This is a genomic window from Burkholderia sp. MSMB1826 (assembly GCF_001526325.1).
Lineage (GTDB): Bacteria > Pseudomonadota > Gammaproteobacteria > Burkholderiales > Burkholderiaceae > Burkholderia.
On sequence record NZ_LOYN01000058.1, the window covers coordinates 168,604 to 253,928 of the forward strand.

General features: G+C 66.1%; 78 protein-coding genes, 2 pseudogenes and 2 riboswitches (1 of these 82 running past the window's edge). Of the genes and pseudogenes, 27 read left to right on the top strand and 53 right to left on the bottom strand.

The features are described from left to right. From WS95_RS34490 to WS95_RS31695, 3 genes and pseudogenes are all read left to right on the top strand, one after another. Positions 1 to 120: pseudogene (locus tag WS95_RS34490) on the top strand (helix-turn-helix domain-containing protein) (its annotated part extends 384 nt beyond the left edge of the window); the annotation flags it as partial. Between the two features lie 273 nt (positions 121 to 393). Further along, positions 394 to 1,362, top strand: coding sequence for a DUF6708 domain-containing protein (locus tag WS95_RS31690; protein ID WP_059828120.1), 969 nt, complete (start codon positions 394 to 396; stop codon positions 1,360 to 1,362). Further along, on the top strand, positions 1,359 to 1,643 hold the full coding sequence (locus WS95_RS31695; RefSeq protein WP_059828122.1) for a PAAR domain-containing protein: 285 nt from the start codon (positions 1,359 to 1,361) through the stop codon (positions 1,641 to 1,643). Before WS95_RS31690 ends, WS95_RS31695 begins: the two co-directional genes overlap by 4 nt. Positions 1,644 to 1,951: 308 nt before the next feature. On the opposite strand, the gene WS95_RS35235 is transcribed toward WS95_RS31695, so the two are convergent. The 4 genes from WS95_RS35235 to WS95_RS31715 form a co-directional block, all read right to left on the bottom strand. After that, a complete protein-coding gene (locus WS95_RS35235; protein ID WP_156444623.1) occupies positions 1,952 to 2,281 on the bottom strand; it encodes a hypothetical protein in 330 nt (109 codons plus the stop codon). A 42-nt stretch (positions 2,282 to 2,323) separates the two neighbouring features. Further along, positions 2,324 to 2,427, bottom strand: a riboswitch (SAM-I-IV-variant riboswitch). Between the two features lie 174 nt (positions 2,428 to 2,601). Then, a complete protein-coding gene (locus WS95_RS31705; RefSeq protein WP_059784763.1) occupies positions 2,602 to 3,954 on the bottom strand; it encodes an ATP-binding protein in 1,353 nt (450 codons plus the stop codon). Positions 3,955 to 4,005: 51 nt separating this feature from the next. Continuing rightward, on the bottom strand, positions 4,006 to 4,680 hold the full coding sequence (locus tag WS95_RS31710) for a response regulator transcription factor (RefSeq protein ID WP_059828126.1): 675 nt from the start codon (positions 4,678 to 4,680) through the stop codon (positions 4,006 to 4,008). Between the two features lie 8 nt (positions 4,681 to 4,688). Continuing rightward, positions 4,689 to 5,504, bottom strand: a complete 816-nt coding sequence (locus tag WS95_RS31715; protein WP_059828127.1) for a MipA/OmpV family protein — start codon at positions 5,502 to 5,504, stop codon at positions 4,689 to 4,691. Between the two features lie 329 nt (positions 5,505 to 5,833). On the opposite strand from WS95_RS31715, the gene WS95_RS31720 reads away from it, so the two are divergent. After that, a complete protein-coding gene (locus WS95_RS31720; protein ID WP_059828129.1) occupies positions 5,834 to 7,312 on the top strand; it encodes an aminotransferase class V-fold PLP-dependent enzyme in 1,479 nt (492 codons plus the stop codon). Between the two features lie 92 nt (positions 7,313 to 7,404). Here the strand turns inward: WS95_RS31720 and WS95_RS31725 are convergent, their stop codons facing one another. Then, on the bottom strand, positions 7,405 to 8,196 hold the full coding sequence (locus WS95_RS31725; RefSeq protein WP_059828131.1) for a helix-turn-helix transcriptional regulator: 792 nt from the start codon (positions 8,194 to 8,196) through the stop codon (positions 7,405 to 7,407). 109 nt (positions 8,197 to 8,305) lie between these two features. Between WS95_RS31725 and WS95_RS31730 the strand changes: the two genes are divergently transcribed. After that, the gene (locus tag WS95_RS31730) at positions 8,306 to 9,385 is read left to right on the top strand and encodes a quinone oxidoreductase family protein (RefSeq protein ID WP_059828133.1); all 1,080 of its coding nucleotides are present in this window, start codon (positions 8,306 to 8,308) and stop codon (positions 9,383 to 9,385) included. Positions 9,386 to 9,456: 71 nt separating this feature from the next. Here the strand turns inward: WS95_RS31730 and WS95_RS31735 are convergent, their stop codons facing one another. From WS95_RS31735 to WS95_RS31780, 10 genes are all read right to left on the bottom strand, one after another. Continuing rightward, the gene (locus tag WS95_RS31735) at positions 9,457 to 9,849 is read right to left on the bottom strand and encodes a 2-oxoglutarate dehydrogenase (RefSeq protein ID WP_230624832.1); all 393 of its coding nucleotides are present in this window, start codon (positions 9,847 to 9,849) and stop codon (positions 9,457 to 9,459) included. Between the two features lie 81 nt (positions 9,850 to 9,930). Then, positions 9,931 to 11,778, bottom strand: a complete 1,848-nt coding sequence (locus WS95_RS31740) for a S10 family serine carboxypeptidase-like protein (RefSeq protein ID WP_034205573.1) — start codon at positions 11,776 to 11,778, stop codon at positions 9,931 to 9,933. Between the two features lie 698 nt (positions 11,779 to 12,476). After that, on the bottom strand, positions 12,477 to 14,291 hold the full coding sequence (locus WS95_RS31745; protein WP_059828134.1) for an ExeM/NucH family extracellular endonuclease: 1,815 nt from the start codon (positions 14,289 to 14,291) through the stop codon (positions 12,477 to 12,479). A gap of 168 nt (positions 14,292 to 14,459) precedes the next feature. Further along, positions 14,460 to 15,401, bottom strand: coding sequence for a CopD family protein (locus WS95_RS31750; protein WP_059828136.1), 942 nt, complete (start codon positions 15,399 to 15,401; stop codon positions 14,460 to 14,462). Further along, positions 15,398 to 15,778 (bottom strand): copper homeostasis periplasmic binding protein CopC, encoded by a 381-nt coding sequence (gene copC, locus WS95_RS31755; RefSeq protein ID WP_059828255.1) that lies wholly within the window; start codon positions 15,776 to 15,778, stop codon positions 15,398 to 15,400. The genes WS95_RS31750 and copC overlap by 4 nt, the downstream gene beginning before the upstream one ends. Before the next feature lie 14 nt (positions 15,779 to 15,792). Continuing rightward, positions 15,793 to 16,140 carry a copper-binding protein gene (locus WS95_RS31760; protein ID WP_059828138.1) on the bottom strand — a complete coding sequence of 116 codons (348 nt, stop codon included), beginning with the start codon at positions 16,138 to 16,140 and terminating at the stop codon, positions 15,793 to 15,795. 66 nt (positions 16,141 to 16,206) lie between these two features. After that, positions 16,207 to 17,502, bottom strand: coding sequence for a copper oxidase (locus tag WS95_RS31765; protein ID WP_059828140.1), 1,296 nt, complete (start codon positions 17,500 to 17,502; stop codon positions 16,207 to 16,209). Position 17,503: 1 nt separating this feature from the next. Then, on the bottom strand, positions 17,504 to 18,994 hold the full coding sequence (locus WS95_RS31770; protein WP_059828142.1) for a TolC family protein: 1,491 nt from the start codon (positions 18,992 to 18,994) through the stop codon (positions 17,504 to 17,506). After that, complete coding sequence (locus tag WS95_RS31775; RefSeq protein WP_059828258.1) at positions 18,991 to 19,272, bottom strand: hypothetical protein; 282 nt, start codon at positions 19,270 to 19,272, stop codon at positions 18,991 to 18,993. The genes WS95_RS31770 and WS95_RS31775 overlap by 4 nt, the downstream gene beginning before the upstream one ends. An 88-nt stretch (positions 19,273 to 19,360) precedes the next feature. Continuing rightward, complete coding sequence (locus WS95_RS31780) at positions 19,361 to 19,717, bottom strand: hypothetical protein (protein WP_059828144.1); 357 nt, start codon at positions 19,715 to 19,717, stop codon at positions 19,361 to 19,363. A gap of 233 nt (positions 19,718 to 19,950) precedes the next feature. Here WS95_RS31780 and WS95_RS31785 point away from each other — a divergent pair, with 233 nt between their 5' ends. Both WS95_RS31785 and WS95_RS31790 read left to right on the top strand, forming a co-directional pair. After that, a complete protein-coding gene (locus tag WS95_RS31785; protein WP_034205580.1) occupies positions 19,951 to 20,622 on the top strand; it encodes a heavy metal response regulator transcription factor in 672 nt (223 codons plus the stop codon). Next, a complete protein-coding gene (locus WS95_RS31790; RefSeq protein WP_059828146.1) occupies positions 20,619 to 22,028 on the top strand; it encodes a heavy metal sensor histidine kinase in 1,410 nt (469 codons plus the stop codon). Before WS95_RS31785 ends, WS95_RS31790 begins: the two co-directional genes overlap by 4 nt. 24 nt (positions 22,029 to 22,052) lie before the next feature. Here the strand turns inward: WS95_RS31790 and WS95_RS31795 are convergent, their stop codons facing one another. The 4 genes from WS95_RS31795 to WS95_RS31810 all read right to left on the bottom strand — a co-directional run bounded on the left by WS95_RS31795 (position 22,053) and on the right by WS95_RS31810 (position 24,849). Beyond that, the gene (locus WS95_RS31795; protein WP_059828148.1) at positions 22,053 to 23,261 is read right to left on the bottom strand and encodes an MFS transporter; all 1,209 of its coding nucleotides are present in this window, start codon (positions 23,259 to 23,261) and stop codon (positions 22,053 to 22,055) included. A gap of 98 nt (positions 23,262 to 23,359) precedes the next feature. Continuing rightward, the gene (locus WS95_RS31800) at positions 23,360 to 23,545 is read right to left on the bottom strand and encodes a DUF1289 domain-containing protein (RefSeq protein ID WP_034205583.1); all 186 of its coding nucleotides are present in this window, start codon (positions 23,543 to 23,545) and stop codon (positions 23,360 to 23,362) included. Positions 23,546 to 23,547: 2 nt separating this feature from the next. Next, positions 23,548 to 24,561: a CDF family Co(II)/Ni(II) efflux transporter DmeF gene (dmeF, locus tag WS95_RS31805; protein ID WP_059828150.1), complete on the bottom strand. Its 1,014-nt coding sequence runs from the start codon at positions 24,559 to 24,561 to the stop codon at positions 23,548 to 23,550. Between the two features lie 12 nt (positions 24,562 to 24,573). Beyond that, positions 24,574 to 24,849: a metal/formaldehyde-sensitive transcriptional repressor gene (locus tag WS95_RS31810; protein ID WP_012338822.1), complete on the bottom strand. Its 276-nt coding sequence runs from the start codon at positions 24,847 to 24,849 to the stop codon at positions 24,574 to 24,576. A gap of 116 nt (positions 24,850 to 24,965) precedes the next feature. Then, positions 24,966 to 25,142, top strand: a riboswitch (yybP-ykoY riboswitch). Positions 25,143 to 25,201: 59 nt separating this feature from the next. Between WS95_RS31810 and WS95_RS31815 the strand changes: the two genes are divergently transcribed. Further along, complete coding sequence (locus WS95_RS31815) at positions 25,202 to 26,212, top strand: sodium:calcium antiporter (protein WP_059828152.1); 1,011 nt, start codon at positions 25,202 to 25,204, stop codon at positions 26,210 to 26,212. Between the two features lie 92 nt (positions 26,213 to 26,304). Here WS95_RS31815 and WS95_RS31820 read toward each other — a convergent pair whose 3' ends face one another. From WS95_RS31820 to WS95_RS31845, 6 genes are all read right to left on the bottom strand, one after another. Continuing rightward, the gene (locus WS95_RS31820; RefSeq protein ID WP_059828154.1) at positions 26,305 to 26,673 is read right to left on the bottom strand and encodes a copper-binding protein; all 369 of its coding nucleotides are present in this window, start codon (positions 26,671 to 26,673) and stop codon (positions 26,305 to 26,307) included. Further along, on the bottom strand, positions 26,670 to 29,876 hold the full coding sequence (locus tag WS95_RS31825; protein WP_059828156.1) for an efflux RND transporter permease subunit: 3,207 nt from the start codon (positions 29,874 to 29,876) through the stop codon (positions 26,670 to 26,672). The genes WS95_RS31820 and WS95_RS31825 overlap by 4 nt, the downstream gene beginning before the upstream one ends. Continuing rightward, positions 29,873 to 31,396 carry an efflux RND transporter periplasmic adaptor subunit gene (locus WS95_RS31830; RefSeq protein ID WP_059828260.1) on the bottom strand — a complete coding sequence of 508 codons (1,524 nt, stop codon included), beginning with the start codon at positions 31,394 to 31,396 and terminating at the stop codon, positions 29,873 to 29,875. Before WS95_RS31830 ends, WS95_RS31825 begins: the two co-directional genes overlap by 4 nt. Positions 31,397 to 31,407: 11 nt before the next feature. Further along, positions 31,408 to 32,700, bottom strand: coding sequence for a TolC family protein (locus tag WS95_RS31835; protein WP_059828158.1), 1,293 nt, complete (start codon positions 32,698 to 32,700; stop codon positions 31,408 to 31,410). 91 nt (positions 32,701 to 32,791) lie between these two features. Next, the gene (locus tag WS95_RS31840) at positions 32,792 to 33,181 is read right to left on the bottom strand and encodes a hypothetical protein (protein ID WP_059828160.1); all 390 of its coding nucleotides are present in this window, start codon (positions 33,179 to 33,181) and stop codon (positions 32,792 to 32,794) included. A gap of 87 nt (positions 33,182 to 33,268) precedes the next feature. Continuing rightward, positions 33,269 to 33,901: a glutathione S-transferase C-terminal domain-containing protein gene (locus WS95_RS31845; RefSeq protein ID WP_059828167.1), complete on the bottom strand. Its 633-nt coding sequence runs from the start codon at positions 33,899 to 33,901 to the stop codon at positions 33,269 to 33,271. Between the two features lie 136 nt (positions 33,902 to 34,037). On the opposite strand from WS95_RS31845, the gene WS95_RS31850 reads away from it, so the two are divergent. The 4 genes from WS95_RS31850 to WS95_RS31865 all read left to right on the top strand — a co-directional run bounded on the left by WS95_RS31850 (position 34,038) and on the right by WS95_RS31865 (position 37,871). Then, complete coding sequence (locus WS95_RS31850; protein ID WP_059828169.1) at positions 34,038 to 34,424, top strand: winged helix-turn-helix transcriptional regulator; 387 nt, start codon at positions 34,038 to 34,040, stop codon at positions 34,422 to 34,424. Between the two features lie 22 nt (positions 34,425 to 34,446). Beyond that, positions 34,447 to 34,815, top strand: a complete 369-nt coding sequence (locus WS95_RS31855; RefSeq protein WP_034205592.1) for a hypothetical protein — start codon at positions 34,447 to 34,449, stop codon at positions 34,813 to 34,815. A 214-nt stretch (positions 34,816 to 35,029) separates the two neighbouring features. Continuing rightward, complete coding sequence (locus WS95_RS31860; protein ID WP_059828171.1) at positions 35,030 to 36,421, top strand: MFS transporter; 1,392 nt, start codon at positions 35,030 to 35,032, stop codon at positions 36,419 to 36,421. 544 nt (positions 36,422 to 36,965) lie between these two features. Then, on the top strand, positions 36,966 to 37,871 hold the full coding sequence (locus WS95_RS31865; RefSeq protein ID WP_059828173.1) for a helix-turn-helix transcriptional regulator: 906 nt from the start codon (positions 36,966 to 36,968) through the stop codon (positions 37,869 to 37,871). On the opposite strand, the gene WS95_RS31870 is transcribed toward WS95_RS31865, so the two are convergent. From WS95_RS31870 to WS95_RS31880, 3 genes are all read right to left on the bottom strand, one after another. Beyond that, the gene (locus tag WS95_RS31870) at positions 37,858 to 38,292 is read right to left on the bottom strand and encodes a GNAT family N-acetyltransferase (RefSeq protein ID WP_059828180.1); all 435 of its coding nucleotides are present in this window, start codon (positions 38,290 to 38,292) and stop codon (positions 37,858 to 37,860) included. The genes WS95_RS31865 and WS95_RS31870 overlap by 14 nt on opposite strands. Positions 38,293 to 38,526: 234 nt before the next feature. Then, positions 38,527 to 38,727 (bottom strand): hypothetical protein, encoded by a 201-nt coding sequence (locus WS95_RS31875; protein ID WP_059828182.1) that lies wholly within the window; start codon positions 38,725 to 38,727, stop codon positions 38,527 to 38,529. A 34-nt stretch (positions 38,728 to 38,761) separates the two neighbouring features. Further along, positions 38,762 to 40,081, bottom strand: coding sequence for a DUF3422 family protein (locus WS95_RS31880; protein ID WP_059828183.1), 1,320 nt, complete (start codon positions 40,079 to 40,081; stop codon positions 38,762 to 38,764). Positions 40,082 to 40,241: 160 nt separating this feature from the next. Here WS95_RS31880 and WS95_RS31885 point away from each other — a divergent pair, with 160 nt between their 5' ends. Beyond that, positions 40,242 to 41,117: a LysR family transcriptional regulator gene (locus tag WS95_RS31885; RefSeq protein ID WP_034205597.1), complete on the top strand. Its 876-nt coding sequence runs from the start codon at positions 40,242 to 40,244 to the stop codon at positions 41,115 to 41,117. A gap of 27 nt (positions 41,118 to 41,144) precedes the next feature. Here WS95_RS31885 and WS95_RS31890 read toward each other — a convergent pair whose 3' ends face one another. Further along, a complete protein-coding gene (locus WS95_RS31890) occupies positions 41,145 to 41,711 on the bottom strand; it encodes a hypothetical protein (RefSeq protein WP_059828185.1) in 567 nt (188 codons plus the stop codon). A gap of 378 nt (positions 41,712 to 42,089) precedes the next feature. Further along, positions 42,090 to 43,103, bottom strand: a complete 1,014-nt coding sequence (locus WS95_RS31895) for a LysR family transcriptional regulator (RefSeq protein WP_236872742.1) — start codon at positions 43,101 to 43,103, stop codon at positions 42,090 to 42,092. A 326-nt stretch (positions 43,104 to 43,429) separates the two neighbouring features. Here WS95_RS31895 and fae point away from each other — a divergent pair, with 326 nt between their 5' ends. The 4 genes from fae to WS95_RS31915 all read left to right on the top strand — a co-directional run bounded on the left by fae (position 43,430) and on the right by WS95_RS31915 (position 48,017). After that, positions 43,430 to 43,954, top strand: a complete 525-nt coding sequence (gene fae, locus WS95_RS31900) for a formaldehyde-activating enzyme (protein WP_059501795.1) — start codon at positions 43,430 to 43,432, stop codon at positions 43,952 to 43,954. Positions 43,955 to 44,009: 55 nt separating this feature from the next. Beyond that, entirely contained in the window at positions 44,010 to 45,032 is a 1,023-nt protein-coding gene (locus WS95_RS31905; protein WP_059828187.1) for an aldo/keto reductase, read from the top strand. A 22-nt stretch (positions 45,033 to 45,054) separates the two neighbouring features. Next, complete coding sequence (locus WS95_RS31910; RefSeq protein WP_059828189.1) at positions 45,055 to 46,506, top strand: NAD-dependent succinate-semialdehyde dehydrogenase; 1,452 nt, start codon at positions 45,055 to 45,057, stop codon at positions 46,504 to 46,506. A 137-nt stretch (positions 46,507 to 46,643) separates the two neighbouring features. After that, on the top strand, positions 46,644 to 48,017 hold the full coding sequence (locus WS95_RS31915) for an MFS transporter (RefSeq protein WP_059828191.1): 1,374 nt from the start codon (positions 46,644 to 46,646) through the stop codon (positions 48,015 to 48,017). Between the two features lie 129 nt (positions 48,018 to 48,146). Here WS95_RS31915 and WS95_RS31920 read toward each other — a convergent pair whose 3' ends face one another. The 3 genes from WS95_RS31920 to WS95_RS31930 all read right to left on the bottom strand — a co-directional run bounded on the left by WS95_RS31920 (position 48,147) and on the right by WS95_RS31930 (position 49,851). After that, a complete protein-coding gene (locus WS95_RS31920) occupies positions 48,147 to 48,446 on the bottom strand; it encodes a type II toxin-antitoxin system RelE/ParE family toxin (protein WP_059828194.1) in 300 nt (99 codons plus the stop codon). Continuing rightward, complete coding sequence (locus tag WS95_RS31925; protein ID WP_059828195.1) at positions 48,443 to 48,700, bottom strand: type II toxin-antitoxin system ParD family antitoxin; 258 nt, start codon at positions 48,698 to 48,700, stop codon at positions 48,443 to 48,445. Before WS95_RS31925 ends, WS95_RS31920 begins: the two co-directional genes overlap by 4 nt. Positions 48,701 to 48,975: 275 nt before the next feature. Next, positions 48,976 to 49,851, bottom strand: a complete 876-nt coding sequence (locus tag WS95_RS31930; RefSeq protein ID WP_059828198.1) for a LysR substrate-binding domain-containing protein — start codon at positions 49,849 to 49,851, stop codon at positions 48,976 to 48,978. 220 nt (positions 49,852 to 50,071) lie between these two features. Here WS95_RS31930 and WS95_RS31935 point away from each other — a divergent pair, with 220 nt between their 5' ends. From WS95_RS31935 to WS95_RS31960, 6 genes are all read left to right on the top strand, one after another. Then, positions 50,072 to 51,010: a LysR substrate-binding domain-containing protein gene (locus tag WS95_RS31935; RefSeq protein ID WP_011356424.1), complete on the top strand. Its 939-nt coding sequence runs from the start codon at positions 50,072 to 50,074 to the stop codon at positions 51,008 to 51,010. Between the two features lie 346 nt (positions 51,011 to 51,356). Continuing rightward, positions 51,357 to 52,781, top strand: a complete 1,425-nt coding sequence (gene aldA / locus WS95_RS31940; RefSeq protein ID WP_059828199.1) for an aldehyde dehydrogenase — start codon at positions 51,357 to 51,359, stop codon at positions 52,779 to 52,781. A 111-nt stretch (positions 52,782 to 52,892) separates the two neighbouring features. Beyond that, positions 52,893 to 54,215 carry an MFS transporter gene (locus tag WS95_RS31945; RefSeq protein ID WP_179950247.1) on the top strand — a complete coding sequence of 441 codons (1,323 nt, stop codon included), beginning with the start codon at positions 52,893 to 52,895 and terminating at the stop codon, positions 54,213 to 54,215. Then, complete coding sequence (locus WS95_RS31950; protein WP_059828201.1) at positions 54,212 to 55,429, top strand: mandelate racemase/muconate lactonizing enzyme family protein; 1,218 nt, start codon at positions 54,212 to 54,214, stop codon at positions 55,427 to 55,429. Before WS95_RS31945 ends, WS95_RS31950 begins: the two co-directional genes overlap by 4 nt. 16 nt (positions 55,430 to 55,445) lie before the next feature. Continuing rightward, positions 55,446 to 57,113, top strand: coding sequence for a GMC family oxidoreductase (locus tag WS95_RS31955; protein ID WP_059828204.1), 1,668 nt, complete (start codon positions 55,446 to 55,448; stop codon positions 57,111 to 57,113). 104 nt (positions 57,114 to 57,217) lie between these two features. Next, a complete protein-coding gene (locus WS95_RS31960; RefSeq protein WP_059828206.1) occupies positions 57,218 to 57,805 on the top strand; it encodes a class I SAM-dependent methyltransferase in 588 nt (195 codons plus the stop codon). Between the two features lie 159 nt (positions 57,806 to 57,964). Here the strand turns inward: WS95_RS31960 and WS95_RS31965 are convergent, their stop codons facing one another. From WS95_RS31965 to WS95_RS31975, 3 genes are all read right to left on the bottom strand, one after another. Further along, on the bottom strand, positions 57,965 to 58,786 hold the full coding sequence (locus WS95_RS31965; RefSeq protein WP_059828207.1) for a quaternary amine ABC transporter ATP-binding protein: 822 nt from the start codon (positions 58,784 to 58,786) through the stop codon (positions 57,965 to 57,967). A gap of 14 nt (positions 58,787 to 58,800) precedes the next feature. Further along, positions 58,801 to 59,766 carry an ABC transporter permease gene (locus tag WS95_RS31970; protein ID WP_059828209.1) on the bottom strand — a complete coding sequence of 322 codons (966 nt, stop codon included), beginning with the start codon at positions 59,764 to 59,766 and terminating at the stop codon, positions 58,801 to 58,803. 70 nt (positions 59,767 to 59,836) lie between these two features. After that, positions 59,837 to 60,874 carry an ABC transporter substrate-binding protein gene (locus tag WS95_RS31975; RefSeq protein WP_059784891.1) on the bottom strand — a complete coding sequence of 346 codons (1,038 nt, stop codon included), beginning with the start codon at positions 60,872 to 60,874 and terminating at the stop codon, positions 59,837 to 59,839. Positions 60,875 to 61,447: 573 nt separating this feature from the next. Here WS95_RS31975 and WS95_RS31980 point away from each other — a divergent pair. From WS95_RS31980 to WS95_RS31990, 3 genes are all read left to right on the top strand, one after another. Further along, the gene (locus WS95_RS31980) at positions 61,448 to 62,599 is read left to right on the top strand and encodes a porin (protein WP_059795019.1); all 1,152 of its coding nucleotides are present in this window, start codon (positions 61,448 to 61,450) and stop codon (positions 62,597 to 62,599) included. A gap of 331 nt (positions 62,600 to 62,930) precedes the next feature. Beyond that, positions 62,931 to 63,737: an OXA-1043 family class D beta-lactamase gene (gene blaOXA / locus WS95_RS31985; RefSeq protein ID WP_257139987.1), complete on the top strand. Its 807-nt coding sequence runs from the start codon at positions 62,931 to 62,933 to the stop codon at positions 63,735 to 63,737. After that, the gene (locus tag WS95_RS31990; protein WP_257139988.1) at positions 63,734 to 64,963 is read left to right on the top strand and encodes an acyltransferase family protein; all 1,230 of its coding nucleotides are present in this window, start codon (positions 63,734 to 63,736) and stop codon (positions 64,961 to 64,963) included. The genes blaOXA and WS95_RS31990 overlap by 4 nt, the downstream gene beginning before the upstream one ends. Before the next feature lie 1,115 nt (positions 64,964 to 66,078). On the opposite strand, the pseudogene WS95_RS36210 reads toward WS95_RS31990, so the two are convergent. The 16 genes and pseudogenes from WS95_RS36210 to WS95_RS32065 form a co-directional block, all read right to left on the bottom strand. Next, a pseudogene (locus tag WS95_RS36210) lies at positions 66,079 to 66,981 on the bottom strand (S10 family serine carboxypeptidase-like protein); the annotation flags it as partial. A gap of 219 nt (positions 66,982 to 67,200) precedes the next feature. Then, entirely contained in the window at positions 67,201 to 67,611 is a 411-nt protein-coding gene (locus WS95_RS32000; protein ID WP_156444629.1) for a hypothetical protein, read from the bottom strand. A gap of 60 nt (positions 67,612 to 67,671) precedes the next feature. Continuing rightward, complete coding sequence (locus tag WS95_RS32005; RefSeq protein WP_059828215.1) at positions 67,672 to 68,301, bottom strand: FeoC-like transcriptional regulator; 630 nt, start codon at positions 68,299 to 68,301, stop codon at positions 67,672 to 67,674. Positions 68,302 to 68,451: 150 nt separating this feature from the next. Further along, the gene (locus WS95_RS32010) at positions 68,452 to 69,183 is read right to left on the bottom strand and encodes a hypothetical protein (RefSeq protein ID WP_156444632.1); all 732 of its coding nucleotides are present in this window, start codon (positions 69,181 to 69,183) and stop codon (positions 68,452 to 68,454) included. Positions 69,184 to 69,186: 3 nt separating this feature from the next. Continuing rightward, positions 69,187 to 71,586, bottom strand: a complete 2,400-nt coding sequence (locus tag WS95_RS32015) for a fimbria/pilus outer membrane usher protein (RefSeq protein ID WP_059828219.1) — start codon at positions 71,584 to 71,586, stop codon at positions 69,187 to 69,189. Positions 71,587 to 71,609: 23 nt separating this feature from the next. After that, entirely contained in the window at positions 71,610 to 72,371 is a 762-nt protein-coding gene (locus tag WS95_RS32020; RefSeq protein WP_059828221.1) for a fimbria/pilus chaperone family protein, read from the bottom strand. Positions 72,372 to 72,432: 61 nt separating this feature from the next. Then, positions 72,433 to 73,152, bottom strand: a complete 720-nt coding sequence (locus tag WS95_RS32025; RefSeq protein WP_059828223.1) for a DUF1120 domain-containing protein — start codon at positions 73,150 to 73,152, stop codon at positions 72,433 to 72,435. A 33-nt stretch (positions 73,153 to 73,185) separates the two neighbouring features. After that, a complete protein-coding gene (locus tag WS95_RS32030) occupies positions 73,186 to 73,956 on the bottom strand; it encodes a DUF1120 domain-containing protein (RefSeq protein WP_059828225.1) in 771 nt (256 codons plus the stop codon). An 89-nt stretch (positions 73,957 to 74,045) separates the two neighbouring features. Then, positions 74,046 to 74,276: a hypothetical protein gene (locus WS95_RS35240; RefSeq protein ID WP_156444634.1), complete on the bottom strand. Its 231-nt coding sequence runs from the start codon at positions 74,274 to 74,276 to the stop codon at positions 74,046 to 74,048. Positions 74,277 to 74,483: 207 nt separating this feature from the next. Beyond that, positions 74,484 to 74,795, bottom strand: a complete 312-nt coding sequence (locus tag WS95_RS32035) for an H-NS histone family protein (RefSeq protein WP_059828228.1) — start codon at positions 74,793 to 74,795, stop codon at positions 74,484 to 74,486. A 382-nt stretch (positions 74,796 to 75,177) separates the two neighbouring features. Further along, positions 75,178 to 77,475 (bottom strand): TonB-dependent siderophore receptor, encoded by a 2,298-nt coding sequence (locus tag WS95_RS32040; protein WP_082747049.1) that lies wholly within the window; start codon positions 77,473 to 77,475, stop codon positions 75,178 to 75,180. Between the two features lie 189 nt (positions 77,476 to 77,664). After that, positions 77,665 to 78,687 carry a FecR family protein gene (locus WS95_RS32045; protein WP_156444635.1) on the bottom strand — a complete coding sequence of 341 codons (1,023 nt, stop codon included), beginning with the start codon at positions 78,685 to 78,687 and terminating at the stop codon, positions 77,665 to 77,667. 33 nt (positions 78,688 to 78,720) lie between these two features. Next, complete coding sequence (locus tag WS95_RS32050) at positions 78,721 to 79,215, bottom strand: RNA polymerase sigma factor (RefSeq protein WP_059828233.1); 495 nt, start codon at positions 79,213 to 79,215, stop codon at positions 78,721 to 78,723. Positions 79,216 to 79,475: 260 nt separating this feature from the next. Then, positions 79,476 to 80,078: a class I SAM-dependent methyltransferase gene (locus WS95_RS32055; RefSeq protein WP_059828234.1), complete on the bottom strand. Its 603-nt coding sequence runs from the start codon at positions 80,076 to 80,078 to the stop codon at positions 79,476 to 79,478. A 243-nt stretch (positions 80,079 to 80,321) separates the two neighbouring features. Beyond that, positions 80,322 to 82,043, bottom strand: a complete 1,722-nt coding sequence (gene poxB / locus WS95_RS32060; protein ID WP_059828235.1) for a ubiquinone-dependent pyruvate dehydrogenase — start codon at positions 82,041 to 82,043, stop codon at positions 80,322 to 80,324. Positions 82,044 to 82,189: 146 nt separating this feature from the next. Further along, the gene (locus WS95_RS32065) at positions 82,190 to 82,690 is read right to left on the bottom strand and encodes an Lrp/AsnC family transcriptional regulator (RefSeq protein ID WP_059828237.1); all 501 of its coding nucleotides are present in this window, start codon (positions 82,688 to 82,690) and stop codon (positions 82,190 to 82,192) included. 193 nt (positions 82,691 to 82,883) lie between these two features. Here WS95_RS32065 and WS95_RS32070 point away from each other — a divergent pair, with 193 nt between their 5' ends. Further along, on the top strand, positions 82,884 to 83,900 hold the full coding sequence (locus WS95_RS32070) for a 1-aminocyclopropane-1-carboxylate deaminase (RefSeq protein ID WP_059828239.1): 1,017 nt from the start codon (positions 82,884 to 82,886) through the stop codon (positions 83,898 to 83,900). Positions 83,901 to 84,077: 177 nt separating this feature from the next. On the opposite strand, the gene WS95_RS32075 is transcribed toward WS95_RS32070, so the two are convergent. After that, positions 84,078 to 85,097 carry a hypothetical protein gene (locus WS95_RS32075; RefSeq protein WP_059828241.1) on the bottom strand — a complete coding sequence of 340 codons (1,020 nt, stop codon included), beginning with the start codon at positions 85,095 to 85,097 and terminating at the stop codon, positions 84,078 to 84,080. Between the last annotated feature and the right edge of the window lie 228 nt (positions 85,098 to 85,325).

Below are 85,325 nucleotides of genomic sequence, written 5' to 3' on the forward strand. Positions count from 1 at the left end.
CGCGTCCAGATGGATACGATGAAGATTGCACGAGGCGTCTACCAGTACACGGCCATTGATGACTGTTCTCGGTTTCGTGTACTGGCCTTCTACCCTCGAAGAAATGCCCGAAACCTGATGATGGCTTTCCTGAATACCGCATCGCCGGTTGTCGGTCTTGCTCTTGCTTTCTCTGTCGTCTTCCTTTCCGCCTCTGCTGCGGCTGTTGTTGCCTTGCCGCTTCTGCTTATCGCTGCCCTCATTGGTATCCTCATCAACTGCTTCAAAGGAAAGGAAGTGGATGAGTGGCTCGAGCGATGTTTTTTTGGGTTGAAAGAGGCCAAAGACCGGTTTCCGACACTGGCCGAAGACCAAAAGGCATTTGCGGCAATGCTTTCGTGATGGAGAAATGAGATGGCATTTGATGGACTCTCGTGGTATCGCCTGAACCGGCCGGTCAGCGAGGAAGAACAGGCTGCTCGCCTCGCAATCGGACAGCCTGCGTCTGACACGCCCAAGGATGATCGTTCCGTATTCTCGATGAGCGATACTTGTCTTGAGGTCCGCAATGGAACCTACTCGGAGAAGGGTTGGGGGGTTTTTGCCTTTATGCTGCCAGGGCTCGGCTCGTTGGCGTTCACGGCGGCCCTACTTTGGATGCTGACTCATGTACCTCCAATCTACGAGCAGCGAGGGCAGCTTGGGCTTATCTATGGTGGGTTTGGCTTTTTCCTGTTTGTCGGGCTTTGCTTCTCGGGGCTTGGGATTTGGGCATTGACGCGCGATTGTTTCAACTACACCAGCAAACCCGTCCGCTTTGACCGGCGTAACCGGATGATTTATGCGTTCAAGCACAATGGCCCTGACGGGGTTATATCGGTACCTTGGGATAGTGCCTTCCTGTACGTTGAACGCAAACCCCGACAGGGCCTCGCGCGCACCACCCCGCGTATGGTTCGCTGCCTTGTTCTTGACGACAAGGGACTGGTTAAGGACACGTTTTCAGTAGGAACACGCGTCGTCTTGGCATTCGATGAGAGCAGTGTGGGAGGCCAAGAGGTCATGAAAATCCTTTACCAGGACTTCGAGTTCTACCGGCGATTTATGGAGGAAGGTCCCGCTTCCGTGCCGCCCGTGACAGAGTTCCTGCCGAGGGGGGCTTCCCTGCGCAATTCGCTCAGGTTGAATTTTGCAGGCTGGTCTGCTCTTACTAACTCGCGCAATCCGATGGTGTGGCTGGTAATGGGGATTGGCGCACTTCCAGCATTCGTTTTCTCCCTGATGCAGTGGTTCGCCCAACTGACTTGCCGCGAACCTGTGTGGCCCGAAAATATCGAACGTGCATGCAATGCCGAGGCCCCGTCCAAGAGGCTTTCTGTATGAGCCGACGGTTCATTCGTCAGGGCGATAAGACTGACCGCAACGGTGTTGTTGTCGACGGTATCGCGGGGACCTCGCTGCAAGGCCAACCTTTCGCTTATCTGGGCGCCGCTGTTCAGTGTCCAGCCTGCGGCACGATGGGCATCATCGTAAGCGACGGCTCACCACGTGAGATGACGATGATGGGTAAGCAGGTCGCATTGGAGGACGACTTGTGCCAATGCAAATGTGAGCCACTGCCGAAGCTGGTGGCGTCGCAGACTTTGGGCTCCATAAAGACGTGATGGCTCACTTAGGAACCCCACCTCTGTTTCGCTTATAACTGTTGTCCAACAGGCTGGTGTGGATCAACTGTCTGCACCGGAGTACCGACGGCATGTCGCCGTCGCGGCGTGCGAGCCGGGTATTTCGGTGGCCAAGCTCGCACATGCGCAGCCTGTGGCGGAACCCGCACGCATCGGATTGCGGCTCGAGCTATGGCAAACGGCGCATTGCGCGTTGGTGCGTTCGGCGTAACAAGAACCATGAGCGGTCCGTGACCAGAATTAATGTCCGTCAGCAAGCCAATACAGCGACGATCCACCCACATCGTCTACCGCGCTGCCCCCGCCCTCACGAAATGATGCTCCACCCGCGCCCGGAGCACGCCCTCCAGCGCGGCAAGCCGCTCACGCAGCCGCACCGCTTGCCCTTCCGTCATTTCGCCCAGCACGATCTTTTGTTCGAGAACATCGCCACAGCGGGTGATGGCCCAACGATCGACCGTAGCCGTTTCACCTTCGAGCACGGCCTCTGCAGTCGAAACGATGCCCGGAAGCCGTCTCGAAACGAGATGAACCGTATGCGTCAACGTGAAACCGGGAAGGAAGTGCGACCAGTCTTCACAGACGGGCGGGCGGGAAGCGGAGGAAACTTGGCTCATGGTTGCTCCGGATGAATGGTGATCGAACCGGTGCCAGCCATGCTGCTCCCGCTTCGTTGCCGTCAATCGGCCGCATCGCCTCGAGGGCGTCCACCTTGCCCGGGAGGGCAGGTTGGCGTCGGATAACCCGACTCTGGATGCTTGAATTCTCACGTTCGTCATTCCGAACATGGATTCATTATATCGAAAAATCGACGCCCGACAAGGGGGCGGTGAAAAGCGACACGTCAGCGTGACAGGCGCACTCGTCCGCCCCGTCACCAAGGTAACCCACGGACCCGCGTGTCTTGCATGAGGGGTCGAAATCCCTTCATGGCCAACTAAAACCAGACACTGAACCGCGTCCCCGTCGTCAGCACATCGACCGTGAGGTTCCAGTGATGGGCGTCGGCAATCTCCCTGCAGATTGCCAGCCCGAGGCCGGCACCGTCATACCGCGAGTCCGGTGCCCGCCAGTATCGATCGAAGAGCAGCGGAAGATGCTCCCGCCGAATACCCGGCCCTTCATCTTCGATATGAATCGCCGAATCGAGAACGGTCAGCACGACGACACCGCTCGACGGCGAAGCGTTGATCGCGTTCTCCAGGATGTTCTTGAGCAGGATGAAAAGCGCCCCGCTATCCGCCCGTATAGGCGCCGCGGCGTCGCGCGCTTCGATATGCAGCTTCACCTGCTTCGCATCGGCCTTGCCAGCCAGCAAGCTCACGACGTCGCGCGTGACCTCGGCGCCGTTCACGTCGTCGAAGCTGAAGTTCCGCGCTTCGCTGACTTCGGCCAGATGCAGCAGTTGCTTGACCTGCCGTGCCATCAAGTCGATCTCGCGAAGCAACAGCGCCTTCTGGCTGATGTCGGGCTGCAGCTCGATCTGCCCTCTGACCAGCGTGAGCGGCGTCTGCAACTCGTGTGCGGCGTCGGCGAGAAATTGCTGCTGAACCGCGAAGCCGTTCTCGAGCCGGGTCAGCGCATCGTTGAACGCGTCTATCAGCGGCTTGATCTCGCTGGGAATCCCGGCCGACGACAGCCGCGTCTTCAAGTTGCGTGGCTCGATTTCCCGCGCGGCACGCGATACCTCCCGCAACGGCTTCAGCACATGGCTGATCGTCAACGGCAGCGTCAGTCCGAAAATAACGGTCGCAATGACCAGCACATAAGCGATGGTCTTCGGTATCGGATCGATCCGCGTCCTGACGAGCGCATCGACGAGTTGCCTGCTGTGCGCCACCTGCACGTAATAGACGACGCTACCGTTCAACGCGCGTTGAGTCGCGACCACGTACGCCTTGCTGTCGATCGTCGCGGGCAGTACCTTGCCTGCCACCGTCGCGAGGTCCTCCGTCAGCCAGGGTCGGTCGTCGCTCGAAGGCACCGACGCCAGCAACACCTTCCCCGTCGCATCGAGCACGCGATACTTCACGTCGGCCGGCAAGAGCCGGAACATCACCGCCGGATGCTCGCCCAATCGCACGGATGCGGGGCGCCCGGCCGCGTCGAAACGCATCCCGGCCACGATATGACGGATGCTCTCCATCTGCTGGCGCCGTCCCAAGAACTCGGGATATCGATCCAGAAAATAGATGGAAAGCGCGGACAGCAGCGCCAGGCTGATGGCGAACGCGACGACGTTGGTCACCCACAGACGGGTCGACAGACGTAGAACCCAATGGCGGAACATGGCTGTTCTCTTACGAGGACGTGACAGCCGGCAGAACGCGGCGAAGCATCGTCACGCGTCGCGCAGCGCGAAGCCGGCGCCGCGGATATTGGCGAGTCGCATCGTTGCGCCGATCGCCGTCAGTTTCTTGCGCAAGCGGTGCACGGTCACCTCGAGCGCGTTCGGCGTGACCGCCTCCGCGAGCCCCCATGCGGCATGCTCGAGGTTCGAATGCCGGACGGTCCGGCCCGCGGCCTCCATCAGGTAGAGCATGACCTGCAGTTCGGCCGGCGCCAGCAATGTCGTCCGATCGCCACAGCGCATCGTGCGCTGCGAGGGGTCCACGGTCACATCCGCGAACGACGCGACGAGGGTCGTGAGCAGCGCCGGACGCCGCATCAGCGTGCGGACGCGGGCGACGAGCTCGCTCATTTCGAACGGCTTGGTCACATAGTCGTCGGCGCCACTTTCGAGTCCGTCGATGCGGTCATGCAACGCGTCGCGCGCCGTCAACATCAGGCAAGGCATCATGCGCCCCGCCGCGCGCAGCGTGCGCAAGAACGCCAGGCCGTCTCCGTCGGGCAATCCTCGATCGACGATCAGCAGCGCGTAATCGGCCCGGTCGATACCGTAAGCGGCTTCCCGAGCATTGCCGAACCGGTCGGATTCGATCCCCGCCGCGGCCAGGGCCTGAGCCAGCAGGCCGGCCAGGCGCTCGTGATCCTCGACAATCGCCACTCTTGGCATACGCGCACTCACTTGAACCGATACATGTAGCCGATTCTGGCCTCGGGAACGACCCGTCTTCCGACGAGCGGACTGTCGGTGATGCCGTCGCCGAGACGCGACACACCCACGTCCACGAACACCGTCTGCTGCTTCGTCAGCCGGTAGTCGATACGGGTGCCGGCCGACACGTTCACGGCCGAACCCGCGCTGTATGCGGCGCGCCACGCACGTGCCTCGGATGGTCGCACGCCGTAATAGTAGTCGACGTATTTGTCGCTCAACCATTCCACGCCGACATGCGGCGCGATCGAGAACGCGCCGAGCGCGAACGCCTTCTCGAAGCCGATCTTCGCGCGTTCGCCCTTGTTTCCGCCGAGCAGGAAACTGCCCGACAACGTGCCGAAGCGCGTGCTCCATGACAGTGCAGGGCCGTACCACAACGCGCCCTTGCGATTGTCCATACCGTTCAGGATCGGTGCGTCCGAGCCCTTGTATCCGTCGAACAGCGAGAACTGGCCACGCAGCGCGAGATTGACGCCGCTCCAGCTGCCGATTTTCAGATCGATGGTGGTGCCGATGGCCTGCACCCATTTGTTGTCGAAGTAGACCAGCGGAAAAGGCAATACGCGGGTGCCGTCGCCGCTGTAGACCGACGGCTCGACGCCGACACCGGCGCCCAATCCCCAATGCGTGACGTTCGTCGCGTGGTCGAGGATGGTCAGCCCCGAATGATCGGGATCGGGCGGGCTCATGGCGTCGTCCGCCCATGCGGAAGCGGATGACAGTGCGAATGAAGCGGCAATCAGCCATAACGGACGTACGCGGCGGGCGGCAATTTTCACAATCGTTTTCCTGGAGTCGGCGGTCGAAACGGGGGCTACTGTAGGACCAGTCGACTTACCGCTCACTTACCGAAAAAATCGTCTCGGGCGGAGCGTGCGAAGAACTCAGATGGTGGGAAATATCGATGCAAGGCGAGAGGCTCGATGCGCGCGAGCCGGCATGCCGGCGCCACCGCGCCCGGCCGGCCCGGAAAGAAACAAATTTCCCAATTCCGCATATGGATAAAACGTTATTCCCCATCGAGCCGAATCCTCAGCCAACTTTGGATCCTTTTTCCCTTCTGTCCCCCGTATCATTTCCGTCACTACGCAATGAGCAAGAGACGGACATGAGCGACCCCACCCCGCTGCACTACCTCGACTACGCAGCCACGACCCCCGCCGACCCTGCCGTGATCGACGCGATGACGGCCTGCCTCGGCTTCGACGGCATCTTCGGCAACCCCGCATCCAGCTCGCACGCCGCCGGCCGGCAAGCGAAGGACAAGGTCGAGCACGCCCGTGCGCAGGTCGCCGCGCTGATCGGCGCGGACGCCGACGAGATCGTCTGGACGTCGGGCGCCACCGAATCGAACAACCTCGCGCTGAAGGGCTATGCGGAAAACGCGACCGGCAAGCGCCACCTGATCACGAGCCGCCTCGAGCACAAGGCCGTGCTCGACACGATGGCGAACCTGTCGAAGCGCGGCATGCAGGTCACTTTCCTGGCGCCCGACGCCCACGGCGAAATCACCGCCGACGCGGTGGCGGCCGCGCTCGGCCCCGACACCGGCCTCGTGTCGCTGATGCTCGTGAACAACGAGATCGGCACGCTGACCGACATCGGCGCGATCGCCCGCATCGTGCACGCGGCCGGCGCGCTGCTCCACGTCGACGCCGCGCAGGCGCTCGGCAAGACGCCGATCGACGTGCGCGCGCTCGGCATCGACATGATGTCGATGTCCGCCCACAAGGTGTACGGCCCCAAGGGCATCGGCGCGCTATTCGTCCGCCGCGAGATCGCGAGCCGGATCGCGCCGCAGATTCACGGCGGCGGCCACGAGCGCGGGCTGCGTTCGGGCACACTCGCGACGCATCAGATCGTCGGCATGGGCGTCGCATGCGAACTCGCCGCCGAGAAACTCGACGGCGAAGCCGCGCGGATCGCTGCGCTCGGCGCGCGGCTCACCGACGCGCTGTTCGCGCTCGGCGACATCACGCAGAACGCGGCCGCCGCCCGCCGCATCCCGCACACGCTGAGCCTGACGGTCGATGCGCCGGGCTTCTTCCCGTTCATGCTCGGCGAAGCGCTCGCCGTGTCGTCCACCTCCGCATGCAATTCGACCAGCGGCGCACCGTCCCACGTGCTGACCGCGATCGGCCTCGACGCGGAAACGGCTGGGCGTACCGTGCGCATCAGTCTCGGGCGCTTCACGACGGAGCAGGACGTCGACTTCGCGATCGGCTGTTTCGCGCGAGCGATCGAGCAATGCCGGGCGGCCGCGGCGACCGGCTTCACCGCGTCGCGGCAGATCACGCCGGCCGACCTGAAGGCGATCCGCAATGCGGGCTTTCGTGCGGTGATCTGCAACCGGCCGGATGGCGAAGGTGTGGATCAGCCGTCGTTCGACGAGATCGCCGCGGCCGCGCGCGAACTGGGAATGGACGCGCGCTATCTGCCGATCGAGCGCGACCGCATCGGCGACGCGGAAGTCGACGCGTTCGGCGCACTGGTCGACACGCTGCCGAAGCCGGTGCTCGCGTATTGCCGCAGCGGCAGCCGCTCCGGCATGCTGTGGAATCGGCTGTCCGCTCGACGGGCGGCGTAAGCCTCCCCCACCCTTACGCCTGACCGCCTGCGGTCGCGCATGAAGCCGATGCTTCGCTGCGCGGCCGCCCGGTGGCGCCGGTCACGACCGCATCAGGTCCGTTCATCGCCGTTCACCGGCGTATAGATCGCCAGCTTCAGCGCGGGATCGTCGTTCGCCTGGAACGTCGCGTACTCGTAGCGCTGCGTGCCGCGTTGCGCATGCACGAGCACTTTCTCGCCGGACACGCCGCTGCGCACGTCGTGCGCATCCCACCATTGCGCGAACTCGGCGCTGCCGGCGCGCAATCGCGCGACCAGCGCGACGAACGCCGGATCGCTCGCGTAGAGATCGTGGCTCGTGCGAAACAGCGCGATCATCCGCCGCGCCTCGTCGGCCCAGCTCGCGGCGAACAGCGCACGCGCGTGCGGTGCCTCGAACATGTAGACCAGGATATTGCGATCGGCTTGCGCCAGCCGGTCGAAGCCGAGCACCTCGGCCGCGGCGGCATTCCACGCGAGGATGTCCCAGCGCCGGCCGGTCACGTAGGCAGGCTGCCGAAGATGCGCGACGAGCCGCGCGAGGGTCGGCGGCACGCGTTCGGGCACGAACGCACGCGGCCCGTCGCGCCGGGCGAGCGTGCGCAGATGGACGGCTTCGGCCTTGTCGAGCCGCAACGCGCGCGCCAGCGCGTCGAGCGTCGCCTCCGACGGGTTGACGTCGCGCCCCTGCTCAAGCCGGACGTACCAGTCGACGCCGATGCCCGCGAGTTCTGCGACTTCCTCGCGCCGCAGGCCGGGCGTGCGCCGGCGCGGGCCGCCGTGCAGGCCGACGGCCTCCGGGCTCAGCTTCTTGCGCCGCGAGCGCAGGAAATCGCCGAACGGGGTTCGCGTGGTGATGGTCATCGGGTTCGCTCCGGGCAGGGTGGTATCGGCCGATCCTGGGCTCGCGCCGGGCCTTGTTACAGATTCTAAGCCTGCCAGAATCGACGCATCCCCACCGTCAGGAAGCGTCATGAAAGCTGCGATTCTGAAGTCGTTCGGCAGGCCGCTCGCGATCGAAACGATGCCGGACCCCGTGCTCGGCACCGGCGAAGTCGTCGTGGACGTCGTCGCGACGCCGGTTCTGCCCTATGCGCGGGAAGTATTCAGCGGCGAGCGCCGCTATCCGCTTGAGCTGCCGATCGTGCCCGGCTGCGGCGCGATCGGCCGGGTCCGGCAAACCGGCCCCGACGCGACGCAATTGCAGCCGGGCGACTGGGTGTTCTGCGACCCGACCGTCCGCTCGCGCGACGACGCGCGAATGCCCGACATCGTGCTGCAGGGCTGGAGCACGCGCGGCGAGGGCGGCAAGCAGTTGCAGCGCTATTTTCACGACGGTCCGTTCGCCGAACGGCTGCGCGTGCCGACCGAGAACGCGGTGCGCATCAGCGCGATCGCGTCGGCCGACGCCGCACGCTGGTGCGCGCTCAATACCCTGCTCGTGCCTTACGGCGGGCTGCTGGCATCCGACCTGCGCGCCGGCGAAATCGTGCTCGTCAGCGGCGCGACCGGTCATTTCGGCAGCGCCTGCGTCGCGGTGGCGCTGGCAATGGGCGCGCGCTGCGTGGTCGCGCCCGGCCGCAACGTGCGCGTGCTCGCGGATCTCGAACGCCGCTTCGGCGACCGCGTGCGCACGGTCGAGCTGACCGGCGACGAAACCGGAGACCGCCTCCGCATGCAGCAGGCGGCGCCGGGGCCGATCGACTGCGTGATCGACCTGATGCCGCCGTCGGTGCCCGCGACGACGGTGCGCGCGGCCGTGATGGCGGTTCGCCCGTACGGGCGCGTGGTGCTGATGGGCGGCGTCGGCATGCTCGGCGGGGCCGGGCTCGAGCTGCCGTATCCGTGGATCATGCGCAACGACATCACGCTGCGCGGCAAATGGATGTACCCGACGCAAGCCGTGACGCTGATGACCGGGCTCGTTCGCGGCGGGCTGCTCGACCTCGGACAATTCGACGTGACGGCCTTCGCGCTCGACGACGCGAACGACGCGGTCGCGCATGCGGCGGAGCACGGCGGGCCGTTCAGGATGACGGTGATCACGCCTTAAGCCGAGCCCGCCGACGATTCGGCGGCCGGTGCGCCCGACAAGCCGCACCGGCCGCCGTCCTGCCCGCTACGTCACTCGTCCTGCTGTTCCTGCTGCGCCTGCGCCTGCCGCTGCCGGATGAACTGCCGTACGTCGCTCATCGTCACGCGACCGGTGTGCTTCGCATCGATCTCGTCGAAGTGCTTCGACACGAAGCCGAGCCCGCTGCTCTGCGCCTGCGCCTTCGTCACGGCTGCGCCGTTGCTGAGCACGGTATTGCCGCCGAGCCTCGCGTCGACGCGCTGCTGCGCCTGCTGCTGCAAGGCCGCGCCGGTCGACGGCAACACCGGCGCCGCCCGCGTGGCAGGAAAGAACGGACCGTCGACACCGCGCCCGCCGTGCGGCAGCTTCACCGGCGCCACCGCCTGCGGCGGCAACGCGTAGGCACTGCTCATCACGGCACCGAGCACGATCAACGGGGACATACGCCGCATCAATTGGATTAGGGACATGATCGCTCGCATTCAATGGATGAATAGAGGGTTCCGCCGACAACACGCCGTCGCTCAAGGCGCTGCCGCCAGCGTCGTCGCGGCCGTCGCGCCCGGGACGCTGCCGGTCGGCACGCTCGGCGGGTTTTCGTCCGGCCACGGCGGCGGCAGCATGCGCAGCGTCAGCGCCGTCGGAATCCGCGCGCCCTTGTAGAACGTCTGCAGGTCCCGCTTCATCAGCGGACGGGCGACGTCGTCCAGGTAAGTCATGTGACCGCCCTGGAAGAAATTCACCTGCAGCTTCGGATTCAGGCCCTTGACCGTCTGCAGCCGCGCGAGCTGCTTCTCCGTGTTGAAGAACGGCGTCGCGAGATCGTGGTAGCCATTCTCCGCGAGCACGCGAAGCTTCGGGTTGAGCTGCAGCGCACCGAGCAGATCGGGGATCGTGTCGGGCATCGGCTGGCCGTCGTGCGAGAAGTCCCAGACGCCGATGATGTTGTCGTTCAGCGGCAGGTACGTCGCGTTCGGGGCCGTGTAGCCGAGATAGTCCGGCATCTGCGTCGCGAGCGCGTTCGTGAACGGCTGCGAGATCAGGATGTCGGACGGATCGCCGTCGGTCTGCAGCCGCGGATCGGAATTCGGCAACGACACGCGCCCGTCATACCGGCCGATCGTCGTGCCCGGCAGCAGGCTCGTGCCGAACGGATTCGCGTTGAAGTAGCCGCGCAGCGCCTGCTGCGTGAGGCTCGACGGGATCGACCACAGCCTGAGCGTCGCATCGCTCGGGAACACCGGCGTGCCGAGCGCATCCGGAATGCCGAGCTGGCTCAACACCCACGACTGCGAGTACTTCTGCAGCTGGCTGTAGATCAGCGTCGTGAACAATTCCGTCTGCAGTGCGTACAGATCCTGGTTCACCGGCGCCGGCGAGACCTGGTTGAAGTACGCCGCGACCGCCGCGTAGCCGGGCAGATAGCCGGCCACCGTGTCGGTATCGAGCAGCAGCCCTTCGGTCGACTGCGTGATCGCCACCGCTTCCACCGCATCCGCGAAGTAGTTCAGGATCGACGACTGCAGCACGATGCCCGTCAGGTGCACGCCGGCCGATTCGAGCGCGAGCGCGAGCATGTCGGTACGCGGCGTGCCGTACGATTCGCCGTACAGGTAGATCGGCGACGTGCCGCGGCTGTTGACGTTCAGGTAGCGCTGGATGAAGTCGCGCATGATGTTCACGTCCGCGTCGGAACCCCAGTACTTCTGGTTGGTGTTCGGCAACACGGCCTCCGACAGCCCGGTGCCGGGCGGGTCGATGAACACGAGGTCGGTGGTGTCGATCAGGCTTTCCGCATTGTCGACGAGCGGATAGTTCGGCCAGTTGTTGCCGAACAGCGGATCGGGCGTGGCCACGCGGGTCGGCGCGAACGAGCCGAGCCGCAGCCAGATCGACGACGAGCCCGGCCCGCCGTTATAGACGAACGTGACCGGGCGCGGCTTGCCGTTCGTGCTGGGCGCCGTGTACGCGACATACGACATCGACGCTTCCGCATTGCCGTTCGCGTCCTGCGCGGTCAGGTGGCCGGTGGTCGTCGTGTAGTCGATCGTCTTGCCGCCGCCCTTCCACTGGTAATGCATGACGGCCGCTTTCTCGGCCACCTGCGACGGCGCGAGGCCGTCGGTCGCGTTCATCGAATACGCGACCAGGTCGACGTACGGCTGGTTGGCCGCCGGCGCCTGGGTGCCGGCCGCCTGCGCGCTGGCCTGCTGGCTCGCGGTGGCCTGTGCGAGGCTCGACGCGCCGACGGACGACGAATCGTCGCCGCCGCATGCCGCGAGCGCCAGTGTCATGGCGGTCAATGCGCCTAACCCGCCCAGCCGGCCGCGACGAACGCGGCGGCTGCCGGTACTGCTCCTGTCTGGTTTCATCTCTGCCCTTTGATTTCGGATACCGCGTCACAAAGGCCGCCGACGCCCGCGAAACGCGCAGGCGTACCCGCCACTCGCGTTGCACGGTCGGCAATCGGCGGTTGGATGGGACTTCTAAGAGACTGAACTTGATACAGACACAGCAAACTGCCGGCGAGAATGATGCCAGGACGCGCCCCCTGCAGTTTGGACCACTTTTGTATTACTGAAATTTACGACATGACAAAAATAGGCGGTGCTGCGCCGCGTTGTCAAAGATCATTCGGATATTAAAAATCCAGCAATGATGCGAAGGGCGGACAGTGTCTGGAATTTGAAAGAAAACAGGATTATTCGTGCAAGGTATGCTTCATCGGCAATGCCGCGCCGAATATTTTACTTTTCCCGCACAACGCAGAAGCCTTTTCTGCATTGGCGCAGCGCGTTCAAAGCCTTCGGATCGACAGGACCATTCTTTCATTTTTATTATCGCCGTATCGATCGGGACGGTGCAGCGACATGCGCACGTCATTCGATAATTCGATTCGCTTCAATCGCGCTTCAATTGCAGAAACGATGTGCACTGCGTCATCCATAAAATACCGGTTCGATTAATTCTGCGCGGCATTATTTACCCGGCATTCGAACGGCTTTCCCGGACAGGCCGCGACGGACGGCATTGCCGCGCGTCGCGCCTGTCGCAGGCACTCAAACCATCGTCACTTCCCGCCGCCCGGCAGCGCGATATCGATCAGCACCGGATCGTGATCCGACGAGCGATATGCATCCGGTGCGTAGAACGTCTTCTGCTGCTCGGCCGACTTGTACGCGAGCGTGTACTGCAGCGCGAGCGGCTCGTCCGCGTTGATGTGCCATTCGTGCACGGCCTTCACGTGCGACGCGAGCGGCAGCGTCGCGAGCGCGTGGTCGAGATAGCCGGCTTCGCCGTTGTACACGTAGCTGTATGCGTTCGCGCCGATCCAGCGCGCGACGAGGTTGCGGTAACCGCGCGATTCGAGCGTGCGGATCGGGTCTTCGTACGTGTAGCTGTTGAAGTCGCCGATCAGCAGCACGCCCTGGCTCTTGACGCCCGTCGGGTTGCCGGCCAGCCAGTCGGCGACTTTCGCCGCCGCGCGCGTGCGCGTCGGGTTCCAGCAGCCCTGGCCATCGCCCTGGTCGAGATCGTCGTTCGCGGCGTCCGGGCAGTTCTTCGACTTCAGGTGGTTCACGGCCACCGTCAGCGCCTGCTTGTTGCCGCCGATCAGCCGGAACGACTGCGCGAGCGGCTGACGGTTCTTGTCATCGATCGCGAGCGTCGCCGCGCGGCCGACCGGTTCGACTTTGCGGCTGTCGTAGATCATCGCGACCGCGATCGCGTCGCCGCCGAGCCGCGACGTACCCGGATCGACGACGCGCCAGTGGTCGCCGAGCTTCGCCGCGAGCTGGCGCACCGCGCTCAGTTCGCCGTAACCGTTGTTCTGGATTTCCATCAGGCCGATCACGTCGGCGTCGATCGCCTTCAGCGCGCTGACGATCTTCGCTTCCTGGCGCTGGAATTCCTGGAAGGTCTTCGCGCCGCGATTGTTCGGATCGTCGAAGCCGCCGCCGAGACCGTTGCCGTTGAAGTAGTTCAGCACGTTGAACGACGCGACGCGCAGGTTCGATTTCGGATCGCGCGCCGGCGCGGTCGTGCGCGGGTTCGTACGTGCTTCGAACGCCGGCACTGCTGCACCGGGCAGCGGCTGCACGCGCCATGCGCCGTAACGCACTTCGAGCACGCCTTCGACGTCGCGCACGGTGTAGCCCCCGCGCAGCGTGTTCGAGGCCGACAGGCCCGGCGCCGGGTACGGCACGGTCGCGGGATTCTGCTTGTTCGAGCCGTCGTCGAGGATCAGGCGGTTGCGCGCGTTCGCGTCGATCTGCGCCTGCGCCTGTGCGGGCGGCACGACGCTCGTCGGCGTGCGCAGGCGGCCGTTGCTGAGCATCACGCTGCCGTAACGGCCGAGTTCGTAGTTGTCGGTGACGCTCAGCGTCTGCGGCAGGCGCACGCGCATCCCTTCGTACGCGGCGAACGCGTTCGGGCTGTCGACCGGCAGCGTGAGCGTCGCGGGCGTGACCGTCTGGCCGTTCGCGCACACCGCGATCGGGCCCGACAGCGTGAGCTGCGTCTGCCCGTATTTCTCCTCGATCTTGCCCGTCACGTGCACGAGATCGCCGGCCTTCGCGCGCGCTTTCGGCGCATAGACGAACAGGCCTTCGGACACGCCCGGCTGGTTGCGGCGCTGCGCGTCGGCCTGCTGGACGAAGAAGCCGCCGAAGCCGTCCGTACCGCCGAAATCGGCGGTGACGACGGCTTCGATCGACGCGTTCTGGCCGGCGAGCGGCGACGGTGCGCCCGGCCCCTGGATGTCGGCGATCGGCGTCGTGCTGCCGCCGCAGTTCGAGCTGACGGGCGCGGCGGGCGCGGCGAATACCGGCGCGGCGAGCGTCGGGAGCAGCAATAGCGGGGCAAACAGGCGGATTGTCGAGCGCATGGAGGGAATCCCGGTTGTGAGGGTGACGAAAGCTTAGCGGCGCTCAATGACAGTTTCCGGTAATCGGCAGACAGGCCGATGTAATTGGCATCATCGCGCCGCGATCGCCCTGCGTCTTCCGGTCATGTGTCGACAATGCAGCCGATCTTCCGACGAAAACCCGCCGCGCTAGACCGTCCCCGGCAGTGCGCTCGACACGAGCACGGCCGCCGCCATCAGCACGCCGCCGAGCACGACCGCCTCGATCCGCAACACCGCGCCGAACTGCTTCGACGCGCGTGCCGGCATCGCGGCGGCCGGGTCCTTCAACGCGTCCAGCAGCTTCGGCATCCCGAAGAAGCGGTTGTGCCCGCCGAGCATCGCGGCAAGCAGCACGAGCGCGAGCTTCAGCAGCAGGATCTGCCCGTACGTCGACGTGAGCAGGTTGGCGGGCGTCTCGACGCCGCGCCAGCCGTTGTACGCGCCGGTCGCGAACAGCACGATCAACGCGCAGGTCGACGCATCGGACAGCGACTGCACGAACGCCGCGCCCGTCATGCGCTCGCTCGTCGGCATGCGGGCGAGCCGCGGCATCAGGCCGAACGCCGTCACGAGCACGAGCCCGACCCACGCGCTGATCGCCAGCAGATGCAGCCAGTCGACCCACACCGGCACGCTGAACAGCCCGGCGTCCACCGGATGGCCGCCGTTGCTGCGCGCCAGCGCGACAGCGGCAAGCGCGGCCGCCATCGCGAACGGAAACCGCGTGTCGTTCGCGCGCCCGACGAACGACAGCAGCACGACGACGAGCATCAACACCGTGCCGGCCAGCCACGCATGACCGAACCCGGTGCGCGCAAGCATCGAACACACTGCCGGCCCCGCGTCGAGCAGCGACACTTCGCTCATCAGCGCGCAGTGCGCCCAGAACGCGGTGACGCTCGCGAGCAGCGATACGACGGATGCGATGCGCAGCGTCGCGACAAGCCGCCGGCCGACGTCGTGCTGCCATGCGGACGCGCCGCGCGCGAGCCAGTGGCGACCGAGCAGCGCACCGACGACCACCGCGAACCCGGCGTTCTGGATCGCCACCGCCACGAGCCGCAACAGGCCGAGGATGCCGTCGTTCATTCCTTCACCCGGAACGTATAGGCGCCCTTCGTGCGATGCGCATCGGCCGTCATCGCCGTCCACTGCACCGTGTACGCGCCGGCCGCGAGCTTCGGTATCGCGACGGCCATCACGCGCGGATTCGACGCGTCGACCTTCGCCTTGTCCTGCGTGACGGCGTTGCCGCTCGCATCCGACACCTTCACCGAGCTGAACGCCGGTTCGAGGTCTTCGTTGAACGTCAGCCGCACCGTGTCGGGCGACACGTCGACCGTGCTGCCGGCCGCGGGTGCCGCGCCTTCGAGCTTGCCGTGGGCCGAGGCCGCGACCGGTGTCATCGCGAAGAGGGCGCCAGCCGCGGCGAACGCGGCGAGCCGTCCGGAAATCGTGCTGGTCATGTTCGCGCTCCGCGTCACGGCTTCTTCAGTTCGACGACGGTCAGCGCGCCGTCCACGTCCTCGGCGACGAAGTCGATCGTATCGCCCGCCTTCACTTGCGACAGCATCGCCGGGTCCTTCACCTTGAATACCATCGTCATCGCGTCCATCCCGAGGTTCTCCAGCGGGCCGTGCTTGATCGTCAGCTTGCCGGCCGCCGTGTCGACCTTGCGGATCTCGCCGTGCGACATGCGCGACGCCGCCGCGGCGCCCTGCTTCGCGCCATCGCTCATGTCCATGCCGGCCATGTCGCCGGCGGCGTACGACGCAGCGGAGAACGCCAGCGCGCACCCCGTCGCCATCAAAACCAGTCCCTTCTTCATCGTGTCGACTCCCGTGTAAGTGAATGGAAACCGGCGGCCGCATCGGCGCGGCCGCCGCGTGCTGCTTCAACCGTCCGGCATTTCGCCGGTGTATTCGTATGCGACGGTGCCCTTCGGATGCCGGAACCAGCCCGGATCGCGATAGTCGTTGCGGCCGAGCCCTTGCCGCACCTTGAGCACCGTGAACATGCCACCCATTTCCAGCGGCCCGAACGGGCCCGTGCCGGTCATCATCGGCAGCGTGTTGTCGGGCAGCGGCATCTCCATGCCGCCCATCGCGCCGCCCGTGCTGCCCATCGCCATGTAGTCGGGCACGAGCTTGCCGATCCGCTTCGCGAGGTCCTTCTGCGGTACGCCGATCAGGTTCGGCACCTGATGGCCCATCGCATTCATCGTGTGGTGCGACTTGTGGCAATGGAACGCCCAGTCGCCCGGGCGATCGGCGGTGAACTCGATCGCGCGCATCTGGCCCACCGCGACATCGGCCGTCACTTCCGGCCAGCGCGCGGCCGGCGGAATCCAGCCGCCGTCGGTGCCCGCGACCTCGAAGCTGTAGCCGTGCAGGTGGATCGGGTGATTCGTCATCGTCAGGTTGCCGAAACGAATCCGCACGCGGTCGCCGGCGCGCACCGGCAGCGGATCGATGCCCGGGAACACGCGCGAGTTGAAGGTCCACATGTTGAAGTCGGTCATCTCGTTCACGCGCGGCGTGTAGCTGCCGGGATCGATGTCGTACGCGGCGAGCAGGAACACGAAATCGCGATCGACCGGCATCGTGCCGCGGTCCTTCGGATGCACGACGAACATGCCCATCATCCCCATCGCCATCTGCACCATCTCGTCGGCGTGCGGGTGATACATGAACGTGCCGTGCGCTTCGAGCTGGAACTCGTAGACGAAGGTCTTGCCGGGCGGGATATGCGGCTGCGTCAGGCCGCCGACGCCGTCCATCCCGTTCGGCAGCCGCAGCCCGTGCCAGTGGATCGTCGTGTGCTCGGGCAGCCGGTTGGTCACGAAGATGCGGACCTTGTCGCCTTCGACGGCCTCGATCGTCGGGCCCGGCGACTGACCGTTGTAGCCCCACAGGTTCGCGTTCATGCCGGGCGCCATCTCGCGCACGACGGGCTCGGCCGTCAGGTGGAATTCCTTCCAGCCGTTCTTCATCCGCCACGGCAGCGACCAGCCGTTCAGCGTCGCGACGGGCGTATACGGGCGGCCGTTGGGCGGCACGAGCGGCGGCTGCGTGCCGGTATTCGCCATCGTCGGCGCTTCGGGCAGCGATGCGGCGCCGCCCTTGGCGACCATCGCCGCACCGAGCAGCGCGGCGCCCGAGCCGCTGAGAAATTGTCGACGGGACACCATGTCAATGACCTTCCGGATGCGGTTGCGTCGCGGGCGCCGACGGCGCCGCGGGCGTGGATGCCGGCTGCGGCGCAGCGTCGGCGGTTGGGGTGGATTCGGATGCCGAATGGGCGGAATGCGTCGCGTCCGGCGACGGCAACCGGCCGCCGACGGCCATCTGCAGATCGGTTTCGGCGAGCCAGTAGTCCTTCAGCGCGTCGATGTAGCCGTTGACCGCGCCGACCTGTTCGCGCGCATCGGTCAGCAGCTCGAATACGCTCGCGAGCATCCCGTTGTAGCGCAGCAGCAGTTCGTCGGAGATCGTCTTGCGTAGCGGCACGACCTCGTCGCGATAGTGCGTCGCGACGTCGTAGCTCGTCACGTACGCCGCGTACGATTCGCGTACTTCGGAGCGCGCATCGATGGCCGTTTTCGCGAGCCGGTTCGCCGACTGCATGTAGATGGCCTCGGCGCGCGCGACCTTGGCGCCGCCCCAGTCGAACAGCGGAATCTCGACGCCGATCTCGTAGCCGTGCTCGTGGCCCTTGCCGGTTTCGTAGTCGTTCACGTAGCCGAGCTCGACCGCGTTGACGAAGCGCGTGGCCTTGCTCAGGCCGAGCGACGACGCGACACCCTGCGTCTGCAGCTTCGCCGCCTGGATGTCGAGGCGGTTGCCCATCGCGAAACGTTCGAGATCTCGCAGGTCCGGGCGCGCCTTCGGCACATCCGGCAAGCGCTCGGGCAGCGCGTACCGCGCGCGCTCGCCCCACAGCCCCATCGCACGCGTGAGCTTCTCGCGTGCGGCGACGGCCTGCTGGCGCGCCTTCGCGTGCTGCGCGACCGCATCGGCATGAAATGCCTGTTCGCGGGCGTAGTCGAGCCGGCTGAAGTTGCCGGCCTGCCGCATGCGCAACGCCAGTTCGGCGGCCGCGCTCGCGGCGTCGCGCACCTGCTGCGCATAGTTCGCGGCCTGCTCCGCGGCGACGGCCTCGACATACGCGCGGCGCGCATCGGCCGCGACCTTCAGCATCGCATCGGCCGTTTCCAGCTTGGTCTGCTCGAAACGGCGGCGCTCGATCTTCGTTGCAAGCGGCATCGTCAGCAGCGCGAACACGTTCGCCGAGAACGTGCGGCCGAGCGTGAGCTCGCCGTCGCCGGCACGCGTGCGGCTGAATGCGAAGCGCGGGTTCGGCAGCCGGCCCGCCTGCACGAGGTCGGCCTCCGACAGCCCAAGCTCCGCGTACGACGCCTGCAAGCCTTGGTTGTTCAGCAGCGCGACCTGCACCGCGTCGTCGATCGACAGCGGCTTGCCGAGCAGTTCCTTCGTCCGCCGGTCGACGGCTTCGCGGTCGGCGTCGGTCCTGACCACCACCGCGTCCTTGCCGATGCGTTCCGATGCGACGGACGACACGGCGCCGAACCCGCCGTCCTTCGAAAACGTCGTGCAGCCCGCGAGGAACGCCAGCGTGGCTGCGGCCACGCCGATCCTCGGCGATATCGCGAACGTCGTCATCGCGCGGCCCCTCCGTGCGTCGAATGGGCGGCGCCGTGGCCGGCCGCGTCGCCGGTCGTGCGTGCTTTCGCGGGCCGCTCCATCACGTCCCGGTTCAGTTGCTGCCAGCCCGGGCCTGCGTCGTCCCGATACGGACGGTAGCCGTCGAACGCGGAGGTCACGGTGACGTCCGGCACCGACGCGGCGGCGTCCGCCGGATCGGGCAACGGGGTTTGCGCGGGCGCGAGCGTCGGCACGAGGGCCGCCGCGCCCCATAGCGCCGCAATGATCAATCGCATGAACATGTCTCGTCGTAAGTCGTCCGGCGCGCCCGATACGGCGCCCGGCGCACATGGCGGATCGCGGCGCGTCGGCCGCGGGCAGGGACTAGGCGGGCATCCGGCGCGGCGGCCGGTCGATGCCGCCGGTCAGGAACGACACGCCTCCGGCCGAAGGCGGTGGCGCGACGATCGTGACGCCGACGCTCGTCGCGGCAGGCACCGCGAGCGCCCCCGACATGTCCGTGCCGATGCAGCAGGACACGCACGCGGCACACGACGACGCACCTCGTGCATGGTCGCCGTGATCGTGATGAACGTTCTGCGCGGCCGGCATCGCGTGCGACGCGTTGTCCGCATGCCGCATGGCAGCTCCCGAGCACGGCATCGAAACGACCGCGAACGACTGGATCGGCAGGCTCAGCGCGAGCAATACGACGACGAGGAAGGTGCGCCAGTACGACATGGAGACGAAATCGGGCAGACAGCGATCGTTCGGGCCGTCGCGGCGCCGTGACGGCGCGCGCCGGGGACAAGACGACCGCAGCTTATCGCCGCCGCGGTGACGACGGCATGGCCGAAACATGACCGGCTTTTCATGACAATTCCGTCATCCGCCCGTCATCCTTCGCGCACGCGCGACGCCGTACGCTCTGGCTTTACACTGACCGGCTCGAATCACGGACAGCCTGCCTGACCATGCGGATACTGATAGTCGAAGACGAACCCAAGATGGCGTCGTACCTCCGGAAGGGGTTGACGGAGGCGAGCTACACGGTCGACGTCGCGGAAAACGGCAAGGACGGGCTGTTTCTCGCCTTGCACGAGGATTTCGACCTCGTCGTGCTCGACGTGATGCTGCCGGAGCTGGACGGCTTCGAGGTGCTCAGGCGGCTGCGCGCGCAGAAGCAGACACCCGTGCTGCTGCTCACGGCCCGCGAGGCGATCGAGGACAAGGTCGCCGGGCTCGAACTCGGCGCCGACGATTACCTGCTCAAGCCGTTCGCGTATGCCGAGTTCCTGGCGCGCATCCGTTCGCTGCTGCGGCGCGCGCCGCGCAACGTGCGCGACGTCCTGCACGTCGCCAATCTCGAGATCGACCTGCTCAAGCGTCGCGTGCGGCGCGCCGACACCCGCATCGACCTGACCGCGCAGGAATTCGCGCTACTGCAACTGCTCGCGGAACGCGAAGGCGAGGTGCTGACGCGCACCTTCATCACGTCGCAGATCTGGGACATGAATTTCGACAGCGACACGAACGTCGTCGATGCGGCAATCAAGCGCCTGCGCGCGAAGATCGACAACGCGTACGAGAAGAAACTGATCCACACGATTCGCGGCATGGGCTACGTGCTCGAGGATCGTTCGTGACCGCGCGCCCCGCGCCGTATTCGCTGCTGCGGCGCCTGACGCTCGCGTTCGCCGCCGTCGCGGCGCTCGTGTTCGCGCTGACCGGCGCGTATCTCTATCGTTCGCTGTCCGCCGAACTGACGCGGCGCGACGACATCGAGATCGCCGCCAAGCTCAACCAGTTCCTGCAACTCGCACGCGCCAGCGGCTCGACCGCCGCGCTGCGCGCCGATCCGGCCGTTTTCCATGACGTGTTGCTGTCGCATCCGGGCGTCTATCTCGGCATCTACGACGCGCAACGTCGTCCGCTCGTCGAGCATTCCGACGAAGCCGGCAATACGCTCGCGTCGGTGATCGCAGCGCCGCATCCGGCTGGCAGCGCCGGTAGCCCGTTCACGTGCGCGCCGCCCGGCATCGGCACGTCGCGCTGCGTGCATGCACGCGAAAAGCTGCCGTCCGGCGAAGCGATCCAGGTCGCGCTCGCGCGCACCGCAACCGATCGCCAGTCGCTACTCGAAAGCTATCGCGTCGACATCTGGCTCGCGGCGGCCGTCGGCGCGCTGCTGGTCGGCGCGCTCGGCTACGCGGTCGCGTCGCGCGGCCTGCGCCCGGTCGAAAGCCTCGGCCGGCAGACGTCGCGCATCGAGGCGCACAACCTGAACGCACGCCTCGACGCGCGCGGCGGCCCGGTCGAATTGCGCGAGCTCGCCACGTCGGTGAACCGGATGCTCGACCGCCTCGAACGCGCGTTCGTGCGGCTGTCGCAATTCTCGTCCGATCTCGCGCACGACATGCGCACGCCGCTCGCGAACGTGATCAGCTCGTCGCAGATCACGCTATCGCGCGCCCGCACCGCCGACGAATACGAAGCGCTGATCGAATCGAACATCGAGGAGTGCGAACGGCTTCAGCGGATGATCGAGAACATGCTGTTTCTCGCCCGTACCGACAATGCGCAACAGCACCTGAAGACCGCCGAACTCGACGCGGGCAGCGAACTGCGCCGGCTCGCGTCGTACTTCCAGGCGTTGGCCGACGAGGCCGGCGTGCGCATCGACGTGCATGGCGAAGCGCCGGTCGTCGCGGACGCCACGCTGTTCCGGCGCGCGGTGAGCAACCTCGCGTCGAATGCGCTCGAACACGCGGAAGCTGCGTCGACGCTCGAGCTGGCCGTGTCCGTACGAGGCGGTTACGCGGTCGTCGAAGTCACGAATCGCGGCGCCGCGATTCCGCCCGAACAGGTCGAGCGGATCTTCGAGCGCTTCTACCGGATCGATTCGTCGCGGCACGGCGCGGCGCGCAACGCGGGGCTCGGGCTCGCGATCGTGAAATCGATCATGGAGCTGCATCGCGGCAAGGTGGAGGTCGCGAGCCGCGACGGGCACACGACGTTCGCGCTCCACTTCCCGCGCGGCACGGACGGTTAGCCCCGCGCCTCTCCACGTTCGACGCTAACGATCCTGTCCTGCGCCAAACGACGTGCGGACACACACGAGCAGCACGATGGTCGCCGTGCTGAACGCGGCGCCCGCGTAGAACGTGGCAGCGGCGCCGACCCGGTCCCACAGGAAGCCCGCGACGACGCTCGATACGAGCGTCACGATGCCGCCGATCAGGTTGAATACGCCGAACGCCGTCCCTCTCAATTCGGCCGGCGCGGCATGCGCGACCATCGTCGCGAGCAGCCCTTGCGTCATCCCCATATGGAGCCCCCATAGCGCGACGCCGACGAGCACGGCCGGCCAGTACGCGCCGTGCGCCAGCACGATATCGGCGGCGATCAGCAGGACGAGCCCGACCACCATCAGCTTCGTGTGGCTCGTCGTATCGGCGAGCTTGCCGAACGGGTAAGCGGACAACGCATAGACGACGTTCATCGCGACCATCACGAGCGGCACGAGTGCGACGGGCACGCCGCTGCCCATCGCGCGCAGCACCAGAAACGCCTCGCTGAAACGCGCCAGCGCGAACACGCCGCCGACGGCCGCCACCCACCAGTAGCGGGCGCCGAGTCGAGCGACGACCTCGCGGCGGATCGGGTTCACGCGCCGCGCGCCCGGCGCATGCGCCGGCTCGTCGATGCCGAACGCGAGCAGCGCCACGGCCAGCACGCCGGGAATCACGGCCAGCCAGAACGCGAGGCGGAAATCGTCGCGCCACGCCAGCATGATGACGACGGCCAGCAGCGGCCCGAGGAACGCGCCCACCGTGTCGAGCGACTGGCGCAACCCGTACGCGGCGCCGCGCAGATGAACGGGCGTGACGTCGGCGACGAGCGCATCGCGCGGCGCGCCGCGAATCCCCTTGCCGACGCGGTCGACGATCCGCGCGGTCACGACGACGCCGATCGTCGGCGCGATCGCGAACAGCGGCTTGCTGAGCGCGCCGAGCGCGTAGCCGGTCACCGCGAGCCATTTGCGATTGCGCAGGTAGTCGCTCAGCGTGCCGGAGAACACCTTGACGACCGGCGACGTCGCCTCGGCGATCCCCTCGATCAGGCCGATCGCCGTCGCGCTCGCGCCAAGCCCCGTCATCAGGAACATCGGCAACAGGCTGTGGATGATTTCGGACGACACGTCCATCAGCAGGCTGACACAGCCGAGCACCCACACGCTGCGCGGAATCTGGCGAAGAATGCCGGTCGACGAGTCGGTCTGCATGGGTCGCTCCCGGGTCGGAAATCCCGATACTGGATGCCAGCGATACTACCGCAGGCCGGCGACACCGATCGCCGGCTTCGGCAGCGCGTGCGCCCTTGCTATTGCGCGTCGTCGCGCCGGAGTTTCGCCTGCCGGCGCGGACGGTCGTTCAGTATCTGATGGCGGCGATGGTCGGTCAGCTTCTTCCAGTCGCGCGCCTCGTCGCGCGTGCGCAGGCAGCCGACACAAAAGCCCGTGCGGCCGTCGAATGCGCACAGGTCGATACACGGCGATTTCACGGCCACGATCAGGCCGCCTTCGCAGGCGTCGTCACTTCGACGGTCACGTGCGACATGCCGTCGAAGCGCGCGACCAACGCATGGTAGAAACGCGCATCGCGTGCGGCGTCGCCCGATTCGACCGACACGATCGCGCTCATGTGCCCGGGGCCCACGCGCCACACGTGGAGATCGTTGACCTGGTCGCCGAGCGCCTCGATCGCGCGGCGGACGTTGTCCGTCAGCTTGCGATCGACGTTGACGTCGAGCAGCACACCGCCCGTATCGCGTATCAGCCCGTACGCCCAGTTGGCGATCACCAGCGCGCCGACGATGCCCGCGAGCGGGTCCATCCAGACCCATCCGAACGCGCGCGCGAGCAGCAGGCCGACGATCGCCAGCACCGACACAGCCGCGTCGGCAATCACGTGAACGTAGGCCGACCGGATGTTGTGGTCGCGATGCGCGGCCGGGTGCGATGCGTGACCATGATGCGCGTGGTGCGCGTCGTCGTGGTCGTGGTCGTGGTCGTCGTCGTGGTGATGCGGATGATCGTGACCATGACGATGCCCGTGATGGTGATCGCCGCTCAGCAGCCACACGCTGGCGAGGTTCACGGCGAGCCCCAGCACGGCGATCGGAATCGCTTCGTCGAAGCGAATCGGCACCGGCGCCAGCAGCCGCGCGATCGCCTCGTAGCCGATCAGCAACGCGATCATCGCCAGCACGATCGCGCTCGTGAAGCCGGCCAGGTCGCCGAGCTTGCCGGTGCCGAACACGAAGCGCGGATCGTCTGCGTACCGGCGCGCATAGGTATAGGCCAGCGCCGCGATCAGCATCGCGCCCGCGTGCGTCGACATGTGCAGCCCGTCGGCGACCAGCGCGAGCGAACCGAACAGCGAGCCGCCGACGATCTCGGCGATCATCATCGCCGAGCACAGGCCGATGACCATCCACGTCTTCCGCTCGTTCTGCGCATGGGCGGTGCCCAGAAACGCGTGACTGTGCACGCCGCCGGTCGCCGGGCGCTTGAATTCGTTCATGTTCCGATCCGCTTACTTGAAATAGCTGTGCACGACATCGATGAGCTGCTCGGTCGCGCTGCCTTCGTGTGCGTCGGGCGTGTCCGCATCGACGAGATGCGACCGGATGTGGTCTTCCAGCACGACGGCCAGCAGGCCGTTCATCGCGCCGCGGCAGCTCGTGATCAGTTGCAGCACGTCGTTGCAGCCGCGCTCGTCTTCCAGCGCCCGTTCGATCGCTTCGACCTGTCCCTTGATACGGCGCACGCGGTTCAGCAACTTCTGTTTTTCGCGAACGGTATGACTCATCGATGGCTCCTGTATAGGGTAGGGGAGTATATATCCTGAAGGCTGCCCCTGTAGCATGGAGGGGTATTCTTTTTCGAGACGAAGGCTTGTCGAAAGAAAACCGCTCGGCTAGACTGCTTTCCGTCTTTGGGGAGTAGCCTGCTTTCCGTCCCCGGAAAGCGAACGCGTCAACACACTCGGCCTACGGCCGTGGCGCGTTCGGCCGATCGGCTTGGCGAGACCATCGGCACATCGCGTCGTTCCTGGTCGGACGGCGGCGGATGTGCCATGGTTCGTCAGCGTCCGACCACGGAGTCCCCATGTTCCTCCCCGCTCGCTTTCCTCACGCCACCGCTGCCTGCGGAGGTGCCGCATGACCTTCATGTTTGTCGAACTCGCGTTCATGCTGGTCGTCATCCTTGTCGCGGCCGAGGTCTTCACCAATGCGCTCGAACATCTCGGCGAACGCCTGAAGATTTCCGAAGGCGTGACCGGCTCGCTGTTTGCGGCCGTCGGCACCGCGCTGCCCGAAACGTTGGTGCCGCTGCTCGCGCTGGCCGGCGGCACGTCGAACCCGACCGTGAACGAGGAGATCGGCGTCGGCGCGATTCTCGGCGCGCCGCTGATGCTGGCGACGCTCACCACGTTCCTGATGACGCTCGCCGTGATCCGCTCGCGCGGGCTGCGCGGCACGATCGCCCCCGAACGCACGGGCTTCGTGCGCGACATGAACACCTTCCTCGCCGCGTTCTCGCTGGCGACCGTCGCGATGTTCGTTCCGCATCACAACTGGGCCGTGCGCGCGCTGCTCGCCGCGATGCTGGTCGGCCTCTACGTGATGTACGTCGCGCTGACGTTGCGCGCGTCGACCGGCCTCGTCGATGCCGGGCACGGCACCGAGGCGCCGCACGCGATGTTCCTGTCGCGCGTCGGCCTGCCAACCAATCTCGCGACGATCCTGCTGCAACTGCTGATCGGCGTCGCGCTGCTGGTCGGCGGGGCGAAGGGCTTCATTCACGGCGTGGAAGGCGTATCGCACGCGCTCGGCGTATCGGCGCTGCTGCTGTCGCTGATCGTCGTGCCGATCGCGACGGAACTGCCCGAGAAGGTCAACAGCGTGCTGTGGATCCGCCGCGGGAAGGACACGCTCGCGTTCGGCAACATCACCGGCGCGATGGTGTTCCAGGGCACGCTGCTGCCGGCGATCGGCATCATGCTGACGCCGTGGGAGCCGCGCCCCGAAGTGCTGACCGGCGTGATCATCACGCTCGCGGCGGCGGCCTGGCTGCGCGTCAACGCGCATACGCGCGGGCTCGCGACCTGGGCGTTGCTCGCGAACGGCGCGGGTTATGCGGGGTATCTGGCGTTGACGCTGGCGCGCTGACCGCAGATCGGGCGCGCCGGCCGGCGAACACGTTGGCGCGGCGCGCTTCGCGGCGGCGGATGCGGGCGGCAGCGACACCCGCATCCGGACGATCAGGATTCCTTGACGAGCCTGACGATCGTCAGCGTGCCATCGACCTTCTCGATCCGCACCTTTACCTTGTCGCCCGCATGTGCGTGCGCGAGCATCGCCGCATCCTTTGCCTTGAACGCCATCGTCATCGGCGGCATCCCGACGTTCTCCAGCGCGCCGTGCTTCAGCGTGATCCGGCCGCTCGCGGCATCGACCTTCTTCACTTCGGCGTCCGTCAGCGCGGCGTTCGATTCCGTCGCGCCGTCCGACGACATCTTCATGGCGGACATGTCCATGCCCGACATGTCGCCGGCGGCAACGGCCGGGACGGCGAAAGCGCCGCACGCGAGAACGGTGGCAGCGGTGGCGATCAATTGATTCATCTTCATCGTGATTCTCCGGTGGGAATGGATGGCACGTTCGTGCCGGAAGGAACTGCATCGGAATGCCGCGTGCGACTCGCGCTTCGCGCACGACGGCGCTGAAGCAGAAGCCACGCGGCGGGAATGACGAACATCGACAGCAGTGGCGCCGTGACCATGCCGCCTACCATCGGCGCGGCGATGCGCTGCATGACTTCGGAACCGGCGCCGTGACCGATCATGATCGGCACGAGCCCGGCGAGCACGACGGCGACCGTCATGGCCTTCGGGCGTACACGCAGCACCGCGCCTTCGCGAATCGCGTCGAGCAGCAACGCATCGGTCAGCGGTTCGCCGGCATCGAGCCGGCGTTGCAGCGCGCCCTTCAGGTACAGCAGCATCACGACGCCGAATTCGGCGGCCACGCCCGCCAGCGCGATGAAGCCGACCGACGTCGCGACGGACACCGCATGGCCGAGCGCCCACACCAGCCAGAACCCGCCGACCAGCGCGAACGGCACCGTCGACATCAGCAGCAACGCATCGGCTGCCGAATCGAACGTGACGAACAGCAGCACGAAGATCACGACGAGCGTGACGGGCACGACGGTGCGCAGCGTCGCCGCCGCGCGTTCGAGATACTCGAACTGCCCCGACCATGCGATCGAATAGCCGGGCGGCAACGCGACCCGATGCGCGACGGCCTGCTGCATCGCACGGACGGCCGTGCCCAGGTCCGTGCCGCGAAGATCGACGTACACGTAGCCGGACAGCCGCGCGTTCTCGCTGCGGATCATCGGCGGCCCATCGGCGATCGCGACATGCGCGACGTCGCCGAGGCGGATCTGCGCGCCGCGCGCGGTCACGATCGGCAGTTGCCGCAGATTCTCGAGCGAATCACGGATCTCGCGCGGATAGCGAATGTTGATCGGAAAGCGCTCGCGCCCCGCGACCACTTCGCCCACCTCCTCGCCGCCGATCGCCGACGACACGACCGACTGGATATCGGCAACCGACAACCCGTAACGCGCGGCGGCAAGCCGGTCGATGTCGACGTCGATGTAGCGGCCGCCGTTCAGCCGCTCCGCGAGCGCGGAAGTCACGCCCCGCACGTGCTTCACGGCGGCCTCGACCTGCGTCGCGATCGTGTCGATCCCCGCCAGGTCCGGCCCCGAGATCTTCACGCCGACCGGCGTCTTGATCCCGGTGGACAGCATGTCGAGCCGGTTGCGGATCGGCGGCACCCATACGTTCGACAGGCCCGGCACCTTCACCGTTCGGTCGAGTTCGTCGACGAGTTTCTGCGGCGTCATGCCGGGCCGCCATGCGCTGCGCGGCTTGAACCGGATCGTCGTCTCGAACATTTCGAGGGGCGCCGGATCGGTTGCCGTATCGGCGCGGCCCGACTTGCCGAACACCGTGTCGACCTCGGGCACGGTCTTGATCAGCCGGTCGGTCTGCTGCAGCAATTCGCTCGCCTTGTCCGCCGAGATACCCGGCAGCGCGGTCGGCATGTACAGCAAATCGCCTTCGTCGAGCGGCGGCATGAATTCGCCGCCGAGCCGCGACAACGGCACGGCAGTCAGCACAAGCGCGACGACCGCGATACCGATCGCGGCCCACGGGCGCCGCAGCGTCGCTTCGAGCCACGGCCGATACAGGCGGATCAGCACGCGGTTGATCGGGTTCGCGTGCTCGTGCGGAATGCGGCCGCGCACGAGATAGCCCATCAGCACGGGCACCAGCGTCACCGATAGCCCAGCGGCGGCGGCAATCGTGTAGGTCTTCGTGAACGCGAGCGGCGCGAACAGCTTGCCCTCCTGCCCTTCCAGCGAAAACACCGGCACGAACGACAGCGTGATGATCAGCAACGAAAAGAACAGCGCGGGACCCACTTCCGCAGCAGACGCCGCCACGAGTTCCCAGCGCCGCGCGGTCGCGATCGGCTCGCCGGGATGCGCGCGGTCGTGCGCTTCCAGATGCTTGTGCGCGTTCTCGATCATCACGATAGCGGCGTCGATCATCGCGCCGATCGCGATCGCAATCCCGCCGAGCGACATCAGGTTCGCGTTCACGCCCTGGTGGCGCATCACGATGAACGCGGCCAGCACGCCGAGCGGCAGCGACAGGATCGCGACCAGCGCGCTGCGCAGATGGAACAGAAACACCGCGCAGACGATGCCGACGATCACGAACTCCTCGATCAGCTTGTCCGTCAGGCTGTCGACCGCGCGCGCGATCAGTTGCGAACGGTCGTAGGTCGTGACGATCTCGACGCCGGCCGGCAGCGAACGCTTCAGGTCGGCGAGCTTCGCCTTCACCGCGTCGATCGTCGTCAGCGCGTTCTTGCCCGAGCGCATCACGACGACGCCGCCCGTCACCTCGCCCTGCCCGTTCAACTCCGCGATGCCGCGCCGCATCGCCGGGCCGACCTGGATGCGCGCGACGTCGCCGAGCAGGACCGGCGTGCCGGTGTCGTCGGTGCGCAGCACGACGTGACGGAAATCGTCGAGCGTGCGCAGGTAGCCGGACGACCGCACCATGTACTCCGACTCGGCCAGCTCGACGACCGAGCCGCCGGACGCCTGGTTGGCCTTGCCCAGCGCCTCCGCGACCGCCGCCTGCGTGATGCCGTACGCGCGCAGCTTGTCCGGATCCAGCACGACCTGGTACTGGCGCACCATGCCGCCGATGCTCGCCACTTCCGATACGTCCGGCACGGCCTTCAGCTCGAACTTCAGGAACCAGTCGTTGAGCGCGCGCAGTTGGCCGGGATCGTGACGGCCGGTGCGATCGACGAGCGCGTATTCGTATACCCAGCCGACGCCGGTCGCATCGGGCCCGAGCGACACGGTCGCGCCGGCCGGCAGCCGGCTCTGCACCTGGCTCAGGTATTCGAGCACGCGCGAACGCGCCCAGTACGGATCGGTGCGATCGTCGAACAGCACGTAGACGAACGCGTCGCCGAACGACGAGTATGCGCGCACGGTTTTCGCGCCCGGCACGCCGAGCAGCGTCGTCGTCAGCGGATAAGTCACCTGATCCTCGACGACCTGCGGCGCCTTGCCCGGATACGACGCCTTCACGATCACCTGCGTGTCCGACAGGTCGGGTAATGCGTCGAGCGGCGTCTGTCGCAGCGAATGCACGCCCCATGCCGCGAGCAGCACGGTGGCCAGCAGCACCAGAAACCGGTGATGGACGGACCAATGAATGATGCGCGCGATCATCGCTCGCCTCCCTGCGGCTCGACCTTCGTCAGCCGGTAGCCGTCGTCGGCCTGCGTAAACGCGAAGCGCACGGTCTGGCCCGGCTTCACGTCCGGAAACGCGTGCGCAGACGGCTTGCCGAACGCCATCGTCATCGCGCCCCAGCCAAGCGCCGGCACCGGCTGATGCGAGAACGTGATGTCGTCGGCCGTGATCTTCTCCACCTTGCCGGTGGTTTCATAGACCGGCGCGGTTGCCGGCGCGGGCGAGGCGGCCGAGCTTGCGCCTGCCGCCCGCTCCAGCCGCGGCAGCACGCTTTTCAGGCTGGCTTCCGAATCGATCAGGAACTGCCCCGACGCGACGACCGTGTCGCCTTCGTTCAGCCCGTCGAGCACTTCCGTGTCGCCGCCGACGTCGTTGCCGACCGTCACCGACACTGGCTGCAGCCGGCCGTCGCCCTGCTTCGCGATGACGATCGTGCGCCGGCCGGTCGCGATCACCGCCTCGGACGGCACCAGCAGGCGCGACACCGTCTCGTTCTCGGCGACCCGCACGCGCATCAGCATGCCGGGCGTGAGCTTCAGCGACGCGTTGTCGATCTCCACGCGCGCCTGCAACGTACGGCTGCCCGTGCTGATGCCGGGCAGCACCTCGCGGATGCGGCCGCCGAAATGCCGGGCCGGATCGCCGGCGAACGTCGCGTCGACCGACATGCCCGGCTGCACGTTCAAGGCGAGCGCTTCCGGCACCTCGACGATCAGCCACAGCGTCGACAGCCCGGCGATCTTCACGAGTGTCTGACCGGGCGCGACCATCGCGCCGTCGCGCACGTTCAGCTCGCTGACGACGCCGGCCTCCGGCGCGCTCAGCACGACGTGCGTCTGCGCGCGGCCGGTGCGGTCGAGGGCCGCGATCATCCCGTCCGGGATCGACAGCGCACGCATCCGTGCGCGCGCTGCATCGAGCACGCTGCCGTCCATCCCGCCGCGCTTCAGCGCGAGATACTCCTCCTGCGGCGCGAGCCAGTCGGGCACGAACAGCGATGCGACCGGCGCGCCCTTCGCGATGCGCTGCATCGGCGCACGCGCATACAGACGATCGATGTAGCCCGTCACGCGCGACTGCACGACCACCGCGCGCGCTTCGTCGAACTGCGTGGTGCCTACCGCGTCGAAGCCGGCCGCCGTCTGCCGCCGACGCACGGTCGCATAGCGGATGCCGAGGTTCTGCTGCAGGCCCGGATCGATCCGGACGCCTGCGGCGGCACCGCCTTCGTCCGCATAGACCGGCTGCAACTGCATGTCCATGAACGGCGATTTGCCCGGTTTGTCGAAGTGCTGGTTCGGCACCATCGGGTCGTGCCAGTACAGCACCTTGCGTGAGGCCTGCTGAGCCGGCACGCCCGACGGCGCGCCGGCGGGCATGGCGACCGTCGCCGCGCCGCCCGTCGCATGGCGAACGCCCGCGAAATAGCCGGCGCCGGCGAGCGCCGCGCCGGCGGACGCGATCAGCGCCGCACGCATCAGTGATTGCGTTGTCATGAGCGTCTCCTTCACTGCGCGGCGGCCATCGCCGACGGCACGACCTGATATTCGAGCTGCGCCCAGGTCTGCGAGACCTCGCGCCTGAGATCGAGCACCTGCAACTGCGCGTCGAGTTGTGCACGCCGCGCGGCGAACGTGTCGGCGAGCGACCCCGTGCCGGCCCGGTACGCGGCCGTCGCGAGCTGCACGCGCTGCTCGGCGGCCGGCAACAGCGCGGCACCCAGCTGCGCGATACGTTCGCGGCCGCTCGCCAACGTGTCGGATTGCGTGCGGATGTCGGCCTCAACCTCGCACAACGTGTCCTCGTACATCAGGCGCGCCTTCGTCGCGAGCGCCGCCTTTTCGGCGACGTCGCGGCTCTGGCGATTCTTGCGATTGAGCGGCAGCGGGATCGAGACGCCGACCGACACCATGTTCGAATACGCTCCGCCGCGCTGCTGGTACGCGATTTCCCACGTCCAGTTGGGGCTGCGCTCGCTGTTCGCGACCGCGACGTCGGCTTCGGCCACCGCGATATCGTCCGCGGCGGCGACGAGCGCCGGCTGCGACAGGCGCAGCTCGTCCGGCGGCAACGACGAGACGAACGATTCGGGCGCGGGCGGCGTACCCGCCACGTCCGTCACGGGCGCCGCCGTCCAGCGGGCCAGCGCGACGAGCGCGGTGCGATACGCCTGCTGCGCCTTGAGCACCTGGTCCTGCGTCTGTGCGAGCATCGCGCGGGCCTGCACGACGTCGCCCGCGCTCGCCTTCGCGCCGCGATACGACGCCTGCGTCGCGTCGAGTTCATGGTTCATGTGACCGAGCAGCGCCTGCTGAAGCGCGAGCGCCTGCTTCGCATAAACGGCATCCAGCCACGCCGTCGCTGTCTGCCGGCGCACGGCCGCCAGTTGCAGGAGATAGCCCGCGCGCTCGCGGCCGACCTGCTCGTCGGCCAGCGCGGTGCGCAGCCGCCGCTTGTCGCCGGACACCCATTCCTGCTCGATGCCGATACGGCGCATCGTCATGAAGTCCTGGCCGACGGTGAAGCGCTGCCCGCCGTTGATCGGCAAGTTGTCGATACCGGCCTTGAGCATCGGGTCCGGCAACTGGCCGGCCTTGACGGCCGCTTCGGAACGCGCGAGCACGGAAGCCTGTGCGGCCCGCATCGACGCGGAACGATCGGTGGCGGACTGCAGCGCCGCATCCAGCGTCAGCGGCGCCTGTTGCGCGTGAACGGCGCCCGCCACCAGCAGCGCGGCCCATGGCACGGGCGTGCGCCGACATGCACGCGGCATGGCCAGCGTGCGGAAAGTGAATGACATGGTGTAACCCCAAATCGGAACCCAAAGGGATTCCACGTCCTGCGCACAGGACGAACCTCACCGCGTACGCGGCGAACCGGTCAAATCGGGATCAGCTGATGCGTGGAGGGCGCCACAACCCGTTCGGGTCGCGGACCGGGATGGACTGCGTGTAGTGGAAGACGATCGTGCTGGTGAATGCAGCGGGGCGGCTGATGCCGGAGCGGGCGGTCGGGTGGTAGAGACTGCCGAACTGGCATTGGGCCGTCACCTTGCAGGCCATGCCCTTGGCTTTGGCCTTCGCGCGATCGGCGGATGACGACTGCATCGAATCGCAGTCGCTCATGTCGGCGGACATGGCCATGTTCATCGTGCCCGTGCCCGCCTCCATCGGCATCGTGTGCTGCATCGGACATTCACCGGTCAGGCCGCTGGCTGCCAGCCCACTGATGGGCAGCACCGCGCACAGCAGCAACAGGATGAAGGTCCGAAACAGTTTCATGGCGGCGATTATAGCGCGGCCCGTCGCGGCATGACGCTGCGTCGCGTCGGCGAAACGACGCGCCTCCCCCGCCACGGCCGCCGCACGTCATCGCAGCAGATCGTCCGCCGCCAGCACGGCCTGCACCGCCGGCCGCCCGCGCACGCGCTCGTACCACGCACGCAGATGCGCATGCCGGCTCAGGTCGATATCCGCGTTGTACACGGAACGCATCCAGTCGGCCTTGCCCCAGCCGGTCAGTGCGAACAGGTACGCATCGGCGACCGTGAACGTGCCGCCGGTAACGAACGTCCTGCCGTCGAGCTGGCGATCGATCCACGCGAAGCGACCGTCGAGCTTCTGCCGTGCGGGCTCGACGTACTTCCCCGCCTGCACCGCATACAGCAGCGGGATGAAGCCCTTGTGGATCTCGGTGCCGAGAAAGTTCAGCCATTCCATCAGCCGGTAGCGCGCGAGCGTGCCGTAAGCGGGCGCAAGCGCAGCCTCCGGGCGCTGGTCGGCGAGATACTGGGCGATCACCGGCCCTTCGCGCAGCATCGTGCCGTCGTCGAGTTCGAGCAGCGGCACGTAGCCGAGTTCGGTCACGTCGTAGTAGTTGCGGCCGTCTTCGACGACATGCTTGCGCGCGTCAACCTTGACGATCTCGGCGTCGAATCCGCCTTCGCGCAGCACGATGCAGATCGCCTGCGAGCAGCTGCCGGGAGCGTGATAGAGCTTCATGCGTTTCCTTGGTGGGTGGTCCATGTATCGATTCGCCGCGACGCGGGCGCTAATATCTCGCATCGGCGCAGCGCCGGGAAGACGGCAGTCGTTTGTGCCGTAGTCACAAAAAATTTACCGACCAGGATTCGGCACGATGAAAACGAGTGCGACAGGATGTTCCGTTGAAGAAGCGATGCGCCTGCTCGGCGGCCGCTGGCGGCTGCTGCTGGTGTCGTATCTGCTCGACGGGCCGCGCCGCTTCAGCGACCTGCGGCGCGACATGCCGGGCATCTCGCAGCGCATGCTGACGCTCGACCTGCGCGCACTGGAAGACGCGGGGCTCGTGCGGCGGACCGTCTATCCGGAAGTGCCGGTGCGCGTCGAGTACGATCTCACCGCGGACGGCGACCGGCTGCGGCCGGTGGTCGACGTCATGCGCGAATTCGGGCTGTGGCTGAAGGCGCGCGACGCGCACGCCGACGCGATGCCCGACGGCGCGGCTGCGGTCGACACGACGACGCACGCTCACACTCACCCCTAACCCTTCGGCAGGAACTTCGTTCATGGAACTTCACGCTACCGTCGGCGCGGCCACGTCCGACCTCGACGACGACGAAAGCTTCGCCAACATCTACTGTCACGATGCGGAGCAGGACTATTGCTTCGCGCTGTCGCGCTTTCCGGACGACACGCTGATCGAAGTGATGGTGCGCGACCAGCTCAACGTGCGCGTCAAGGATCTGTCGGTGCGGCTGACGGACGATACGATCGACGTCGAGATCGAGCCGGGCATCGCCGCACGTCTCGACGGCCACACGCGTTACGTGATTCATCTCGCGCCCGGCCAGTACGATCCGGTCACGCTGCGCGCCGCGTTGAAGGAAATCTTCGTCGGCAAGAACGGCTATCGCGACGACGGCACGCGCGGCTGAACGGTCGCCCGGCCGCTCTCGTTTCGTGACGACGCCGACACACGCCTGTCGGCGTCCGTTCCCACATATTGAGCGTCGAGCGTCCCATTAATGGGGATGCCTGCCCAAATGTTGACGCACGCCGCACCACGGTTCTAACGTTCGCCCCAACGCCATTCGATTCGGCCGCCTCGTTCGCGAGCGCCGGCCGGCGCATAGAACACAGGAGACGACCGTGGCCCAATCCGCGTCACGCACCCATGCCACCCCGAACGCGCGGCCGTCCGCGCACACCGGTCCCTCATCGGAATCCGCCGCCCGCGCGACCGTGGCAGCGGCCCCCGCCACGCCGCCGAGCCGCAAGCGGCTGCTGATCCTCGCGCTGCTGTTCGTCACCGTCGTGATCAACTATCTCGACCGCAGCAACCTGTCGATCGCCGCGCCCGAGCTGTTCAAGGAACTGAACATCGATCCGGTCCGCGCGGGCCTCGTGTTCTCCGCGTTCGGCTGGACCTATGCGCTGATGCAGATCCCGGGCGGCTGGCTCGTCGACAAAGTGTCGCCGCGCGTGCTGTATGCGGGTGCGCTCGCGCTGTGGTCTGCCGCGACGCTGCTGCTCGGTTTCGCCGGTTCGTTCGTCGGGCTCATCGTGCTGCGTCTTGCGGTCGGCGCGCTGGAAGCGCCGGCCTATCCGATCAACAACCGCGTGGTGACGACGTGGTTCCCGACCCGCGAGCGCGCGAGCGCGATCGGCGGCTACACGTCGGGACAATTCGTCGGCCTCGCGTTCCTCACGCCGGTGCTCGCGTGGCTGCAGGCGCATCTCGGCTGGCACATGGTGTTCGTCGCGACCGGCCTCGCCGGCATCGCGTGGGCCGCGATCTGGTATGCGGTATATCGCGAGCCGCGCGCGTTTCGCGGCGTCAATGCGGCCGAAATCGCGCTGATCCGCGACGGCGGCGGGCTCGTCGATCTCGAGGACCGCGTCGCGGCGCGCAGCGAACGCACGCCGTCGACGTGGCGCGACCTCGGCGTCGTACTCGGCCGGCGCAAGCTGTGGGGCATCTACGTCGGCCAGTTCGCGCTGAATTCGACGCTGTGGTTCTTCCTCACGTGGTTTCCGACCTATCTCGTCAAGTATCGCGGGATGGACTTCATCAAGTCGGGCTTCCTCGCATCGCTGCCGTTCCTCGCCGCGTTCGTCGGCGTGCTCTGCTCGGGCGTGCTGTCGGACTGGCTGATGCGGCGCGGCGCCTCGCAAGGCTTCGCGCGCAAGCTGCCGATCATCTCGGGGCTGCTGATCTCGACCTGCATCATCGGCGCGAACTACGTGAGCTCCACCGGCTGGGTGATCGCATTCATGACGATCGCCTTTTTCGGCAACGGCTTCGCGTCGATCACGTGGTCGCTCGTGTCGGGGCTCGCGCCCGCGCGGCTGCTCGGCCTCACGGGCGGCGTATTCAACCTGATCGGCAACCTGTCCGCGATCGCGACGCCGATCGTGATCGGGCTGCTGGTCGACGGCGCGGACTTCTCGCGCGCGATCACCTACATCGCCACGATGGCGCTCGCGGGCAGCCTGTCGTACGGGCTGCTCGTCGGCAAGGTCGAGCGCATCGACGCATGAGCGCACGAGGGCGGCACATGCGCGCCGCCCTGCTCGATCGCTGCGCCCGCGCGGCGTCGCCACCGACGACACCCATCGCGGGCGATGGTCGTGAGGATAGCCGACTGCACAGTCGGCGACGCACATGTATCGGTACCGATGCCGACGATCCGCACGTTGCCCGCCGGCCGCTTGTACTCCTCCGAAGTCGCGCGTCTTGACTTCGCCCATGCATGCGCGCGGCGGCAGGTCGTCCGCGCCCGGGGAAGTCGTCGGAACCGTATGTCGCTCGATTGAAAATCGGCGGGGGCACGGTTCGTCGCTTACACTGCTCCCGCATGCCCGCTTCGGAATGACCCGCGACGTTTTACGGGGCGAACGGATCGGCAGACGCCTGCCGGTATTTCCCCCTGATGACGTCCGTCGCGGCAAGCGCTAGAATCCAGCCGCTTCAAGGCCCTGCTTCCGCCAACGACGGGCGGCCGTTCCGATGCCCGGCCCTCGCGCGCGCTTTTTTCGTATCGGGGGACGTGCATGATGGGCGGAACAGTCCCTTGGTAACCGCATGCTGCTCAACGTGAACGCCTCCCACCGCGACGACGATCGCTTCAACGTATCGTTCAAGACATTGGGCAAGCTGATCGAGACGGTCGGCACGCCGCATTTCGTGCCGCGCCTCACGCAACTGCTGAACGACATCGTGCCGCTCGACGTCGCGCACGTCGAACGTTCGCGCGTCGACGGCACGATGCCCACCGGCTACCGTTGCGAATGGATCGGCAGCAGCGGCATCGGCGCCGCGTCCGCCGACATCTCCGACGTGATGACGCTCTACTACGAGCGCTTTCTCGACAGCGACCCGCTGTTCGCGGGGCTGCGCGGCAAGACGGGCACGATGCTCGTCGTGCGCGACATCGACGCGATTCCGCCCGGCGAATTCCGCCAGCGGCTGTTCGACGACGTGCATATCGGGCATGAATGCGTGCTCGCGCGCGGCACGCGCTATTCGCAGCATTCGATCGCACTGGAGCGCGGCCGCGATCGGCCGCCGTTCACGCTCGCCGAAATGAACCGCTTCCGCAGCATCAGCGACATGCTGTTTCCGCTGCTCGAACTGCATGCGTCGACCACTGCCGCGCGGCGCATCGCGCACGCGGCGCCCGACGTCCATCCGCTCGCGCAATTCGATGCGCGGCTCGCGGCCGACGGCGTGAAGCTGTCGAAACGCGAATACGAAACCTGCAAGCACCTGCTCTCCGGCAAGACCGTGCCGGAAACCGCCGGGATTCTCGGCGTGCGCATCGCGTCGGCCGAATCGTACGTGAAGCGCGCATTCGCGAAGCTCGGCGTGCGCACGAAGCGCGAACTCGCCGCGTGGGGCGCGGCGACTGCCGTACTCCCCGTCTCTGGATCGCGTACCGGGTCGCATAGCGAACGGGCGGGCTGCCCGCTGCCGCTCAAAGCACCTTGACCATGAACACGCGCGCCGCGCCTTCCGGCTCGCACGGCACTTCGCCGAACGTCTCGTAACCGTGCTTCCGGTAGAAATCCGGCGCCTGGAACGAGATCGTGTACAGCACCGCACGCGCGCAACCGCGCCGCTTCGCTTCCGCTTCCGCCTCGCGCAGCAGCCGGCTGCCGAAGCCGCCGCCGCGCAGCGAGTCGGGCAGATAGAACAGGTCAATGAAGAACAGGCCGAGCGACGTCCGGCCGGTGAGGCCGCCCAATACCTCGCCGGTCGCGGAGTCGGTCACGTAGATGTCGAGCGCGGATGCATCGGCGCGCCCCGTCATCGCATGGTTGAATTCGCCGAGCTTGCGGCTGATGAAGTCTCGGGCGGCCGGTTGACCGGTATCGGTCAATTGCAGGGTGACGTCGGGATCGGGTGTCATCGGGCGAACGCGGAGTGAATGGAGCGCCGGGCGTGCGGCACCCGCGGCGGGCGGGCATCGCACGACTATAGCGCGACGTCGTGCGCTCACGCCACCGCGAACGCCATCGCCATCGCCATCGCCATCGCCATCGCCGTCACCGTCGCCGTCGCCATCGCCAGGCCGAGACGACTACGCCGTCTCACTCGAACGCAACGCCCTCGCTACGTCGATACGATGCGCAGGAAACGCGCGTCAGTTGTACCCGAGGATTGCCACCGCCGCGACCTCCGGCCGATCGATCGTACCGCCGACGAGCGACGTCGTCGGCTCCTGCAGCACGGCCTGATACGAGCTCACGCGCACGTCTTCCGGTGCGCCGGTTTCATCCCGGGCCGGTTCGTCGAAGGCGTCGATACCGCTGAAGCATGCGTGTTGCGTTTGCATGAAAGTCATCTCCACTCCTTTGCTTTGATATGTCGTTAATGTTCTAGCCGGCCCGCTTCAACGCGACCGCATGCACGGGCTCCCCGCCATGCGCCGCTTCGGACCGCGCAAGCTGCGCACGCGTGCGCCGCGTGATGTGGATCACCGCGAACACGACCGGCGCGATCAGCAGCCCTTCCGCCAGTTCCGGATCGACCGGCAGGTTCATCACGTGCAGCGCCTTGAACGCCGCCGTCGCGAGCGACAGCACGTAGTACGAAATGGCGGCCACCGACAGCCCTTCGACCGCGTGCTGCAAATGAAGCTGGTTGCGCGCGGTGCGCTCCATGCCGGCCAGCAGCCGCGTGACGTCCTTTTCCTGCGCGAGATTCACGCGGGTGCGCAGCAGGTCGACCGCACGCGCGATCCGCGCGGCGATCTGTTCGTGGCGCGCCCATACGCTGCGGCACGTTTCCATCGCCGGCGCGAAGCGCCGTTCCATGAATTCGGCGATCGTCGGCATCCCTTCGATACGCTCCTCGCGCAACTCCTGGATGCGCGCCAGCACGAGCTTCTCGTATGCGCGCGACGCGCTGAAGCGCGCCCCCGATCCCGACAACGATTCGACCCGCACCGCGAGATGCGTGAGCTTGACGAGCAGCGCCGCGTCGTCGCCGTCGGCGCCGCTCGCGTCCATCCGCTGCATCAACGCATGCAGCGCCGCGTGAATCTCGTCGAGCTCGCGGCTCATCCGGCGTGCGACCGGCAGCGCAAGCAGCGCCATCATCCGGTACGTCTCGATTTCGTACAGACGCTGCAACAGCCGGCCCCCCTGCTCCTCGCGGAAATCCTCGTCGACGACGAGAAAGCGCATGAAGCCGTCGTCGCGCACGTGCCAGTCGCAGAACACCTTGCCGCCGCCGAGCACGCGGCTGCCGACGAGCGCGGGCCCGTCGATCCAGCGCCGCAGATCGCCGCACACGAGCCGCGCGGCGTCGCCCGACAGCAGCTCCATCCGCACCGCGACGAAGCGGATGCCGGCCAGTCGCGCGAACCACGCGGCCGGAATGCCGGCGATCGCGACATCGTCGAAATAACCGGTGTCGCGACGCGGCGCGACGAACGTGAAGGTCGAGAATTCGGTGTGGCGCTCCCACTTCAGGTGCCAGCCGCACGGCGAGCGCACCGCATGGTGCGTCGCGCCTTCATGCGGCGCGTCGATGCCCGTGTCGCGACACAGCGCGTGCAGCAGCGTTTCGTGGATGTCGGGCTGGCCGTCCGCGTAGATCGCGTAATGCGTGAGCGACACCGCTTCGGCGAGCCGCAGGAACGGCCGGGCATGCAATTCCGCGGCCAGTGCGGCGCGCAACGGATGGTCCATCATCGATTCACCACGCTTTCCTGTTCAGTCCCGCACGCCGGACGTCCGGCCCGAGCGCCGCGCCATGCTCGGGCGATGCGCAAACGTGATGGCACTATGGCAGACACGCAGCAACAATAAAAACGCATAATGCTGATCGTTACGTTCAGTTTTCCTGATACCCATGAAGATGCTCGATCACGACGTACTGGCCACCGTCGTCGCCGTCGCGGAAACCGGCAACATGACCCGCGCGGCCGAGGCCGTGAACCGCTCGCAGTCGGCGGTGAGCATGCAGATCAAGAGCCTGGAGGACGCGATCGGCCGGCCGCTGTTCGTGCGCAAGCCGCGCAGCATCGTGCTGACGCGCGAGGGCGAGGTGCTGCTGGGATTCGCCAGACGAATGCTGGCGCTGCGCGACGAGGCATGGGCGGCCGTGGTGCGGCCGGAGGTGACCGGCAAGGTCGTGATCGGCGTGCCGGACGACTATGCGTCGTCGCTGCTGCCGTCGGTGCTGAAAAAATTCTCCGCGACCTATCCGAAGGTCGAGATCCAGGTGATGGGGCTGCCGAGCAGCGCGCTCGCGCCGCTGATCAAGGAGGGCACCGTCGATCTCGTATGCGGGACGCGCATCAAGGGGCTCACCGGCGACTTCATCCGCCACGAGCCGATGGCGTGGGCCGCGATGACGAACGGGCCGCGCGTCTGGGAGGAACGGCCGTTGCCGATCGCGGTGTTCATGCCGGGCAGCGTCGCGCGCGAGAACGCGATCCGCAGCCTCGAACGCGCGAAAGTGCCGTACCGCACGTCGTATGAAAGCCCGAGCCTGCTCGGGCTGCTCAGCATGGTCGAAGCCGGCCTCGCGGTCGCGCCGCTCGCCCGCTGCGCGATTCCCGCGCAACTGTCGATGCTCGGCCGCTCGCACGGCTTGCCCGACCTGCCGCCGCTCGAGCTGATCCTCGCGCGCAGCACCAAGTCGAAACGGCCGCCGTGCGACTTCCTCGCGGAACAATTGATGGAAGACCTGCAACGGCAGACCGGACAGGCCGGCGACGCGTGAGCCCGGCCGCGCCCGCTCGCCGCGGCGTCACCCGTGGGCGCTCGCGCCATGCGCGGCCACGCCCAGTGCCGCATTGACGATGCCGGCCACCGTATCGACGAGCGCTTCCAGCGTGTCGCCGTGCACGTGCCGCCCGGCCGGCGGAACGCGCTCGCTGCGCCGGCCGCCCCACTGCGAACCGGCCGTGACCGACAGCGTCGCGCTGAATCGTTGGCCGTGCCGTCGGCCGAAGATGCCGATGCGCCGCTCGGCGACGTACGCCTGTTCGGGAAGAAACAATCGGATTTCGACCGCCACTTGATCGGGGTCGGCCGCGCACGCGTGCGCATCGAGCGCCGGCGCGCATACTTTGACGATGCGGAACGTCACGTGGGAATCCCACGCGGCAAGCGGCCCGCCGGCCGCGTCGACGCGCTCGGCGTCGACCGACCATTGATGGCGATCGGGCACGCGAATCGCCTGGCGCAACAGCACGTCCGCCGCGCGAACCGTCACCATCAACTGCCGGGCAAGCTGCCTGCCCGACGGCAACGCCGCGGCATGCGCGCGACGGGTAGCCGGGCGCGCGATACGCACTTCTTCCGTAAGGTACATGGGCCCTCCCTGTTCGGGTAGCGCCGCGTTCGACGCAGCGCACAAACGGCCACCGTCGCCGGCCGGCGGACAGCACGGCGGCCGGCGAATCGGCGGCGGATTAGCCGAGCAATCGCCGTTCCCGATTCGGCGGGCGCGCGCCGCGCCCCCCCACCGGCGCGCGATCGGCGGCCGGCGACATCGAATGCGGAAAGGGATGCATGAAGGTCATGACATGGACGCAAGCCGTCCCGACTGTTCGACACGCGCCCAGCTTAGAAGAGACCGTATCAATGCCGTGCAAAAAAACGGGGTTGCCGTGCAAAAAACGGCATGCGCGCCGGGATCGCGCCCCGCGCACGATGTGCATGCGGCGTCACCCGCGTCGCGGGCGCCGCGTTACGCGAACGCCGCGAGCGACGCGCGCCGCCGCTCGTCGACCATCGATTCGATCAGCGAGACGAGATCGTCGGTCAGCGGATCGCAGATGCCGGGCGAGCGATGCAGTTCGAGATCGGCCGCCGGCAGCCGCGGCAGCCCGTCCGCCTCGTCGAGCACGCGCCAGCTCTCGGGCAGCGTGCAGCGATCGATCATCGTCACGGCCGCGCCGTGGTTCACCGCGATCCTGATGCCGGTCGGGCTCTGGCTCGTATAGACGACGTGATACGGCCGCTCGGCCGTCGCGAGCGCCTGCAGCCCGCGTTGCCGGTAGCAGCACGTCTCGGGAAACAGCGCGAGCGGCACCGACGCATCGGGCGCGAGCGCGAAATCGCGATGCGCGGCCCACACGACGTCGTGACGGCCGAGCAGCCGTCCGCCCGCGTTCGGTCCGTGCCGCACGACGAGCGCGACGTCGAGCTCGCCGGCCTGCAGCCGCTCGATCAGTTCGAGCGACGTGCGGCAATGCACGTGCAGGCGTGCGCCCGGCCGCAGCGCATAGAACGACTTCAGCAGGTCGGGCAGCCACAGCTCCGCGTAGTCCTCCGGCAACCCGAAGCGCACGATGCCGCGATCGCTGCTCGCCTGCTTCAGCGCGCGGATCGCGTCGTTCTGCACCTGGATGATCCGTCTCGCGTGGATCAGGAAATTCTCGCCGTCGCGCGACAGTTCGAGCCGCCGGCTGTTGCGCATGAACAGGTGCGTGTCGAGCCGCTCCTCCAGCGTGCGGATGCGCAGGCTGATCGTCGACTGCGTGCGATGCAGTTGCCGGGCCGCCGCGGTGAAGCCGCCGCTTTCGACGACCGCGACGAACGCGCGGATCAGCTCCGGGTCGAGCGACGTCAGTTTCGACCAGTCGGGCTTCGAGAAAACGTCGGACCGCCCCGGGCGCTCCGCCCCGGACGACGCCCCCAGGAGCACGGGCCCCGCCTCGGGGGACCGGCGCAGCGCGCCAGATTTCTCAATGGCAGCCATCGGAATTACTCGCTTTCGAAAATGGAAGGGAACACGAAAGATAGGGCTCGGAGTACGCCGATTGTTGCCCGGATGCACGCGGCCCTCCAACCCCTGCCCGGGTATGACAAACCCGGAGCCGGCACGCGAGCGCCCCTTCGCCGCCGGTGCGCCGCGGCGCGTCACGACGGCCGCCGCGGGCCGCACGGCGGGCACCCGCGCGCCGGGCTCGGGGCTTTCCCGGAGACGACGAAAACTCATACCTCGATCAGGAAACATCGATTCACGGGCCGCATCGCGGCCCACCACAATCGCCTCACCCCCAACCTCATGGACGAGACATTGCAATGACCGCATCCCAATCCAGGCAGCTTTACATCGGCGAAGGCTTCGAAGGCCCCGGCGTCAACCTCGCGCACATCAACGTGCTGGTCGGCCCGCGCAACGGCCCGGCGGGCCAGGCGTTCGCGACCGCGCTCGCGACGCCGTCGGCCGGCCATGCGCCGTTCGTCGTGATCGCGCAGCCGGGCGTACCGACCAAGCCGCTCACGCTGTACGTGAACAAGGCGCAGATCGCCGGCGACTTCCACGGCAATGCCACGTGGGGCGCGTCGCAGGCCGGCATCGCGAAGGCCGTGGCCGAAGCGCTCGAGAACGGCACGCTGCCGCCCGAAGCGGAGAACGACTGGGTCGTCGTGTCGGCGAACTGGGTGAACCCGCAGACCGACGATCTCGATGCCGTGTTCGAGAACAACTACCGCGCATGCCGCAACGCGATCGTCGCGGCGATGGAAGGACTGCCGCACCGCGACGCGGTGTTCGCCGCCGCTCGCGACGTGTCGAACCCGTTCTATACGCCGAAAAAGAACTGACGGAACCGACCGACAACGACAACGCGCGGCCGGCCAGGCCGCATCAGGAGGAAGCATGGAATACGTCCGCCTCGGCCAGTCCGGCCTGAAGGTGTCCCGCCTGTGTCTGGGCACGATGAACATGGGCACGCCCGAGTGGAAGCCGTGGATCTTCGACGAAGCGCAGAGCGAACCGATCGTGCGTCGCGCGCTCGATGCCGGCGTCAACTTCATCGATCTCGCGGATTTCTATTCGACGGGCGTCGGCGAAGAAGTGGTGGGCCGCATCCTGAAGCGCAACGCGCGCCGCGAGGAGCTCGTCGTGACGACCAAGGTCGGCTACGACATGGGCAGCGACCCGAATGCCGGCGGCCATTCGCGCAAGCACGTGCTCGACGGCATCGACGGGTCGCTCAAGCGTCTCGGAATGGATTACGTCGACATCTTCATGCTGCATTTCTTCGACGTGAACACGCCCGTCGAGGAGACGATGAGCACGTTGCACGACATCGTCCGCGCGGGCAAGGCACGCTACATCGGCGTGTCGACGATGTACACGTGGCAGTTCGCGAAGATCATGCAGGCCTGCGAACGAAACGGCTGGGACAAGCCGATCAACATGCAGCTGCAGCTCAATCTCGCGTATCGCGAGGAAGAGCGCGAGATGGTGCCGTACTGCATCGACCAGGGCGTCGGCGTCTCGGTGTTCAGCCCGCTTGCGCGCGGCCTGCTGACCTGCGAGCCGCAATCGACGCGCAACCAGACCGACTTCTTCACCGCGCAGATGTACGGCGACACGTCGTCGCTCGCGATCGCCGCATCGGTCGCGAAGGTCGCGAAGCGGCGCGGCGTGCCGCCCGCGCAGATCGCGCAGGCGTGGGTGCTGAGCCGTCCCGGCGTCGCGAGCATGCTGGTCGGCGCGGATTCCGTCGCGCAGTTCGACAGCGCGCTCGGCGCGCTCGAAACACGGCTCACCGAAGAGGAACTGCACGAGCTGGAGCGCAACTACACGCCGTGCGACCTGATCAACGACTACACGGCCGGCAAGCGCATCGCGCGCGAGCCGCGCCCGGCGCAGGGCAGCTTCGCGGCCGACTGAAGCATTGAAGGAACGACATACGATGAACGAATTTCTGAGGGCCGGCCATTACATCGGCGGCGAATGGCACGAATCGCATGGCGCGAGCGATGCGACCTATCCGGTGCTGAACCCGGCGACCGGCGAGACGATCGCGAAGGTCGCGAAAGGCGGCGCCGACGACACGCAGCGCGCGATCGACGCGGCCGCCCGCGCGTTTCCCGCATGGCGCGCGCTGACCGCGAAGGAGCGCGGCGCACGCGTGAAGCGCTGGGGCGAGCTGATGCTCGAACACCGCGATGCGCTCGCGGAGCTGCTGACGCGCGAACAGGGCAAGCCGCTCGCGGAGGCGCGCGGCGAAGTGGCCTACGCGGCCAGCTTTCTCGAATGGTTCGCGGAAGAAGCGAAGCGCATGTACGGCGACATGATCCCGAGCCCGAAGCCGAATGCGCAGATCGTCGTCACGCGCGAGCCGGTCGGCGTCGTCGCGGCGATCACGCCGTGGAATTTCCCGCTCGCGATGATCACGCGCAAGGCCGGCCCGGCGCTCGCGGCCGGCTGCACGATGGTGCTCAAGCCGTCCGAGGAAACGCCGCTGTCGGCGTTCGCGCTCGCGGTGCTCGCCGAGCGCGCGGGCGTGCCGGCCGGCGTGTTCAACGTGGTGTCGGGCGACGCGGTCGCGATCGGCGAGACGCTGACGAGCTCGCCCGTCGTGCGCAAGCTGTCGTTCACCGGCTCGACGCGGGTCGGCAAGCTGCTCGCGAAGCAGTCGGCCGACACACTGAAGAAGCTGTCGCTCGAACTCGGCGGCAACGCGCCGTTCATCGTGTTCGACGACGCCGATCTCGATGCGGCGGTCGACGGCGCGATCGCGTCGAAGTTCCGCAACACCGGCCAGACCTGCGTGTGCGTGAACCGCTTCCTCGTGCAGGACGGCGTGTACGACGCGTTCACGCGCAAGCTCGCGGACGCCGTGCGCAAGCTGCGGGTCGGCAACGCGCTCGCGGGCGAAGTCGACCAGGGCCCGCTGATCAACGAAGCGGCGCTCGGCAAGGTCGAGCGGCACGTCGCCGACGCCACCGCGAAAGGCGCGAACGTGCTCACCGGCGGCAAGCGCCACGCGCTCGGCGGCACCTTCTACGAGCCGACCGTGCTGACCGGCATGACGCCCGACATGCTGATCGCCGAAGAGGAAACCTTCGGCCCCGTCGCCGGCTGCTTCCGCTTCACGACCGAGGATGAAGCCGTCGCAGCGGCCAACGACACGCCGTTCGGGCTGTCCGCGTATTTCTACACGCGCGACCTCGGCCGCGCATGGCGTGTGTCGGGTGCGCTGGAAAGCGGGATGGTCGGCGTCAACGACGGAATCATCTCGACCGAAGTCGCGCCGTTCGGCGGCGTCAAGCAATCGGGGCTCGGGCGCGAAGGCTCGAAGTACGGCCTCGACGAATACGTGGAGCTCAAGTACACGCTGATGGCCGGCCTCGGCCGCTGAGCGCTGCCCGGCCGCCGCCCGGCGGACGGCTCGCGCCGCGCGCCGTCCGGCTGCGCGGCGCGTCGCACGGTCGCGCCGACGTCGGTTCGTCGCGCACCGCTTGCGACGACGACACACATAACAATCCAGGAGGCTGCTTGAATCAAGCCAACGTTCAATCCGGCACCGCACGCGCGCTGCCGCTGTCGCGCGGCGCCGATGTGCCGCACCGCCCCGTCGCGCTCGACGACGTGCCGCTCAACCGCTTCCACGTGAAGATCGCCGGCCTGACGTTCGGCGCGCATTTCACCGAGGGCTACACGCTCGGCACGATCGGCTATGCGCTCGCCGCACTCGGCAAGCAGATGCCGATCGACGCGTTCTGGATGGGGATGATCGGCAGCTCCGCGCTGATCGGCATCTTCTTCGGCAGCCTCGTGTTCGGCTGGCTGTCCGACCGGATGGGTAGGCAGAAGATCTTCCTGACGAGCTTCGTGATCATCACCGCGGCTGCGTTCGCGCAGTTCTTCGTGAGCTCGCCGCTCGAACTGTGCGTGCTGCGCGTGCTGATCGGCTTCGGGATGGGCGGCGACTTCACGGTCGGCCACGCGATCCTCGCCGAATTTTCGCCGCGCAAGCATCGCGGCGCGTTGCTCGGTTCGTTCAGCGTGATCTGGACGATCGGCTATGTCGCCGCGAACGTGCTCGGCCTCGCGTACAGCGACGCCGCGCCCGATGCATGGCGCTGGCTGCTCGCGTCGGCCGCGCTGCCCGCGCTGATCGTGCTGGTGCTGCGCATCGGCACGCCCGAATCGCCGCGCTGGCTGCTCGGCAAGGGCCGCGTGCAGGAGGCGCGCGCGATCGTCGCGAAGCATTTCGGGCCGCACGTGGTGCTCGACGGTTCGGCCGAACCGCATGCGCACGGCGGCTTCGCGCGACTGTTCCAGCCGGACCTGATTCGCCGCACCGTCTTCAACTGCGCGTTCTTCGTGTGTCTCGTGATTCCGTATTTCGCGATCTACACGTTCCTGCCGACGATCCTGAAGACAATCGGTCTCGCCGAAGGTTTCGGCGCCGACCTCCTGCTGAACGGCTTCCTCGTGCTCGGCGCGCTGATCGGGATCTGGCTCACGATCCGGTTGTCGCGGCGCGGCTTCCTGATCGGTTCGTTCGCGGTGACGTGCGCGTCGCTCGTCGCGCTGGCGGTGCTGCCGTCGTCGGCGGCCGTCGCGATGATCGTCGCGTTCGCGATCTTCACGCTGACGATGTCGGCGTTCAGCAATCTCGTCGGCGTGTTCCCGCCCGAATGCTTCCCGACCGAGGTGCGTGCGAGCGGCGTGGGCCTCGCGATCGCGTGCAGCCGGCTCGGTTCGGCGATCGGCACGTTCCTGCTGCCGGTCGGCATCGCGACGCTCGGCTTTCACGCGACGATGTTCGCGCTGGCCGGCGTGCTGCTGGTCGGGATGCTCGTGTCGATCGCGTGGGCGCCGGAGACCAAGCATCTGACGCTGGAGGAGGCGGCGAGGCATTGAGGCGAGCGCGGTGCCGACGACAGGAGGCGCGGCATCGCGCTCGCAACGAAGGAACCCGGCCATGGCCGGGTTCTTCGTTTGTAACGCGTACTTTGCCGCTGACGAAAAAGCCGGAACTCGCCGCTCGGCTCAGAACAGAATGCTCGTGTAGTCCCGCGCGCCGTGCAGTACGTGAAGCACGTCGATCTGCACGGGGGGATCGCCTTTGACCCGATAGAAAATCTGAAAATTGCCGTATCCGCGATGCCGCACGCCGTGGGCTTCGAAGCGCGGCACCAGCGGGAACGCGAACGGCATCTCGGCGAGGCTCAGGCATTTTTCGCGAAGCTCCCGCACGAACGTGATCGCACGTTGCGGATTGTCGCGTGCGATGTAATCGGCGATCAGCTCGAGTTCGGTTATCGCAAAACCGGACAGGCGCACGATCACGCCTGACGATCCGCCTGCGCCCGATACTTCGCTTCCAGACGATCGAACACGTCCGCCAGATCTGCTCCGCGTCCCGCGTCCGCATCCGCAAGGCTGCGGGCGATCGCGGCATCGAGTGCGCTCAGTTGCGCTTCGCGGTCCTGAATCAAGCGCACCCCTTCCCGAAGCACTTCGCTTTTGGATCCGTAACGGCCGGATTCGACCAGCTTCGCGACGTAGCTTTCCAGTTGCGGGCCAAGGTCGGCACTGATCATGTTGCCCTCCAGACGGCATGAATTCCGATGCAGGCAGATTAGCCGGGTTATCAACTATTATCAAGAATGGAACTCCTGACTGATGAGGTGTCGACGCCGCTCACCGATCGGGCGGATGGCGCGGTACGCGTATCGGGTGCGTTTGCGCGATACGCAACGGCGCTGCGCGTACGCCCTCCCGATCTCGCTCTCCGAACGCCGATCATGCTCGACGAGTCCGTCATGCCACAACCTGGCCTGATGGCATAGCGGTAGCCAGCCCGCGTCGGAGTTCCCTACTCCCTCCTTCCCGCCTGCCGCCTCAACCACTCCGCAAACGCCACCACATGGTCGACCGCGACGCTCTCCGGCGCGATATCGAGCCAATAGCCGAACGGCCCGATCGGCTGCACCGGCGACAACCGCACGAGGCTGCCTTCGGCGATTTCCTCCTCGATCATCGTGAGATCGACCACGGCAAGCCCCGCGCCCTTGCGCGCTGCACGGATCGCCTGTTCGAGCGTCGAGAACTCGATGCCGTCGCCGATTCGTTCGGGCGCGATGCCGGCCTGCTCGCACCAGTCGGCCCACAGCGTCAGGCGCCGGCCCTCGTGCAGCACGTGCAACGACGGCAGCCGGCCGAGCAGCGCATCGAGCGTGTCGCCTCGGTAGCGCGGCGCGCCGACCAGCGCATGCCGCTCCATCATCAGCAACTCCGAATGCATGCCCGGCCGCGCCGCCCGCCCGAAGCGGACATGGCAATCGCAATCGTCGGCCGGTTCGGTGCGGATCGACAGCTCGACGTCGGGCAGCGCCTCCGCGAGCGTGCCGAGCCGCGGCGAAAACCACTGCGTGGCGAACGTCGGCGGCAGCGATATCGTCAGGCGCCGCTTCGCGCCCGGCCGCGTCGCGGCGATTTCGCCGACACCGCGCTCGATCGTGTCGAACGCCTGCCCGATGAACGGCAGCAACCGCTGGCCGGCGTCGGTCAGGCGCACGCCCTTGTGATCGCGCTCGAACAGGCGTGCGCCGAGCGCTTCCTCGAGCAGCCGGATCTGCCGGCTCACCGCGCCTTGCGTCACGCACAGCGACACCGCCGCGCGATTGAAGCTCAGATGACGCGCGGTCTCCTCGAAAAATCGCAGCGCGATCAACGATGGCAGGCGTCGCATGATGTGTGTCCCCTTCGTTCGTATCGTTCGTATGGTTGCCGGCCGGCGCCGCCGGCCATTCCGCGGGCAGCTTTATCGCAGAAAAGCGCGCCGGCCGTCATGCCGTGAAAACCCCGAGGTGCTGCGCCTTTCACCCCGTCATTCATCGCCCCGCCGTGCCGGCCTCCCGCCTACAATAAGCATCCCGCACCAAACACGACATTGCCCCGTGAGACGCAAGATGCCGGCGCTGAATGCGCTGAAAGCCTTCGAGATGGCCGGCCGCACCGGCAGCTTCACGCGCGCGGCCGAACTGCTCAACGTGACGCAGAGCGCGGTGAGCCGGCAGGTCCGCCAGCTCGAAGGCCAGCTCGGCGAAACCCTGCTCGAGCGCCGCCATCACCAGCTCGAACTGACGGCGGCCGGCCGCGTGCTGCTGCGCGCGCTGCAGCAATCGTTCGACAAGATCGAGTTGACGGTGCGCAGCCTGCAGGAAAAAACCCACCTGAACCGCCTGCGCGCGAACGTGCCGCCCACCTTCGCCGCGCGCTGGCTGATGCCGCGCCTCGGCCGCCTGCGCGACGCGCATCCCGAGTTCGAGCTGAGCCTCACGACGCGCATCCACGACAGCCTCGGCGAATCCCGCGTGCTCGACTGCGCGATCCGGTTCGGCGACGGCGAATGGGACGGCTTCGACAACGCGCTGCTGATGCAGGAGCAGCATATCGCCGTCTGTGCGCCCGCGCTGTATGCGCGGCTGCGGCAGGACGGCGCGCCGATCGACCTGAACCGCTTCACGCTGCTGCACGTGCTCGCGACCGACGACCAGCGCTACCTGACCTGGCAGCACTGGCTGAAGGCCGCCGGTATCGCCGACGTCGACACGCGCGGCGGCTACGAATTCGACCTGCTCGACCATGCGATCCGCGCGGCGATCGACGGCCTCGGGATCACCATCGCCGACCGTCACATGGTCGCGCGCGAACTCGCGACCGGGCAGTTGATGCAGGTGCTCAACGTGCACGTCGACGGCCACCAGTCGTACTGGTTCGTCACGCGACCCGAGCAGACGAACCTGCCGCACATCGTGCAGTTCCGCGACTGGCTGCAGCAGGAAGTGTGGCTCGCGAAACGCCACCTCGAACCGTCGTCGCCGCTGCCGCAAGTGCCGCTGGCCTGAGATCTGCCCGGCCCGCGGTCCGCGGTCCGCCCGCCGCCCGCGGATGCGCATGCGGATACGGACGCGTCCGCGGGCGACACCTTACCCGCTCGCGCGTCCGTCCGCACTCGGACCAGTCGGAAAATACCCGAAGGCTCACACCTTCGCCACGCACGCCGCCAGCCGTCATCGCCTTGCCTGACGGGCGATTCCGGCCGATTCGCCGAGTAACGTGCGTTTTTCTCATGGTCGACGCAAAAATAAGTCGTTTGTCGTGCGATAAACGCATGAAGAGAATGACTCCATCCCGTGCCACGCGTGTCGCCACCCGAAGCGATCCGCCGGCATCCATCGGAGGAGTCACTTCATGCGCACCGAACGCAACTACGTGAACGGCCGTTTCGTCGCCCCGGAAAGCGACACGTTCATCGTCGTCAGCAACCCCGCCACCGAAGCGCCGTTCGCGCGCGTGCCGGCCGCGACGCCGGCCGACGCGCTCGCCGCCGTCGACGCTGCCGCCGCCGCGCAAAAGGCGTGGCGCACGCTGCCGAGCGCCGAGCGCGCCGCATACCTGCACCGCTTCGCCGACGCGTTGACCGCGCGCGCGCCCCAGATCGGCGCGGCGCTCGCGCAGGAATCCGGCAAGAGCGTCGAGGACGCATCGAACGAAGCCGTCTACGCCGGGCAGATCACGCGTTACCACGCCGAGTGGGCGCGCCGGATCGAGGGCGAGATCATTCCGAGCGATACGCCCGACGAGAACCTGTTCCTGCAGCGCGAACCGATCGGCGTCGTCGCGTGCCTGATCCCGTTCAACTATCCCGTGTACACGCTGCTGCGCAAGGTCGCGCCCGCGCTGATCGCCGGCAACACCGTGGTCGTGCGGCCGAGCAATCACACGCCGGTGTCGGCGTTCGAGATCGCGAAGGCCGTCGACGAGGCCGGCTTCCCGCCGGGCGTCGTCAACATCCTGACGATGGACCATGCGACGGCCGAAGCGCTGTGCACGCATCCGGCGGTCGGGATGATCACGCTTACCGGCAGCGTGAACGCGGGCCGCAAGGTGCTCGACTACTGCAAGGCGAACATCGCGAAGCCGTCGCTCGAGCTCGGCGGCAAGACGCCCGCGATCATCGAGCCCGACGCCGATCTCGAACGCGCGGCCGCCGCGCTCGTCGCATCGAAGACGACGCATTGCGGCCAGCTGTGCACGGCGATCGAACGCGTGTACGTGCACGACAGCGTGCACGACCGCTTCGTCGCGTTGCTGAAGGACAAGATGGCCGCCGTGCGCAGCGGCGACCGCGCGCAAGACGCCACGCGGATGGGCCCGCTCGTCAGTGCGGCCGCGCGCGCGCACATCCACGGAATGGTCGAACGCGCGGTCGCGGCGGGTGCGACGCTCGAAACCGGCGGCACGATCCCCGACGGCCCCGGTTTCTTCTACCCGGCCACGCTGCTGACGAACTGCCGCCAGGACATGGAAATCGTGCAGGAGGAAACCTTCGGCCCGGTCATGCCGGTGCTGCGCTACACGACGCTCGACGAGGCCATCGGCCTCGCGAACGATCACCAGTTCGGCCTGTCGTCGGTGCTCTACACCGAGCGCTACCGCACCGCGATGACCGTCGCGAACGCGATCGAGGCGGGCGAGCTGTACGTGAACCGCACGCCGGCCGATCCGTATCAGGGCTTCCACGCCGGCTGGAAGCGCTCGGGCCTCGGCGGCGACGACGGCAAGCACGGCATGCTCGAATTCACGCAGACGCGCCTCGTCGTCATGAAGTATTGACGCCGCCGCGCCGGCGCACCGTCGCCGGCGCGCGCACCGCCCCTGATCCGATCCGACACAAAACAAATCTGCAGACCTCCGAACCGCGGAAGTCTGATGGAGGAAGACATCATGCCGACCCAACCGTCGACGCCCGCCGCGTCGCTCGCGTTGCACGACGACGCCCACGCGTCACAACATTCGCGCTCGCAACGCTACCTGCAACTGCTGCTGCTCGTGATTGCCGCGGGCGCGATCTATCCAATGCTGTATCTGCGGCAGGTGTATCAGCCGACGATGCTGCAGTTCTTCCGGATCGACGACGTGCAGCTCGGCTACCTGTACTCGTCGCTCGGCACGATCTTTCTCGTCAGCTACCTGCCGAGCGGCTGGCTCGCCGACCGCCTGTCGCCGCGCTGGCTGATCTGCTTCTCGCTGCTCGCGACGGGCGCGCTCGGGCTGATCTACGCGACCGGGCCGTCGTTCAACACGCTCGTGGCGATCTTCGCCGGCTGGGGGCTGACGACCGGCCTCACGTTCTGGGCGGCCGTGATCAAGCGCGTGAACATGATCGCGGGCCGCGACGAACAAGGCCGCTTCTTCGGGTTGCTCGACGGCGGCCGCGGGCTCGTCGAGGCGCTGCTCGCGACGATCGCGATCACGCTGTTCGCGTACGTGACGCACACGCACGGCGGCACCGACGCGGCCGGCTTCAAGCTCGTCGTGCACCTGTACGCGCTCTGCTGCATCGGGCTCGGCGTGGTGCTCGCGCTGGTGAAGGATCCGGCGCGCACCGACGACCGTACGGCCGCCATCAAGCGCGCCAGGGACAACGTCCTGAGCGACCTGAAAACGCTCGCGGCGATCCCCGAGCTGTGGCTCGTCGCCGCGATCGTGTTCTGCGGCTACCAGGTGTTCTGGGCCACCTACAGCTTCTCGGCGTACCTGCACGAAGGCAATTTCGGGCTCAGCGCGACGGCGGCCGGCTTCATCACGACGCTCAAGCTGTGGATGCGCCCCGTCGGCGGCATCGGCGGCGGCTTCCTCGGCGACCGCGTGTCGAAAGTGTCCGTGCTGTTCTGGGCGCTCGTGCTCGCCGCGCTGTCGCTGGTCGGGCTGATCGCGGCGCCCGCGCACAGCCCGCAGGCGATGCTCGTCGTGCTCGTGCTGTTCATCGGCATCCTCACTTACGCGATCCGCGGCCTGTACTGGTCGCTGCTCGACGACTGCAAGGTGCCGACGCACTGCGCGGGCCTCGCGATCGGCCTGATCTCGGTGCTCGGCTATTCGCCCGACGTGTTCGTGCCGCTGATCAACGGCTACGTGACCCAGACCTGGCCGGGCGCGCACGGCTACCAGCTCTATTTCGGCTATATCGCGGCCGTGGCGCTCTGCGGAGCGGGCGCCGCCGCGTTCCTCAAAACCCGCCTCAACCGCATCCAGGAGTCCGCATGAAGATCGTTTCGCTCGAAACCCATATCGTCGCCGTGCCGCCGCCGCACATCGGCGGCATGTACTGGATCTTCGTGAAACTGAAGACCGACGACGGCATCGAAGGCGTCGGCGAGATCTATTCGGCGACGTTCCACCCGAAGGCGATGGGCCCGATCATCGACGACGTGTTCGACCGCTACCTGCTGAACCACGACCCGCACCACGTCGAGCGGCTGTTCCGCCACGCGTATTCGAGCGGCTTCACGCAGCGGCCGGACCTGACGATGATGGGCGTGGTCAGCGGCCTCGAAATGGCGTGCTGGGACATCGTCGGCAAGGCGGCCGGCAAGCCCGTGTACGAACTGCTCGGCGGCAGGATCCACGAGCGGCTGCGCTCGTACACGTATCTGTATCCGAAGAACGCGCGCGGCGAATACGACTACGACGATCCCGACCTGGCCGCCGAATGCGCGGCCGAGAACGTGAAGCTCGGCTTCACGGCCGTCAAGTTCGATCCGGCCGGCCCGTACACCGCCTATTCCGGCCACCAGCTGTCGCTCGAAGTCCTCGACCGCTGCGAACTGTTCTGCCGGCGCGTGCGCGAAGCCGTCGGCAGCAAGGCCGACCTGCTGTTCGGCACGCACGGGCAGATGGTGCCGTCGTCGGCGATCCGGCTCGCGAAGCGGCTCGAAAAGTACGACCCGCTGTGGTTCGAGGAGCCGGTGCCGCCCGGACAGGAAGAAGCGATCGCCGAAGTCGCGAAGCACACGTCGATTCCGATCGCGACCGGCGAGCGCCTGACGACCAAGTACGAATTCCACAAGCTGCTGCAGGCGGGCGGCGCATCGATCCTGCAACTGAACGTCGCGCGCGTGGGCGGCCTGCTCGAAGCGAAAAAGATCGCGACGCTCGCGGAAGTGCACTACGCGCAGATCGCGCCGCACCTGTACAACGGGCCGGTGGGCGCTGCCGCGAGCATCCAGCTCGCGACCTGCACGCCGAACTTCCTGATCCAGGAAAGCATCATGACGTGGGGCGGTTTCCATTCGGAAGTCGTGAAGACGCCGATCCGCTGGGAAGACGGCTACATCGTTCCGTCGAACGAGCCGGGCCTCGGCATCGAACTGAACATGGACGTCGTGAAGCGCCACACGCCGTACACGGGCGAGCGACTGCACCTGCAGATGGGCGAGAAGCCCGTCGACGTGAAGGACCTCGCCCCGGCGAAGGGCTGAGCGCAGAGGAAGCGACATGACCTACGACTACATCATCGTCGGCGCGGGCTCGGCCGGCTGCATCCTCGCGAATCGCCTGAGCGAATCGGGCCGGCACTCGGTGCTGCTGCTCGAAGCGGGCGAGCGCGACGCGTCGTTCTGGTTCAAGGTACCGGTCGGCTTCACGAAGACCTACTACAACCGCCGCTACAACTGGATGTACTACAGCGAGCCCGAAGCGCAGCTCGCCGAGCGCAAGCTGTACTGCCCGCGCGGCAAGGTGGTCGGCGGATCGGGCTCGATCAACGCGATGGTCTACGTGCGCGGCCAGCGCAGCGACTTCGACGACTGGGCGAGCGCCGGCAATCCGGGTTGGGCGTACGACGACGTGCTGCCGTACTTCCGCAAGCTCGAAACCCACGCGGCCGGCACGACCGATCCGCAGCATCACGGCGCGACCGGGCCGATCCACGTCACGTCGATGAAGGCCGACGTCCATCCGATCGTCCACGAGTTCCTGAAGGGCTGCGGGCAACTGAACCTGCCGCGCACCGACGATTTCAACGGCGCGCAGTTCGAAGGCGCGGGCATCTACGACCTGAACACGAAGCACGGCGAACGCTGTTCGAGCAGCTTCGCGTACCTGCGGCCCGCGCTGGGTCGTGCGAATCTCACGCTGCGTGCCGGCGTGCTCGTGCGGCGCGTGACGTTCGACGGCACGCGTGCGACCGGCGTGGTCGTCGCCGGCGAGCACGGCGACGAAACGCTCGTCGCCGCGCGCGAGGTGATTCTCGCCGCCGGCGCGGTCGATACGCCGAAGCTGCTGCAACTGTCGGGCGTCGGCGATCCGGCGCTGCTCGCGCGCCGGCACGTGCCGCTCGTGCATGCGCTGCCGGCCGTCGGCCGCAACCTGCAGGATCACCTGTGCGTGAGCTTCTACTTCAAGGCGAACCGGCCGACGCTGAACGACGAGATGGGCACGCTGCTCGGCAAGATGAAGATCGGGCTGCGCTACCTGCTGACGAAGCGCGGCCCGCTCGCGATGAGCGTGAACCAGGCCGGCGGCTTCTTTCGCGGGTCGGGCGACGCGCACGAACCGAACCTGCAGCTCTACTTCAACCCGCTGTCGTACCGGATCCCGAAGAGCGAGCGCGCGAGCATCAAGCCCGAGCCGTATTCGGGCTTCCTGATCGCGTTCAACCCGTGCCGGCCGACGAGCCGCGGCACGATCGAGATCGCGTCGAACCGCGCGGAGGATGCCGCGAGGATCCACATCAACGCGCTGACCACGCAGAAGGATCTCGACGAAGCCGTGCAGGGCAGCAAGCTGATCCGTGCGCTGATGCGCGCGCCGGCGTTGAAATCGATGACCGTCGAGGAAATTTCGCCGGGCCCGCAAGTCGATTCCGATGAAGCGATGCTGCAATACTTCCGCGAGCAGTCGGGTTCGATCTACCACCTGTGCGGCTCGTGCGCGATGGGTCCCGACGCGGCGACGTCCGTCGTCGATGCGTCGCTGCGCGTGCACGGGCTGCAGGCGCTGCGGATCGTCGATGCGTCGGTGTTTCCGAATATCACGTCGGGCAACATCAACGCGCCGACGATGATGGTCGCGGAGAAAGGGGCCGACCTGATTCTGGCCGACGCGCGGCGCGGCGAGACGACCGGCGCGCGCGAGGGCGAACGGGAAACCGTCGCGCCCTGATCCCGCGAACGGGGCCCGCGCGGCTCCCCGCTCTCCCCTGCCGCCGCAGCGGCCCTGCCGGCGGCACGCCGCTTGCTCGCCCGGGCCGGAAAGGAGAGCACATCATGGCGACTCATCTCGGGCAACCCGGCCGGCCGCGTGGCCTCGCCGGGCGCATCGTCGGCCGCATCATGCGCCGGCACAACCGGCTGGACAACGTCTGGACCCTGTCGCTGCTGGCGATCGGCGACAGCGACCGGGTACTCGAAGTCGGGTTCGGCCCCGGCGACGCGATCCGGCTCGCGACCGAAGCGGCGCCGTCCTGCCACGTCGCCGGCGTCGATCACTCGCTGACCATGCTGGCCGCCGCGAAACGCTTGAACCGCGTGCCCATCGACCAGGGGCGCGTGAGCCTCGCGCTCGGCTCTGTCGACGCGCTGCCGTTCCCGGACGACGCGTTCGACAAGGCGTTCTCGATCAACTGCATCTACTTCTGGCCCGCGCCTGCACACGGCCTGAGCGAATTGCGGCGCGTCGTCCGGCGCGGCGGGATCGTCGCGATCACCGTCCGCGACCTCGACCGCGCGCCCTACGATGCCCATCGCCCCGACAAGCTCGCGCGGCTGATGAGCGACGCGGGCTTCGGGTCCGTCGCCGTGCAGCGCAACGGCACGGCGTCGCATCCGCTTGCCTGTGTGCTCGGCACCAAGTAGGCGGGCGCGGCGTGAAGGCAGGTGCCGACGCGTCCGCTGCATCGGCAACCGATCGGAAACGCTCGCTCGTCGCACGAATCCGGTCGGCGGAACCCTGTAAAAAACGGCGCACCGCTCATCGCGATGCGCCGTATTTCATTCACGCAGCGATCCGGCCGCTCAAGCCACGCTCGTGCGCTTCTCCACGAACCGTCTCACATAGTCGTCCGCCGGCCGCGACAGGATGTCGTCCGGCGTCCCGACCTGCACGAGCGTGCCGTCGCGCAGGATCGCGATCCGGTCGCCGATGCGCAGCGCCTCGTCGAGATCGTGCGTGATGAACACGATGGTCTTCGCGAGCGTCGCCTGCAGTTCGAGCAACTGATCCTGCATCTCGGTGCGAATCAGCGGATCGAGCGCGGAAAACGCCTCGTCCATCAGCAGCACGTCGGTGTCGGCCGCCAGCGCGCGCGCCAACCCGACGCGCTGGCGCATGCCGCCCGACAGCTCGTCCGGATAATGGTCGCCGTAACCGTCGAGCCCGACCTTCGTCAGCCAGTTGCGCGCCGCGTCGGCCGCGTCGTGCCGCTTCTCGCCGCGCGTGCGCAGCGCATACGCGGCGTTGTCGAGCACCGTCTGGTGCGGCAGCAGCCCGAAGTTCTGGAAGACCATGCTCACCTTGTAGCGGCGCAACTCGCGCAGCCCGTGCGCATCGAGCTTGATCACGTCGCGGCCGTTGATCACGATCTCGCCGGCGGTCGGCTCGATCAGCCGGTTGAAGTGCCGCACGAGCGTCGACTTCCCGGAACCCGACAGCCCCATGATCACGAAGATCTCGCCCGACGCGATGCCGAGGCTCACGTCGTTGAGCCCGACGTTGCAGCCCGTTTCGGCCAGCACGTCGGCCTTGCGCTTGCCGGCCCGCAGCAGGTCGAGCACGCGCGCATGCGCGGCCTGCGGCCCGAACAGCTTGTACACGTGTTTGACGTCGATGGTCGCCATGTTCGCCTCCGTTCCTATGCGCGCGACGATTGCGCCGCCCGATTCGAATCGACGCCCGCGGCCGGCGCCTTGCCCGGCAGCCGGTACGGCACGCGCGACGCGCCCCGCTGCCGGCGCTGCTGCGCGAGCCGCCGCCGGGCGCGACGCTCCTGGCCGAAGCCCTGGCTGATCCGGTCGATCACGATCGCGAGAATCACGATCGCGAGGCCGGCCTGTGTGCCCTTGCCGACGTCGAGCGTCTGGATGCCGGCGAGCACGTCCTCGCCGAGCCCGCGCGAGCCGATCATCGACGCGATCACGACCATCGACAGCGCCATCATCGTCGTCTGATTGATGCCGGCCATGATGCTCGGCCGCGCCAGCGGCAACTGCACGTTGACGAGCAGTTGCCAGCGCGTGGTGCCGAACGCGCGCGCGGCTTCCGTCACGTCCGGATCGACCTGGCGGATGCCGAGATCGGTCAGGCGAATCAGCGGCGGCAGCGCGTAGATGATCGTCGCGAGGATCGCGGGCACCTTGCCGAGCCCGAACAGCATCAGCACCGGAATCAGGTACACGAAGCTCGGCAGCGTCTGCATCACGTCGAGCACCGGCAACAGCATCCTGCGCAGCCAGGCGCTGCGCGACGCGAGAATGCCGAGCGGCACGCCGACCGCGACCGACAGCACCGTCGCGACGAGCATCAGCGCGAGCGTCTGCATCAGCTTGTCCCACAGGCCGAAGCAGCCGATCGCATAGAGCAGCAGCATGAAGAGCGCGCCGAGCCCGATGCGGCGCGTCGCGTTCCATGCGATCGCGCCGACGACCAGCAGCACGAGCCACGGCGGCGCCGCGCGCAGCGCGCCTTCGAGCGGCACGAGCAGGTAGCGCAGGACCAGCACGCTGAAACGATGGAAGCCGTCGCCGTATTGCGCGACGAACGTCTCGAGCGCGCCGTTGACCCAGTCGGCGATCGACAGGTGCAGAAAGAAACCGTCCATGTTGATTCTCCGTCGCGCCGCGAAGGCGCATGACGGCGGCGGCAGGCGCGGGCCCGCCGCCGCGCGCAGGTTACGCGCCCTTCAGGCTGCCGGCGATCTTCTGCGCGACGTCGGCCGGCACCCACTGCTTCCACATGTCCGGGCGGGTCTTCAGGAATTGCGTGGCCATCGCCGCGCCATCGATCTTCTTCGTCGTCATCTCGAGGATCGTCTGGTTCAGGAAGTCCATCGGGAAACGCACCTTGCCGAATACGCCGACGAGATCGGGGTTCGCATCGGCGAACGGCTTCGACACGCCGACCGTCAGCCGCGACACCATGTACGACGACGCGCACTGGTGCGTGCTGCTCTCGTCGCGCAACGTCTTCCAGCATGCTTCGTTATAGGCCGGCATCTTCAGCGCGGTGAACTTGTACTTCGCCATCAGCGCGGCCGGGCCCCAGTAATAGAACACGATCGGCGCGCCGCGCTGGTACGCGGACGCGATCGCCGCGTCCAGCGCCGCGCCCGTGCCCGGATGGAAGTTCGTGTAGGACTGGTCGAGCTTCAGCACACGCAGCAGGCGCGTGTTCACGCGCTCGCAGTCCCAGCCGGTCGGGCAATTCAGGAAACGGCCCTTGTCCGGCTCCTCCTCGTCGGCGAATACCTGCTTGTACTTCGGCAGATCGTCGACCGACACGAGCCCCGGCGCGACCGGCTTGATGTGGCGCGCCGGATCGCCCTTCACCACGTAGTCGGGGACGAACCAGCCTTCCGTCGTGCCGCCCGGCAGCGTGTCGCCGATCAGCTTCACGGCGCCCGACGCGACCGCCTTCGCGGTGATCTCGCTGCGGCCCGTCCACTGCTCGGCCCAGATCTGCAGGTCGTTGCGTGCGAGCGCGGTTTCGGTGGCGGCCGTGCTGCCCGGCACGACGTCCGTCTTGCAGCCGTAGCCCTTCTCCATGATCTGTCGCAGCACCTCGGTCGCGAACGCTCCGCTCTCCCACGTGATGCTCGCGAAATGGACCGTCTTGCCGTCGGTGCACGCGCCGCCGGCCGCGTGGGCCGCGGGCGCGGACAGGATCGCCGCGGCGGCGAGAAGGGCCGTTTTCAGTCGTCGAATCTGCATGGTGGGTCGTCTCCAAATCGAATCTGTTGTTTGTGCGTCGCGGCAGGCGCGGCGACCGGCGCATCGCGAATGCGTCCACGCCCGGTCAGCCTGCATGTTTGAGCCGCCAATTTGTTTAGGGAAACGAGTAATTCCGATCATTGCAATCGGCTGCGCCAATCGATCGCCCGACGCGCCGCGAGGCCCGTGCGGCGGGCCTGCCGGCCGTTTTCCGGTCGTGCGGCCACGGCCCCGGCGCGGGCGGCAATGCGTGGCGCTCGCCCGTTGCCCGGGCGATCTCGAATCGTGGCGCCGGGCCGCCCGCGTCCACTGTCGAAACCGCCCGTCGCGCCCCCATTGGCGAACCCGATCCCATCCATCGAAATTACTCGCTTTCGATTCCGTTTCGGCTTCGGAAGAATGCGCGGTGTCATCGGAGGAGACACGACCCGACGTTGCCGGGTGCCGCGCCGCCGCGCGTTGCGCGATCCGGCGCCGCACGCGCTGCGCCGGATCGCCCCGGATGACGGGGCGCGCCTCGCCGGACGCGCTCACGACAACCGATACAAGCTGGATATCCCGGAGATCTCATCAATGAAAAAGACCCTGACGGCGCTCGCCGTAACGGCAACCTTCGCCGTGCCCGCGTTCGCGCAAAGCAGCGTCACGCTGTACGGCGTGATCGACGAAGGCCTCAACTACACGAACAACGTCGGCACCGGCCACGTCTACGAAATGGCCAGCGGCTACGCGCAGGGCAGCCGCTGGGGCCTGAAGGGCAGCGAGGATCTCGGCGGTGGCATGAAGGCGATCTTCCAGCTCGAAAACGGCTTCGACGTGAACAGCGGCCGGCTCGGCCAGGGCGGCCGCATGTTCGGCCGCCAGGCTTACGTCGGCCTGAGCCAGGCGCAGTACGGCACGCTGACGTTCGGCCGCCAGTACGATTCCGTCGTCGACTATCTCGCGCCGACCACCGCCAACGGCAACTGGGGCGGCTACCTGCTCGCGCACCCGTTCGACAACGACAACACCGACAACTCGTTCCGCCTCGACAACACGGTGAAATACGCGAGCCCGAGTTTCGGCGGCTTCCAGTTCGGCGGCGCATACAGCTTCAGCAACAGCACCGGTTTCTCCGACAACCGCGCGTACAGCTTCGGCGCGCAGTACCAGAACAGCGGGCTGCTGATCGGCGCCGCGTACCTGCAGGCGAACCATCCGGGCAACGGCTCGGCCGGCGCGATCACCGCGAACGACGCGAGCTACATCGCCGAGCGCATGCGCGTGTTCGGCGCGGGCATCAACTACACGTTCGGGCCGGCGACGGTCGGCTTCGCATACACGAACTCGAACTACAAGAACCCGACCGGCAACGGCTACCTGGGCACGCCGGGCGCGATCATCGCGCCGGGGGCGACGGTCAGCGCGATCAAGTACCAGAACTTCGAGGTGAACGGTTCGTACCAGATCACGCCGGCGTTCATGGTCGGCGCGCAGTACGTGCTGTCGCTCGAGAAGTACGACGCATCGAGCGGCGACGCGAAGCCCAAGATCCATTCGGTCGGGCTGATGGCCGACTACAATCTGTCGAAGCGCACCGACGTGTACGTGCAGGCCGCGTACCAGCACATCGCCGGCGACCGGACGAACTCGATCCTCGACAACGCATTCATCCCCGGCACGGACGCGCCGTCGTCGACGTCGAACCAGGTGGCCGTACGGCTCGCGCTGCGCCACAAGTTCTGACGCCAGCCCGTTCTCCGTTCTTCACGCGATACCCGCGCCGGTCGGCGCGAGGTGTCTTCGCCCGCCCGCAGGCACTGGTCTGCCGGCGGGCTTTTTCATCGGCCCGGCAACGGGTGCGCGAACGACATGAACCGCCGGAACCGGCGAAGGTCGCACGCGTGCCCCGTCAACCATGACAGGTCGACAGCCGGCGATCCGCCGATACACTGTGAGCCATCCCGACGGCGGCGATCGACCTCGTCGTCGATGCAGGCCGTCGCTTCGATTGCGCACGGCCTTCCGCTCCCCGCCCACCCCGCACACCTTCCGCATGCTTTCCAAGGAGATGCACTTGAAGCACTGGCGTCATGCGCTGCTCGCCTTCGCCGGCCTCGTGGTCGCCGCGTCCCCTCGCGCCCATCCCGTATGCACCGTCGTCGCCGACGCCGCCACCGGCAACGTGCTCGTGCAGCAAGGCGATTGCACGACCCGCGTGACGCCTGCATCGACGTTCAAGGTCGCAATCGGCCTGATGGGCTTCGACGCCGGCGTGCTGAAGGACGAGCACACGCCCACGCTCGACTTCCACGCCGGCTACCCCGACTGGGGCGGTGCGCCGTGGCGCGAGCCGACCGATCCGGCGCGCTGGATGAAGCTGTCGATCTTCTGGTATTCGGAGCAGGTCACGCAGGCGCTCGGGCAGGCGCGCTTCCAGCAGTACACGAGTGCGTTCGGCTACGGCAATGCCGACGTCACCAGCAGGCAGGGCGAACTGCCCGGCGTGATGGGCGCATGGGTCAACTCGTCGCTACGGATCTCGCCGCTCGAACAGGTCGCGTTCATGCGCAAGATCGTGCGCCGCACGCTGCCCGTCAGCGCGCACGCATACGACATGACCGAGCGCATCACGCTGCTCGACGCGCAGCCGGGCGGCTGGACCGTGCACGGCAAGACGGGCACCGCATCGCCGGGCCTCGAGTACGACGCCGCGCACGCGTACGGCTGGTTCGTCGGCTGGGCGACGAAGGGGGCGCGTACGCTCGTGTTCGCGAACCTGATCCAGGATGAGCAGGCGCATACGCCGAATGCCGGCCTGCGCTCGCGCGACACGTTTCTCGCGACGCTGCCGGCGCTCGCCGAACCGGCCCGGCCACAATGAGCGCCGCCCCGCGCAACGCCCGCATCGACCTGCTGCGCGGCGTATCGATCCTGCTCGTCCTGCTGCATCACTTCAACATCGCGTATCCGCTGCGCGATACCGCGCTCGCACGCGTGCTCGGCTGGGACACGGTCCATGCGATCGTGCGCAACGGCAATTACGGCGTGACGATGTTCTTCGCGATCTCGGGCTACCTGATCACGTCGAACACGCGCCGCCGCTGGGGCAACCTCGGCACGCTCGACGTGCGCACGTTCTACGTGTCGCGCATCGCGCGGATCGTCCCGTGCCTGCTTCTGCTGCTCGCGCTCGTCAACGGACTGGCCGCGGCCGGCGTGCCGATCTTCGCGAACCATGCGCCGCAGGGCGTCGCCGTGTCGTACTGGCTCGTGAACCTGGCGTCGCTCACGTTCTGGATGAACGTGCTGATCGGCGCGTACGGATGGGTCAACTACGCGCTCGGCGTACTGTGGTCGCTGTCGGTCGAAGAAGTGTTCTACCTGTCGTTCCCGCTGCTGTGCATCGCACTGCGCCGCGACGCGTTGCTGTTCGCGTTCTGGCTGCTGGTCGCCGCGATCGGCCCCGTGTACCGCTACACGCATTCGGGCGACGAAGGCGGCTTCCTGTACGCGTACTTCGCCTGCTTCGACGGCATCGCGATCGGCTGCTGCACCGCGCTGTTGGCCGAACGCGCGCGCTGGCAGGTGCTCGCGGCGGCGCCCGTGCAATGGCTCGCGGCAACGGCGATGACGGCGCTCTATCTCGCGTGGCCGATCGTCGAAAGCCATGTGTTCGGCGTCTCCGCGATGGCGCTCGGCACGGCCGTGCTGCTGATCGGCGCGCATGCGGAACGCACCCCCGATCGCGGCCGCATGCTCGCGCCGCTGCGCTGGGGCGGCCGGCTCAGCTACGAGCTGTATCTGTTCCATCTGATCGTGCTCGGCATGCTGCGCACCTTCTGGGCGCCGTCCGCCACGCACGGCGACGGCAAGCTCGCGCTGCTCGCCGCGTATCTGGTGCTTTCGGCAGGTTTCAGTGCAGTCGTCGCGCGCGGCTATGCGACGCCGCTCGATCGCTTCATCAAGCGCGTCGCGGCCCGCCGTGCAGATGGCGAGCAGCACGCGAGTCTAGCTTTCCTCGTGCGGCGCCGCGCAACGAAGAACCCGGACACGGCTCGGCCGTATCGCCAACCCGATACCGGCCGACCGGACCGCAAGCGCCGCTGACGACGCGTCGATCACGCCGGATGATCGACGCGTTCCTTGCGCGAATCGCCCCGACTTCATCGCGATTTGCCGGCGATCCGTTCGTGACGACGCGTCGCGGGGCTCGCCGACACAACGATCCGAGTTCGTCTCGAAGGGGCTGCGCAGATCGCCAGTCCACGATCGAACGAAAGGCGTCGTCGTGCCGCCGTCCGTCCCGACGCGCGTCAGATCCCGCGACCTGCCTTCTGCAACCGCAGGATGCGCGTCATCGCCGCCCGATCCGAACCGACCGCCTGGAAGAATTTCAGCAGGTCGCCGCGCAACGCGGTGCGCGATTCGGGATCGAGATAAATCATGTGCCCGGACGGATACTCGTTGATCTGCAGGTTCTTGCGCAGTGCGGGGTCGATCTGCATGTTCTGCAAGTCGATCCGGGTCTGGTACCACGGCGTCACGTCGTCGAAATAGCCGCTCGCCTGGAACACCTTCAGGTCGGGATTGATCCCCATGATCGCGGCCAGATCGGTGACCGTGTTTAGATTGCCGCGGCCTTGCGACGTCTTGCCGGTCGGGTCCTTGTGCGTCCAGTCCCACGACACGTCGGTGATGCCGGTGAACGCGGAGTTCGACGTGTATTTCAGCTCCTGATTCAAATAGACGTTCCAGGCAGCGATGTATACGCCGTTCGTTGCGCGATCGAATGCGTCGTTGTTGATCAGGCTGACGTCGGCCGCCACCCCCAGGTTGGTGGTCGTCACGCGGCCATCATATGCACCGACGCTGCGTCCCGGCACGAGGTTGCGCTGGAACGTGTCGGTATCGACGAGCAGTTTCGCCTCCCGCACCCGCGTCTCGTCGATGCCGATGTACTGCGCAACGCGTTGCACGGCAGCATCGCTCGGCGCCGGGAGATTGGACACCGCGTCGGCAGCATCGAAATACGCCTGCGTTTTCTGGAGCAGCACGCTTGCGTTGGGTTGCGTCTCGAAGTACGCGATGATGTCCGTCCATTTCATCGACGACGGGCTGCCCGCCGCCGCGAAAGCCGCATCGATACCGGCAGACAGGATCGGGTCGTAGCGTGTTGCCGTCGCCGCCGCATTCGCGGCGATCGCGTCTTTCGCCAGCGTCGCGAAGTCACCCGACGCGAACTGCGCGGCCTCCGACATCACGCCGGCAAGCGTCGTCGCCTGGGTCGGCGCGGTGAACTTCTTGTGATACCACGCATCGGCGACGTAAGTCGGTAGCAGGCCGACCGGATCGTCGCTGTGGCGGAAATCGAGAATCGACGATTGCAGCACGATCCCGTTCAGATCGACGCCATCGCTGTGCAGCGCATTCGCAAGCACGGCGGTACGCGGTGTACCGTACGACTCGCCATAAAGAAATTTCGGCGAGTTCCAGCGCTGGTTCGCGGTCAGGTAGCGCTTGATGAACTGCTTCAGCGAAGACGCATCCTGATCGACACCCCAGAAGCTCCTGTTCTTCGCCGGTGCGATCGCCGTCGAATAGCCGGTGCCCACCGGATTGATGAACACGAGATCGGTCTTGTCGAGCAAGCTGTCGGGATTTGTCTCGATCGTGTATGGCGCCGGCGGCGTGTAGACGGGCATCGAGGTCTTGATTCGCTTCGGCGCATAGGAGCCGAGCAACAGCCAGACCGCGGCGGAACCCGGCCCGCCGTTATAGAAGAACGTGACTGGACGCGTGTTCGCATCCTTGCCGTCGGCGGTGTATGCGACGTAGAAGATTTTCGCGTCTGGCTGCGAGCTATGGGGATCGGTCGTCACGAGATGGCCGGCCGTCGCAGTGTATTGGATTGGCGTCCCGTTGAGTGTCACGACGTGATGGGTTATCGCGCCGTCTTCGTTGGCATCGGTGATCGAATCGTCGGCTCGATTGCCGTAGGCGACCGGATCGAAGTACGGCTTGTCGGCCGCGAGCGTCGGCGTGTTGGTCGGCGTTTCGACCGGCGCGGCCGACGAGGCCGACGGACCGTCGTCGCCACCGCATGCGCTCGACAGCACGGCGCTCAACACCAGCGCGGCCGGCAAACGCCACGCGCGACCGTTCGAAATTGAATCATCCGATCGCGATTTGATTTGCACATATTTTTTCATAGCCATCCTGATCTTCATGTTTAAAAAAACAACGAACATCAAACACACCACTGCAAAATAAGCATTGCGAAACACATCGACGATCACCAATGCCGAAAAATACCTCTCCCGGCGGAATTCGATCTGGCCCGCCCGCTAACCGGAAGCCCGCGCACCGGCTTCGCGCCCATTCTCGCGGCGCTCAAGTGCCTGTTTCATCTGCGGGATCGTGAACGTCAGAACCGGATCGAGATATATCGAGATTTCATCCGCTCCATAAATCCCGGCGGCAAATGCCTCGAAAACCGCCCAGCAAAACGGAGACAAGTGCGTATTCGAAACGACGATCAGATTGCCCATCGCACGAAGCCCGGCGTCACAGGCGACCTCACCCTTGAGAAACGCGACGGCCAGCCGGGTGGTCAGCATGTCGCACATCAGGCTTCGTTCGTTGGCCGTACTTCCGCCTGCGTTCTCGATATCGCCGTTGAAGCGCCCCGCAGCGATCCAGCGATTGAACAGATGCTCGCCCATACGTCTTCTGTGACGCTGTTGAATTCGGCTCATTCGTTTCCTCGCGGCAGGCGTGCTCACATGAACGATTGCATTCGTCTCTCGATGAACCGGCTACGATCGACCGCGGTTCGCCATGCAGATGTCGCGCAGCGATCGCAGCGCGCGGGCATATTCGGCGTCGTACGCAGGTTGAGTGGACAACGGTGCCGTCGCGTGCGTATGCGCCGTTGCAGGCGTTGCCGCGACCTGCGTGACGGAATCAGGCTCGGTGCCCGCGACGTAGTACAGGTCGTGCCGGCGGTGCGTTCCGCCCGCCGTTTTCTTGATCACCCGCCCATCCCGGAGCAACAGGGAAAGCAGCGCCGTCGCCCGGTGTAGCGGCAGCACGTGCCGCTTCGCGATTTCCCGGACACGATGGCCGACACCCGGCTTCATCGCCGCGAGTACGTGATGCGCACGCACCTCGACCACACGCCGGGCTTCGTCGTGAGCACACAACGGCGTGTTGCTCGTAGGAAGAAAGAAACACGCCCGGCGGCCGCCGTCGGCGTTCTGAAACATGCCGTGTTCGAGCTTGCCGGCAGCCACCCAGTGTTCCAACCACGCCCGAACCGCCGAGGTTCCCATGCCGAGCTGGCTGGCCAATCCGGCCGGCTCGTAGGCTCGGCCCGGATCGATGAAGTCGAGGATGCGTTGTCCGTCCGACATGATCGCCGTCGAATAGCGATGCGTATTGGTCACCGATTTTCTCCAGGATTCCGATCGATCATTGCCTCGGGGATGCAGTTCCAGTTCGGCTGACAGGCATCGACACATGGCTTCGTATCGCTTCTCCCAATACGCTCAATGGATCCGTTGCCGTCCGTCGAAACCTGCCTCGCCGTCGCATCGCTACTTTTCCCAGCGGAACAGACTGAACTGAAGCGAATTCGTCAGTGACAGCGCACCGGTCGGATGCGCCTTGGTCGAGTCGAGATTCGCGTCGACGGTCAGTTGAACGCTCGCCTGACTGAACGGCGCAACGTTCGGCTCGCCCAGCACCAGCGTCTTCCCCGGCAGCCACTTCACTTCGTCCTGCCAGGTCTGCGGAACCTGTCCGGGCGTGTCGACCAGCCCGACGCGAATCGTCCGCCCGTCGGCTTGTGCCGAACGTGCGGTAACGGTCACGTCCCCCGACTGCCCGAACGCATATCGAGCCCCGTCCGGACGCGTCTGCCCGTGCAACGTGATCGCGACATACCCGGGCTGCGGGCAGGCGACTTGCAAACTCGTCCCCCGGGTGCCGATCGGGATCTGCGTGCCGGGTGCCGCGTTTGCCGCTGCTCCGCTGTTGTAGCGCCCGAAATCGATCTTCGCGCTGCTCAGCGTCAGCACACATTCGGACGATGCGTTCCCCGGCGTGCCGATCGCTTGCCTGATACGCCCGAACGGCCCCTTGTTGAATGACGTGATGTTCCTGCCCGGCGCCATAACCTGGCCTGGCGAGAGCGCCTGACCCGGCACGACGGGCATACCCTGATTGAACGGCTGACCCGGCAACGGCAAGCCGGCGTGCGCCGGCGTCATGCAGCACGCGATGACTGTCGCGACCAGCGTTTGGCTTGTACTCGATAGATTCGACATGAATCAGTTCCCCGCACACACGATCGACGCGGTCTCGTAGATCGCGTCGTCATCCGGATGCGCATTCGGCTTGAAGTGAATGAAGCACGCCGGCCCGGTTTCGGGCTTGAGCTGAAGCGCGCCGCTTGCGAACTGCTCGGCGTCGATGAACAACTTGCTCTCGGGGCCGACGATCGTCAGGAACCGCCCGTCCGGCGCCAGCACGCTCGCCCCTTCGAGCGACTTGCCCTGGGCATCTTGCACCGCCAGCAGAAGACGACGGATGCGTACCGCCTTGAACGCCACACGGCCGACCGAACCGCGCCCCGCGTCGAGCACGTTGACGGCATCCTTCACCTCCACGTTTCGCGGCAGCCCGTCGACGCCAAGCTCGAGACGGCTGTTGCGATACGGCGTCAGGTTGGGCGCGACGGCGCGCCCCGAATAGTCCGTCCATACCGGGCCCGCCGGCGTGACGATGCGCGCACCCGACAGGTCGCCTGCCTGCATGACCGCATAGGTGTCGCCGATCGCATACGGCGAGAACAGCGGATGCATGCCGTCGAACGCAATGCCGCCGGTCAGGCTTGCCGAATAGGACTGCGCGCTGTCGCTTGTCGCAGTGGCCGTTGCGCCGAACTGCGTGTACTTGGGCAGCACGCGAACGCTCGCACTGTAGTTCTGATACCCGCCAGGCGCCTGCGTCGCCGCAGCCACGTTGTAGCCGAAGTAGTCGTTGACCTGCTGGTCGTAGGTGACGCCTGCCTGAGTCTGGTCGCCGGTGCGGAACACGTTGGCCGACACGTATCCGGCGTTGTCGCCGATCGGGAAGCTGATGTTCGCGTAGTACAGGTTCGACATGCCGCGCCCGGAACCGATATCCGCGCTCACCGACACCGATACCTTCTTGAAATTCTTGTTCCAGCTGAGCAGCGCACGGTTGCTGTTCGAACCGTCGAAACTGGCAATGCGCGTGTAGCCGGCGCTGAATCCACCGAAATTCTGCGTCGAATAGGACACCGTCGTGTTGAACGTGTCCTTCGTGTTCGCGTAGTACAGGTCGAGATAGCTCGGCGAGTCGGCCAGTTCGCGGTAACCGCGCGTCTGATGCGTCACCGATGCACTGAGCGCCATCGCCTCGGTCAGGATCGCGCTGATCCCCGACTGTCCCTTGAAGCCCTTGTGGTTGATGCGCGCATCGTCCGCGAATACCGAGCGCACGTATGCGCGAACGCGCCGCGTCGGCGAACCGTCCACCGCCAGCCCGACCGACCGATAATCTTGCCCCACCAGCAAGCCCGTGGTCAGGTTCGCGTGGATGTGCGGCAGAGGCATCACGTCCGTCGCGGTCACGAACCAGTTGCTCCGCAGATACGAGACGTCGCCGCCGATCGTTCGCGGCTTGCCCATCGCGAACGACACGCCCTTCTCCGGCGAGACAAAATTGTTGGCGAACGACGCGGCAGGGACCATGAACCCGTGCCGAGAACCGTTGGCCTCGATCACGGTGACCTGCAGATCCGAGCTGCCGTTGATCAGCGGTAGCCGGTTCAGCGTAAACGGCCCGGACGGAACCAGTGTCGAATAGATCAGCACGCCGGCTTGCCGCACTTCGACCCGCGATGGCGTCTGAGCGATGCCCGAGACGCTCGTGCTGCTCTCTTCCCCGAGCTGCATTTCCGGGAAAAACTGCACGCCGGTAAACAGCGGCGCGGAAAACAGATTGCTGCGCAGACTCAGTTGGCCTGCCTGAAACGTCGACTTGTATTGCGTGAACGTGCGCTGGATATAGGCTTCCTGATGCTGGAACTGACTCTTGCCGTCCTGCCCCGAGTAGATTTCGTGACTTCGAAACAGCCAGTCGCCCGCGTTGAAGCCGAACGTCGTGTCTGCGTAATACGTGTTGCTATGCGAGCCGGGCGCCTGCGTGCGAACCGTGAACAGATTGTAGTTCAGCATCGCGCCCCGGCCGCCTTGCCCGTACACGGGCGCCGGATCCCTTGAGCGCACCGCTTCCGGCGGCACGAGCAATTCGAGCATGTTCTGCGACGGCTTCGGCGTCGCGACCGCATCCGGATATACCGATTTGAGGTTCACACAGGCCGTCGGCGCTTCGCGTCCCGGCCACTCGACATTGGCGCGATCGAGCACTTCGTGCGTCAGACACGGTGCGCCGTTCTGATCGAACTGCACCGTTGTCGTCGCCATCCTCATTCCGTTGACGATCAGCGTCACCGAGTTCGCGCCGGACGGAAACCGCGGCTCGGCGCTGTAGTAATCCGCCACGGCCGGCGAGATACCCATCGACTTGAGCGTCTCCACGTCGAATTTCGTGTCGGCCGCGTGCGCCGCGGACATCGCGCCGAATCCGAGCAGGATGCAGCGCGTCAGCGTCCGCTTCGGGAAGCATTCTGGGTATTGCATGTGGGTGAAGGCCCGCCGGTTTGTTATTGGGGAGTGCTCGCGGTCGCGGAGGAGGCTGCTCCGGTCGACGCGGTCGCCGCGTCAGAGGTGAACGAGCCGATCTTCGCCGAGTACTTGCCGACGATGTAGCCATACAGTGAGGCCGGACTGATTTCGACGTCCGTGTCCGACGCGTTTGGCGCTTTCGTCTTGATGTCGAGCGTCTCGCCCGGCAGGATGTAGGTCCGGGGCAATGCAACCCCCGTCTTGCTCGGCAGAAGCGTCGCCGCTTGCGCCATGCGCACGACGTACGGGCCGGGATTCTTCACCGAGAATCCGGACGCGGTGCGAGCCCATGTCAGCAGCTTCCACGGCTCGTCGTTTCGGGCCAGATTCTTCGGCCGGATGATCACGGGAATGTTCTGCCTGATCGAGATGTGAACGGAGTTGTCGTCTTTAGGCGGCACACCCTCGAAGCTCACGCGCTCGAGGTGCTCGACCTTGATGTCGTCCTTGCTGACCAGGAAGAACCGCACGACCTGCGTATCGCCCGGCTCGATCCGTGCCACCGGCGGCGTGGCCGTCAGACGCTGTACCGTCTCCTCCGGAATCTTCTCCAAGCGCGTCACCATCAGCAACGGGCCTTTATCGTTGTTCAGCACACCAAGCGACGCCTCCCCCTTTCCCGCATCGACCACTACCACCGAGGACTCGAGCTTGAGACTGTCTGCATGGCTGGTCGTACTGAACAGCGCGAGGCCGGCAAGAATCGTTACGCAATATTTATTAGTAGTTCTGTTTTTCATGATGAGCGCAAGATGAACATCCTGGTAAACGAGGCGCCGGCGAGACGGCGCCTCGAGGCCCTTACAGGTAATACACCGTGAACGTCGCGTTGCCGTCGAACGTGATGTTGCCGCTCGTCGGCAGTGCGCTCGACTGGTTCACCGTCGGCGTCACGACAATGTTGGCGGTGAAGGTCTGGCCGGTCGATGCGGCCGTCGACGACGAGCTGTCCGCCCACGTGATCAGGTTGGTGGCGTCGCTCGGGTTCACGGCCAGGCCTGCCGACGTCGACGCCGCGGGCGCCAGCGTCTCGTTCGTCAACGTGATCGTGGCCGGGGTCTTGGCCGTGCCACCCACCGCGAACGTGTTGGCCGTCAGCGTGTAAGCGCCGATGTTCTTCGAGCTCGCCTGGCCGAGACCGAACGCATTCGTCGCGCTCGTCGTACCCGCTGCGATACCCGACGCCCAGTTTGCCGTCAGCCCGCTCACCACGCTGGTTGCGCGGTTGTCCTTGACGCCGAACGCGACCTGCGTGTTGCCGGAACAGGCGATCGTCAACGGAACCGTCTGCGGATTCGTCAGCACGGTGCCGGTCGCATTGTTGGAAATGCTGCTCAGCGGCGTCGTGCCGAATGCCGCCGTGCCGTTTGCACCGAGCGTCAGCGTGCACGACGGCGGCGTGATCGTGCCCGTCACCGTCAGCGTCGCGGTCGGGCCGGGAACGGGCGAGCCAGCAAACGATGCGCTGGCCAGGCTCAGTGCGGCGCCAGCAAGCGCCGCTTCGATGATTCGTTTTTTCATGTCGTCCTCAAGCTAATGTGTCACGCCCGAACATCAGATATAGAAAATCGTGACGGTCGCGTTGCCGTCGAGCTTGATGTTCGTATTCAACGGAAGCGCGCTGGTGTTGTTGATCGTCGGTGTGACATACAGATTCGTCGTAAACACCTGACCCGTCGTGGGCGCAGTGGCGGTCGCGCTCGCAACCCAGGTCCAGTACGCGGCCGGTTTCGAGTACGCCTGAACTGCGGCCGCTTGCGAGTAAGGACTAAAGTTGCCCTTGCTGTCCGCGCCGTAGGTCGCGGCAGCAATACCCGTGGTTCCATCGACCGCAAACGTGTCCGCGGTGATCGAATACACGCCCACGGCAGTGTTGTTCGTGCCGCTGACCGTACCGAGTCCGTAGGCCAGATAGTCCGGGCACGGGCCCCCGCATTTCGCAACGGTGCCGCTGGTCAGTTGCAACGTCACATTGCTGCCGGACGTAATGCTTGCCAGGCTGGCAGCGCGATTGTCCAGAATCCGGAAGGCGATCTGCGTGGGCGCCGTACAGGACACGGTCATCGGAATCGCAGCCGACGTAGGCAGTACGGTACCGGTCGTCGACGAAGCATTCAGCGTCGCGCTGCTGATGGTGCCGAAATCGGCCTTGCCGCCGCCTTGCAAGGTGACGCTGCAGGTGCCGGGAACGAGCGCCCCGGTCACGGCGAGCGTGCCCGTTGCCGACGATGCAACCGGCGTCCCCGAAGATGCGGCGAAAGCCGTCGACGCGCTTGCGAGCAGCGAAAAGGCCGCAAGCAGGGTGAATTTCTTGTTGAGTTTCATTTCAACCTTCCATATATCAATCAAATTTGTTCATCCCGAAAAACCAGTCAATAAAATCCATCCACCTCCTTGAAATAATCAATTTCACGTTAGAACAACGAATTCGATGGGTCGCCGTTACAACCGGTTCGGTCCATCGAATCGTCTCTCTTCCCGGATGACTCTCTTCGACTGACGATCGATATTCGTGCTGCCAACGTCGCCGTATCGAGCCTGGCAATGACGCTTTCCGCCACTTCGTTGTTGATCCGGAACCCGCGCGCCTCGTCGATCAACGCCTGCTGCAGAGCCTGAACTCTTATTTCGCGAAATGTACTCACGGTGCCTTCCTCAATTGCGTCCGCCACCCAGCTCCGTCTATCAGAATAAAAAAAGCGCAGCGAGATCAATACTGCGCAAAGTGTCCGGCACGAGGGAACCGGACACGGCCAAACTCCCTGACAGATACGCCAGCACAATGAAATTTAGTTTTCCTTTCTATGCACCTTGTCCTGAAAATTTAAACTTCTACTAATGTATCGGCACCTTTATTCTTGATTCCTCGTGAGTGCCTCGCCTGTCTCCACCACCTCAAGTTCAAAATCCTGCCGGTTTTTTCCTTTGAGCCAACGCGGCTCTCTGCCCCGCCCGCTCCACACCGCACCACTCTTCGGATCGAAGTATCTCGGCTTGACCTTTCGCTTCTTGCCGAGCGGAAACAACTCGTCCGCATCAAAGTGAAACTCGTCGATCGCCAGCATGATTTCAATCAGAACCTCGTCGCGAACAAGTGCTCGATCCTTGGCGATCTGTGCCTCCAGCTCCGACTTCCTTTGTATGTATCTGGTGAATTTGTCCATCCCACACCCGACAATATGTTTCGTCCCGACTTCTCTACGACAGAGCGTTCAGTAAAGACCGAGGATCAGGATGCGAACGAGACGCCATTTCCATCTAATTCGGCATCCTGATCGAATGCGATGGCGTTTCACGTTTCAAACCGATCTCGCCCCGCACCGAGGCCGCCAGACAGTGCTCCCTTCGCGATCGAACATCTGTCCGACGCAACGAGCCGGCCGCGAACCGCTTCACGAGGCCGTTTCGTTACCTCTCATATGCAAAGGCGAACGACGCGGGAAAACGGACCAGTCGATTTTTTGCAAATATTTCTATTTAAATATATATATCTATAGAATTTATCTATTTAATGGTCGCAACTGCCCGTGCGGCAGGCGTCATACTCTAGATGTCGCGGCGGGCCGTCAGATAGATCAGCCTGCCCGGCTGCAGAAATGCTTGACTCTCCGTTGCACCAGACTGGTAGAGCGCGCGATCAAATACATTCTTGACGCTGAGTGTGGCGGACCACTTCTTTGCGCGATACCAAAGCCCCAGGTCGGTTTGAGCCTGCCCCGGCAAGCGATTGCCACCGTCTTCCTTGACGAATGTTTCGGTCCGCGCCAGCACGCCGATGCCCCCGCCCCAGCCCTTCAACCGGTCGCCCTGAAGGTCGTAGGTCAGCCACAACGAACCCGCGTGACGCGGCAGACCCGGGCCGCTTTGCACGGCATTGTAGGCGTAGCTCGCATTGAGGTTGAGGCCGGGCAACAACCGCCCGGTTGCGCTGGCCTCGACACCGCGGGTCACCTGTCCGCCTTGCAGATCGACGAGGCCGGTACCCGGGATTGGCTGAACGACGGTTGCCGACTCGGTTCGAAACACGTCCGCGGTCAGCGACAGGCGATCATCGAGCAGATTCATCTTCAGTCCTGCCTCGACGGAACGTCCCGAATACGGCGGCGGCGTTTCTCCCGTGGTCAACGTATAGCCATGTCGCGGATAGAAGCTGCGCATCGAGCTTGCATAGACGGACAAGGTGTCCGTCAGCTCGTACAGCACGCCGATATTGGGTAGCCACGCATGCTGGGATGCCGTTCGGGACGTCTGCGACTTCCCGTAGGCGAGACTGGCCGTAACGTGCAGCCGCCCCCACGACAATTGATCTTGCAGATACATGTTGCTGAAGTAATTTTTCCCGGAATCGTTGTAGACGAACGACCCGCCATATGGGGGCAATACAGGACTCGGAAATGGTGCAGCCAGCAAACTGTCTCCACCAACCGGGACATTTGAACTTTCCCAGTTCACGGAATACTGAAATCCGGCAATGACGACATGCTTGACGGGCCCGCTCGAGAATCGCGCACTCAGGTTGTTGTCCGTCAACACATTGAATACACGGTGGTAGCCGGCCAGTGCACTGAAGTAAGCTGTATCCGGAGGTGAAGCAAAAGACACCGGCCAGTACCCGGTATTCGAGTACTTCTCGATATAGCGCGAATAAACGGCGCGACTCGAGAGCGAGAAAATCTCATTGAATCGATGCCTGAAATCGATGTCGACATCGTCCGACTGCACGAGCGCCCCGCCTGGCTGGGCCGCCGGCAACGACACCTTCGCCGGAGACCCGTCAGGGCCGAACAGCGTCGTCGCATTGAGCGGAACGGCCTGCACGTGGTGCCGGTAGCCGATCACGATCGATGTGCCGGCAGATCTCCAGCTCACTGACGGCGCGACGTAGAGGGATTTCGAGCCATCGTATCCATATGCGCTCTCGCCCGTTCTCTCGGCCGACAGGACGAAACGATAAGTCAGGCGCTTGTCGCTACCGAGAGGGCCGCCGAGATCGATTGCCTGTTTCCAGTCCCCGAACGAGCCGACCTGCATCGTCACCTCGCGCACGGGCTTGTCAGTCGGCTGCTTGGTCACGACGTTGACGATCCCGCCGGGATCCATCGAGCCGGCCAGAATGGACTCCGCTCCTCTGAGCACCTCGACCCTCTCGATGCCGTCGATCGGGATGCTCAACGAGCCGGCCACCTGTGAACTCAGCCCGAGCGCAGTCGGCAGGCCGTTGACCGCCACCGGCGCATTGAATCCGCGGATGGTTGCCTGGGACTGGACGCCACCGTAATTGCTCGTCGTCACGCCGCCGAGATAGGCGAGCGCACTGGATACCGACTGCGCGCCCTGGCTTTCGAGCAGTCTCCGGTTCAGGACCTGGATCGACTGCGGAATCAGCGCGATCGGCGTGTCGGTGCGTGTCGCCGCGCTCGAAAATTCGGTGACGAAGCCCAGGTTGTCGGAAATCGCGCTCGCGTTGACCTCGATCGTCGGCAACACGGAATCGGTCGCCTCCGGCAGCACCCGTTGCGGCCCCGAAGCCGACGCCTCGATCACATAAGTCTTGTCGCCGCGTGCCACGGCATTCAGTCCGGTACCGGCCAACAGGCGATCGAGCGCATCGCGCAATGACATTTGCCCCGACACGGCCGGCGCCTGCCGGCCTGCCACCAGCTTATCGGGTGCAAGAATGTTGACGCCCATACTGGCAGCGAGACGCACCAGTGCACTGCTCAGCGGCTGAGCGGGCAGATCGATTGCCGATTGCGCATGGAGCGGCAAACTGGACAGCGCCCACAGTGCTGCTGCAATGCGCGTCACTTTCGACATTCTGGTGCCCGCCCCTGCCTTCGCCATGCTCGACCGTCTCCCTTCATACCGTTGCAGGCGGCCGGCGCGACACGCACGTCACGAGCCCATTGAGCAACGAGGCGAACGAGACGCGCAAGGCAACCGGCCGGCAGCCTGAATAATTATTATCTGCATCCGCCGTCTACTGCGGCAGTTCGCACACGGGTGGTCGGACAACACATGCCGTCGAGCGCATCAACGACGCGACGCAATCACGGCCGTACCCGCCGGCTGAATGTCGACGGTCACCGGCACGACGCTCGACAACGTCTTCAACAGCAAGTCGGGGTCCGCACTGGAAAACCCGCCCGTCACGCGATAGTCGCCCACCCGTGCATCGGCGAGCACGATCGGCTGCTTGCGATAGCGCTGCACTTCGTGGACGACGTCCCGCAACGGCGTCCCGTTGAATTGCAGGCGGTTGTCCTTCCAGCCGACCATCGCATCGAACTGCTGCTGGTCCTGCAGTTCGACGTTCCCCACGCGATCGGCGCGTGCGGCCTGGCCGGCCTGCAACGGTACCGGCGCGGCGCCGGCGGACGCGGTCAGCTCGACCCGGCCTTCCAGCACCGCAACGTCCACGCCATCGGTCATTTTCCGCACCGTGAAGCGCGTGCCGATATCCCGGACGTTGGCCGTGCCCACCGACACGTCGAACGACCGCACCAGGCTATGGGCGACCGAGAACAGCGCCTCGCCCCGTTGAACCGTCGCATCGCGCGAGCGGAGCCGGTTCACGAAGATCATTTCCGTATCGGTATTGAGCGTAACGTGACTGCCGTCGGCGAGTGCGACATCGACGTGCTCGCCGATCGCGGTTTGCAAGTGCTGGCTCGTCAGGATGGGGTTGACGATCCAGAGCGTCGAAATTGCGCCGAACAATGCGAGCGCGGCGCCATAGGTCGCTACGCGAACGCCCGTGCGCCGGCCGCTCGGCACGGGCCGGGAGATTCGCTCTTCGGCACGGGCAGGAGGGTGAACGGCGGGACCGACGTGCCGCTTGTACCGTCGGCCGAGGTCGTCGCTCAACGCGTCGACGACGCGCTCCGCCGCATGATGATCAGCCAGGTACTGGCGCCGTTCCGGATGATTGCCCGCCCACGATTCGAGCTCGATTTGCGCGCGCGACTTCTCCGCGTCGCTACCGAACGTCAGCGAAACGAGCAAGTCATCGGCTTTGTCTATCTCGGCCTGGGTAAGTGGCATGTCGACTGTCAACGGCGGCCCCGTGCAATGCGCGCGATTGCGCAGTTATAGCACAGCGTCCCGACACGCTTTCATTGCCTGAACCAGGTACTTCTTGATGACGGTCGGACTGATGTCCATTTCCTGCGCTGCCTCTTCGTACGAAAGGCCATGCAGCTTGCAAAGCACGAAGGCTTCGCGGCACCGGGGCGGCAACCCGTCCAGCGCCCGCGTCACCTGATCGAGAGACTCGCGCGCGATGCATTCGCGCTCCGGCGTCACATCGGAACGCACGAGCCGGTCAATGCCTTCGTCGCCGACGTCTTCGCACAATTGCTGGGGGAAAAATCGGCGGCGTCGCGCCGCATCGATCTGCAAATTATTCGAAACATGGAACATCAGCGCAGCCGGCGACTGCACATCATTCTGCTGAACATAGCGAAGCGCGACCTCGAACGAAGCCTGCGCAATATCGGCAGCGTCGTCGCTGCTCAGCCGCCTGGAAAGATAGCGGCGCAGTTCGCTGTAGCCTCGCAGAAGCTCGTCCAGCACGCCAGACATTTATCGCCCCGTTCGTCAGTCGAATGTCATGGGGCGCCGAAAATCCCGAGCGACCCCGCCCCTTTTTAACCGCGAGTATATATGGAGAATATCGCGTCAAAACCTTACGCCAAGCGTACTGAATTCTCTCACAAGACTCATCGATCACTGTCAACAATTGAAAATTGGCTTTGACGATTCAAGTCGAGGCAGTCCGGTCAATTCAGAAAACATTTAAATCGACGCAGAATCCGACCGCGCACGATGCACGACATCACGAGTCAATACTCGACGAGTGTCGATGTTTCGGTAGCCGCATTGCGCACGGTCACGATGCGCGCGGGCGGAAAATTTGCCCAGACGATCCGGCTATTGCTGGCAACAAATGCCGAATCCCCGAGCGGATGACGGCCGGGCGGCCGCAGGTCGTACGTGAATTGAATCATCACGCCGTCGGTCGACAGCACGCGGCGACATTGACCGACGATTGCCGCCACGTCTTCACGCGGCAGCGTGCGCAGCGGCAGACACGAGACGATCGCGTCGACCGTGGCGCCCGGCGGCAGCAGCCGCTCGAGTTGCCGTGCGTCGCCCGACACGATCGAGATTCCGGGAAAGCGTCGCCGCAGATGCTGCACGAACGCCGCCGAGCGTTCGACCACCACGAGACGCCGTGGCGCGACGCCGCGTTCGAGCAGCGCCGCGGTGATCGCGCCGGTGCCGCCGCTAAGCTCGACGACCAGCCCGCAGCCGTGCGGCACCGCATCGGCCATCTCGCGCGCCAGATGCCGCGAACTCGGACACAACGCGCCAACCGCGGCCGGACGATCGACCCACTCGCGCACGAACAGTGCCGAGACACGCCACGCGTTCGGCCACATCATCGGCGCGCCTTGCGCGGTTTCGCCATCGGCTTCGACATGTCGATGACTTCATGGAACAGAGCTGCCGCGACACGGGGCTCGAGCATGCGCTTCCTTCTGGGACGAATCGATCCGCCGCACGGCGCGGCGACCCAATCGATTTTAGGAAAAGCAAACTTAAGGCGACGTGAAGATTGTCCCTGATTGACCCGATCAATTCGTGCCAGATCGGCGGCCGGCGCCCGCCCCGCTTGCACCGCCCGCTCACCGCAAATTCGTTCGCGCCAGCTCGACGATCTCGTCGCCGCGCCCGCTGAGGATCGCGCGCAACATGAACAGGCTGAAGCCCTTCGCATGCGCGAGCTCGATCTTCGGCGGCATCGCGAGTTCGTACTTCGACGTGACGACGTCGACCACCGCCGGCCCGTCATGCTCGAACGCCGTGCGCAACGCGTGCTCGACGTTCTCCGAATGCTCGACGCGCACGCTGAAAATACCGGCGCCTTTCGCGATCGCCGCGAAGTCGGTCGGGCTCAGGTCGACGTTCGTGTCGAGATAGCCGGCCGCCTTCAGCTCCATCGACACGAAGCCGAGCAGGCTGTTGTTGTACACGACGACCTTGATCGGCAACTTCAACTGGCGTGCGCTCAGCAGATCGCCGAGCAGCATCGACAGCCCGCCGTCGCCCGACAGCGACACGACCTGCCGCCCCGGATGCGCGCCCTGCGCGCCGAGCGCCTGCGGCATCGCATTCGCCATCGACCCGTGGTTGAACGAGCCGTGCAGTTGCCGCTTGCCGTTCATCGTCAGGTAGCGCGCGGCCCAGAGTGTCGGCGTGCCGACGTCGGCCGTGAAGATCGCGTCGTCGGCCGCGACCTCGTCGACGATCTTCGTCAGGTACTGCGGATGGATCGCGCGGCCCGGCGGCTCGGCCACCGCGAGATCGTCGAGCCCCTTGCGCGCGGCCGCGTAATGCTTCAGCGCGTTCTCGAGGAAGCGCCGCTGCGTCTTGCGCGTGAGCCGCGGCAGCAACGCCGCGATCGTTTCCTTCACGGTGCCGACGAGCCCGAGTGCGAGCGGTGCGCGATGGCCGAGCTGCGAGCCCTTCCAGTCGATCTGCGCGATCTTCGCATGGGTCGGATAAAACGGCCGGTACGGGAAATCCGTGCCGAGCATCAGCAGCGTGTCGCACGATTCCATCGCGTGATAGCCGGAGCTGAAACCGATCAGCCCGGTCATTCCGACGTCGAACGGGTTGTCCCATTCGACGAACTGCTTGCCGCGCAGCGCGTGCACGACCGGCGCGCCGAGCGTATCGGCCAGCGCGACCACTTCGTCGTGCGCGCCCTGCGTGCCGCTGCCGCACAGCAGCGTGACCGCGTCGGACCCGTTGAGCAGCGCCGCGAGCCGGTCGAGATCGGCATCGGCCGGCAGGATCGACGGCGGCGCCGCTTCGCTCCACGCCGGCGCTTCGTCCGGACCGTCGCCGAGCGCGATATCGCCCGGCAGCACGATCACCGCCACGCCGCGCTCGTCGATCGCGGTGCGCATCGCGCGCGCCAGCACGCGCGGGAACTGCGACGCGTTCGTCACGAGTTCGGCGAAGTGGCTGCATTCGCGGAACAGCTCCTGCGGATGGGTTTCCTGGAAGTAGCCGAGGCCGATCTCCGTGGACGGAATGTGCGCGGCGATCGCGAGCACCGGCTGATGGTTGCGGTGGCAGTCGTACAACCCGTTGATCAGGTGCAGATTGCCGGGGCCGCAACTGCCCGCGCACACCGCGAGCCGCCCGGTGGAGGCCGCATCGGCGCCGGCCGCGAATGCCGCACTCTCCTCGTGCCGCGTGTGCATCCAGCGGATCGAGCCGATCTGGCTCAAGCTGAACGACAGGCCGTTCAGGCTGTCGCCCGTCACGCCCCAGATGCGCTCGACGCCCGCTGCCGCAAGCATCTTCGCCAGATATTCCGCCATCGTCTGTCTTGCCATGATGCCCTCACAGTTGGGTTGTCGCGACATGCAGCATCTGCCCTGCATCGGCGCATGATAGTCAAGGATGCGAATCGGCGTATGAACGGTGCAATCGCGATGCGTTCCGCATGGACGACCGACGCGAAACCCGCCGTCGTGACGTGCTACAGCGGCAGCGCATGCGTCGACAGGATTTCCTTGAGCACCATGAACGAGCGCACCTGCCGCACGCCCGGCAGGTAAAGCAACTGCTCGGCATGCAGCCGGTTGAAGCTGTCGTTGTCGCGCGTGCGCACGAGCATGAAGTAGTCGAACTCTCCCGTCACGACATGGCATTCGACGCACCCCGACACTTTCTGCGCCGCCTTCTCGAACGCGGCGAACGCTTCCGGCGTCGAGCGATCGAGTACGAAGCCGATCACGACCAGCATCCCGGCGCCGAGCGGCTTCGGTTCGAGCAACGCGACGATGCCGCGGATCAGCCCCATTTCCTTGAGCCGCTCGACGCGCCGCAGGCACGCCGGCGCGCTCAGCTTCACTTTCGCCGCGAGGCTCACGTTCGAGATCGACGCATCCTGCTGCAGTTGCCGCAGGATCGCGCGGTCGATGCGGTCGAGCGTCGGTGCGGCGTCGGCTCGCGATGCACTGCTGCGATCTAATTTCATTGCGTCAACTCCCGTTTTTACGAATCGAAATTGCTTAACCTGCATTCGTATCGTCGATAACGTAGGTCGACACAATTTATTTCGCAAGCTCATTTCCCGCGCTTGTGCCTATCATTTTGCATCGGAGCCCGGCCTGCCGGCAGCGCCCGAACGATCCGCTTTCCCGTCCTGTTCCCCCTTTCGGAGCCCGCCGATGAACCTGCAACGCTTCCCCCGCTATCCGCTGACGTTCGGCCCGACACCCATCCAGCCACTCAAGCGCCTGAGCGCGCATCTCGGCGGCAAGGTCGAGCTGTATGCGAAGCGCGAGGACTGCAACAGCGGTCTCGCATTCGGCGGCAACAAGACCCGCAAGCTCGAATATCTCGTTCCCGACGCGCTCGCGCAGGGCGCCGATACGCTCGTGTCGATCGGCGGCGTGCAGTCGAACCAGACGCGCCAGGTGGCGGCCGTCGCCGCGCATCTCGGGATGAAGTGCGTGCTCGTGCAGGAACACTGGGTCAACTACGAAGATCCGGTATACGACCGGGTCGGCAACATCCAGTTGTCCAGAATGATGGGCGCCGACGTGCGGCTCGTGTCCGACGGCTTCGACATCGGCATTCGCCGCAGTTGGGAAGAAGCGATGGAGAGCGTGCGGCAGGCGGGCGGCAAGCCGTATCCGATTCCGGCCGGCTGCTCCGAGCATCCACTTGGCGGGCTCGGATTCGTCGGCTTCGCGGAGGAAGTGCGTGCGCAAGAAGCGACACTCGGGTTCAAGTTCGATTACGTCGTCGTCTGCTCGGTGACGGGCAGCACGCAGGCCGGCATGGTCGTCGGCTTCGCGGCCGACGGGCGCGCGGATCGCGTGATCGGTATCGATGCGTCGGCGAAGCCGGAGCAGACGCGCGAACAGATCACGCGCATCGCGCGGCATACGGCCGAACTGGTAGAGCTCGGCCGCGATATCGTCGACCAGGATGTCGTGCTCGATACGCGGTACGGCGGGCCCGAGTACGGCTTGCCGAGCGACGGCACGCTGGAAGCGATTCGCCTGTGCGCACGGCTGGAAGGGATGCTGACCGATCCCGTCTACGAAGGGAAATCGATGCACGGGATGATCGACAAGGTGCGGCGCGGGGAATTCGAGCCGGGGTCGAAGGTGCTGTACGCGCATCTTGGCGGGGCGCCAGCGTTGAGCGCGTACAACGAGATCTTTCGCAACGGTTGACGGTGCCGGTCGAGACGGTACGTGCGACCGACGCGCGGACAAAATGAAATGTCGCCGGCAAGCCGGCGACAAAAGATGCGGCCACGGATGTGGCGCACCTGAGACACTCGACTCAATGCGCGCGGGGTATGTTCGACGGAACGCGCCGTGCGGCGCAGCCGCCCCGGATGCGCCCGCTCAGTTCTGCGTAAGCGGATTCAGCGTCGTGCACAGGAAGCCCGTGCAGTTGGTCGGTTTGAAATAGAACGACGCGCTGCCGCCTCCCGTCACGATGTCGCTGAGATACGCGTATCCCTGAGCCGCCAGGTTATTCGACTGCTGAACAAAGGCAGCACCGGCCGTCTGGATTGCGGTCGACTGATAAGCGAAAGTGGGCGACTGCGTCTGGTCCTTCACATAGACCCATGCGACATCGCTCCCGAACATGTTTGCCCCCTTCGCACGAAAGCCCTTCGCCCCCTCGCTGTTGGCCTGCGCAACCAGATCAGCCACATTCGACGCTTGCGGCAGCGCTTCGTAGGTGTAGGTCGCGCTCGACGCGTTGTCCTTCATGTACAGATTGCCGGAGCCCGATGCCACCATCATCGGACTGACGAACCAGTAACCCGACTGTCCCTGGCCATTTGCCTGCGCAAGAAACGCGGCTTGACTGGTCGGCAACGCCGCACTCACGTACGAATAGGTGGACGACGAGCCGCCGTCCTTCCGATAGAGGTAGCCGTACGATAGCGGGCCGTCGTAACGGTAACCGCTCGCGCCCTGCGCGTTGGCTTGAGTAACGAAGCTCGCGACATCGGACGGTGCATCCTGAAGCTGATATGTATAGGTCGGCGCCGTCCCGTCGTTCACGAAGATCGAAACCGTCGCATTGTCGGCCGAGTAAAAGTAGTCGCCGAGATAGCGATAGCCCTTTGCACCTTCGCCGTTGACGAGCGTCACGAAACTCGCCTTGTCCGATGCGATAGGCTTCGTCTCGTAGCGCAGCGTCACCGTGCTGCCGCCTGCCCCGCCGCTTCCCGTCCCGCCCGAACCCGTGCCGCCCGAACCCGTGCCGCCCGAACCCGTGCCGCCCGAACCCGTCCCGCCGCCGTTGTTGCTCGTCCCCGATCCGCCGGACGCCGCGGGCGAGGAATTGTCGTCGCCGCCGCAAGCGGTCAGCGCAACGCAGGTCAATGCAATCAGTACAGCGGCTTTCATCGGGGTCCCCTTTCAAACGGACAGGACGAACGAAGCCGGCACGCGCGCATCGCGCCGCACGCGCCGACCATCACGAATCGCGAATCGAATCAGGAAGCGAAACTCGGCAATCGGCCGGCGGCTTCCCGCCGGCCCGCCGACGTCAGTTGACCTGCAGTTGGCCGCCGCGGCCCAGCCCGCCCTTCACGTCCTGCGCCTTGTAGCTGCGCAGCGCGACGACCATCTTGT

Bases quoted from the DNA above. Each gene is read 5' to 3' on its own strand.
- WS95_RS31930 (WP_059828198.1), bottom strand. From the start codon at position 49,851: ATGCGACGCCTGCCATCGTTGATCGCGCTGCGATTTTTCGAGGAGACC.
- WS95_RS32035 (WP_059828228.1), bottom strand. From the start codon at position 74,795: ATGGACAAATTCACCAGATACATACAAAGGAAGTCGGAGCTGGAGGCA.
- WS95_RS32020 (WP_059828221.1), bottom strand. From the start codon at position 72,371: ATGAAAAACAGAACTACTAATAAATATTGCGTAACGATTCTTGCCGGC.
- WS95_RS32025 (WP_059828223.1), bottom strand. From the start codon at position 73,152: ATGAAAAAACGAATCATCGAAGCGGCGCTTGCTGGCGCCGCACTGAGC.
- WS95_RS32000 (WP_156444629.1), bottom strand. From the start codon at position 67,611: ATGAGCCGAATTCAACAGCGTCACAGAAGACGTATGGGCGAGCATCTG.
- WS95_RS31795 (WP_059828148.1), bottom strand. From the start codon at position 23,261: ATGCAGACCGACTCGTCGACCGGCATTCTTCGCCAGATTCCGCGCAGC.
- WS95_RS31865 (WP_059828173.1), top strand. From the start codon at position 36,966: ATGCTGCTCAACGTGAACGCCTCCCACCGCGACGACGATCGCTTCAAC.
- WS95_RS32015 (WP_059828219.1), bottom strand. From the start codon at position 71,586: ATGCAATACCCAGAATGCTTCCCGAAGCGGACGCTGACGCGCTGCATC.
- WS95_RS32040 (WP_082747049.1), bottom strand. From the start codon at position 77,475: ATGGCGAAGGCAGGGGCGGGCACCAGAATGTCGAAAGTGACGCGCATT.
- WS95_RS32030 (WP_059828225.1), bottom strand. From the start codon at position 73,956: ATGAAACTCAACAAGAAATTCACCCTGCTTGCGGCCTTTTCGCTGCTC.
- WS95_RS32070 (WP_059828239.1), top strand. From the start codon at position 82,884: ATGAACCTGCAACGCTTCCCCCGCTATCCGCTGACGTTCGGCCCGACA.
- WS95_RS31895 (WP_236872742.1), bottom strand. From the start codon at position 43,103: ATGGCTGCCATTGAGAAATCTGGCGCGCTGCGCCGGTCCCCCGAGGCG.
- WS95_RS31695 (WP_059828122.1), top strand. From the start codon at position 1,359: ATGAGCCGACGGTTCATTCGTCAGGGCGATAAGACTGACCGCAACGGT.
- WS95_RS32055 (WP_059828234.1), bottom strand. From the start codon at position 80,078: ATGATGTGGCCGAACGCGTGGCGTGTCTCGGCACTGTTCGTGCGCGAG.
- fae (WP_059501795.1), top strand. From the start codon at position 43,430: ATGACCGCATCCCAATCCAGGCAGCTTTACATCGGCGAAGGCTTCGAA.
- WS95_RS31740 (WP_034205573.1), bottom strand. From the start codon at position 11,778: ATGAAACCAGACAGGAGCAGTACCGGCAGCCGCCGCGTTCGTCGCGGC.
- WS95_RS31735 (WP_230624832.1), bottom strand. From the start codon at position 9,849: ATGTCCCCGTTGATCGTGCTCGGTGCCGTGATGAGCAGTGCCTACGCG.
- WS95_RS31945 (WP_179950247.1), top strand. From the start codon at position 52,893: ATGCCGACCCAACCGTCGACGCCCGCCGCGTCGCTCGCGTTGCACGAC.
- WS95_RS31765 (WP_059828140.1), bottom strand. From the start codon at position 17,502: ATGGTGTCCCGTCGACAATTTCTCAGCGGCTCGGGCGCCGCGCTGCTC.
- WS95_RS31870 (WP_059828180.1), bottom strand. From the start codon at position 38,292: ATGACACCCGATCCCGACGTCACCCTGCAATTGACCGATACCGGTCAA.
- WS95_RS31775 (WP_059828258.1), bottom strand. From the start codon at position 19,272: ATGCGATTGATCATTGCGGCGCTATGGGGCGCGGCGGCCCTCGTGCCG.
- copC (WP_059828255.1), bottom strand. From the start codon at position 15,778: ATGACCAGCACGATTTCCGGACGGCTCGCCGCGTTCGCCGCGGCTGGC.
- WS95_RS31710 (WP_059828126.1), bottom strand. From the start codon at position 4,680: ATGCCAAGAGTGGCGATTGTCGAGGATCACGAGCGCCTGGCCGGCCTG.
- WS95_RS31925 (WP_059828195.1), bottom strand. From the start codon at position 48,700: ATGATCAGTGCCGACCTTGGCCCGCAACTGGAAAGCTACGTCGCGAAG.
- WS95_RS31980 (WP_059795019.1), top strand. From the start codon at position 61,448: ATGAAAAAGACCCTGACGGCGCTCGCCGTAACGGCAACCTTCGCCGTG.
- WS95_RS32050 (WP_059828233.1), bottom strand. From the start codon at position 79,215: ATGTCTGGCGTGCTGGACGAGCTTCTGCGAGGCTACAGCGAACTGCGC.
- WS95_RS31725 (WP_059828131.1), bottom strand. From the start codon at position 8,196: ATGACCATCACCACGCGAACCCCGTTCGGCGATTTCCTGCGCTCGCGG.
- WS95_RS31820 (WP_059828154.1), bottom strand. From the start codon at position 26,673: ATGAAGATGAATCAATTGATCGCCACCGCTGCCACCGTTCTCGCGTGC.
- WS95_RS31770 (WP_059828142.1), bottom strand. From the start codon at position 18,994: ATGACGACGTTCGCGATATCGCCGAGGATCGGCGTGGCCGCAGCCACG.
- WS95_RS31760 (WP_059828138.1), bottom strand. From the start codon at position 16,140: ATGAAGAAGGGACTGGTTTTGATGGCGACGGGGTGCGCGCTGGCGTTC.
- WS95_RS31705 (WP_059784763.1), bottom strand. From the start codon at position 3,954: ATGTTCCGCCATTGGGTTCTACGTCTGTCGACCCGTCTGTGGGTGACC.
- WS95_RS31975 (WP_059784891.1), bottom strand. From the start codon at position 60,874: ATGCAGATTCGACGACTGAAAACGGCCCTTCTCGCCGCCGCGGCGATC.
- poxB (WP_059828235.1), bottom strand. From the start codon at position 82,043: ATGGCAAGACAGACGATGGCGGAATATCTGGCGAAGATGCTTGCGGCA.
- WS95_RS35235 (WP_156444623.1), bottom strand. From the start codon at position 2,281: ATGAGCCAAGTTTCCTCCGCTTCCCGCCCGCCCGTCTGTGAAGACTGG.
- WS95_RS31780 (WP_059828144.1), bottom strand. From the start codon at position 19,717: ATGTCGTACTGGCGCACCTTCCTCGTCGTCGTATTGCTCGCGCTGAGC.
- WS95_RS31875 (WP_059828182.1), bottom strand. From the start codon at position 38,727: ATGACTTTCATGCAAACGCAACACGCATGCTTCAGCGGTATCGACGCC.
- WS95_RS31785 (WP_034205580.1), top strand. From the start codon at position 19,951: ATGCGGATACTGATAGTCGAAGACGAACCCAAGATGGCGTCGTACCTC.
- WS95_RS31835 (WP_059828158.1), bottom strand. From the start codon at position 32,700: ATGTCATTCACTTTCCGCACGCTGGCCATGCCGCGTGCATGTCGGCGC.
- WS95_RS31910 (WP_059828189.1), top strand. From the start codon at position 45,055: ATGAACGAATTTCTGAGGGCCGGCCATTACATCGGCGGCGAATGGCAC.
- WS95_RS31730 (WP_059828133.1), top strand. From the start codon at position 8,306: ATGAAAGCTGCGATTCTGAAGTCGTTCGGCAGGCCGCTCGCGATCGAA.
- WS95_RS31880 (WP_059828183.1), bottom strand. From the start codon at position 40,081: ATGATGGACCATCCGTTGCGCGCCGCACTGGCCGCGGAATTGCATGCC.
- WS95_RS31960 (WP_059828206.1), top strand. From the start codon at position 57,218: ATGGCGACTCATCTCGGGCAACCCGGCCGGCCGCGTGGCCTCGCCGGG.
- WS95_RS31750 (WP_059828136.1), bottom strand. From the start codon at position 15,401: ATGAACGACGGCATCCTCGGCCTGTTGCGGCTCGTGGCGGTGGCGATC.
- WS95_RS31840 (WP_059828160.1), bottom strand. From the start codon at position 33,181: ATGAAACTGTTTCGGACCTTCATCCTGTTGCTGCTGTGCGCGGTGCTG.
- aldA (WP_059828199.1), top strand. From the start codon at position 51,357: ATGCGCACCGAACGCAACTACGTGAACGGCCGTTTCGTCGCCCCGGAA.
- WS95_RS31965 (WP_059828207.1), bottom strand. From the start codon at position 58,786: ATGGCGACCATCGACGTCAAACACGTGTACAAGCTGTTCGGGCCGCAG.
- WS95_RS32010 (WP_156444632.1), bottom strand. From the start codon at position 69,183: ATGTCGAATCTATCGAGTACAAGCCAAACGCTGGTCGCGACAGTCATC.
- WS95_RS31885 (WP_034205597.1), top strand. From the start codon at position 40,242: ATGAAGATGCTCGATCACGACGTACTGGCCACCGTCGTCGCCGTCGCG.
- WS95_RS31745 (WP_059828134.1), bottom strand. From the start codon at position 14,291: ATGCGCTCGACAATCCGCCTGTTTGCCCCGCTATTGCTGCTCCCGACG.
- WS95_RS31955 (WP_059828204.1), top strand. From the start codon at position 55,446: ATGACCTACGACTACATCATCGTCGGCGCGGGCTCGGCCGGCTGCATC.
- WS95_RS31845 (WP_059828167.1), bottom strand. From the start codon at position 33,901: ATGAAGCTCTATCACGCTCCCGGCAGCTGCTCGCAGGCGATCTGCATC.
- WS95_RS32065 (WP_059828237.1), bottom strand. From the start codon at position 82,690: ATGAAATTAGATCGCAGCAGTGCATCGCGAGCCGACGCCGCACCGACG.
- WS95_RS31825 (WP_059828156.1), bottom strand. From the start codon at position 29,876: ATGATCGCGCGCATCATTCATTGGTCCGTCCATCACCGGTTTCTGGTG.
- WS95_RS32075 (WP_059828241.1), bottom strand. From the start codon at position 85,097: ATGAAAGCCGCTGTACTGATTGCATTGACCTGCGTTGCGCTGACCGCT.
- WS95_RS31905 (WP_059828187.1), top strand. From the start codon at position 44,010: ATGGAATACGTCCGCCTCGGCCAGTCCGGCCTGAAGGTGTCCCGCCTG.
- WS95_RS31890 (WP_059828185.1), bottom strand. From the start codon at position 41,711: ATGTACCTTACGGAAGAAGTGCGTATCGCGCGCCCGGCTACCCGTCGC.
- dmeF (WP_059828150.1), bottom strand. From the start codon at position 24,561: ATGAACGAATTCAAGCGCCCGGCGACCGGCGGCGTGCACAGTCACGCG.
- WS95_RS31690 (WP_059828120.1), top strand. From the start codon at position 394: ATGGCATTTGATGGACTCTCGTGGTATCGCCTGAACCGGCCGGTCAGC.
- WS95_RS31950 (WP_059828201.1), top strand. From the start codon at position 54,212: ATGAAGATCGTTTCGCTCGAAACCCATATCGTCGCCGTGCCGCCGCCG.
- WS95_RS31935 (WP_011356424.1), top strand. From the start codon at position 50,072: ATGCCGGCGCTGAATGCGCTGAAAGCCTTCGAGATGGCCGGCCGCACC.
- WS95_RS31720 (WP_059828129.1), top strand. From the start codon at position 5,834: ATGAGCGACCCCACCCCGCTGCACTACCTCGACTACGCAGCCACGACC.
- WS95_RS31970 (WP_059828209.1), bottom strand. From the start codon at position 59,766: ATGGACGGTTTCTTTCTGCACCTGTCGATCGCCGACTGGGTCAACGGC.
- WS95_RS31830 (WP_059828260.1), bottom strand. From the start codon at position 31,396: ATGACAACGCAATCACTGATGCGTGCGGCGCTGATCGCGTCCGCCGGC.
- WS95_RS31810 (WP_012338822.1), bottom strand. From the start codon at position 24,849: ATGAGTCATACCGTTCGCGAAAAACAGAAGTTGCTGAACCGCGTGCGC.
- WS95_RS31990 (WP_257139988.1), top strand. From the start codon at position 63,734: ATGAGCGCCGCCCCGCGCAACGCCCGCATCGACCTGCTGCGCGGCGTA.
- WS95_RS31850 (WP_059828169.1), top strand. From the start codon at position 34,038: ATGAAAACGAGTGCGACAGGATGTTCCGTTGAAGAAGCGATGCGCCTG.
- WS95_RS31855 (WP_034205592.1), top strand. From the start codon at position 34,447: ATGGAACTTCACGCTACCGTCGGCGCGGCCACGTCCGACCTCGACGAC.
- WS95_RS31815 (WP_059828152.1), top strand. From the start codon at position 25,202: ATGACCTTCATGTTTGTCGAACTCGCGTTCATGCTGGTCGTCATCCTT.